The 115,343-nt window shown below is 40.0% G+C and carries 108 protein-coding genes and 1 pseudogene (2 of these 109 cut by a window edge); 98 read left to right on the top strand and 11 right to left on the bottom strand.

Going from position 1 to position 115,343, the window contains the following annotated elements:
* On the bottom strand, positions 1–1,514 hold the 5' portion of the coding sequence (locus DWV68_RS07745) for a GH36-type glycosyl hydrolase domain-containing protein (protein WP_118665399.1). 931 nt of this gene lie to the left of the window's left edge; the window shows 1,514 of its 2,445 coding nt (coding positions 1–1,514); the start codon lies at positions 1,512–1,514; its stop codon lies off the left edge, out of view.
* A gap of 384 nt (positions 1,515–1,898) precedes the next feature.
* On the opposite strand from DWV68_RS07745, the gene DWV68_RS07750 reads away from it, so the two are divergent.
* From DWV68_RS07750 to DWV68_RS07820, 14 genes are all read left to right on the top strand, one after another.
* On the top strand, positions 1,899–2,939 hold the full coding sequence (locus DWV68_RS07750; protein WP_022243704.1) for a LacI family DNA-binding transcriptional regulator: 1,041 nt from the start codon (positions 1,899–1,901) through the stop codon (positions 2,937–2,939).
* Between the two features lie 16 nt (positions 2,940–2,955).
* The gene (locus DWV68_RS07755) at positions 2,956–4,389 is read left to right on the top strand and encodes a hypothetical protein (protein WP_118665401.1); all 1,434 of its coding nucleotides are present in this window, start codon (positions 2,956–2,958) and stop codon (positions 4,387–4,389) included.
* Between the two features lie 126 nt (positions 4,390–4,515).
* Positions 4,516–5,475, top strand: coding sequence for a carbohydrate ABC transporter permease (locus DWV68_RS07760; protein WP_118665403.1), 960 nt, complete (start codon positions 4,516–4,518; stop codon positions 5,473–5,475).
* Complete coding sequence (locus tag DWV68_RS07765) at positions 5,475–6,377, top strand: carbohydrate ABC transporter permease (RefSeq protein WP_243089492.1); 903 nt, start codon at positions 5,475–5,477, stop codon at positions 6,375–6,377. Before DWV68_RS07760 ends, DWV68_RS07765 begins: the two co-directional genes overlap by 1 nt.
* 233 nt (positions 6,378–6,610) lie before the next feature.
* The gene (locus DWV68_RS07770) at positions 6,611–7,120 is read left to right on the top strand and encodes a QueT transporter family protein (RefSeq protein WP_118665405.1); all 510 of its coding nucleotides are present in this window, start codon (positions 6,611–6,613) and stop codon (positions 7,118–7,120) included.
* Between the two features lie 122 nt (positions 7,121–7,242).
* Positions 7,243–7,989 (top strand): helix-turn-helix domain-containing protein, encoded by a 747-nt coding sequence (locus tag DWV68_RS07775; RefSeq protein WP_118665407.1) that lies wholly within the window; start codon positions 7,243–7,245, stop codon positions 7,987–7,989.
* Positions 7,990–8,389: 400 nt separating this feature from the next.
* The gene (locus DWV68_RS07780; RefSeq protein ID WP_118665409.1) at positions 8,390–9,277 is read left to right on the top strand and encodes a DUF2156 domain-containing protein; all 888 of its coding nucleotides are present in this window, start codon (positions 8,390–8,392) and stop codon (positions 9,275–9,277) included.
* 1 nt (position 9,278) lies between these two features.
* Positions 9,279–10,151, top strand: a complete 873-nt coding sequence (locus tag DWV68_RS07785; RefSeq protein ID WP_118665411.1) for a GNAT family N-acetyltransferase — start codon at positions 9,279–9,281, stop codon at positions 10,149–10,151.
* Positions 10,152–10,245: 94 nt separating this feature from the next.
* The gene (locus DWV68_RS07790; RefSeq protein ID WP_022243695.1) at positions 10,246–11,019 is read left to right on the top strand and encodes a ZIP family metal transporter; all 774 of its coding nucleotides are present in this window, start codon (positions 10,246–10,248) and stop codon (positions 11,017–11,019) included.
* Positions 11,020–11,214: 195 nt separating this feature from the next.
* Complete coding sequence (locus DWV68_RS07795; RefSeq protein WP_022243694.1) at positions 11,215–11,808, top strand: type IV toxin-antitoxin system AbiEi family antitoxin domain-containing protein; 594 nt, start codon at positions 11,215–11,217, stop codon at positions 11,806–11,808.
* On the top strand, positions 11,805–12,632 hold the full coding sequence (locus DWV68_RS07800) for a nucleotidyl transferase AbiEii/AbiGii toxin family protein (protein ID WP_022243693.1): 828 nt from the start codon (positions 11,805–11,807) through the stop codon (positions 12,630–12,632). The genes DWV68_RS07795 and DWV68_RS07800 overlap by 4 nt, the downstream gene beginning before the upstream one ends.
* A 378-nt stretch (positions 12,633–13,010) precedes the next feature.
* Positions 13,011–13,733, top strand: a complete 723-nt coding sequence (locus DWV68_RS07810; RefSeq protein WP_118665413.1) for a hypothetical protein — start codon at positions 13,011–13,013, stop codon at positions 13,731–13,733.
* 104 nt (positions 13,734–13,837) lie between these two features.
* Positions 13,838–14,107, top strand: a complete 270-nt coding sequence (locus tag DWV68_RS07815; protein ID WP_022243691.1) for a hypothetical protein — start codon at positions 13,838–13,840, stop codon at positions 14,105–14,107.
* A 26-nt stretch (positions 14,108–14,133) separates the two neighbouring features.
* A complete protein-coding gene (locus DWV68_RS07820) occupies positions 14,134–14,613 on the top strand; it encodes a hypothetical protein (RefSeq protein WP_022243690.1) in 480 nt (159 codons plus the stop codon).
* 74 nt (positions 14,614–14,687) lie between these two features.
* On the opposite strand, the pseudogene DWV68_RS15170 reads toward DWV68_RS07820, so the two are convergent.
* A pseudogene (locus tag DWV68_RS15170) lies at positions 14,688–14,870 on the bottom strand (IS481 family transposase); the annotation flags it as partial.
* Between the two features lie 348 nt (positions 14,871–15,218).
* On the opposite strand from DWV68_RS15170, the gene DWV68_RS07830 reads away from it, so the two are divergent.
* The 8 genes from DWV68_RS07830 to DWV68_RS07870 all read left to right on the top strand — a co-directional run bounded on the left by DWV68_RS07830 (position 15,219) and on the right by DWV68_RS07870 (position 21,619).
* Complete coding sequence (locus DWV68_RS07830) at positions 15,219–15,956, top strand: DUF6577 family protein (protein ID WP_118665415.1); 738 nt, start codon at positions 15,219–15,221, stop codon at positions 15,954–15,956.
* Positions 15,957–16,000: 44 nt separating this feature from the next.
* Positions 16,001–16,909, top strand: a complete 909-nt coding sequence (locus DWV68_RS07835) for a nucleotidyl transferase AbiEii/AbiGii toxin family protein (protein WP_118665417.1) — start codon at positions 16,001–16,003, stop codon at positions 16,907–16,909.
* Positions 16,910–17,041: 132 nt separating this feature from the next.
* Complete coding sequence (locus DWV68_RS07840; protein WP_118540929.1) at positions 17,042–17,602, top strand: RNA polymerase sigma factor; 561 nt, start codon at positions 17,042–17,044, stop codon at positions 17,600–17,602.
* Positions 17,599–18,291, top strand: a complete 693-nt coding sequence (locus DWV68_RS07845; protein WP_118540930.1) for a hypothetical protein — start codon at positions 17,599–17,601, stop codon at positions 18,289–18,291. Before DWV68_RS07840 ends, DWV68_RS07845 begins: the two co-directional genes overlap by 4 nt.
* 423 nt (positions 18,292–18,714) lie before the next feature.
* Complete coding sequence (locus DWV68_RS07855) at positions 18,715–19,149, top strand: hypothetical protein (RefSeq protein ID WP_227700434.1); 435 nt, start codon at positions 18,715–18,717, stop codon at positions 19,147–19,149.
* Between the two features lie 161 nt (positions 19,150–19,310).
* Positions 19,311–19,520, top strand: coding sequence for a helix-turn-helix domain-containing protein (locus DWV68_RS07860; protein ID WP_118540932.1), 210 nt, complete (start codon positions 19,311–19,313; stop codon positions 19,518–19,520).
* Between the two features lie 19 nt (positions 19,521–19,539).
* Positions 19,540–21,111, top strand: coding sequence for a type I restriction-modification system subunit M (locus tag DWV68_RS07865; protein ID WP_118540933.1), 1,572 nt, complete (start codon positions 19,540–19,542; stop codon positions 21,109–21,111).
* Positions 21,095–21,619 (top strand): restriction endonuclease subunit S, encoded by a 525-nt coding sequence (locus DWV68_RS07870; RefSeq protein WP_118665419.1) that lies wholly within the window; start codon positions 21,095–21,097, stop codon positions 21,617–21,619. The genes DWV68_RS07865 and DWV68_RS07870 overlap by 17 nt, the downstream gene beginning before the upstream one ends.
* On the opposite strand, the gene DWV68_RS07875 is transcribed toward DWV68_RS07870, so the two are convergent.
* On the bottom strand, positions 21,608–22,252 hold the full coding sequence (locus tag DWV68_RS07875; protein ID WP_118592606.1) for a hypothetical protein: 645 nt from the start codon (positions 22,250–22,252) through the stop codon (positions 21,608–21,610). The two genes, DWV68_RS07870 and DWV68_RS07875, sit on opposite strands and share 12 nt — an antisense overlap.
* Before the next feature lie 55 nt (positions 22,253–22,307).
* Between DWV68_RS07875 and DWV68_RS07880 the strand changes: the two genes are divergently transcribed.
* The 18 genes from DWV68_RS07880 to ilvN all read left to right on the top strand — a co-directional run bounded on the left by DWV68_RS07880 (position 22,308) and on the right by ilvN (position 41,716).
* On the top strand, positions 22,308–22,601 hold the full coding sequence (locus DWV68_RS07880) for a hypothetical protein (protein WP_118540934.1): 294 nt from the start codon (positions 22,308–22,310) through the stop codon (positions 22,599–22,601).
* A gap of 86 nt (positions 22,602–22,687) precedes the next feature.
* Positions 22,688–23,671, top strand: coding sequence for a site-specific tyrosine recombinase/integron integrase (gene xerA, locus DWV68_RS07885; RefSeq protein WP_118665421.1), 984 nt, complete (start codon positions 22,688–22,690; stop codon positions 23,669–23,671).
* Between the two features lie 7 nt (positions 23,672–23,678).
* Positions 23,679–24,800, top strand: a complete 1,122-nt coding sequence (locus DWV68_RS14550; RefSeq protein ID WP_197420832.1) for a restriction endonuclease subunit S — start codon at positions 23,679–23,681, stop codon at positions 24,798–24,800.
* A gap of 34 nt (positions 24,801–24,834) precedes the next feature.
* Positions 24,835–25,719: a hypothetical protein gene (locus DWV68_RS07895; protein ID WP_118540942.1), complete on the top strand. Its 885-nt coding sequence runs from the start codon at positions 24,835–24,837 to the stop codon at positions 25,717–25,719.
* Between the two features lie 19 nt (positions 25,720–25,738).
* Positions 25,739–28,879: a type I restriction endonuclease subunit R gene (locus DWV68_RS07900; protein WP_118540944.1), complete on the top strand. Its 3,141-nt coding sequence runs from the start codon at positions 25,739–25,741 to the stop codon at positions 28,877–28,879.
* A gap of 63 nt (positions 28,880–28,942) precedes the next feature.
* Positions 28,943–30,679, top strand: coding sequence for a DUF262 domain-containing protein (locus DWV68_RS07905; RefSeq protein ID WP_118665423.1), 1,737 nt, complete (start codon positions 28,943–28,945; stop codon positions 30,677–30,679).
* Between the two features lie 52 nt (positions 30,680–30,731).
* The gene (locus DWV68_RS14405; RefSeq protein WP_156454678.1) at positions 30,732–30,902 is read left to right on the top strand and encodes a hypothetical protein; all 171 of its coding nucleotides are present in this window, start codon (positions 30,732–30,734) and stop codon (positions 30,900–30,902) included.
* Between the two features lie 19 nt (positions 30,903–30,921).
* Positions 30,922–31,398, top strand: a complete 477-nt coding sequence (locus DWV68_RS07910) for a YaiI/YqxD family protein (protein ID WP_118542204.1) — start codon at positions 30,922–30,924, stop codon at positions 31,396–31,398.
* A gap of 4 nt (positions 31,399–31,402) precedes the next feature.
* Positions 31,403–32,764, top strand: a complete 1,362-nt coding sequence (locus DWV68_RS07915) for an MATE family efflux transporter (protein WP_118665425.1) — start codon at positions 31,403–31,405, stop codon at positions 32,762–32,764.
* Between the two features lie 53 nt (positions 32,765–32,817).
* Positions 32,818–33,303, top strand: coding sequence for an NUDIX hydrolase (locus DWV68_RS07920; protein ID WP_118087731.1), 486 nt, complete (start codon positions 32,818–32,820; stop codon positions 33,301–33,303).
* A gap of 286 nt (positions 33,304–33,589) precedes the next feature.
* Positions 33,590–34,615 (top strand): phosphoribosylformylglycinamidine cyclo-ligase, encoded by a 1,026-nt coding sequence (gene purM, locus DWV68_RS07925; RefSeq protein ID WP_022243386.1) that lies wholly within the window; start codon positions 33,590–33,592, stop codon positions 34,613–34,615.
* Positions 34,609–35,247 (top strand): phosphoribosylglycinamide formyltransferase, encoded by a 639-nt coding sequence (gene purN / locus DWV68_RS07930; RefSeq protein WP_022243387.1) that lies wholly within the window; start codon positions 34,609–34,611, stop codon positions 35,245–35,247. The genes purM and purN overlap by 7 nt, the downstream gene beginning before the upstream one ends.
* Positions 35,248–35,325: 78 nt before the next feature.
* Entirely contained in the window at positions 35,326–36,600 is a 1,275-nt protein-coding gene (gene purD, locus DWV68_RS07935; RefSeq protein WP_118665427.1) for a phosphoribosylamine--glycine ligase, read from the top strand.
* A gap of 529 nt (positions 36,601–37,129) precedes the next feature.
* Positions 37,130–37,978: a thymidylate synthase gene (thyA, locus tag DWV68_RS07940; RefSeq protein WP_118087728.1), complete on the top strand. Its 849-nt coding sequence runs from the start codon at positions 37,130–37,132 to the stop codon at positions 37,976–37,978.
* A 19-nt stretch (positions 37,979–37,997) separates the two neighbouring features.
* A complete protein-coding gene (locus DWV68_RS07945; protein ID WP_118665429.1) occupies positions 37,998–38,489 on the top strand; it encodes a dihydrofolate reductase in 492 nt (163 codons plus the stop codon).
* 21 nt (positions 38,490–38,510) lie between these two features.
* On the top strand, positions 38,511–39,470 hold the full coding sequence (locus DWV68_RS07950) for an AEC family transporter (RefSeq protein WP_118665431.1): 960 nt from the start codon (positions 38,511–38,513) through the stop codon (positions 39,468–39,470).
* A 13-nt stretch (positions 39,471–39,483) separates the two neighbouring features.
* Positions 39,484–41,205, top strand: coding sequence for a biosynthetic-type acetolactate synthase large subunit (gene ilvB, locus DWV68_RS07955; RefSeq protein WP_117947761.1), 1,722 nt, complete (start codon positions 39,484–39,486; stop codon positions 41,203–41,205).
* Positions 41,206–41,218: 13 nt separating this feature from the next.
* Entirely contained in the window at positions 41,219–41,716 is a 498-nt protein-coding gene (ilvN, locus tag DWV68_RS07960; protein ID WP_117698016.1) for an acetolactate synthase small subunit, read from the top strand.
* A 51-nt stretch (positions 41,717–41,767) separates the two neighbouring features.
* On the opposite strand, the gene DWV68_RS07965 is transcribed toward ilvN, so the two are convergent.
* Positions 41,768–42,811 carry a DUF6709 family protein gene (locus DWV68_RS07965; protein WP_118665433.1) on the bottom strand — a complete coding sequence of 348 codons (1,044 nt, stop codon included), beginning with the start codon at positions 42,809–42,811 and terminating at the stop codon, positions 41,768–41,770.
* Between the two features lie 135 nt (positions 42,812–42,946).
* On the opposite strand from DWV68_RS07965, the gene DWV68_RS07970 reads away from it, so the two are divergent.
* Genes DWV68_RS07970 through DWV68_RS07980 form a run of 3 tightly spaced genes read left to right on the top strand, consistent with a single transcriptional unit; the run spans position 42,947 to position 46,504 of the window.
* A complete protein-coding gene (locus tag DWV68_RS07970) occupies positions 42,947–43,696 on the top strand; it encodes a class I SAM-dependent DNA methyltransferase (protein WP_118087725.1) in 750 nt (249 codons plus the stop codon).
* A gap of 19 nt (positions 43,697–43,715) precedes the next feature.
* A complete protein-coding gene (gene hslO / locus DWV68_RS07975; RefSeq protein ID WP_022243396.1) occupies positions 43,716–44,585 on the top strand; it encodes an Hsp33 family molecular chaperone HslO in 870 nt (289 codons plus the stop codon).
* Positions 44,582–46,504, top strand: a complete 1,923-nt coding sequence (locus DWV68_RS07980) for an NAD(+) synthase (RefSeq protein WP_118087724.1) — start codon at positions 44,582–44,584, stop codon at positions 46,502–46,504. The genes hslO and DWV68_RS07980 overlap by 4 nt, the downstream gene beginning before the upstream one ends.
* 67 nt (positions 46,505–46,571) lie before the next feature.
* On the opposite strand, the gene DWV68_RS07985 is transcribed toward DWV68_RS07980, so the two are convergent.
* Positions 46,572–47,270: a phosphatase PAP2 family protein gene (locus DWV68_RS07985; RefSeq protein ID WP_118665435.1), complete on the bottom strand. Its 699-nt coding sequence runs from the start codon at positions 47,268–47,270 to the stop codon at positions 46,572–46,574.
* A 267-nt stretch (positions 47,271–47,537) separates the two neighbouring features.
* Between DWV68_RS07985 and DWV68_RS07990 the strand changes: the two genes are divergently transcribed.
* From DWV68_RS07990 to DWV68_RS08020, 7 genes are all read left to right on the top strand, one after another.
* Positions 47,538–49,385: a peptidoglycan binding domain-containing protein gene (locus DWV68_RS07990; protein ID WP_243089496.1), complete on the top strand. Its 1,848-nt coding sequence runs from the start codon at positions 47,538–47,540 to the stop codon at positions 49,383–49,385.
* 590 nt (positions 49,386–49,975) lie between these two features.
* Entirely contained in the window at positions 49,976–51,142 is a 1,167-nt protein-coding gene (locus DWV68_RS07995) for a galactokinase (RefSeq protein ID WP_118665437.1), read from the top strand.
* Between the two features lie 17 nt (positions 51,143–51,159).
* Positions 51,160–52,692 (top strand): UDP-glucose--hexose-1-phosphate uridylyltransferase, encoded by a 1,533-nt coding sequence (gene galT, locus DWV68_RS08000; protein ID WP_118665439.1) that lies wholly within the window; start codon positions 51,160–51,162, stop codon positions 52,690–52,692.
* 208 nt (positions 52,693–52,900) lie between these two features.
* The gene (locus DWV68_RS08005) at positions 52,901–53,800 is read left to right on the top strand and encodes a DMT family transporter (RefSeq protein WP_118665441.1); all 900 of its coding nucleotides are present in this window, start codon (positions 52,901–52,903) and stop codon (positions 53,798–53,800) included.
* A 59-nt stretch (positions 53,801–53,859) separates the two neighbouring features.
* Positions 53,860–55,059 (top strand): pyridoxal phosphate-dependent aminotransferase, encoded by a 1,200-nt coding sequence (locus DWV68_RS08010; RefSeq protein WP_118665443.1) that lies wholly within the window; start codon positions 53,860–53,862, stop codon positions 55,057–55,059.
* Between the two features lie 55 nt (positions 55,060–55,114).
* The gene (gene hisC / locus DWV68_RS08015; RefSeq protein ID WP_118665445.1) at positions 55,115–56,176 is read left to right on the top strand and encodes a histidinol-phosphate transaminase; all 1,062 of its coding nucleotides are present in this window, start codon (positions 55,115–55,117) and stop codon (positions 56,174–56,176) included.
* A gap of 20 nt (positions 56,177–56,196) precedes the next feature.
* Positions 56,197–56,664 carry a COG2426 family protein gene (locus DWV68_RS08020; protein ID WP_022243405.1) on the top strand — a complete coding sequence of 156 codons (468 nt, stop codon included), beginning with the start codon at positions 56,197–56,199 and terminating at the stop codon, positions 56,662–56,664.
* A 115-nt stretch (positions 56,665–56,779) separates the two neighbouring features.
* On the opposite strand, the gene DWV68_RS08025 is transcribed toward DWV68_RS08020, so the two are convergent.
* The gene (locus DWV68_RS08025; protein WP_118665447.1) at positions 56,780–57,784 is read right to left on the bottom strand and encodes an ABC transporter substrate-binding protein; all 1,005 of its coding nucleotides are present in this window, start codon (positions 57,782–57,784) and stop codon (positions 56,780–56,782) included.
* Positions 57,785–57,914: 130 nt separating this feature from the next.
* On the opposite strand from DWV68_RS08025, the gene DWV68_RS08030 reads away from it, so the two are divergent.
* Positions 57,915–58,646 carry a phosphatase gene (locus tag DWV68_RS08030; RefSeq protein WP_118087718.1) on the top strand — a complete coding sequence of 244 codons (732 nt, stop codon included), beginning with the start codon at positions 57,915–57,917 and terminating at the stop codon, positions 58,644–58,646.
* Between the two features lie 683 nt (positions 58,647–59,329).
* On the opposite strand, the gene bsh is transcribed toward DWV68_RS08030, so the two are convergent.
* Positions 59,330–60,316 carry a choloylglycine hydrolase gene (gene bsh / locus DWV68_RS08035; protein WP_118665449.1) on the bottom strand — a complete coding sequence of 329 codons (987 nt, stop codon included), beginning with the start codon at positions 60,314–60,316 and terminating at the stop codon, positions 59,330–59,332.
* 222 nt (positions 60,317–60,538) lie between these two features.
* On the opposite strand from bsh, the gene DWV68_RS08040 reads away from it, so the two are divergent.
* From DWV68_RS08040 to DWV68_RS08060, 5 genes are all read left to right on the top strand, one after another.
* Positions 60,539–60,778 (top strand): hypothetical protein, encoded by a 240-nt coding sequence (locus DWV68_RS08040; protein ID WP_118087716.1) that lies wholly within the window; start codon positions 60,539–60,541, stop codon positions 60,776–60,778.
* 16 nt (positions 60,779–60,794) lie between these two features.
* Entirely contained in the window at positions 60,795–61,403 is a 609-nt protein-coding gene (locus DWV68_RS08045; RefSeq protein ID WP_118087715.1) for an HD-GYP domain-containing protein, read from the top strand.
* Positions 61,404–61,504: 101 nt separating this feature from the next.
* Complete coding sequence (locus tag DWV68_RS08050) at positions 61,505–61,807, top strand: DUF6110 family protein (RefSeq protein ID WP_022243411.1); 303 nt, start codon at positions 61,505–61,507, stop codon at positions 61,805–61,807.
* 97 nt (positions 61,808–61,904) lie between these two features.
* Entirely contained in the window at positions 61,905–63,980 is a 2,076-nt protein-coding gene (locus DWV68_RS08055) for a heavy metal translocating P-type ATPase (protein ID WP_118665451.1), read from the top strand.
* A gap of 142 nt (positions 63,981–64,122) precedes the next feature.
* The gene (locus tag DWV68_RS08060) at positions 64,123–64,455 is read left to right on the top strand and encodes a YerC/YecD family TrpR-related protein (RefSeq protein ID WP_117699169.1); all 333 of its coding nucleotides are present in this window, start codon (positions 64,123–64,125) and stop codon (positions 64,453–64,455) included.
* Positions 64,456–64,630: 175 nt separating this feature from the next.
* On the opposite strand, the gene DWV68_RS08065 is transcribed toward DWV68_RS08060, so the two are convergent.
* The gene (locus tag DWV68_RS08065; protein WP_118665453.1) at positions 64,631–65,320 is read right to left on the bottom strand and encodes a DUF1836 domain-containing protein; all 690 of its coding nucleotides are present in this window, start codon (positions 65,318–65,320) and stop codon (positions 64,631–64,633) included.
* 269 nt (positions 65,321–65,589) lie between these two features.
* On the opposite strand from DWV68_RS08065, the gene pcrA reads away from it, so the two are divergent.
* The 18 genes from pcrA (at position 65,590) to DWV68_RS08165 (ending at position 86,388) form a co-directional block, all read left to right on the top strand.
* Positions 65,590–67,818: a DNA helicase PcrA gene (gene pcrA, locus DWV68_RS08070; RefSeq protein ID WP_118665455.1), complete on the top strand. Its 2,229-nt coding sequence runs from the start codon at positions 65,590–65,592 to the stop codon at positions 67,816–67,818.
* A 127-nt stretch (positions 67,819–67,945) separates the two neighbouring features.
* Entirely contained in the window at positions 67,946–68,224 is a 279-nt protein-coding gene (locus DWV68_RS08075) for a hypothetical protein (protein WP_022242638.1), read from the top strand.
* A gap of 135 nt (positions 68,225–68,359) precedes the next feature.
* Complete coding sequence (gene rlmD / locus DWV68_RS08080; protein WP_118665457.1) at positions 68,360–69,775, top strand: 23S rRNA (uracil(1939)-C(5))-methyltransferase RlmD; 1,416 nt, start codon at positions 68,360–68,362, stop codon at positions 69,773–69,775.
* A gap of 235 nt (positions 69,776–70,010) precedes the next feature.
* Entirely contained in the window at positions 70,011–70,700 is a 690-nt protein-coding gene (locus DWV68_RS08090) for a response regulator transcription factor (RefSeq protein WP_008120506.1), read from the top strand.
* A complete protein-coding gene (locus DWV68_RS08095) occupies positions 70,676–71,941 on the top strand; it encodes a sensor histidine kinase (protein WP_118665459.1) in 1,266 nt (421 codons plus the stop codon). The genes DWV68_RS08090 and DWV68_RS08095 overlap by 25 nt, the downstream gene beginning before the upstream one ends.
* 177 nt (positions 71,942–72,118) lie before the next feature.
* Positions 72,119–72,793: an ABC transporter ATP-binding protein gene (locus DWV68_RS08100; RefSeq protein ID WP_118665461.1), complete on the top strand. Its 675-nt coding sequence runs from the start codon at positions 72,119–72,121 to the stop codon at positions 72,791–72,793.
* Positions 72,790–75,234 carry an ABC transporter permease gene (locus tag DWV68_RS08105; protein ID WP_118665463.1) on the top strand — a complete coding sequence of 815 codons (2,445 nt, stop codon included), beginning with the start codon at positions 72,790–72,792 and terminating at the stop codon, positions 75,232–75,234. The genes DWV68_RS08100 and DWV68_RS08105 overlap by 4 nt, the downstream gene beginning before the upstream one ends.
* A gap of 491 nt (positions 75,235–75,725) precedes the next feature.
* Entirely contained in the window at positions 75,726–76,226 is a 501-nt protein-coding gene (locus DWV68_RS08115) for a replication initiator protein A (protein WP_118057129.1), read from the top strand.
* Between the two features lie 123 nt (positions 76,227–76,349).
* Positions 76,350–77,645, top strand: a complete 1,296-nt coding sequence (locus DWV68_RS08120; protein ID WP_118665465.1) for a ComEC/Rec2 family competence protein — start codon at positions 76,350–76,352, stop codon at positions 77,643–77,645.
* 596 nt (positions 77,646–78,241) lie between these two features.
* Complete coding sequence (locus tag DWV68_RS08125; protein WP_118665467.1) at positions 78,242–79,312, top strand: carbamoyl phosphate synthase small subunit; 1,071 nt, start codon at positions 78,242–78,244, stop codon at positions 79,310–79,312.
* Positions 79,312–82,518 carry a carbamoyl-phosphate synthase large subunit gene (gene carB / locus DWV68_RS08130; protein WP_118665469.1) on the top strand — a complete coding sequence of 1,069 codons (3,207 nt, stop codon included), beginning with the start codon at positions 79,312–79,314 and terminating at the stop codon, positions 82,516–82,518. The genes DWV68_RS08125 and carB overlap by 1 nt, the downstream gene beginning before the upstream one ends.
* 349 nt (positions 82,519–82,867) lie before the next feature.
* Positions 82,868–83,344: a hypothetical protein gene (locus DWV68_RS08135; RefSeq protein WP_022243001.1), complete on the top strand. Its 477-nt coding sequence runs from the start codon at positions 82,868–82,870 to the stop codon at positions 83,342–83,344.
* 2 nt (positions 83,345–83,346) lie between these two features.
* Entirely contained in the window at positions 83,347–83,718 is a 372-nt protein-coding gene (locus tag DWV68_RS08140; RefSeq protein WP_197420833.1) for a hypothetical protein, read from the top strand.
* A gap of 33 nt (positions 83,719–83,751) precedes the next feature.
* A complete protein-coding gene (locus DWV68_RS08145; RefSeq protein WP_118665471.1) occupies positions 83,752–84,459 on the top strand; it encodes a PoNi-like cognate immunity protein in 708 nt (235 codons plus the stop codon).
* 31 nt (positions 84,460–84,490) lie between these two features.
* A complete protein-coding gene (locus DWV68_RS08150; protein WP_118544505.1) occupies positions 84,491–84,826 on the top strand; it encodes a hypothetical protein in 336 nt (111 codons plus the stop codon).
* Positions 84,827–84,856: 30 nt separating this feature from the next.
* Positions 84,857–85,333: a hypothetical protein gene (locus DWV68_RS08155; protein WP_118665473.1), complete on the top strand. Its 477-nt coding sequence runs from the start codon at positions 84,857–84,859 to the stop codon at positions 85,331–85,333.
* A 38-nt stretch (positions 85,334–85,371) separates the two neighbouring features.
* Positions 85,372–86,043 carry a PoNi-like cognate immunity protein gene (locus DWV68_RS08160; RefSeq protein ID WP_158575684.1) on the top strand — a complete coding sequence of 224 codons (672 nt, stop codon included), beginning with the start codon at positions 85,372–85,374 and terminating at the stop codon, positions 86,041–86,043.
* 21 nt (positions 86,044–86,064) lie between these two features.
* On the top strand, positions 86,065–86,388 hold the full coding sequence (locus DWV68_RS08165; protein WP_117841798.1) for a hypothetical protein: 324 nt from the start codon (positions 86,065–86,067) through the stop codon (positions 86,386–86,388).
* An 87-nt stretch (positions 86,389–86,475) separates the two neighbouring features.
* Here DWV68_RS08165 and DWV68_RS08170 read toward each other — a convergent pair whose 3' ends face one another.
* On the bottom strand, positions 86,476–87,693 hold the full coding sequence (locus DWV68_RS08170; RefSeq protein WP_117947692.1) for an HD-GYP domain-containing protein: 1,218 nt from the start codon (positions 87,691–87,693) through the stop codon (positions 86,476–86,478).
* A 192-nt stretch (positions 87,694–87,885) separates the two neighbouring features.
* On the opposite strand from DWV68_RS08170, the gene DWV68_RS08175 reads away from it, so the two are divergent.
* From DWV68_RS08175 to DWV68_RS08205, 7 genes are all read left to right on the top strand, one after another.
* Positions 87,886–89,136 carry a cell wall hydrolase gene (locus DWV68_RS08175; RefSeq protein ID WP_118665475.1) on the top strand — a complete coding sequence of 417 codons (1,251 nt, stop codon included), beginning with the start codon at positions 87,886–87,888 and terminating at the stop codon, positions 89,134–89,136.
* 176 nt (positions 89,137–89,312) lie between these two features.
* Positions 89,313–90,497, top strand: coding sequence for an acetyl-CoA C-acetyltransferase (locus DWV68_RS08180; protein WP_117841801.1), 1,185 nt, complete (start codon positions 89,313–89,315; stop codon positions 90,495–90,497).
* A gap of 132 nt (positions 90,498–90,629) precedes the next feature.
* Entirely contained in the window at positions 90,630–91,502 is an 873-nt protein-coding gene (locus tag DWV68_RS08185; protein WP_022244335.1) for a 3-hydroxyacyl-CoA dehydrogenase family protein, read from the top strand.
* A 27-nt stretch (positions 91,503–91,529) separates the two neighbouring features.
* Positions 91,530–92,684 (top strand): acyl-CoA dehydrogenase, encoded by a 1,155-nt coding sequence (locus tag DWV68_RS08190; protein WP_022244336.1) that lies wholly within the window; start codon positions 91,530–91,532, stop codon positions 92,682–92,684.
* 81 nt (positions 92,685–92,765) lie between these two features.
* Positions 92,766–93,548 (top strand): electron transfer flavoprotein subunit beta/FixA family protein, encoded by a 783-nt coding sequence (locus tag DWV68_RS08195; RefSeq protein ID WP_022244337.1) that lies wholly within the window; start codon positions 92,766–92,768, stop codon positions 93,546–93,548.
* A gap of 27 nt (positions 93,549–93,575) precedes the next feature.
* Positions 93,576–94,619 carry an electron transfer flavoprotein subunit alpha/FixB family protein gene (locus DWV68_RS08200; protein WP_117699200.1) on the top strand — a complete coding sequence of 348 codons (1,044 nt, stop codon included), beginning with the start codon at positions 93,576–93,578 and terminating at the stop codon, positions 94,617–94,619.
* Positions 94,620–94,910: 291 nt separating this feature from the next.
* Positions 94,911–95,507, top strand: coding sequence for an ECF transporter S component (locus DWV68_RS08205; protein WP_118057245.1), 597 nt, complete (start codon positions 94,911–94,913; stop codon positions 95,505–95,507).
* Between the two features lie 98 nt (positions 95,508–95,605).
* Here the strand turns inward: DWV68_RS08205 and DWV68_RS08210 are convergent, their stop codons facing one another.
* Positions 95,606–96,331: a GntR family transcriptional regulator gene (locus DWV68_RS08210; RefSeq protein ID WP_117699199.1), complete on the bottom strand. Its 726-nt coding sequence runs from the start codon at positions 96,329–96,331 to the stop codon at positions 95,606–95,608.
* A 245-nt stretch (positions 96,332–96,576) separates the two neighbouring features.
* Between DWV68_RS08210 and DWV68_RS08215 the strand changes: the two genes are divergently transcribed.
* The 15 genes from DWV68_RS08215 to DWV68_RS08280 all read left to right on the top strand — a co-directional run bounded on the left by DWV68_RS08215 (position 96,577) and on the right by DWV68_RS08280 (position 111,607).
* Positions 96,577–98,133, top strand: coding sequence for an amidohydrolase (locus DWV68_RS08215; protein ID WP_117698961.1), 1,557 nt, complete (start codon positions 96,577–96,579; stop codon positions 98,131–98,133).
* Between the two features lie 13 nt (positions 98,134–98,146).
* On the top strand, positions 98,147–99,391 hold the full coding sequence (locus DWV68_RS08220; protein ID WP_158561532.1) for an MFS transporter: 1,245 nt from the start codon (positions 98,147–98,149) through the stop codon (positions 99,389–99,391).
* An 18-nt stretch (positions 99,392–99,409) separates the two neighbouring features.
* Positions 99,410–100,393, top strand: a complete 984-nt coding sequence (locus tag DWV68_RS08225) for an SIS domain-containing protein (RefSeq protein WP_227700321.1) — start codon at positions 99,410–99,412, stop codon at positions 100,391–100,393.
* Between the two features lie 17 nt (positions 100,394–100,410).
* Positions 100,411–101,286: a PfkB family carbohydrate kinase gene (locus DWV68_RS08230; RefSeq protein WP_117698959.1), complete on the top strand. Its 876-nt coding sequence runs from the start codon at positions 100,411–100,413 to the stop codon at positions 101,284–101,286.
* Between the two features lie 64 nt (positions 101,287–101,350).
* Complete coding sequence (locus DWV68_RS14410; RefSeq protein WP_156454679.1) at positions 101,351–101,506, top strand: hypothetical protein; 156 nt, start codon at positions 101,351–101,353, stop codon at positions 101,504–101,506.
* Positions 101,503–102,147: a stage V sporulation protein AA gene (locus DWV68_RS08235; protein ID WP_117698958.1), complete on the top strand. Its 645-nt coding sequence runs from the start codon at positions 101,503–101,505 to the stop codon at positions 102,145–102,147. Before DWV68_RS14410 ends, DWV68_RS08235 begins: the two co-directional genes overlap by 4 nt.
* Positions 102,137–102,565 (top strand): stage V sporulation protein AB, encoded by a 429-nt coding sequence (locus tag DWV68_RS08240; RefSeq protein ID WP_118177149.1) that lies wholly within the window; start codon positions 102,137–102,139, stop codon positions 102,563–102,565. The genes DWV68_RS08235 and DWV68_RS08240 overlap by 11 nt, the downstream gene beginning before the upstream one ends.
* 138 nt (positions 102,566–102,703) lie before the next feature.
* The gene (locus DWV68_RS08245) at positions 102,704–103,021 is read left to right on the top strand and encodes a DUF3837 domain-containing protein (RefSeq protein WP_117698956.1); all 318 of its coding nucleotides are present in this window, start codon (positions 102,704–102,706) and stop codon (positions 103,019–103,021) included.
* An 11-nt stretch (positions 103,022–103,032) separates the two neighbouring features.
* Positions 103,033–104,991, top strand: a complete 1,959-nt coding sequence (locus tag DWV68_RS08250; RefSeq protein ID WP_117698955.1) for a GGDEF domain-containing protein — start codon at positions 103,033–103,035, stop codon at positions 104,989–104,991.
* A 132-nt stretch (positions 104,992–105,123) separates the two neighbouring features.
* Positions 105,124–107,343, top strand: coding sequence for a methyl-accepting chemotaxis protein (locus DWV68_RS08255; RefSeq protein ID WP_118541619.1), 2,220 nt, complete (start codon positions 105,124–105,126; stop codon positions 107,341–107,343).
* A gap of 315 nt (positions 107,344–107,658) precedes the next feature.
* Positions 107,659–108,720 carry an iron-containing alcohol dehydrogenase family protein gene (locus DWV68_RS08260; RefSeq protein ID WP_117841808.1) on the top strand — a complete coding sequence of 354 codons (1,062 nt, stop codon included), beginning with the start codon at positions 107,659–107,661 and terminating at the stop codon, positions 108,718–108,720.
* A gap of 111 nt (positions 108,721–108,831) precedes the next feature.
* Positions 108,832–109,356, top strand: a complete 525-nt coding sequence (locus DWV68_RS08265; RefSeq protein ID WP_022244352.1) for a SpoVA/SpoVAEb family sporulation membrane protein — start codon at positions 108,832–108,834, stop codon at positions 109,354–109,356.
* Between the two features lie 350 nt (positions 109,357–109,706).
* Positions 109,707–110,720: a stage V sporulation protein AD gene (spoVAD, locus tag DWV68_RS08270; RefSeq protein WP_118665477.1), complete on the top strand. Its 1,014-nt coding sequence runs from the start codon at positions 109,707–109,709 to the stop codon at positions 110,718–110,720.
* A gap of 70 nt (positions 110,721–110,790) precedes the next feature.
* Positions 110,791–111,147 carry a stage V sporulation protein AE gene (spoVAE, locus tag DWV68_RS08275; RefSeq protein WP_117947683.1) on the top strand — a complete coding sequence of 119 codons (357 nt, stop codon included), beginning with the start codon at positions 110,791–110,793 and terminating at the stop codon, positions 111,145–111,147.
* A gap of 79 nt (positions 111,148–111,226) precedes the next feature.
* Positions 111,227–111,607 carry a hypothetical protein gene (locus DWV68_RS08280; protein ID WP_197420834.1) on the top strand — a complete coding sequence of 127 codons (381 nt, stop codon included), beginning with the start codon at positions 111,227–111,229 and terminating at the stop codon, positions 111,605–111,607.
* A 125-nt stretch (positions 111,608–111,732) separates the two neighbouring features.
* On the opposite strand, the gene guaB is transcribed toward DWV68_RS08280, so the two are convergent.
* Complete coding sequence (gene guaB / locus DWV68_RS08285; RefSeq protein WP_118665479.1) at positions 111,733–113,190, bottom strand: IMP dehydrogenase; 1,458 nt, start codon at positions 113,188–113,190, stop codon at positions 111,733–111,735.
* A 202-nt stretch (positions 113,191–113,392) separates the two neighbouring features.
* Between guaB and hisA the strand changes: the two genes are divergently transcribed.
* Complete coding sequence (gene hisA, locus DWV68_RS08290; RefSeq protein ID WP_022244358.1) at positions 113,393–114,172, top strand: phosphoribosylformimino-5-aminoimidazole carboxamide ribotide isomerase; 780 nt, start codon at positions 113,393–113,395, stop codon at positions 114,170–114,172.
* 19 nt (positions 114,173–114,191) lie between these two features.
* Positions 114,192–115,343, top strand: the 5' portion of a protein-coding gene (gene glnA / locus DWV68_RS08295; protein ID WP_118665482.1) for a type I glutamate--ammonia ligase. The gene runs 177 nt beyond the window's last position; only the first 1,152 of its 1,329 coding nucleotides appear in the window; its start codon is at positions 114,192–114,194; its stop codon lies beyond the right edge, outside the window.

Below are 115,343 nucleotides of genomic sequence, written 5' to 3' on the forward strand. Positions count from 1 at the left end.
CCGAAGGTCTGGAAGGATTCACCCGGCTCTTCTGAGAAGCAGTTTAAGTTCAGACAGTCATTCCAGTCAGCACGTCCAATCAGAGGAAGTCCATGTGGTCCTAAGTGTGTTCTGGTATAGTTGAAGGAACGTCTTAAATGTTCCATAAAATCGGTTGCTTTGCTTTCGTCATTATCATAAGGAGTGATTTCATCTAAAATGGAGTAATCTCCGGTCTCCTTGATATAAGCAGCAGTACCGGCAATGAGCCATAACGGGTCATCATTGAATCCGCTTCCGATATCAGCATTTCCTTTTTTGGTAAGTGGCTGATACTGATGGTAAGCACTTCCATCCTCAAACTGGGTGGATGCAATATCTAAAATACGCTGTCTTGCACGGTCCGGAATCAGATGAACAAATCCTAAAAGATCCTGACAGGAATCACGGAAGCCCATGCCTCGTCCAATTCCGGATTCGAAATAGGAAGCGGAACGTGACATATTAAAGGTAACCATACACTGATATTGATGCCAGATGTTTACCATGCGGTCTAACTTCTCTTCGGAAGAAGATACGGTAAAGTGGTTTAAAAGGTTATTCCAGTATTCTTTTAATTCTGCTAAAGCAGCGTCAGCTTTTTCTGTGGTATCAAAACGTTTTAATAATTCTTCTGCCGGTTTTCTGTTGATGCATCCGTTTTCAGCAGGACCATCCCATTTCTCGGCAACCGGATTCTCTACATAACCCAGTACAAAAACAAAGGATTTTGATTCGCCCGGTGCAAGAGAAACCTTGATATGGTGGGAACCAATCGGAGACCAGCCGCTTGCTACAGAGTTCTTAGAGGTTCCGTTTATGACAACTTCCGGCGCGGAATTTTCGCCATAAGCACCAAGGAAAGATTCACGGTCGGTATCGAATCCGGCAAGCTGGGTATTTACAGCATATACCGCATAATGATTACGGCGTTCGCGGTATTCTGTCTTATGATAAAGGGCAGAGCCGTGAATTTCCACTTCACCGGTACTGAAGTTACGCTGGAAGTTTGTCATATCATCCATGGCATTCCACAGACAGAATTCTACATAAGAGAATACGGAAATTTCTTTGTGTTCACTGCCGTGGTTGGTCAGTGTCAGTTTGTTAATCTCACAGGTATTTCCCATAGGAACAAACATGGTCAGCTCTGCGGATAACTGATTTTTGCTTCCTTCAAAAACAGAGTAGCCTAATCCATGCCGGCACTGATAGGAATCTAATTCAGTCTTGGCTGGCATCCATCCCGGATTCCAGATGATGTCACCGTCTTTGATATAGTAATAATGTCCATTGCTGTCATAAGGAATATTGTTGTAACGATATCTTGTAAGACGAAGGAGCTTGGCATCTTTATAGAAACTGTATCCTCCGCAGGTGTTAGAAACCAGTGAAAAGAAATCTTCACATCCTAAATAGTTGATCCATGGAAGTGGAGTCTTTGGGGAAGTGATGACATATTCTTTCGCTGCATCATCGAAATGTCCAAATTTCATAATTAAATAACCTCCTTAAATACAATAAGTCCGAAAACGATTAAGAGAGGTATTTCTTTAGGTTGAGTATAATATAAGAATCAGGAAAAAGCAACAGAAATATTGAAGAAAGTATGCATTTTAGGAGAAAAGAGCGAAAATGACAGCTTTTTGTCATATGAATCGAAAACACAGAGTGATAACGATTAAGTAAAGAGAAAGAAAAAAATCGACTTAATATAGAAGAAAGAAAACAAGATTAGTAAAAAATGCACAAAACTGACGGCTTAAAACTGGATAACTATTACAAATATACAAAAAAAGGTTGCATTTCACACTGAATATGTTATGATAAAGCTACGAAAACGATTAAGAAAAGCAACTCGATACAGTGAGGTGCAAAAGATGGTATCTTTAAAAGACATTGCGAAAGAATGTGGTGTATCAACTGCAACAGTTAGCAAAGCACTGAATGGACAACATGATATTGGAGAAGAAACAAAAGCAAGAGTAAGAGAGACAGCAGAGCGGATGGGGTATTTTCCAAATGCAGCTGCCAGAGCATTAAAGACCAACCGTTCCTACAACGTAGGAGTCCTGTTTCAGGAAGAAGCAGGAAGTGGTCTGACACATGAATATTTTTCAGGTGTGCTAAATGGAATTAAGGTGCAGGTTGAGAAGATGGGATATGATGTAACATTTATCAACAACAGTTACGGAGTAAAGAAAACCTCATTTTTTGAACATTGCAGATACCGGAACTTTGAAGGAATCGTTATCGTGTGTGCTGATTTTGCCAGCCAGGGAGTGCTTGAATTAATGAACAGTGCATTCCCGGTAGTGACCATTGATTATACACATTACAATTGCACAGCAGTTTGTTCCAATAATGTAAAAGGAATGGAAGAGCTGCTGAAGTATATATATAAGAAGGGTCACCGAAAAATTGCTTACATACATGGACAGAAAAACTCGAATGTAACAAGAGAAAGACTTACAAGCTTTTACCGGACGATGGAAGAACTTCATATTAAGGTAAATGAAGATTACATTCGGGAAGCTGCTTATCTGGAAACAAAGGGAGCGGCGGAGCAGACAGAAATCTTACTTGATATGGATGACCCGCCAACCTGTATTCTTTATCCGGATGACACCTCTTTAATCGGAGGAAAAAACGTGATTATGGAACGTGGGATGCATATTCCGGAAGATGTTTCCATTGCAGGATATGACGGAACAAGAATTTCCCAGTTATCTCATCCGAGAATCACAACGATTCGTCAGGATACAGAAGAAATAGGAAGAGAAGCAGCCAGGCGTCTGATTGATGCCATCGAGAAACCGAGAACTACTCTCATAGAGAGAGTCGTTATAGAGGGCACATTGATTACCGGACAGTCGGTAGGAGAGCTGCCTGAAAACAACATCCAAAAGGATGACGAATAAGAAGGAGGAGAACTCAATGAAAAAGAAACTTATCAGTACTTTATTATGCGTATCCATGGTAGCAGCTATGGTAGCTGGATGTGGATCAGGGGATGACACAAAGGATGCGAACAATGATGCATCCAACACAGAAGGAACAGCAGATGCAGATACGGACACAGACAGTGGTTCTGATTCTACAGAAGTAGAGAACACCATCACCGGTGATCCAAGTGCAGATGATGCATTCGTAGTATGGGGCTGGAACGACGATATCAAGAATATCTTAGATGGACCGTTTGCAGAGCAGTACCCAGACCTTGCAAAACGTATCGTATTCGTAAATGCAGGTGGATCTGATTATTATCAGACAAAGATTGATGAAATCTTAGATGATCCTGATAATGAATTGTATCCAGACCTGATGGGACTTGAGGTTGACTACGTTTTGAAATATGTAAACAGCGACTGGCTGACCTCAGTTGGTGACTGCGGAATTACAGCAGATGATTATGCAAATCAGTATCAGTACAATCTGGATCTTGGTACCGTAAGTGGTGAGGATTCATCTGATGCAAACAATGTAAAAGCATTATTCTGGCAGGCTACTCCTGGATGCTTCCAGTTAAGAGCTGATCTTTGTGAGAAATACCTTGGAACAACTGATCCTGCTGAATTAAGCACAATGTTCTCTACATGGGATGGCGTTCTTGATGCAGCAAGAAAAGTAAATGATGCATCCAATGGAAAATGTAAACTGTTCTCCGGTTATGATGAGTGCTTCCGTGTACTTTCTAACTCAAGAGCAACTGGCTGGTATGGCGATGACGATGTGATTTCTGTTGATGATAACATGACACAGTACATGGACCTTGCTAAGACAATGGTAGACGAAGGCTTAACCTATGAAACAGACCAGTGGTCAACTGACTGGTATGCAAACATGGAAGGTGACGGCGAAACATCTAATGCAGCACTTGCTTACTGCGGATGCCCATGGTTCACATACTGGAGCTTAAAAGATACCTGGAAAGGCAACACAATCCTTGTAAACGCACCGGAGCAGTTCTATTGGGGTGGTACAGGACTTGCAGCAACAGCTAACTGTGCAGATAAAGAACTTGCTGGAACAATCATTAAAGCATTTACCTGTGACACAGACTTCATGGTATCTATCAATGCAAAGAACAGTGATTTCGTAAACAACAAAGAAGCTGTTAAGAAGATTTCTGAAGCAGGCGCAACATGTGACTACTTATATGCAGATGCTGGTCAGGACATCATGGCATTCTACTTACCAATGGCTGATTCTATCAGTGCTAAGAATGCAACAGCAGAAGATCAGAACATCAATGCTTCCTGGGCTACTCAGGTAAAAGAATATGCAGCAGGAAACAAGGATAAGGATACTGCAATCGCAGATTTCAAATCCGCAGTACATGACTCCTATTCATACTTAAAAGCTGAATAATCAGTAAAAGAACAATAACTATGCTGCCCTTTCCGGCATGGGAAGGGCAGCATTTATAAACAAAACTATTGGAGAGTTGTTTTTAATATAGGGAAATGGAAGATGGATTGAGAGGAGTTGGCAAAGATGGACAAAAAGAAAAAACGTAAACATATTGAATATGGCAGATATGGATACTTCTTTATCGCCCCATTCTTCATTGCATATTGTCTGTTTCAGTTATGGCCGTTATTTAATACATTTTACTATAGTACATTAAGCTACTATAAGAGAAACGGTAGAGAATTTATTGAATTTTGTGGATTAGACAATTTCAAAAATATTCTTGGACTGACAGCAGGTGAAAAAGGATATGCATTGATTTATTTGAAAAATACACTGGCAATGTGGGTATGCAACTTTATTCCACAGATTTTAGTTTCATTGTTACTGGCAGTATGGCTGACTGATAACATTGTAAAATTAAAAGCTCAGGGCGCATACAAAATTATTATTTACTTACCGAGTATTATCACAGCAGCGTCTGTATCTGTTTTATTCAATGCGATGTTCTCCCAGTACGGACCAATTACACAGTCCTTACGTAACATGGGAATCATTTCACAGAAATTTAACTTTATGACAAGCGTCGGCGGAACGCGAGGGTTAATATCATTTATCCTCTTCTGGATGTGGTATGGAAATACAACCCTGTTGCTGATATCAGGAGTTTTGGGAATTGACCCAAGTCTTTATGAAGCAGCTGATATCGATGGAGCAACCGGATGGAAGAAATTCCGTTACTTAACACTTCCATTATTAAAACCGATTATGTTATATGTATTGATTACTTCCGCAATCGGTGGTTTACAGATGTACGATATCCCGGCATTATTCAATGTCAGCAAGTCAGGACTTATCGGACAGCCGGATGATTCATCCACAACAATGGCAATGTACATCATGAGATTATATCAGAGTGATGTAGGTAAGGCGGCAGCAGTATCTGTATTCCTGTTTATTCTGACCTTGATTATCAGTCTTATCTTCTTCGGAACGATGACGGATCGGAGCGAGAAGAAACATAAGAAAGGAGGGAATCGATAATGGCAAGTTTTGATATGGCAATGAGCGGACAGACATCCCAGCCAAAACAGAAAAGTTATTCGAAAGTATTACATACAAAAAGAGCAATCCGAGGTTTGATTTGTATCCTCTTCTGTCTCCTTAGTTTACTGCCATTCCTTTTAATGGTTATGAATGCAACCAGAACCTCCGGAGATATACAGGCAGGTGTAACATTGATTCCTTCTTCCCACCTGATGGAGAACTGGAATATGCTTCTTCAGAAGCAGAATGGTATGAGATTAACATTAGGAAGAGCAATGTTGAACTCCTTATGTATCACAGTACCAGGTACCTTCCTTGCAGTATATTGTTCCTGTATGACAGCTTATGGAATTCATGTATATAACTTCAAAGCAAAGAAGTTTGCATGGGCGTTCATCATGGCAATCATGATGGTGCCGAACCAGATTACAATCATTGGTTTCTACCGCTTTATGTTAAAACTGAATCTGGTAGATACTTATATCCCATTGATTATTCCTTGTATCGCAGCACCGGCAGTTGTATTCTTCATGAAACAGTATATGGAAAGTACCTTATCCATTGAAATGATTGAAGCCGCACGAATTGACGGAGCAAGAGAATTCCGGATTTTCAATACCATTATCATGCCGATTATGAAACCGGCAGTAGCAACACAAGCAATCTTCCAGTTTATTGCACAGTGGAATAACCTCTTTACCCCAACCATCATGTTAACAACTGATGAGAAGAAAACACTTCCATTGTTCGTACAGATGCTGACAGCAGATCAGTTCCGTGTAGATTACGGTGTTGTATATGTAGGCCTTACCGTAACGGTACTTCCATTAATTATTGCTTACCTTATCCTTTCAAAATACATTGTAGCAGGTGTAGCACTTGGTGGTGTAAAGGGCTAAAACAAAAAGAATTCTTTTTTCCATTTCCTCATACAAAATATAATTAAGCGCGAAGAGAGGTTGCCGAAAGGCAGCCTCTCTTTGTGTGCATACAATCGCTTGCAATTAGGCAAGTTCTGTGATACACTTTCAAACGTTGCAAGTACCCCGTAAAACCAAGGTCTTTGGGGAAGAAGAAACCGAGTGTTCGAGACCTTCCACTCGTAAAACAAAACTAGAGGAGACAAAAGAATATGAGAAACAAAAAAGTATTATTTATTGTGCAGGCTGCGTTAATTGCAGCAATCTATGTGGCGCTGACTTATCTTAGCAGTATTGCAGGACTGGCATCCGGTACGATTCAGGTGCGTATTTCAGAAGCATTATGTATTCTGCCGGTATTTACGACTGCAGCAATTCCAGGATTATGGCTGGGATGTTTTCTGGCAAATATGCTGACAGGCGGTATTCCTGTGGATGTTGTGTGCGGAAGCATTGCAACTTTGATTGGAGCGTTTGGAACTTATGCATTAAGAAAGCATAAATTTGCATGCACATGGCCGCCGGTTATTGCAAATATGGTGATTGTACCTTTTGTATTACGCTATGGTTATGGCTTTATTACAGAATTTAAAGGCGTTGACTGGTCGATTCCATTTAATGCACTTACTGTTGGAATCGGAGAAGTTATCACCTGTGTGATTTTAGGCAGTGTATTACTCCGGGTACTGAATAAGTACCGCAATGTAATCTTTCATGAATAAAAATAAAATAATACTTGCAATTTAAAATGCCATAAAATATAATGGTTTTAGACCAAAGAGGGTATATTCGAAAGAATATGCCCTCTTTTTACATCTGAAAAATACTTAAAGAGGGTGATTGATTGAAAACACTAGAGACAAATGACTGGATGATTTTAAATAGTATTATTTATAAGATTTATACGACGGAAGATGCAGATATTATGCGGGAGCAGTTTTTAGAGCAGATGAAGATGGTGCTGGATTTTGACAGTGCAGATTTTTTTCTCGCAGACAGCCAGGAGAGCAGGCATCTGGTAAGACCGGTCACTTATAATTGTGATGATGAATCCCCGATGTATGATGAAATAAATTCGAACCGCGGAATTGTATATAGCGGAAAGAGCCTGGTGTACCGGGAAACTGATATGATATCGGATGAAAAAAGGGTACAGACAGAATATTATCAGAAGGTGTACCGGCCAAATAACTGGCATTATGCAATTCAGATGATATTGGGAAGAAATAAAGAATTTTTAGGCGTTGTCACTTTTTACCGGACAATCGGAAAAGATAATTTCCAGTATGATGACATTTTTATTCTGGACATGTTAAAAGACCATCTGGCATTCCGGTTATATAAGGACGGACAGCAAAAGGATGAAAGGGCAGAGAAACTTACGATAACAGAAGTAACAGAGAAATATGAACTGACAAAGCGGGAGCATACGATATTGCAGCTTCTGATGCAGGGAAAGGATAATCATACCATCTGTGAAGAATTGTCCATAAGCGTAAATACATTAAAGAAGCATATCTTAAATATTTATCGGAAGCTTGGTATCAGAAACCGTGTTCAGATGTTTAAAATGATTAAAGAAAAAGAGTGATTTTTCTATATCGAAAATCTGATGGATATTTTTGCATTGCCGGAAGAGGAAGCAGAAAATTTATTGCAGGGTGGTAAAGAACAGTAAAATATATATTGGAATAGCATGATTTAAGGAGAAGGTTCGCTATTGTCATAACTGATGGAAGGAGACAATAGGGAATCTTTTTTTACTTTACAGGGAATTGTTTTCCTGTAAAGTAAAAAACGCTCCGCGCGAATGCACACTGCGGCGTATAAGGTAAATGTCACAAGCGACCGCTGCTGTCGCGAGAATGTGCCAAGGCACATTCTATGTTCCGATAAACATGGGAAACATATTTCTAGCAGTTTATGGCAGGAGCAGAATTTGACAATCTGGGGTATAATATTGAGGAAGAAAAGAGAATGAGGAAGATGATATGATAGCATTTAGACCAATAACCATAGATGACAGAGACTGGATGAGCGAAAAACTCAGGGAAGATGACCGACAGGGCTGTGAATACAGCTTTGCAAATAACTTTATCTGGTCTGTGATATATAAAGTGGAAGTGGCAGAAGTCTGCGGCTGCTGCGTGATAAAATTCGATGCAGAAGGGGAAGACTGTTATGCATTCCCAATTGGAGCCGGAGACAAGAAAGCAGCAATTATGCAGCTCCTTACACATGCAAAAGAAGATAACAGCAAGCTCTATATTGAAAGTATTGAGGAGGCAGACCGGGAGTTTTTAGAAAAGTATTTTTCCGGTATTTTTCAGATTGAAGAAAACAGGGACAGCTTTGATTATATTTATACAGTGGATAAGCTGACCAGTCTGGCAGGAAAGAAGCTTCATGGCAAACGAAATCACATTGCGAGATTTAAAGACAACGAGGATTGGAGTTATGAGCCAATGACAGCGGAAAATAAGCAGGAATGCTATGATATGAATCTTAAGTGGTGCGACCGGAGAGCCTGCAAGTGGAATGAGGATATGAGTGATGAGCAGTGTGCCCTGAATCAGGCAATGAAATATTTTGATGCGCTGCATTTAGAGGGCGGCATATTGCGCAAGGCTGGAGAAATCGTAGCATTTACCATAGGAGAACGATTAAATTCCGATACTTATGTAGTGCATTTTGAAAAAGCATTTCCGGAAATACAGGGTGCTTATCCGATGATTAACCAGCAGTTCGTAATGCATAATTGTCAGGAGTATAGTTATGTAAACCGAGAAGATGATGCCGGGGATGAGGGACTGCGAAAGGCAAAATTATCCTATTATCCTGATATTTTGCTGAAAAATTATACTGCACGGGAGATTTAACATGGAAATAAGGTTTGCAACAAAAGAGATGATTCCTCAGATAAAAGAAATCTGGCATCAGTGCTTTGGGGATGAAGAGGATTATATGGAATTCTATTTTACCCACCGGTTTACGGAAGAAAATATGCTGGTGTGTATGGAAGATAAGAAACCTGTGGCAATGACAACATTTCTTAAGGCGTATCTTGTGACCGGGGAAGGTGAGATACCGGTACATTATGCTTATGCAGTAGCAACCCTGCCGGAATACCGGGGCAGAGGCTATGCAAAAATGCTGTTAGAAAAAGGAAAACAGCATTTTCAGACACCGATTGTCTTAGAACCAGCCAGCGAAAGCCTCATATACTATTACGAGAAGCTGGGCTTTTGTATGGCATTTTGCGTAGCAGAGCGAACTATTCTTCCGGACGAAATTGCAGAAGCAAAAGGGGAAGAAAAAGGGCAGCAGGAATACTGGCTGCTTACAGTGACACCGGATGAGTATGTGCAGCTTCGGGATGCTTATTTTATGGGAAATGGTTATATCCGCTGGGATAGGGATGCAATCGCCTATGTACTGCTGGAAAATGACTATGCAGATGGCTATGCCTATAAAGTGCAGCACCATGGCAGAGAGGAGCTTTTATTATTCAGGGAAGAGGAAAATGCAATCGAAGTATTGGAGACAACTTTATCAGAGCAGGATTTGCTGGCGGTATTAAAGCGTCTTCGGATAAAAGTTCTGGTCAGAGTCAGAAAATCTTTGGCGGCAGTTGAAAGAGAAGAACGAGTCGGAAATGATAAAAAAGAATCGGGCTATCAGAAAAAAGATTTTGGCATGATAACCGGCTGTGATGAGGCGGAGAATGGGTACTTGAATCTTACGCTGGAGTAGAAACTTTATGAGATAAATTCCATATGAGAGAAGAATTTTATAAGAAGATAATGAAATGCAGCTTTAGAATAGCAAGTGTGAAAGGAGGTTTTATATGATTGGAGTATATATCTGGATTCCGTTTGTAGGAACATTTTTAGGGGCGGCCTGTGTGCTGTTTATGACTGGGGAGTTGAAGCCGCTGGTGCAGAAATCCCTGCTGGGATTTGCATCCGGAGTCATGGTGGCAGCGTCGGTATGGTCGCTATTGATTCCGTCTTTGGAATTGTCAGAAGAAATGGGAAGGTTGTCATTTATTCCGGCAGCAGTTGGATTTGCCCTTGGAATTGCATTTTTGCTGATTTTGGATAGGATTATTCCGCATTTACATTTAAACAGTGATGAGCCGGAGGGAATTAAAGCACACCTAAAAAAAACAACCATGCTGGTACTGGCAGTTACCTTACATAATATTCCGGAAGGAATGGCAGTGGGAGTGGTATTCGCAGGATTTCTGATGGGCAGCGGAAATATTACTTTGACAGGAGCACTTGCCCTGGCAATCGGTATTGCCATTCAGAATTTCCCGGAGGGTGCAATTATATCATTGCCGCTTCGCAGTGAAGGAACCGGAAAAGGAAAAGCATTTCTTTACGGTGCACTGTCTGGCATTGTAGAGCCGATAGCTGCAATTATAACCATTGCAGCAGCATCTGTAGTGATTCCGATTCTGCCGTATCTGTTATCGTTTGCAGCAGGCGCCATGATTTATGTGGTAATAGAAGAACTGCTGCCAGAGGCATCCACAGGTAGCCATTCGAATATTGCAACCATATGGTTTTCAGTAGGATTTCTGCTGATGATGATACTGGATGTGGCACTGGGATAGAAAATCCCGGATAGCTGATAATTTGAGGAACATCTCATTTTTATCAGGTATCCGGGATTTTTTGTTAAAAATGTCCGGTTTCAACGATGATAGATCAAGTTGTAAGTTTATATGAATACTTTAAATTCATAGTTTACAAATGAATCGAAAAATCATATAATATCAATATGTATGTAAACAAAAGGAGGTGCGGCTATGAATATGAATCCGGAAATATATAGTGCAATTAGAGCGAACAACAATATGATTACAACATCGGATGTTTTGTCGATGGGATTTTCTAGAATGTTATTATCAAAGTACGTAAAAGAAGGATTACTAGAGCGTTGCAGACAAGGTGTTTATATGCTTCCAGAAGAAACACAGGATGATATGTACATATTAATGCTTAGTTCAAAAAAGATTATTTTTTCTCATGATACAGCATTATTTTTGAATGGGTTATCAGATCGAACTCCGTTTACTCATTCAGTTACGATTCCGAGTAATGCCTGTTTGCCAAAAGCAATTATAGGAGAATGTAATTGTTATTATGTGAAACCAGAGTTACATCAGCTTGGCGCTATTGATATGAAAACCACTTTTGGAAATGTAGTTCGATGTTATGATGCGGAAAGAACAGTATGTGATTTGTTAAGAAGTCGCACTCGTATAGATGAAGAAACTGTAATTGCTGCAATAAAAAATTATGCAGAATCGAGAAATAAAGATTTAAATAAATTATCAGAGTACGCAAAACAATTTAAGGTGGAAAAGACTTTGAAGAGGTATCTGGAGGTTTTATTATGAGTTCAAAAGCAATGAGTTTAAAGGGCAAAATAAAAAATTATGCAAAATCAAAAAGTATAGCAGCACAGGTTGTTTTGCAGAATTATATGTTCGAACGATTTCTTGCAAGACTGTCAATGTCAGACTATCGTGAGAAATTTGTTGTAAAGGGCGGAATGCTTATTGCAGCAATAGTCGGATTGGATACCAGATCCACTATGGACCTTGATACAACACTCAGAAATCTGCCACTAACGGAAGAAAAGGTTATGGAAGCAGTGGAAAATATATGCAAGATTACGTTAGGTGATGATGTAATATTTGAAGTGAAATCGATTGCACCTATTAGGAAAGATGACCGTTATGGTGGATTCTGTGTAAGGCTAGATGCAATATATGACACAATTGTTACCCCGTTATCAATAGATGTTTCTACAGGTGATGTGATAACACCGGAAGCTGTTGAATATGAGTTTAGTGGAATATTTGATGAAGAAATCAGAATTAAGATGTGGGGATATAACATCGAAAGCGTTATGGCTGAAAAGGTTGAAACAATTCTAAGTAGAGGAATATTTAATACAAGACCAAGAGATTTTTATGATGTTTATATTCTTGGAACAACACAGAGATATGATAAGAAAATATTCCTGAAGGCATTAGAGGCGACTGCAATTCATAGAGGAAGTAGGGAGCAAATAATAGATAAGACTGGAATTATTGAAAAATTGTCTGCAAGTGAGGAATTGATTCAAATGTGGGAGAAATATCGGAAGAAGTTTTCTTATGCAAGCGAAATTCAGTATGCAGATGTTATGGATGTGCTTATAAAAATGTTCCAATAGTTCTGTTCAGGAATGAAGGAACTTCTCTTATATGGTTATTTATGGTATCATATAAGAGAAGTTTTTAGTTTTATCGGGGAGTTTGGAGGTGCTATAAGCCTAAATCATCAAATCAGAAATTGAAACTGATATATCTTATGAAAATTCTTCTGGAGCGGACTGATGAAACGCACAGTATTACTATGCCGGAGATTATAGATGCACTCGCTGCGTATGATATAAGTGCGGAGTGCAAAACTGGCAAAAATCGGGAGCCGTCGATGCTCTCGACGGTTCCCGATGTATTGCCCACTAACTTTGAAATTTGTTCCCTTTTGGGATTGATATATTGCTTGCGACTAATGCGAGTGTAATGGCTTTTGGAAGGCAGAGATAAACATGAAAAAGATTATTATGAAAGTTGGGTTAATAATTATGGCACTTACAACAATGGTTACTATGAGTGCTTGCTCTAAAATTAATAATGATACGGCAAACGATGTGTGCTCGGCGTTGTCTGAGAAGTATGGAGAATCTTTTGTTGCTGTAAAAATTGGTGATCGCTTCAATACTGATAGTGCAAAACTTTATGTTCATCCTGCAGATAATGAAGACATTTTATTCACAGCTAGAATTAACAAGGACACCGGTGCAGTAGAGGACAATTACATCGAGGAAAAGGTAAACTACCAGGTTGAAGATACTTTGAAGAATGCATTTGAGCTGAATGGTATATCTGCTGCATCAAGATGTATGGTTGTTACCAGAGATACGTTGAGTGTTGAAACAGAGGAATATACACCTCAAACCTTTAGTGAAAAATATGGGTTTACCCATTACACTGTTTATCTTGTCCTTAAAGATGGCACCTACACTGCGCACGATGTTCTGAATGCAGTCAAGTTTGCTAATGACACAATCGGTGTAAAACTTGTTATTGCGGGATATGTTTTTGAAGACGATGGATATTCGAAATGTGTTTCTGAGATTCAGTCAACCCCGGATATCAGTATTACTATGATTGAAGCAATTTCTCCGATTTCCTCCTTTGATGTGAATGTTGAACAGGGTATGTGTTCAATTACTGAGGATGAGTTATCAGAGAAACTCGGGAGGTCTTGATTATGGCTTATTCAGATCTCCAATTATAGGACAACATAAGTAGTACTATATAATCAGAAAGAAACAAATAACCTTGATAATTCTTGATTACAGGAGGTATGGCAATGAGAAATTGGATGGATTTAAATGGCGATGGAGAAATAGATAGCTCAGAAATGATGTTTGCAGGAGAAATGCTTTGCACCAGCAGGGAAGAACATGAAGCATTATTTGGAGATGCCGGAGACTTCGAGGATGACGCAAAGGATGATTTTGAGATTGATGCAATGGCAGCAGGACTTGATGTTGATGAATTAGAACGTATGAATCCAGATGACAGGACAGAGGCATTGGAAGAAGCAGGGTTAGACCCGGATGATTATGATTTTGACTGAGTTTTTTGCAAGGGAGGCTGATTTGTATGAGAAAGAATTCATTTGGACAGGGACTGGCAATATTCCTTGTAATAATAGGTGTTCTGTTTGTAATAGGTTCCATAGGTGAAGCAAGTGAGCCTAAGTGCATTAAGGCAGGATGTGATAATAAGCAGGCAAGTGGAAGCAGCTATTGTTATTTGCATAAACCATATACGGGAAGCAGTACATCCCATAGAAGTTCATCATATAGCAATAAATCGTCTGGCAGTACTTCTAAGAGCAGTACAAGTAACTCTGGTTCAAGCAGTAGTTACAATAATAAATCAAATTCTACAAACAAGTCATCATATAGCAGTGGTACAAAGAAAAGTACAACGACAAAGAAGAGTACATATGACTCTTATGATGATGGCTATGATGATATCTATATGGATGACGATTATGACTATGACAGATATGACAGAGACAGCGATTATGCAGATGGTGTAGATGATGCAATGGATGAGTATGGAGAAGATTGGTAATGCTGACAAAGTTTTACGGAAAGGAGACCACTATGGAAGAACTTTATTTTACCATCAGGAGTTTTCAGTTAAGAACCAATACTTGAATCACCACACCATACTTCATTTATGTGAGGTCTTTCATAGCGGCGCATATCCTGATTGCTGGTTGTTTTGAGCTTAAGAGCCAGGAGATTAATATATCTGTTAACCGTGGGTTCAGATACATCCCCTTTTTTGATGCTTCCGTTTTCATGAAGCTGTCTGTAGATAGCAGAAAGTCTGATGATGTTATCGTTCCAAGCGTACCTAAAACCGAAAAGGCAAGGTAAGTGCTTATGACAGATAAAGAGAAAAGGTACTGGGCATATTTTCTGAATGGAAAGTAGTAGCCGAAGGGAGGGTGATTCATCTTATGGTGGATTGCTCTTTTTGCCGTTTGGCTTGAAAAAGTAAAAAAATTCCAGGTATATTTTTTTGAGAAAAGGGAAATATATTAATGGCACTAAAATAATAATAGTGCCGAAAAAATATTGACAAATATGAAAAGAAATATTACGCTATTCATATATTTCCGGCACTTGGCTGGGTGAAGTGCCGGAAAAATAATTGGAGGTGATATCACGATGACTGAAGAAATTTATTTCAGGGGTGTTCATAATGTGACGGAATTTACGCGCAATGAATTATTCGTCTCTTTTCGTCAGGGAGGATATCAATTAAGTGAAGCTTCGTTCTACAAAAAGGTTGAAGATATGGTCAATGATGGTGAGATAGTAAGGGTGGGACGTAATCATTATTGTTTGCCGAATGATAAGCGACAGGTGTACCGGCATGACTATTCGGAATTGGCGGAAGAAGTGGCATTGCAACTAGAGGAACAATATCCATATTTGAATTTTACAATATTTGAATTTGTTCAAATGAATGATTTCGTAAATCATTTAGTGGCTCATAATGTTATATTCCTATCAGTAGAATCAGATATTATGGAATTTGTTTTTGATACATTAAAGGAGAAATATCCTGGAAAAGTGCTTATCAATCCAACGGCAGATATCTACCATCTGTATTGGTCGGATAACATGATTGTAATTGTAAAGCTTATAACAGAAGCACCAAAAGGACAGGAAAAATCGTGGCATACAAGATTGGAGAAGCTATTAGTAGACATTATGTCAGAACCGTTACTTCTGGCATCTATAAGTGAGTCAGAATATCCGGGTGTATATATGGATGCTTTTACAAGATACTATATTGATGAAAACTGTTTGTTTCGATATGCAAATCGAAGAAAGAGCGCAAAGAAAATAAAGAAACTGCTACATGATAAAACGGATATTATATTAAAAACAAAGGAGTAGGTGCAAATGCTTTTGGACTTCTTGAAGCTTTGGCAAGGGTGAGGATGCCATTTATTTTTAAAGGTGGTACCTGCCTTATGATGCTAATGGATAAGCCACGTCGATTATCTACAGATATTGATATTATTGTGGAACCAGGGACTGATTTGGATGATTACTTAGAAAAAGCATCTGCTATATTTCCATTTCAGATGGTGGAAGAACAGAAGAGAGTCGGAAAAAACAATATAGAAAAGCGGCATTTTAAATTTACTTATGATTCACCAATTAACAATAAACAATTTTATATATTATTGGATGTGCTATTTGAAAATAATCATTATGCAGAAGTTGAGACAAAGGAAATAAGAAATGATTTACTACTGACAGAAGAAGAGTATCTAACAGTTAAAATTCCGAGTGCAGATTGTATTCTTGCAGATAAACTGACTGCATTTGCTCCTCATACGACAGGTGTCGAACTTAATAAAGGTAAGGATATGGAAGTAATGAAGCAGCTTTATGACGTGTGTTCTTTAATAGAGGTTTTTAAAGAATGCGATGTTGTAAAGCGTACATATGAACCGATTGCGTTGGCGGAGATTGCATACCGTGGAATAAATGCAACACCAACGGACTGCTTATGGGACAGCTTTGAGTCAGCTTTATGTATTGCGTCACGAGGCAAGGTCGGAGCAGAGGAGTATCCGATATATGTTAAAGGTATACGTGACTTACGTGGACATATTTATGCAGAAAACTATAGTCCGGAAATTGCAGCAGGGAGAGCAACCATGGTTATGTACATGGTAATGTGTTTGTTGACAGATACAGAGTTTGAAAAGGTGAAGGACTTCCGGGAATATGCCAATCATAAATTAGTGCATGAAAAGTTATTGACTCTTCGTTACTTGAAAAAGGCAAATCCAGAGGCCTATGCTTATGTGGTGAAGACTGATGAGATAATGAAATAAAATGATACTTGAAGAATTAATATCAAAAGCTAATCTTTGAATAAATATTTTTTGAATTTAAGTGACTCTTGACACATTTTTCCCGTCTATTAGGGTGAAAGGCCTTAATACAAGGGAAAGGAGGAGAAGCCTATGGATGATAAGCAGATATTAGATTTATATTGGGAGCGCTCCGAAGCTGCTATATCCGAAACTTCAAAAAAATACGGAAAGTATTGCAGATATATAGCCTTTAATATTCTTCACAATGACGAAGACAGCGAGGAATGTGTAAATGATACTTATTTAAGAGCTTGGAACAGCATACCGCCTAACCGTCCATCTGTCCTAAAAACTTTTTTAGGGAAGATTACTCGCAACTTATCTTTGGACAGGTACGAACTGCTCAATGCAAAGAAACGTAATGGCGGGCAAATGCCATTGGTTTTTGATGAAATAAAAGAGTGCATACCATCGTTGGATAGTACAGAAAACATTGTTGAAGAAATTGCTCTAACGGATATTCTCAACCGCTTTCTTTCTTCCCTGTCATTAGAACAGCGAAAAATCTTTATGAGAAGATATTGGTATTTATCGCCCATTAAAGAAATTGCAACGGAATATGGTATGAGCGAGAGCAAAATCAAGATGTCATTATTTCGTTCAAGGAACGAACTCAAAAAATTGTTAGAGAAAGAAGGTATCTCTGTATGAAAGAAAAGAAACTTTTAAGGGCATTGGGAAATGTCGATAATCAGTATATTAAGGAGGCTGAACCTATGAAAAAAACAAGTAAAATAACTAATCGGCAAAAATGGGTGTCTGTTGCTGCTTGCTTCGTACTCGTTGCTGTGATTGGAGTGGGAATTTTTCAAAGCAATCTGTTTGGTACAAAAAACGATATTGCTACGCTGGATGGTGGAGAAACAATTACTTTTGTTAAAAATGACTTATCACAATCTTCAATTAACTTAAATGTAATAACAAGACCTTTGAGCGATGCTGAGATTGAAATGCTTTTTGCAGACTTGCCTGTTACCGCAGATGCTTACTTTGATGCTGACAATCATAATATTCTGGGTTTTGAGGGAAAAATTGGTGATACAAGAATGGTAGTATCTAAACAGGGTGTAAATCTATTAGATACTATCATTGATGGAAATACAATCACTTCAAGTATAGACGGCGTTGATATCAATGCAGGATATTTCGTAACAAAGTCAAATAGTCAAGGTATCAAAACCGTAATATATTATGCAACCTTTGATATGGGAGAGAACACTATTTATGTAGAGTATTCTGGCGCTGAAAATGAAAGTGAAACTGTAAAGAACAACTTGGTAGACACAATTTTGAAGTTGATTGAGAACGGTGCATTTGATTTGAGCCAAATCCAAGAATAATCTGCAAATTTCATATACTAAGAACTTGATATAACGCCTATACCCTTAAAAATATTTGGCTTCGGTATGCTGTATTGCGTGGTGTATCTTCCTTCTAAAGATGGCACATTATTTCTTTGCTGTGGTTACAAATGCACCAATTACATATTATGGAACGGTGTGCATTGTGCTGTTTGGATTAATGTGGAGTATAGTCATGGAATTGAAGCAGGAATTAAAAGAATACCTTTTGGGGTTTCCACAGGAATATTGGCTTGTTCCGTGTTCTAATAGTTCAAGATATAACAAGGTGTTTCGTTTTATATGGTTAGTAGGCGTCGTTTTAGGAATGATATTTTTATTAATGATTAAATGAGGGATGAGTCTTTGATAAAAGTTATATTTTATTTTTTGCTTGTAAGTATAGGAGCAGGTTTGGTGCAGATGAAAATACCGCTGTTTGGTCGTCATGGCAAGCGGTGGGAAGAACAAAATTATGCACAGCGGTTTGGCGGTATCTTTTTTCCGGTATTCATTGCGCTTGTAGTTATCTTTTTATTTAATGAGTATAAGACGGCTCAATTACCCACTTTGAATGAAGAAATGCTGATGAATGGAGCGGAGTATTGTTTGGTAACTGATCTGAATGAGATAGGAGATGCGGATTATGCTTATGAGATAAAAAGCGGAAGCTCACAAGAGGAGATTTGCGGAATTATATCAAGTATATGTATAGACTTAAAAAGGGAAGATGATTTGGTAAATGCCAGATATGAAAACGGAGAATATATTATCATCAGCAATGGCATAACAATAGGACGGGCTGTCATAAATGACAAAGCAACAACAGATTTGTTGAAAATATACTTTTGCAACTAACAGTGGATGAGCGTTTCTGTGTAACTTTTAGGCGAGAATATCAAAAACTTTTCGTTCTGTTCACATTAACTGCTATCATTCAGAAGGGGTATGTGGTACTATTTAGTATAGTGGGGAAAGTGTGCACAGTTGCTGAATTATAAGATGAAGAGGTGTTACTGATGAAGATATGCTATAACAAACTTCAAAAACTTATGATTGATAATCAGATGAAAAGACAGTATTTAATGCGTGCAGCCGAAATCACATCATACGCTGCAACGAAGATAAATAAGCATGAGCCAGTATCTCTTGAAGTACTGATGAGGATATGTCAGGTGTTTCACTGCGACATCGGAGATATATGCGAAGTTATTTTAGATGAAGATTAAAACACGGAGGTAATTATAGATGGCAAGTGCGGTTAAACCAAAGAAAGAAATATCAATGGAAGAAGCACTTTGGAAAAGTGCTGATAAATTGAGAGGTTCTGTTGAGCCTGCGGAGTATAAGCACGTTGTTCTGAGTTTATTCTTTCTTAAATTTGCCAGTGACAAGTTTGAGGAATGCCGTAATAAGATTATTGCTACACACGGCGAAAAGTATGCGGATATGAAGCCGTTTTATACTCAGGAAAATGTATTCTATCTTCCTGAAGAAAGCCGTTGGAAATACATTATTGAAAACGCAAAGCAGGACGATATTGCCCTGAAGATAGATACAGCACTTTATACGATTGAGAAGAACAACCCGGCACTGAAAGGTGCTTTGCCGGATAACTATTACTCCCGCTTACATATTGATACGGCAAAGTTGGCTTCTTTGCTTGATGAAATCAATCGTATCAACACGGATGATAAAGAGAACGACATTATAGGTCGTGTATATGAGTATTTCCTCAGTAAGTTCGCTCTTGCAGAAGGAAAAGGTAAAGGAGAGTTCTATACACCAAAGTGCATTGTAAACCTGATTGCTGAAATGCTTGAGCCTTACGACGGAATACTGTATGACCCTTGTTGCGGTTCGGGCGGTATGTTTGTGCAGTCCATCAAGTTCGTAGAAGCACATAGCGGTAATAAAAAGAAAGTGTCTATTTACGGTCAGGAATACACAAATACCACTTTCAAACTGGCAAAAATGAACTTAGCTATCCGTGGTATTTCTGCAAATCTTGGAGAGATGGCAGCCAATACATTTACCAATGACCAGCACAAAGACCTTAAAGCAGATTTTATTATGGCAAACCCGCCTTTCAATCAAAAGCAGTGGAGAGCCGAAAATGAGCTTATAGACGACCCTCGTTGGAACGGATATGAAGTTCCGCCAACAAGCAACGCAAACTATGGTTGGATACTGAATATTGTTTCCAAACTCTCTCAAAACGGTGTGGCAGGTTTCCTGCTTGCCAATGGTGCATTATCTGATGATGGTACAGAGTTGAAAATCAGACAGCAGCTTATAGAAAATCACTTGGTAGAAGCGATTATTATTCTTCCGAGAAACCTTTTCTATACCACTGACATCAGCGTTACCCTTTGGGTACTCAATAAGAATAAAAAGGCTCGTGTTGTTGAACAGAATGGAAAGCTAAAACGCTATCGTAATCGAGAAGATGAAATACTCTTTATGGATTTGCGACAGATGGGAAGTCCTTATGAGAAGAAGTACATTGAATTGACAGAGGAAGATAGAGCCAAAGTTACAAGTGTATATCATAACTGGCAGCAGGAAGGCTATGAGGAAACTTATGAGAATGTGCCGGAATTTTGCTATTCTGCTTCTTTTGATGAAGTAAAGGAAAAAGGATTTACTCTTGTACCGAGCAGATATATTGAGTTTGTCAACCGTGATGAGAACATCGACTTTGATACCAAAATGAAATCATTGCAGGGAGAACTCAAAGAACTTCTTGCTCAAGAGGAAAAATCTAAATCAGATTTGCTTGCTGTATTTAAGGAGTTGGGATATGAAATCGAGTTATGATATTTTAGGAAACCATATCCGACTGATTGATACTCGGAACAGAGAAAGCATAACAGACAGAGTTTTGGGAATTAACATAGACAAGTTCTTTATGCCGTCGGTTGCAAATGTCATTGGTACGGATTTGAGTAAATATAAACTGATAACAAAAGGAAAGTTTGCGTGTAATCCAATGCACGTTGGTCGTGATGAACGACTTCCGGTTGCATTGTATGATGAAGAAGAACCTGCTATTGTTTCTCCGGCGTATTTTATGTTTGAGGTAGTAGATAACAGCATTTTGAATGAAGATTATCTGATGATGTGGTTTCGCAGACCGGAATTTGACCGTATTTGTTGGTTACATACTGACGGAAGTGTTCGTGGTGGGATTACTTGGGACGATATTTGCAGACTGGAATTGCCTATCCCACCTATTGAAAAACAGCTTGAAATAGTGAACAGTTATAAGGCAATTACGGAAAGAATTGCTTTAAAGCAGAAGATAAATGATAATTTAGCGGCTTGAGAGTTGGGCAATCAATGTGCTTTGAAGCTCCTTGAGTTTCAGTATCTCGGATTGATTGTAAGAACGAACCTTTTCGACTTCTTTCAAAACACCTGTAATAGCCAACATGGAAGATTCGCAAGGTAAATATATTGGCAACTCACATTGTTTAGTTATTCCAATGTAAGCTCTTGTACTTCCACCACCAGCAAATGATTCCAAAATTGACTGGAAATAGCTTGAGGTAAAATAGTATCTGAGATAAACATTGCTTAATCCTTTATGAACTCGATAGTAGGTAACCTGCGGAGTAAGGATGATGTAATCATTACCTTCTGGTACAATAGCAACTCTGCCCAAAGTTGCCTTATGTGTTAACAACACATCATTGGGTTTTGCAAATCCTTTTCTAAGAGAGCTCGCTTGTTTCTCCGAAATAAATGCGCACTGAGAAAGGTCAACAAATCCATCAGATAAATTGTTTGCCATAATAAACGGAACACCTGATGCAACATAATCGCTTACCTTGGGATGTATCTCTCCATGGTTTCCGTCCATAGGAGGATCAATAAACCCTCGGTCAATCAAATCCTGCACCGTGTACTTAATCCAAGGTTTGCCACATTCTAAATCAGCTGAATACTGATTGTACATAACGCAAGCACATTGTTCAGCTAAATTATCATTTACCGAAAAGGAGGGTTCATATATGGCATCACATAATTTCGCCTTTGAAGGTGGAGAAATATTGACCGGAATGGGTGCATCGTGGTTTGTGTCCTATGCCTACTATGAAACGGTTGACCCGTCTCACAGAAATTGGGCGAAGGTATCGACTACACAGCCCAGGATTTCCAAATACAACAAAGGTAAACAGTATCACAGGGCTTGGCTGAAAGAGGTTCTTGCTATGAACCCTGCCAACCTCAATAAAAACACCATCGGGCTTGATGCAGCTCAGACCAAAGCTATGGCGAAAGCTGTCCTGGAAAAGCTCGGCTAACCAGTTAACAACTCCTACCGACGGCGGGAGTCCTAAAAAGAACAGCCGTTGCTTGTCGTTCTCAAATTTGCAAAGGAGAAACGACGATGAAACAGAATTTAATCAATGATGTTGTTCAAGGGATGTTACCATACTTGAATAATGGACAGACTGAAAAGTTGCAAGAGGTATTGCATTTCGCACTTTTTAATTATCAGGTAACGCAGGATAAAGAACACGAGGAAATCTCAGAGCAGAATTTGGTGGAGCTATTCCTTTCGGCAAAGCGAATCGAAGGTTGCTCTGAGAAATCCCTCAAATACTACCAAACAACGATTGAAGCAATGCTCTATCAGCTTCAGAAAGATGTAAAGCAAATCGTGACCGATGACATAAGAACATACCTTACGGAATATCAGAACCGCAAGCATTCAAGCCGTGTTACGATTGATAATATAAGGAGAATACTCTCCAGCTTTTTCTCTTGGCTTGAGGATGAAGATTATATTCTGAAAAGTCCAGTCAGGAGAATACATAAAGTTAAGACTGGAACAAGCGTTAAGGAAACTTATTCCGATGAAGCACTTGAGCTTATGCGTGATAGTTGCACAGAGCTTAGAGATTTGGCAATGATAGATATGCTTGCTTCAACGGGAATGCGTGTCGGAGAGATGGTTCTGCTCAATCGTGAAGATATAAACTTCAATGAGCGAGAATGTATTGTGTTCGGTAAAGGTGATAAAGAGCGAATTGTGTACTTTGACGCAAGGACGAAGATACATCTGCAAAACTACTTACAGAGCCGAAAAGATGATAATCCGGCATTGTTTGTTTCCTTGCAGTCACCGTATAACAGAATGAAAATCGGTGGCATAGAAGTTAGACTTAGAAATTTGGGTAATCGCTTGGGTTTGGCAAAGGTACACCCGCATAAGTTCCGACGAACCCTTGCGACGATGGCAATAGATAAAGGAATGCCCATTGAGCAGCTTCAACAGCTCTTGGGACATAGAAGAATAGATACGACCTTGCAGTATGCAATGGTCAAACAGAGCAATGTAAAGATGGCTCACAGAAAATACATTGGATGAGGCGATTATGATGAAAGAAGGCTACAAAATGCTTGGCAATTTTATCAGACAAGTTGATGTGAGAAATACAGAAGGTAAAGAGGAAAATCTCTTGGGGGTTTCAGTTCAGAAAAAATTTATACCCTCGATTGCCAATACAGTTGGAACAGATTTCGCAAAATACAAAGTGGTAAAAAGACGACAGTTTACATACATTCCAGATACTTCTCGACGTGGAGATAAGATTGGAATAGCATTTTTGGAGGATTACGAGGAAGGACTTGTCAGCAATGTATATACCGTATTTGAAGTGATTGACGAAAAACAAATGTTACCGGAGTATTTGATGTTGTGGTTTAGCCGTCCGGAATTCGATAGATATGCCCGATTCAAATCCCACGGTAGTGTTCGTGAAGTAATGGATTGGGATGAAATGTGTAAGGTAGAATTACCAGTTCCGCCCATAAATGAGCAGAAAAAAATCGTAAAAGCGTATAAGACGATTACCGATAGAATAGCACTGAAGCAGAAGATAAATGATAATTTACTGGCTACATCACAAGCTATTTTCAAGTCTTGGTTTGTAGATTTTCAGCCTTTTGAGGGAAAATGCCCCTACTTTTGGCGAAATGGCTGTGTAGAGGATATTGCCGAGTTCTATGACTCTATGCGTAAACCCCTTTCTACGTTAGAAAGAACCGATATGGAAAAGGTATATCCATACTATGGTGCTGTATCTATTGTTGATTATGTTGATGATTACTTATTTGACGGTGAATATCTTCTCGTTAGTGAAGATGGTATTTATGTCGTAGACGAAAATGGACATCCGTTGCTACAACATATAACCGGGAAGTTTTGGGCAAATAATCACGCACATATCTTAAAAGGTAAAGCTGGTTTTACAGAAGATAGTTTGTATTTATTCTTGGCAAATACTAATATGGCTCCTATTGTTACTGGAGCAGCACAACCAAAAATCAATCAAGCAAACTTAAAAAGTTTTCCTTTAGTTATCCCTGATAGTGAAACTTTGTCCAAATTCAATGCGTTAATTGAACCATTTTTCGACCAACGCTTGAGCAATGTAGCGGAAATCAAGGAATTGGAAGCTTTAAAGGAATTGCTTCTTTCACAGCTCACACATTAAGCCGCTAAATTATCATTTAACGGAGGTGGTATGTATGACAACAGCAGAAATAATTCAAATAGTCATTGGAATATTGTCATTAGTGGCAACAATAGCTGTTTCGTTTTTGATATATTGGTTACAAACACGGCACGAAAAAGAAATTCAAAAACTACAAGCGGAAAAAGAGTTAGAAATGAAGGCACGGTTATTTTTAATTGATAATGAGCCTGAGAGAGATTATTTACCATGGTGTGTTATAGTTGCTAATTTACATCCACTTGAAAGACATTCCAGAAAGATTTACACGGCATATTGTCGTTGTACGGAAGAACTTCAGAATGAAATATTGCGTCAAGCAGGATATAAAAGTAATTCAATACAGGGAACTCGTTGGGTACAGAAATGTATAATGGATTTGGAAAAGGATATTGAGCGATATAATTTAGGTAGAGATTATCTGTATGATGGAGCAAAGTATTTTCATAGAAGCTATGAGAGATACCGTGATTTGCGGTGGAATGGTACACCAAGTGTGTTTGAACCCATAAATAAGGATAATAAATCCAGAAGAACTTTCAATATAAATCAACTGTCTGTTGGGGAGTATGTAGATGAGTATTTTTATTACTACATTGAAAAGAAAATGGAATTTGACGAAGGTACACCTATTCCACCAATGGATTATGTATGGAGTTCTCAAAATCTTGCATATTGTGAAGAAGAAACAGTGTGTATGTGGTTAATGGAGTTGATTGAAAGTATTGCTATTGTAATAAGAAATAGAAAGTCTGATGAAGAAATAAATCAAAATCCATTAGAATATACAGATGCACAAGCTGAAACATTTGAGGACAAGTATTATGAGGTAATACAACAGCTTTATAATACTTATTATAAGAGTATTGCGGAGAATAAAAACAAAAGGAAGAAAAGCTAACGCAAAAGGAGTGAACGCAATGGCAAATTTTAATGAACACGCATTGGAAATGTCAATAATGGAGTTGTTCAAAGACGAGGAGTACACCTATGTCAGTGGCGACCAGATACACAGAGAAAGGACAGAGGTTCTGCTTACGGGCGACCTGAAGCAATATCTCTATAATCGCTATGCGAAAGACGGTATCACACCGAGTGAGGTGGATAGTGTCATTTTAATGTTGCGTAATATTTCCGGTACGATTTATGAAGCAAACAAAGCTGTATTTAAGTTGCTTTGCGATGGCTTTATTCTTAACCGTGAGGACAGAACGCAGAAAGACCTCTATATTGAACTTATTGATTTTGACACTCCCGAAAACAATATTTTCAAAGCGGTTAATCAGTTTGAAATTGAGGGCGTAAATAACCAGTTGCGTATTCCAGATGGCATTGTGTTTGTAAATGGTATTCCTGTTGTTGTTCTTGAGTTTAAGAGTGCGGTACAAGAAAATACGACCATAATGGACGCATACAAGCAGCTTACAATCCGTTACCGTAGAGATATTCCGGAGATTTTTAAATACAATGCTTTTGTTGTTATCAGTGATGGAGCAAATAATAAATATGGTTCTTTCTTCAGCCCGTATGATTTCTTCTATGCGTGGAGAAAGATAAATTCAGACGATAAAGAACTGGACGGTATCAATTCTCTTGTAACAATGATAAAGGGACTTTTCCGAAAAGACCGTTTGCTTGAAGTTATCAAAGATTTTATTTATTTTCCGGATAACTCCGATAAGGATTTGAAGATAGTGTGCCGCTATCCACAGTTCTTTGCGGCAAATAAATTGTATGAGAATATCAAGGCTCATCTTCGCCCTGAAGGAGATGGTAAAGGTGGTACATATTTTGGAGCGACAGGGTGCGGTAAGAGTTATACAATGCTTTTTCTTACTCGTATGTTGATGAAAAGCAAATACTTTTCTTCTCCGACCATTCTCATTATTACGGACAGAACAGACCTTGACGACCAGCTTTCCAAGCAGTTTGTCGGTTCAAAGAAATATATCGGAGATGAAACTGTTGTAAGCATTGAGTCTCGTGAGAAACTTCGTGAGGAGCTTCAGGGACGAGAGAGTGGCGGTGTTTATCTGACTACCATTCAGAAATTTACAGAGGATTTGCAGCTTCTTACAGACAGAACGAACGTTATTTGTATTTCTGATGAAGCACACAGAAGCCAAATCAATCTCGACCAAAAGGTTAAGATTACAGAGTCCGGTGTTCAGAAAACCTATGGCTTTGCCAAGTATCTGCATGACTCTTTACCAAATGCGACTTATGTTGGATTTACCGGAACTCCGGTTGATGGAACAATCGAAGTCTTTGGTGGTGTTGTAGACGCATATACAATGACGGAAGCTGTTAAGGACGGTATTACAGTTAATCTTGTTTACGATGGTCGTGCAGCCAAGGTTATGCTCAATCAGGATAAGGTAAGACAGATTGAAGAATATTATGCTCAGTGTGAACTTGAGGGGGCAAATGAACATCAAGTAGAAGAAAGTCAGAAAGCAGTTGCCAAAATGGAAGTTATTATTGGCGACCCTGATAGACTTCGTGCTGTTGCGGAGGATTTTATCAAGCATTATGAAACCCGTGTGGCAGAAGGTGCAACCGTAGCAGGCAAAGCAATGTTTGTATGTTCCAATCGAAATATAGCATACGATTTCTATAAGATAGTAAAGGAACTCAGACCGGAATGGACAGAAAAGAAGATTTGTGATGACGGTGTTGTTCTGAGTGAGAAAGATAAAAAAGAGTTGAAGCCAATGGAAAAAATTAAGTTGGTTATGACTCGTAATAAAGATGATGAAAAAGAGCTATTTGATATGCTTGGCACAAAAGAGGATAGGAAAGAATTTGACCGTCAGTTCAAAAATCCGAAGTCGAACTTTAAGATTGCCATTGTTGTAGATATGTGGCTGACTGGTTTTGATGTGCCGGAGCTTGATACGATTTACATTGATAAGCCTATTCAGCAGCATACCCTTATTCAGACGATTTCCCGTGTAAATCGTGTATGCGAGGGCAAAGATAAAGGTTTGATTGTTGACTATATAGGTATTAAGAAAAATATGAATACCGCCCTCAAGAAATATACGAATTTTGAGAGCGAAGAATTTGAAGGTGTGGAGCAGTCCATCACGATTGTAAAAGACCAGTTAGAAGTCCTTGGTCAGATGTTCCACAACTTTAACAGCAGTGATTTCTTCAATGGTTCCCCTACCGAACAGCTTGCCTGCTTGAACCGTGCGGTTGAGTATGTGCAGTTGTCTGAAGAACTGGAAAGAAGATTTATGGCAGCAGTCAAGAGAATGAAACAGGCATTTAACCTCTGTAGTTCAAGTGAGAAATTCTCTGATGAAGATAAGGATTATATTCATTTTTATTGTGCTGTCCGTTCTATCCTTTTCAAGTTGACAAAAGGTGATGCACCGGATATCGAGCAGATGAACGCTCGTGTCCGCAAAATGCTTGAGGGGGCAATTCAGTCCGATGGTATTGAGGAATTATTTGAAACCGGAAAGCATATATCGGTTGATATTTTCAGCGATGAATATATGAATAAGATAAACGCTATTCAGTTGCCGAATACGAAAATTAAGATACTTCAAAGACTTCTTTCTCAGGCAATCGACGAGTTTAAGAAAGTCAATAAGATTATGGGGGTAGAATTTGCAGACAGACTCAAAAAGGTTGTTGATGAGTATAATAACCGACGTCGTGATGAAGCGTATGCCAACGAAGTCCTTGATGATGTTGCGGAGCAGCTTGCACAGTTGTTGTCTGAACTGAAAACAGAAAAAAACTCATTCAAGAATATGGGCATAGATTATGAGGAAAAGGCTTTCTATGATATTTTGAAAGCAGTTGCCAAGAAGTATGAGTTTGAATATCCGGACGATAAAATGATTGAATTATCCAAGAGGATAAAGCTGATTGTTGATGATAAGTCACGTTATACTGATTGGTCTGCCCGTGATGATATTAAGGCAAATCTGCAAGTGGATTTAATATTGCTGCTTGATGAGTTCGGCTATCCGCCAGTAACCATTGATGATGTTTACAAGGAAGTTCTTGAACAGGCAGAGAATTTTAAGAAATATGCGAATTAAAGAATTGATTGGAGTAGGAAAAAGTTTTCAGATGATAGAATTAGAAGAGGAAGGAATTGCGTTATGTCAAAATTAAATGTTGACCAGAAAACAATAAAAGATTTATTTCAGAGTAAAAAATCGGACTTTTTAATACCGGATTATCAAAGACCTTATGCGTGGGGCGAAGCTGAATGCAGGACGCTTTGGGACGATATATTTTCTTTTGCTATTCCTGATGAAGGGAAGACAGAATTTGATAGTAATAGCGAGTATTTCCTCGGTCCGATTGTAACTTTTAGAAATGAAGATAAATTAGAGGTTATTGATGGACAGCAGAGATTGACAACTCTTATGCTACTTTTAAGAGCGTTCTATTCTAAGTTCGGTCATATGCAGGACAAGGCTTCTATATCAACAAAGCAGAACATTGAAAAGTGTTTATGGAAAACTGATGAATTTGGCGAGCCTGATATGTCACAGCTCAAGATAGATTCTGAGGTTGCCACTGATAATGATAAAGAAGAATTTCTTGAGATATTAAGAACAGGAAGTGTCAATAAAGAAATGAAAAGCAAATATGCTTGCAACTTCAGATTCTTTCAGGATAATATTGATGAATTTTTGTCCAAATATCCTACTTACTTTGCTTATTTACCTACCCGTATTATGAATAACTGTATTCTCCTTCCGATTGAAGCTGAATCGCAGGATACAGCGTTGCGGATTTTCTCAACGCTTAATGATAGAGGAAAGCCGTTGTCTGATGCGGATATTTTTAAGGCACAGTTTTATAAGCATTTTTCTAAATTGGGTAAAAAAGAAGAATTTATTACTCAATGGAAAAAGCTCGAAGAACTTTGCGAGAGAATATTCCACCCGATTTCTGGTACACCGATGGACGAATTGTTTACAAGATATATGTATTTTGTTCGTGCAAAAATGGGAATTGTATCTTCTACAACAGAAGCTTTAAGAAAGTTTTATGAGAAAAACTCGTATGCCCTTTTGAAAGACACTAATACATTAACCGAATTGATTGTATTGGCTGAATTTTGGGAAGATGTTTCCAACCAAGATACCGATAGATTTTCAAATAGAGTTTTGAAGCAATTTTTTGTATTGAACTATGCTCCAAACGGAATGTGGACATATTTTGTATCCGTATATTTTATGCAAAATAAAGATGATGAAGGTTTGCTTGATGACGAGAAGTTCTATACATTCTTGCAAAAGATAACTGGATTTATATGGACGTATGCTATTACAAATCCGGGCGTAAATGCACTTAGAACTCCAGTGTATGCTGAGATGGTAAATATCGTAAATGATAAGCCTGTTGAATTTTCAAAATACAAGTTCGATGCGGATACTATAAGAAGTATGTTTGATAATTTCAGCTTCAATAATGCACGTCCAATTACAAAAGCAATGATAGCTTGGTGGGCATATCAGAATGATAAACAGCCACTACTTTCACTTGAAACTACTTTTGAGATTGAACATATTTATGCTCGGAATAGAAATGAGAAAGAAAATTCATTAACAGATGCTCGAAATGTAGAGTCATTGGGCAATAAAGCATTACTTGAGAAAAGAATCAACATTCGTGCTTCTGATTATCGTTTTACGGATAAGAAGAAGTATTATGAGGGATTTACAAACAGTAAAGGTCAGGTGAAAGAGGGAACAGGTGTTGTTGAACTTCTTGATCTGACGGCTACATCGGCTGATTTTACCGAGAAAGATATTATTGACCGATATAAAAAGATGATTGATTGCTTTATCAATTACTTACAGAAGAATGGCTTGTTAAAATAAGAGCATAGAATGCGAAAAATATATTTTATTTGGAAAGGTACAGGAAATTTACTTGGAAAATAATAAAGCTGTTTTATTTGAATTAAATATAGAAAATGACAGATGCATATTCCCAAACACAATATCAGATGCAATCATTGATGCCAATGAAGAACTGAAAGATTTGGAAGGTAAACTAACTGAAACACTTGAAACCATACGCACACTAGTTAATTACAACTGAAGAAAGTGAATTGAAGAAAATGCAGATATTTGTAGATGCAGATGCGTGTCCGGTAGTGGACATTGTAGAGACAATAGCAGAGAAATACAATATTTCCACCACATTGCTGTGTGATACAAATCACATTTTGTATTCTGATTACAGCGATGTGATTGTGGTAGGTGCAGGAGCAGATGCAGTAGATTATAAACTGATCAGCATTTGTCATAAAGGGGATGTAGTAGTATCGCAGGATTATGGTGTCGCTGCTATGGCTCTTGGAAAAGGTGCATATGCTATTCACCAATCTGGCAAGTGGTACACGAATGATAACATAGATCAGATGCTTATGGAACGACATCTTAACAAGAAGGCAAGACGCAGCTCTCATAAGAATCATATGAAAGGACCGAGAAAGCGTACAGAAGAAGATGATGTACGTTTTGCACAGTCCTTTGAAAAACTTATAGAAGATATATGGCAGGAAAGGAACAGCAAACCAACCAAAGTGAAATAAAATTATGAGCAGTAAAGCAGAAAGCAGAAGAAAAAGTATCGGGATGACATCCGGCTCTTTATGGAAGAACATCTTCCTCTTTAGCATACCGTTGATGTGTTCTCAGATATTAGAAGTATTATTTAATTTAAGTGACGTAGCAATTGTAGGAAAATATGCAGGATATATCCCCCTTGGGTCGGTTGGCTCGACCACGCTGTTGGTGTCCTTATTTACCGGCTTCCTGATTGGAATGGGTGGCGGTGTTAATGTAAGGGTAGCGCATAAACTGGGCGTAGGCGATGCGAAGGGAACGGAAGAAACCGTGCACACGGCGGCATTGATTTGTCTGGTGGCAGGACTTATACTGTGCCTGATATGTAATATATTTGCGGAGCCATTTTTAAACATTTTACATACAAAATCAGAGTTTATGGATGGCGCAGTACTATATTTTCGGATCTATGCACTGGGGCTTCCGGCACTTGCAATTTACAATTTTGGAAATGGTGTTTTAAGTGCATCCGGCGAGACGAAGCTTCCACTTATTTATCTGAGTATTGCCGGTGTGTTAAATGTTTTGTTAAATCTTTTCTTTGTTATCCAGTGTAATATGGCAGCAGGCGGAGTGGCAATTGCCAGCGTTATTGCTCAGTATGTGTCAGCTATTTTGGTGGTTTCTCATCTGTGCCGGAGAAAGGATAGCTGCAGGCTTTACTTTTCCAGACTGCGTTTTCATAAGGAAGCGGCGAAAAGTGTGCTGATGCTTGGCGTTCCGGGCGGAATGCAGAATGCAATCTTTGCAATTGCAAATCTTTTTGTGCAGACCGGAGTCAACTCCTTTGATGCGGTTATGGTGTCCGGCAATTCAGCGGCAATCAATGCAGATACGCTGATTTTTAATATTATGATAGCATTTTATACGGCATGCGCCAGTTTCATGGGACAGAATATGGGGGCAGGAAACAGGGAACGCATGATAAAAAGTTACCGCATCAGTTTATTGTATTCGTTTCTGGCAGGCGCAATTTTTGGTGGGCTGCTGGTGGTTTTCGGAAGACAGTTCCTGTCTCTTTTTGCCAGCAAACCGGAGGTAATTGAAGCCGGAATGGAGCGGATTAAGATTATGGGATTTTCCTATGCACTTTCCGCATTTATGGACTGCACGATTGCGGCATCCCGCGGAATTGGAAAGAGCATTGTGCCGACCATTATTGTTATCATGGGCTCCTGCGTATTCCGTGTAATCTGGGTATATACAATTTTTGTATATTTTGGAACCATTGCATCCTTATATCTTTTGTATGCATTTTCCTGGTCGATTACAGCAATTGCCGAGATTATTTATTTCAAAGTATGCTTCCGGAAGCTTCGGATAGCGGCATAGAACCATAGAGTCATGGAAGAAAGTAAAAAAGAAAGCGGAAGAGAGAAAGAAAAATGGAAGAAAGACGTTCGGAAAATACAACGCTTTGCTATATAGAAAAGGAAAATTGCTACCTGATGATGCACCGGGTGAAGAAAAGCCATGATGTAAATAAAGATAAATGGGTTGGTGTTGGCGGTCATTTTGAAGCCGGAGAATCTCCGGAAGAATGCCTGCTTCGGGAAGTAAAAGAAGAAACCGGGCTTACTTTGGATGCCTATCGGCTGCGGGGCGTGGTAACTTTTGATTCCGATGCGTGGCCGACGGAGTATATGTTTCTATATACGGCAGATGAATTCCACGGTACGATGAGCGAGTGTGACGAAGGAACACTGGAATGGGTGCCAAAGGAAGAAGTATATGACCTGCCAATCTGGGAAGGTGATAAGATATTTTTCCGGCTGTTAGAAGAGAGGGAGAGCTTCTTTTCACTGAAATTATCCTATCAGGGAGATACTTTGACCCATGCCATATTAGATGGGACAACCCGATTGAAATAAAAGTAAATTATAAGTAGAAATAAGCAACCAGATACCATTAATTAGAAAAACTAATTAGTGGTATTACTATATATAATTGGTCTTTATAAGCAAATGACGTTATAATGTAAGTAGCATTGAGCAGTGCCAGACCTTATAAGCAGTCCGTTGGGCTGCTGGCAGTCCAAACGGGCTGCTTATAAGGTCTGATAGGGCGAAAGCCCGTAGTATGGAAATGCGAAGCATTTCCATACTTGCACTGAAAAAATAAAGAGCAAGATAAAGAATAATTTCAGGAGGAAGAACAATGGATTACAAGAACGCAGGCGTGGATATTGAGGCAGGATATAAGTCCGTAGAACTGATGAAGGAGCATGTAAAGAAGACCATGCGTCCAGAGGTTCTTGGAGGACTGGGCGGATTTTCCGGAGCATTTTCATTAGAGAAGATTAAAGAAATGGAAGAACCGGTACTGTTATCCGGAACAGATGGCTGTGGCACGAAAGTAAAGCTCGCCATGATTATGGACAAGCATGATACCATCGGTATTGATGCAGTAGCAATGTGTGTAAATGATATTGCCTGTGCAGGTGGAGAACCATTATTCTTCTTAGATTATATTGCATGTGGTAAGAATTATCCGGAGAAAATTGCAGCCATCGTAAAAGGTGTAGCAGAAGGATGTCTTCAGTCTGATGCGGCATTAATTGGTGGAGAGACCGCAGAGCATCCTGGTCTGATGGCGGAGGATGAATATGACCTGGCTGGATTTGCAGTAGGTGTATGTGATAAGAAAGATATGATTACCGGCGAGACCCTGGCAGACGGTGATGTTCTGATTGGTATGGCATCAACCGGAGTACATTCCAATGGATTTTCACTGGTTCGTAAAATCTTTACTATGGATAAAGAAACCCTTGATACATACCATGAAGAACTGGGAACTACTTTGGGAGAAGCATTACTTGCACCAACCAGAATTTATGTAAAAGCACTGCGTGCCATCAAAGATGCCGGCATCCGTGTAAAAGCCTGCAGCCATATCACAGGCGGTGGTTTCTATGAAAATGTTCCACGTATGCTTCCGGAAGGAAAACATGCAGTGATTGAAAAGAACAGCTATCCGATTCCACCAATCTTTACCCTGATGGCAAAAGAAGGAAATGTAGAAGAGAAAATGATGTACAATACCTACAACATGGGACTAGGTATGGTACTTGCAGTTGCACCGGAAGATGTAGATAAAACCATGGAAGCAATCAAATCTGCCGGAGACAAGCCATATGTTGTTGGTAAGATTGAAAACGGAGAAAAGGGTGTTACATTATGCTAAAAGTTGCAGTATTAGTATCCGGTGGTGGAACCAATCTTCAGGCAATTATCGATGCCATGGATAATGGAACCATTACCAATGCAAAGATAGAAGTGGTAATCAGTAATAATCCGAATGCCTATGCCTTAGAGCGTGCAAAAAAACATAATATCAAGGCACTTTGCATTTCTCCGAAATCCTATGAGAACCGGGCGGCATTCAATGCTGATTTCTTAGAAAAATTGAATGAATATAAAGTAGATTTGGTGGTGCTGGCAGGATTTTTGGTGGTAATTCCACCGGAAATGATTGCACAGTACCGCAACCGGATAATCAATATTCATCCATCCCTGATTCCATCTTTCTGTGGAACAGGCTTCTATGGATTAAAAGTCCACGAAGGAGCACTTTCCCGTGGAGTGAAGGTAACAGGAGCTACGGTGCATTTTGTGGATGAAGGAACAGATACCGGTCCAATCATTTTACAGAAAGCAGTTGCAGTAGAAGAGGATGATACGCCGGAGATTCTGCAGCGTCGTGTGATGGAACAGGCAGAGTGGAAAATTATGCCACAGGCAATTGATTTAATTGCCAATGGAAGAGTAAAAGTCGAAGACGGGAAAGTGAAGATTCTTCCAAAAGCAGACCATTAGAATTGAGTAAAAGTAAATAAAGATTAAGTAGAAATGAATGAAAAATAGAAGAAAAATAACCGGATTAGGAGGAGCAGCATGAAAGTATTAGTAGTTGGAAGCGGCGGAAGAGAGCATGCAATTGTGACAAGCGTAGCAAAGAGCAGCCATGTAGATAAGATTTATTGTGCACCGGGCAATGCCGGAATCGGACAGCTGGCAGAATGTGTGAACATTGGAGCTATGGAATTTGACAAGCTGGTAGCTTTTGCAAAGGAAAAAGAGATTGATTTTACCATCGTAGGAATGGATGATCCATTGGTTGGTGGAATTGTAGATGTATTTGAAGCAGAAGGATTAAAAGTATTCGGACCGAGAAAGAATGCTGCAATCTTAGAGGGATCCAAAGCATTTTCCAAAGATTTGATGAAGAAATATAACATTCCGACCGCAGGATATGAGACCTTTGATGACCCGAAAAAGGCATTGGAGTATCTGGAAACTGCAAAAATGCCAATCGTATTAAAGGCAGACGGACTGGCACTTGGTAAAGGTGTTCTGATTTGTAACACCTTGGAGGAAGCGAAAGCCGGAGTAAAAGAAATCATGGAAGATAAGAAATTTGGTTCTGCCGGCAACCATATGGTAATAGAAGAGTTCATGACAGGCCGTGAAGTATCCGTGCTTTCTTTCGTAGATGGCAAGACCATTAAGATTATGTCTTCCGCACAGGACCACAAACGTGCCAAAGATGGAGACCAGGGCTTAAATACCGGTGGAATGGGTAACTTCTCTCCAAGTCCTTTCTATACCAAAGAAGTAGATGATTTCTGTAAGAAATATATCTATCAGGCAACCGTAGATGCCATGGCAGCAGAAGGAAGACCATTTGTAGGTGTTATTTTCTTCGGTCTGATGTTGACAGAGGATGGACCAAAGGTATTAGAGTACAATGCCCGTTTTGGTGACCCGGAGGCTCAGGTAGTTCTTCCGAGAATGAAAAATGACATCATTGATGTAATGGAAGCCTGCGTAGACGGTAAATTAGATACTATTGATTTACAGTTTGAAGACAATGCAGCCGTATGCGTTGTTCTTGCATCTGACGGATATCCGGTGGCATATGAAAAAGGATTTGAAATCAAAGGCCTTGAGAACTTTGATGGCAAAGAAGGTTACTACTGTTTCCATGCTGGAACCAAGTTAAATGAGGAAGGAAAAATTGTAACCAACGGAGGCCGTGTACTTGGCATCACAGCCAAGGGAGCTACCTTAAAAGAAGCAAGAGCCAATGCTTATAAGGCAACGGAGTGGGTAGACTTCGATAACAAGTATATGCGCCATGACATTGGAAAATCCATAGATGAAGCATAAAGTTAAAGAATGATTTAACGAATCGACAAAATAGAAAGATAAGAAAAGTATCCGTAAAAAACAGAAAAATTTACGGGTACTTTTTCTATACTTAAAAATGCAATGCAATAAAGAGACGAGAATCAATGACGAATTCTTGAAATTAAAACAAGACATAATAAATTTTGATAAAATAAAAACCAATCATACTACGATAATTCAATTCATATTAGAACAGACCGGTTCATATTGGGATAGACCAATTCTTCCGCCCATCCCCCAGTCCGGCACATTCCCTTCTTCTAAAAAATAATAAAATCAGAAAACAAATTAACATAAATCTTAAAAGAAAGATTTTAAGATTACATAATATATAAAATAACAAAAAATGATAAGACAACTTGCAGGAGAAAAAGAAAATGCACAAGCTGCAATCATAAATTTGTAATGTTAAATTTTCTACTCTTGCGCTTGGTGGGATTATCCGATACAATATTAATTTAGAATATACTCTAAACAGTGAAAAAACTAGCGCAGGAGGTGCCGTAGCATGAGTCTGGCAGATAAAATTTTTATCGATATGTGTCAGGATATATTGGACAACGGGGTAAGTACAGAAGGAGAAAAGGTCCGCCCACATTGGGAGGATGGAACCAGTGCTTATACAATTAAGAAATTCGGAGTGGTAAACAGATATGATTTATCCAAAGAATTTCCGGCAATAACATTACGGAAGACAGCAATTAAGAGCTGTACCGATGAGATGCTGTGGATCTGGCAGTTAAAATCCAACAATGTCAATGATTTACACAGCCATGTCTGGGATGAATGGGCAGATGAGACAGGCTCCATTGGAAAAGCCTATGGCTATCAGATGGGAGTGAAACATAAATATAAAGAAGGAATGTTTGATCAGGTAGACCGTGTCATTTATGACCTTAAAAATAATCCTTTCAGCAGAAGAATCATGACCAATATTTATGTGCATCAGGATTTAAGCGAGATGCATCTTTATCCATGTGCATACAGCATGACTTTTAATGTGACCCAGAAGAAAGGGGACGACAAGCTGACATTGAATGCAATTTTAAACCAGCGTTCCCAGGATATACTTGCAGCCAATAACTGGAATGTCTGTCAGTATGCAGTACTGATGCATATGCTGGCACAGGTTTGTGATATGCATGTGGGAGAACTGGTGCATGTAATTGCAGATGCGCATATTTATGACCGGCATATTCCTATTATAAAGGAACTGATCCAGAGACCGACTTATGATGCACCGACATTCTGGCTGAATCCGGATGTAAAGGATTTCTATGAATTTACCAGAAACGATGTACGTCTTGATAATTATGTAACAGGACCGCAGATTCAGGATATTCCAATCGCAATATAAAAAGGAGCAGGTGAAAGAGATGAATTTAATCGCAGCAGTAGATGCTAATTGGGCAATTGGCTATAAGAATAAATTACTGGTAAGCATTCCGGATGATATGAAATTCTTCCGTCAGACGACAACCGGCAAAGTGGTGGTCATGGGACGTAAGACACTGGAAAGTTTTCCAAATGGACAGCCGCTTAAGAACCGTGTCAATATTGTATTGACCAGTGATAAGAACTATAAAGTGAAGGATGCCATTGTGGTGCATGATTTAGACGAACTGCATAAAGAGTTAGAGCAGTATAACAGTGAGGATGTCTATGTTATTGGCGGTGAAAGCATTTACCGTCAGCTTTTAGATGAATGTGATGTGGCACATATTACAAAGATTGATTATGCATATGATGCAGATGCATATTTTCCGAATCTGGATGAGAAGGAAGAGTGGCAGATTACGGAAGACAGTGACGAACAGACCTATTTTGATCTGGAATATTACTCCTTGAAATATGAGAGAATAAGATAAGCAGAAAGAAACGTGTAGGAAATGAATAATCTGATTTTCAGTTTAAATACCACCATGCCGATTTTTTTAGTGATGGTAATTGGTTACGTTCTTAAACAGTTTGGTATGCTCAATGATAATTTCGTGACGGTGGCAAACAAGTTTAATTTTAAAGTGACATTGCCATTTATGCTTTTCCGGGATATTTCTACCGTGAATATCCGGGAAATATTTGACTTAAAATATGTGCTGTTCTGTGCACTGGCAAGTACCGCCTGTTTCTGGGTAATCTGGGGAGCCACAAAGCTTTTTGTAAAGGATAAATCCATCCGTGGTGCATTTGTGCAAAGCTCCTTCCGGAGCAGTGCCGCAGTCATGGGACTTGCCTTTATTGAAAATATTTATGGCAGTTCTGCCATGGGACCATTGATGATTATCGGGGCAGTACCGCTTTATAATATTTTTTCTGTTATTGTACTGACCTTTGAAGCCAATGAAGATGGTGAAGACAAGGACAGCGCACATGGTGGCAGAATCAAGAAAGCATTTCTTAACATATTAAAGAATCCGATTATCCTTGGAATTGCCTTTGGTATGGTGGCAGCATTATTGTCCCTTGATTTTCCTGCCATGGTAGATAAGACCATTGAGAATGTGGCAAAGATGGCAACACCACTGGCGTTGATTGCACTGGGTGCAGGCTTTGAGGGAAGAAAAGCCCTGGCAAAAATCAGACCGACCCTTGCAGCATCTGCAATCAAGCTTGTGATACAGCCGCTTTTACTACTTCCGGTGGCAGCAGCCTTGGGATTTACTGGAGAAAAAATGATTGCAATTCTGATTATGCTTGCATCACCGACGACACCGAGCTGCTATATTATGGCAAAGAACATGAAAAATGATGGTGTGCTGACGGCAAGTATTATTGTGACGACGACACTTTTAGGAGCATTTACCTTAACTGGCTGGATTTTTATCCTTAAGACCATGGGATTGATATAGAGGAGGACGTTAGATGGATATTACAGGAAGAAAATTATTTGTAAAGGCGATGATGGAAGAAGGCGTGGATACCATATTTGGCTATCCGGGCGGAATGGTCACCGACCTTTTTGATGAATTATATAAACAGGATGATATTCACCTGGTGCTTCCCAGACATGAGCAGGGACTGATTCATGAGGCAGAAGGATATGCGAGAGCTACCGGAAAGCCAGGCGTATGCCTGGTAACCAGCGGACCGGGTGCCACCAATATTATTACAGGACTCGCAGATGCGCATTTTGACAGCATTCCGCTTGTCTGTATTACCGGTCAGGTGCCACTTCCGTTGATTGGAAATGATGCCTTTCAGGAGGTTGATATTGTAGGAATGACCCGTTCCATAACAAAATACGGCGTAACCGTTCGGGACAGAAAAGATTTGGGAAAAATAATCCGCATGGCATTTCACATTGCAACCACCGGAAAACCGGGACCGGTTCTTGTGGATATCCCAAAGGATATCCAGTTAGAGAGTGGACCATCCGATTATCCAAAGAGTGTGCAGATTCGTGGTTACAAGCCAAATGAAGGCGTACATATCGGACAGTTGAAAAAGGCATATAAGCTTTTAAAGAGTGCCAAGAAACCATTGATTCTTGCCGGAGGCGGAATCAACATTGCCCGTGCCAATGATATTTTTGATGAATTTGTTACTAAAATGCAGGTGCCGGTTGTTACTACCATTATGGGAAAAGGAGCCATTGGCACATCCAATCCTTATTATATGGGAAACTGCGGTATGCATGGAAGATATGCAGCCAATATGGCAGTTTCTGAGTGTGATGTATTATTCTCCATCGGAACAAGATTCAATGACCGCATTACCGGCGATTTGAATGAGTTTGCGCCAAAGGCAAAAATTGTTCATGTGGATGTGGATACAGCATCCATTTCCAGAAATGTTGTGGTGGATGTACCGGTAGTAGCAGATGCAAGAACCGCACTGGAAAAATTATCAGAGTGGGCAGAACCGAAGAAAACAACAGCCTGGATAGCCCGCATTGAGGAATGGAACAAAGAAAATCCTCTGGAAATGCGAAGAGATAAGGGACTTTCCCCACAGATGATTATGGAAGGAATCAATGAGCATTTCAAAGGAGCCATTATTGCAACAGATGTTGGGCAGCATCAGATGTGGGCAACCCAGTATCTTGAGATGGAACGTGGCGGAACCTTTATTACATCAGGGGGCCTTGGAACAATGGGCTTTGGATTCCCGGCAGCAGTCGGAGCAAAAATCGGCTGTCCGGAAAAAGAGGTTATCTGTATCACCGGAGATGGTGGATTTCAGATGAATATGCAGGAAATGGCAACTGCAGTATGCCAGGATGCACCGGTAATTGTCTGCATTTTAAATAATTTTTATCTTGGCATGGTTCGCCAGCAGCAGCAGCTTTTCTACGGAAAACGTTATTCTGCAACCTGCCTGCGTCAGCATAAGGAATGTCCGAACAACTGTAAGGGACCGGGAAAAGACTGTCCGGTATATGAACCGGATTTTGTGAAATGGGCAGAAAGCTATGGCGCAAAGGGTATTCGTGTAACGAACACCGAAGAAATGAATGCAGCCTTCGAAGAGGCAAAGAAGAATAAAAAGACTTCTACCGTAATAGAATTTATGATTGCAACAGAGGACATTGTACTTCCGATGGTTAAGAGTGGAACTGCAATGAGCCAGATGATTTTGAAATAGGAGGAACGTTGGTATGAAAAACAGATGGATTGCATTATATGTAGAAAACCAGGTTGGTGTACTGGCGAAGGTTTCCGGACTTTTTTCCGGCAAATCCTATAACCTCCAGAGTCTTACCGTAGGAACCACGGAAGATGAGAGTGTGTCCCGTATGACAATCTGTGTAACCAGTGATGATATTACATTTGAACAGATTAAGAAGCAGTTAAACAGTATGGTAGAGGTCATTAAGGTAATTGATTTAACCAATGTACCAATCCATATGAAAGAGATTCTTTTTGCAAAAGTGCTGCATTGCAGCGTGGAAGATAAAGCGGAGGTATTTCAGATTGCAACAACCTTTAAAGTAGATGTGGCAGATATTGGGGAAGACAGCGTATTGTTAGAGTGCAAGCTGACAGAACGCCGCAACAATGAACTGATAGCTCTTTTAAAACGCCGCTTCAGGACCATCGAAGTAGTGCGTGGCGGGGCAGTAGCCATTGAATCAATCAGCACATCCTGCCGGTAATATTAAATACCGGGAATATGGGAAGTCCGTAATGCGGAATTCCCATATTTTTTATAATCTTTTTTTCAACAGTGCAATAAACTTCTCAAACTGCAATGGTGTTCCCTGAATTTCCTGTACCTTCAGGCGGTTCTTTTCGTTGAAGCCTACAAGAATATTATGATTTGCTTCTGCTAAGTAGTCGATGATACCGTCGATATCGGATTTTAAGTTCTTCGGACACTGGATGTATAAGTGCTTTTTCGCAGAGATACACAGCGTATAGGAGATACTGAAATGGTACCAGAAGAACTTGTGCAGGGTGGAATGTTTATAAAGCCAGATGATTTCCTGAATCGGAACAAAGGCAATTCCATCCGTAGAGATTTCAATAAAGAAATGCTCGGTAATAAACATATCTTCCGTAGCCAGCTGTGGCAGTGTCGCCAGTTCTTCTTCTGCCTGCATAAGAAGAGTCTTCGGAGAACCGAACCGGGCAAGCTGCTGGCAGGGCGGTGACAGCCATGGAAAATGAATGTATACAAAATAACATATGATACTGAAAATGGCATAAAGTCCACTGCATGCAAAAAGCAGGATCAGAAAGATACTGAAGCCGTAACGGAAACCGGGCTCACTGATATAATAGGAGGAGCTTTCTCCGTAAATACCGCTGTCTGTCCAGTTCAAATCTGCTGCAATTTTAGAAAGCAGGGTATGGTAGGATTTTGTTGCGGTCTGGATTTTGGCATGAACGGTTACTTTGTTAATATTCGGAAGTCCTTCTTCGCTGGTCTTCGGAGAGAGCAGTACGATATTACAGCACCCATCCTGAATCGTATAGTAGTAATATCCATGGGTCTGCCCTAAGACTTCCTGTGTGTATCCGGTAAATTTTAAATCCGTCAGCGTAATACTGACATACCGGTCATTCTCTTTATATAATTTATCAAGAGAAGTTTTTTCGTTGATAACCTTCGGACTTAAGATGGTGCCGATGGGAAAGATAATCCAAAGAACAATCAACAGTATCATATATAGAATCGGCGAAAAAAGCTTATGCCGGTAAAGACTTTTGATGTGGTTGGATATATAGTGGTCTAATTGGTTTGTCATAATTCCTCCCAGTAGTGTTATGATTTTAAGTATAAAGTTTTAGGGAAAAATAATCAAGCCTTAGGGAGCGACTACTTGCTTTTATCAGGGAAAATTGTTAGTATTACAGAAGAATAGGACAGAAAGAGTGGTTGTGTGGAAGCATATACAGAATTTGCAACAGTTTATGATACTTTTATGGACAATGTCCCTTACGAAGCATGGAAAAAATATCTGGTGGACATATTAAAAGCAGAGGGGATAAACGATGGTCTGCTTTTGGAACTTGGCTGTGGAACCGGAAGGATGACGAGGCTTTTAGCAGCAGAAGGTTATGATATGATTGGTGTGGACAATTCTGAGGAAATGCTCTCGGTAGCCAGAGAATATACCATGGAAAATACAGAGATACTGTATCTTCTTCAGGATATGCGGGAGTTTGAATTGTATGGAACCATCCGTGCGGTAGTAAGCGTCTGCGATTCCATGAATTATATCATGTCAGAAGAGGATTTAAGACAGGTATTTTCCCTGGTCAATAATTATCTCGACCCGGGCGGAATCTTTATTTTCGATATGAATACCAGATATAAATATGAGGAACTCTTAGGAGACAACAGCTTCTGCGAGACCAGAGAGGACAGCAGCTTTATCTGGGAAAATTATTATGACCCGGAGGAACAGGTCAATCAGTATGATTTAACACTTTTTATCAAAGAAGAGGATGATTTGTTCCAGAGATATGAAGAAACACATTTTCAGCGGGCGTATGAGATAGAAACCGTACGAAAATTAATCGAAGAAGCCGGTATGAAATGGGAAGGTGTCTTTGACGTAGAGACGGGAAAAGAACCGACAGCCTGCAGTGAACGGATTTATATCATCGCAAGAGAACAGGGGAAATAAGAAGAAAGAGGAAGAAAAAATGTCAGATTATATGGTGAGAGCAACAGCCGCAGATGGACAGATTCGTGCATTTGCGATTACATCAAAAGAGATGACGGAGGAAGCAAGAGTCCGTCATAACAGCAGCCCGATTGTAACAGCAGCATTAGGACGTGCCATGAGCGCAGCAGCAATGATGGGCAGCATGATGAAGGGAGAAAAAGACCTTCTGACCCTGCAGATTCAGGGCGATGGTCCGATGCATGGCCTTACGGTAACTGCCAATGCTAACGGGGGTGTAAAAGGCTATCCGGGCGTGGCAGACGTGATATTGCCACCCAATGCAGCCGGTAAATTAAATGTAGGCGGAGCCATTGGAAATGGTGTTTTAAGTGTCATAAAAGACATGGGATTAAAAGATCCGTATGTGGGACAGACAGAGCTTCAGACCGGTGAAATCGCAGAGGATTTAACCTATTATTTTGCAGTATCCGAGCAGGTACCATCTTCCGTGGGTTTAGGAGTTCTCATGAATAAGGACAATACAGTGCGTCAGGCAGGCGGGTTTATCATTCAGCTGATGCCGTTTACAGAGGATGCAGTCATTGATGCATTAGAGCAGAAAATCGCACAGATAGCATCCGTAACAGAAATGTTGGAAAAGGGTATGACACCGGAAATGATTTTAGAGGAAATCTTAGGAGAGATGAAGCTTGAAATCAATGATACGATGCCGGTTGCTTTCCACTGTGACTGTTCCAAAGAACGTGTGGCAAAAGCACTGGCAAGCTTAAGCAAGAAAGATTTGGATGATTTAATCAAGGATGAAGAACCGATTGAAGTAAAATGTCATTTCTGTAATGAGAATTATGTATTCAGTCCGGATGATTTAAGGGAGATAAGAAAATGAGAGATGGATTTATCAAAGTAGCAGCAGTAACACCAAAAGTAGTAGTTGCTGACCCGGTAGAAAATACCATTCGAATAAAAGCAGCAGTAATGGAAGCAGCAGCAAACGGAGCCAAAGTCATTGTGTGCCCGGAGCTTTGCATTACCGGATATACCTGTGGAGATTTATTTTTACAGGAGACTTTATTAAGAAGTGCAAGGGAGCGGCTTGTATGGCTGGCAAAGGAACTCGGTGCTTTGGATGCCGTTGTATTTGTTGGTCTGCCCCTGATGCATGAAGGCAAGCTTTATAATGTGGCAGCAGCTTTAAACAAAGGCGAGATTATCGGCATCGTGCCAAAGACCCATATTCCAAATTACAATGAATTCTATGAAGCAAGATACTTTACTCCGGGAAAAGAAGAAGCAGAGGGTGTAGATATTGCACCGGCTTATCATGTACCGATGGGAAGCCACATTTTGTTCCAGTGTGATGATGTATTGCCGGAGCTGGTAATCGGTGTGGAAATCTGCGAGGATGTCTGGACACCGAACCCACCGAGTATTTCCCATGCTCTGGCAGGAGCAACTTTAATCGTAAATCTTTCAGCCAGTGATGAGACAACCGGAAAGGATATTTACCGGAGAGAGCTTGTTGCAGGACAGTCTGCCCGCCTGCTCTGTGGCTATGTCTATGTCAGTGCCGGAGATGGAGAATCCACACAGGATGTAGTATATTCCGGGCATAATATCATTGCAGAAAACGGAGCGGTTTTAGCAGAATCCGAACGTTTTACCAATGAGACGGTATATTCTGAAATTGATATGGAACGTCTGGTATCCGAAAGACGGAGAATGAGCACTTTTGCAGCAGGCAGCAGAAGCGAGGATTATCTTAGATTTTCTTTCTTTATTGATAAATCAGATACCACACTGAGCCGTTTTGTGGATCCGGCGCCATTCGTTCCGGGCAATAAGGGCAAGCGTGATAAACGTTGTGAAGAGATTTTAGCTATTCAGTCCATGGGACTTAAGAAACGGTTAGAGCATACCAGATGTAAATGCGCAGTGGTAGGCATTTCCGGTGGACTGGATTCCACACTGGCACTTCTGGTTACGGTACAGGCGTTTGACCGGCTGAAGCTTCCGAGAGAGCAGATATATGCAGTTACCATGCCGGGCTTTGGAACCACTGACCGTACCTATGAGAATGCATTAAGTCTCATTCGCTGTCTTGGCGCAAAGCTGATAGAAGTAGATATCAAAGAAGCAGTACGCATTCATTTCCGGGATATTGGTCAGGATGAGAGCGTACATGATGTCACTTATGAAAATGGACAGGCAAGGGAACGTACCCAGATTCTGATGGACATTGCCAATAAGAATAATGGTATGGTAATCGGAACCGGAGATATGTCAGAGCTGGCATTGGGCTGGGCTACCTATAACGGTGACCATATGTCCATGTATGGAGTGAATGCATCCGTACCAAAGACTCTGGTGCGTCATCTGGTACACTACTATGCGGACACCTGTGGAAATAAGGAACTTTCAACTGTGCTGTATGATGTCTTAGATACACCGGTCAGCCCGGAACTGCTTCCGCCGGAAAATGGAAAAATCGCCCAGAAGACAGAGGATATTGTAGGACCGTATGAACTGCATGATTTCTATTTATATTATGTGATGCGATTTGGCTTTGCTCCGGCAAAAATATATCGTCTGGCACAGGTGGCATTTGCGGGGCAGTACGACAATGCGGTGATTTTGAAATGGTTAAAGACCTTCTACCGCCGTTTCTTCTCACAGCAGTTTAAACGTTCCTGTCTGCCGGATGGACCAAAGGTCGGTACGGTAGCAGTATCACCAAGAGGTGATTTGCGAATGCCAAGTGATGCATCGGCACGTATCTGGATGGATGAAATCGAACATCTGGAATAAAATGTGAAAAATGAACTACGAGAAAAGAACTGCTGCTCAAAATGGAGCGGCAGTTCTTTTATAAAAACTATATGTGCTTAAGTTGTTTTTCAAAAGATTCTTTTGCCTTGCTGCGGCCGAAAGCAAAGTTCCTGCCGTAGACGAAAGAGTACATGACAGCAGCCATTACAAATGCAGTAACCACATCAAATACAGAATGCTGTTTTAAGAACATGGTTGCAAGAATAATGCTGGCCATAAGAATGAAAGAAGCCAGCTTTAACTTCGGACGGTTCTTAAATTCTTTACTGCTACAGATTGCAATGTGAACACCGAGCGAATTATAAACATGAATACTTGGAAACAGGTTTGTCGGTGTATCGGTTGCATAAAGCCAGGCTACCATATGGGTGAAGACATTGTCATGCTCAAAGGAATGCGGGCGGAGATAATGTCCGTTTGGATAGAGGCTGGATACTACCAGAAATACGGTCATTCCCACAAACAGGAATGTACAGAGCCGGTAATAATCTTCTTTATTTTTGAAGAAAAAGTAAAGAACCGCATATGCGACATATCCAAACCATAACATATATGGTACGATGAAAAATTCTATAAATGGGATTTTATCATCCAGTGCAGTATGTATTACGTTGAAATTTGAAGTCACATGTTTTTCCAGATAGGCAAACCATGGAAAATATATGAATACATACAGCAGAACCCATGCGTGCTTATATTTTTGAAAAAATGCTTTGAGATTTTGCTTAAAGTTATCTTTTTTCAATATCGGATTCCCCTTCTTTAATGTAAGAATACTACTTCTATTTTGGAATTCTAGCACAGCATTTTTTAAAAAACAATGCTATAAAATTGAATTTAATAATTTTTATGGAATTCTTAAGATTTTAATGGAAAAGGAACATTTTCATTGTGCAAGAATACAAGAAAATGTATTTCATTTTTTAAATAAATATTACAAATGCGGGATTTCATTGACAAAGAAAAACGGTCAACTATAATGGAAACTAGCAAAATAGAAAGGTTAAGGGATATGAAGAAGAATGACGAGAAACAGCAGGAAACTGCGAAGGAAAAAATGAGCAGAAAAAAACTCCTTTGTGTAATCGGAATTCCTGTAGGAATATTAGTTGTGATTTATCTGGTACTGGCACTGTTTTTTCAGAGCCATTTTGCATTTCGTACCACGATAAATAATGTGGGGGTATCCGCTTCCTCAACCAGTGGTGTGGAAAAGAAGATTACGAAGCAGGCATCCAGGTATGAGATGAAGCTGGTGGAGCGTGAGGATAAGACAGAGAGCATCAATGGAACAGACATTGATATGGAGCCGGTATTTGATAAGCAGGTAAAAGAGCTTTTAAAGAAGCAGAATGGATTTGCATGGCCGTACTATCTTATTTCTCCACGGAAATACGAAGTGGAGACCATGATATCTTTTGATGAAGAAAAATTGAAGGATGTTCTGGATAATTTGTCCTGTATGGATGAAAGCAAATGGACGGATTCCGAAAATGCACAGATTAAGGATTATACAAAGGATGGCTATGAAGTGCAGCCGGAGGTATATGGAACAAAAATCGATAAGGATGCATTTACGGAGAAAATCAAAGAAGCCTTGGATAAAATGCAGCCGGAATTTGACCTTTCCGGGGAAGGCTGTTATGAAGACCCTAAGGTGAAAGAAGAGGATGATGTATTTCAGGATGCCTTGGATACCTTGAATAAATATACCCAGATGAAGATTACCTATCAGGCAGAAGGCAAGGATGATGTGGTTTTGGATGGAGAAACCATCAGTACCTGGCTTTCTGTGGATGATGATTTCAATGTGTCTGTAGATGATGAGGCATTGAGCGCTTATGTAAAAGCTATGGCAAAAAATTATAATACCGCCTATGGAAACCGGACACTGGATACCTCTTATGGACAGACAGTGACAATTTATGGTGGAAATTACGGATGGTGGGTAGATAATGCAGCTGAAAAGGAAATGATACTGGAGGATTTGAAAGCCGGTAAGGATGTAAAAAGAGAGCCGGTTTATTCCCAGACGGCTAACAGCCATGGTGAGAATGACTATGGTAATACATATGTGGAAATCAATCTGACCGCACAGCATTTGTTTTTCTATAAGAACGGATCACTGGTGGTAGAATCTGATTTTGTCTCCGGTAACCTTGCAAAGAATCATGGAACGCCGTCCGGCTCTTTTGGTGTTACTTATAAGGCAAAGGATGCGGTGCTTCGCGGCGAAGATTATGAGTCTCCGGTATCTTTCTGGATGCCGTTTAACGGTGGTGTTGGAATGCATGATGCCAGCTGGAGAAGTACTTTTGGTGGAACAATTTATAAAAGAAGCGGTTCACATGGATGTATCAATCTTCCATACAGTGCAGCAAAAACAATTTATGAAAATATAGAAGCTGGTTATCCGGTACTTGTTTATGAACTGCCGGGAACTGAGAGCCAGAAGGGCAAGGATATGGATGCAGCATCTGCAGTAGATGAGGCAATTACATCTATTGGAACAGTAACTCTGGACTCCGCAGGAACCATTGCGTCTGTCCGTTCCCAATACGATGCTTTATCTGACAGCGCCAAAGCATATGTAAAGAATCTGAATGTGCTGACAGCAGCTGAGTCAGCTCTGTCACAGTTGCAGTATGAACAGGCACTGCAGGAATTGCAGAATCAGGAAAGTATCGATGCACAGAATGTAACGAATACAATCATGGCATTGCCGGATACGATAACTGCCACAGATGCAGCAGCAGTAGCCAATGCAAGAAATGCCTATAATGCCTTAAGCGAGGGCGCAAAAGCGAAGGTACCGCAGAGTGCACTGGACAAGCTGGCAGCCGCTGAAGCAGCCTTGTAAAATAAAAGCAGGGAAAGAGAATATCGCTCCTGCTCCTGTGATTTGCTTCCGATAAGATGTATGCCTACATGGGACGTCGGAAATAAAATTGAAAATAGAAATGTAATAGAAATAACACCAGCCTCTGCCTGGATGATTGCAGATACATGAGGGAGGGCTGTTAGGGACTTATGAAATTCGTTCGGAAACAGGCAACGCCGGTACAGGGATGTACCGGCGAGGCGCAGATGAACATGGATGTGAATTTGCGCCGGTTGCCAGAAGCAGATACGCTTTTATCGAATTTCTAATGTCCCTTACAGCTCTCTCTCGTATCTTATTCATTCAGTCAGAGACTGGTGCTTTTATATTTTCACAGTTATTTATAAATCCTTATCTTGCATATGGAAAAATGTTGCCAAATAGCAATTGAGATGTTGCAGACTAGAACAGCAATATTGCAAAGAAACAAGGCACATAGTATAATATTATCAAGAAGTAAAAAATATAAATTATGTTGCTGACGAGCACAAAGACAGATGAATAATATCCTGTGAAAATGTGCCGGATAACAGGAACGGATGAAAATAAATCGAAAGGAGAATGTATTGATGAAGGAGCAGGTTTTGACAAGGTTTAAGGAATTATTTGGGGATGAAGGAGACATCCGTGTGTATTTTGCACCGGGACGTGTGAATCTGATTGGAGAGCATACGGATTACAACGGAGGTCATGTATTTCCATGTGCACTGACCATTGGAACTTATGGCGTGGCAAGAAAACGTGCCGATAAGAAACTGAGATTTTATTCCATGAATTTTGAACAGCTTGGTGTGCTGGAATCTTCCATTGAAGGCTTGAAGCCGGAGAAAGAAGCAGAATGGACAAATTATCCGAAGGGTGTTATCTGGGCATTTGGAGAAAAGGGCATGCAGGTAGATACCGGACTGGATTTGTTATTATTTGGAAATATCCCGAATGGTTCTGGACTTTCTTCTTCTGCATCTGTTGAGGTGCTGACCGGATATATCTTAAAGGACTTATTCGGATTTGGTGTAACGAATCAGGATCTGGCTTTAATCGGACAGTTTTCAGAGAATAAATTCAATGGTGTGAACTGTGGCATCATGGATCAGTTTGCCATTGCCATGGGAAAAGCAGAGCATGCGATTTTCTTAGACACGGCTACTTTAAAATATGAATATGCGCCGGTTCGTTTAAAAGATGCTAAAATTGTAATTTCCTGCAGCAATAAGAAGCGTGGTCTGGGTGATTCGAAATATAATGAACGTCGTGCAGAGTGTGAGGAAGCACTGGCAGAATTACAGAAGGTGGTGGACATCAAGAGTCTTGGTGAATTGTCTGAGGAACAGTTTGAAGAATATAAGGGAGCCATCGGAAGTGAGGTCCGTATGCGTCGGGCAAAGCATGCGGTATATGAGAACCAGAGAACCTTAAAAGCGGTGGAAGCCTTGAAAGAAAATGATGTGGAAACCTTTGGAAAGCTGATGAATGCATCCCATGTATCCTTAAGGGATGATTATGAAGTAACCGGAATTGAACTGGATACCTTAGTAGAAGAAGCCTGGAAGGTGGATGGAGTCATTGGATCCCGTATGACAGGTGCAGGCTTTGGCGGATGCACCGTCAGTATTGTAAAGGATGAAGCGGTAGAGCATTTTATTGAAGCAGTAGGCAGTGCCTATGAAAAGAAAATTGGATACAGCGCAGATTTCTATGTAGTAGAAATTGGAGACGGTCCATCCAGACTGGCATAAGAAACAGGAGGTAAGTCATGATTTGTGAAGATATCTTAAAATTAACAGAATATGGCATGGTAACCGGACTGGTTCCGAAGGAAGATGAAAGATTTACCATCAACCGCCTACTGGAATTGTTTGAATTAGAAGAATTAGATGAGGACGCTGTGGCAGCTTATCAGTCACGGACTCCGATGAGCAGAGAAGAAGCAGAAGAGAGTCTGGAAGAATTATTAAACCGTCTGCTGGATTATGCTTATGAAAATGGTATTTTAAAGGAAAACAGCGTAGTATACCGAGATTTATTTGATACGAAAATCATGGGAATGCTGATGCCAAGACCAGGTGAAGTAATTCATAAATTTCAGAGCCTTTATGAGAAGGATGCAAAGGCGGCAACAGATTATTATTATACTCTCAGCCAGGACAGCAATTATATCCGCAGATACCGTATCAGACGTGATATGAAATGGACCGCAGAGACGGAGTTTGGTGAACTGGATATTACAATTAACTTATCCAAGCCGGAAAAGGACCCGAAAGCCATTGCAGCTGCAAAGCTGGCAAAACAGAGCGGCTATCCGAAATGCCTTTTATGTAAGGAAAATGAAGGTTATGCAGGAAGAGTCAACCATCCGGCAAGACAGAATCACCGTATTATTCCGGTAACCATCAATCATAGTGACTGGTTCTTACAGTATTCTCCTTATGTGTACTATAATGAGCACTGCATCGTGTTTAATGGAAAGCATACACCGATGAAAATCGAGAAGGCAACCTTTGGAAAACTGCTGGATTTTGTAAAACAGTTTCCGCATTATTTCGTTGGCTCCAATGCAGACCTGCCGATTGTAGGAGGTTCGATTTTAAGCCATGACCATTTTCAGGGTGGACATTATGAATTTGCCATGGCAAAGGCACCGCTGGAAAAAGAGATTACCTTTGCGGGCTTTGAAGATGTGAAAGCCGGAATTGTAAAATGGCCGATGTCAGTTATCCGCCTGTCCGCACCGGATACAGAACGGCTGATTGAGCTGGCGGATAAAATACTTCTGACTTGGCGTGGCTATACGGATGAGGCAGCATTTATTTTTGCAGAAACAGACGGGGAGCCACATAATACCATTACGCCAATTGCAAGAAAACGAGGCAATAATTACGAACTGGATTTAGTGCTTCGTAATAATATTACAACAAAGGAGCATCCGCTGGGCGTATATCATCCGCATGCGAAGCTTCATCATATTAAGAAGGAAAATATCGGCTTAATCGAGGTAATGGGTCTGGCAGTGCTGCCGGCACGTCTGAAGGACGAGATGGCACAGCTTAAGACGGCAATTCTTTCCGGGGCTGATTTACGGAGCAATGAAGTTTTAAGTAAGCATGCAGACTGGGTAGAGGAATTTTTGCCAAAATATGAGAGCATTACGGAAGAAAATATCGACGGGATTATCCGAAAGGAAATCGGACTGGTATTCCGTGAAGTTCTTCTGGATGCCGGTGTATACAAATGCACTGAAGAAGGAAGAGAAGCATTCTTACGCTTTATTGACACGGTAAATAAATAGAAAAAGATGTTTATCCGGGAGTGGGATTCTGGTTGACATAAGAAAAGAGCATCATTGGCATAAGGTGTCATCCAATGGGAAGGATGAAAAGCACCGCCTTTGATGCTCTTTGTTGTATGTTATGACTCTTGCAAGAAGGAAAGAAATGCATTAATATAAGAGCAATATGATAAATTATGCAAAAGAATAAGGACAGAATGGAGATTTTATGAAACAGCAGATAAAGAGTTCTTTGATATTATTATTGACCGCAACCATCTGGGGCGTTGCTTTTGTAGCCCAGAGCGTGGGCATGGAATATATTGGTCCCTTTACCTTTAACGCAATCCGATGCGTTCTGGGGGGACTAGTGCTAATCCCGGTTATTCTGGTTTTAAAGAAAAAGAAAGAGACAGGAGCAGAAAATCAGGAAAAAGAGGATAAAAAGACTTTGTGGACAGGCGGAATTGCCTGTGGTGTAATTCTTTGCATTGCATCCAATCTGCAGCAGTTTGGCATTATGGAAGCAAGCGTTGGTAAATCTGGCTTTTTTACGGCGTTGTATATTGTGATGATTCCGGTTATCGGCATCTTTATTGGAAAGCGTCCGGGAATCAAGCTGTGGTTTTGTGTAGCACTGGCAGTTGTGGGAATGTATCTGCTTTGTATGAAGGACGGCAGTTTTACCATTGAGCGGGCAGACATCATGCTTCTTTTATGTGCACTGGCATTTTCCTTTCATATACTGGTGGTTGATTATTTTTCACCGAAGGTAGGCGGTGTAAAAATGTCCTGTATACAGTTTTTTGTATGCGGAGTACTTTCAGCAGTAGGAATGCTGTTTACAGAGACACCGGACATTTCCAATATTCAGGCGGCATGGCTGCCTTTGTTGTATGCGGGACTTCTTTCTTGCGGCGTTGGCTACACCTTGCAGATTGTAGGACAGAAAGGCATCAACCCGGTTATCGCATCCCTTATTATGAGCCTGGAATCCGTGATTTCCGCACTGGCTGGCTGGGTGATCTTGGGACAGGTATTATCACCAAAAGAAATTTTAGGCTGCGTATTGATGTTTGTGGCAATTATTATCACGCAGATTCCCATCGGAAACAAGAAAACAGATTGATTTTACGGATAGTCTCAGCTATACTGTAACAGAATAGAAAGAGAAAGAAGGCATAAGATATGTTGTCAAAAAAGATAAAACAGGCAATGGCAGGAAGCTCTGCAATTCGTGCCATGTTTATGGAAGGAAAAGAAATGGCTGCCAGATATGGGGCAGAAAATGTGTATGATTTCAGCCTTGGCAATCCGGCTACACCGGCACCGGAAAAAATTAAGACAGCAATTTATGATATTTTGGATAAAGAAGACCCGCTTGTGGTGCATGGATATATGGCAAATGCAGGCTATGAGGAAGTAAGGGAGGCAATTGCAGAGAACTTAAATGAACGCTTCGGAACCAATTTCCATGGGAAGAACCTGATTATGACAGTTGGTGCAGCAGGCGGTCTGAATATTATTTTTAAGACGATTTTAGATCCGGGCAATGAAGTTATGGTATTTGCTCCGTATTTTGGTGAATATAAAAGCTATGCCGCAAACTTCGATGCAAAGATTGTGGAAGTCATGCCAAATGAAGCAGATTTTATGCCGGATTTAGCAGACTTTGAACGAAAAATTACAAAAGATACAAGAGCGGTTATCATCAACAATCCGAACAACCCGACCGGAGTGGTATATTCAGATGCAACCTTAAAAGAGATTGCCAGAATTTTAACTGTGAAGGAAGAGGAATTTGGAACCGATATTTATCTTATTTCCGATGAACCATACCGTGAACTGGTTTACGACGGCGTACAGGAGAATTTCCTGACGAAATATTATAAAGATACGCTGGTAGGATATTCCTTCAGTAAATCTTTATCACTTCCGGGCGAGCGGATCGGTTATGTGGTAGTGCCGGATGAAGCGGCAGATTCCGCAGAATTAATCGAGGGAATTACCGTATCAAACCGTACTCTTGGCTTTGTAAATGCACCATCCCTCATTCAGAAAGCAGTGGCAGAGTGCTTAAAGGAAAAGACCAATCTTGAATTTTATGACCGCAACCGTATTGCTTTATATGAAGGACTGACGAAGCTTGGATTCACCTGCATCAAACCACAGGGAGCATTTTATCTGTGGCTGAAATCTCCGGTCGCAAAGGAAGAAGAATTTGTAGAAGCTGCGAAGAAATACCATTTGATTCTGGTAAAAGGAAGTGCCTTCGGCTATGGCGGTTATGTACGTCTTGCATACTGCACTTCTTATGAGACAGTAGTAAATTCCATGCAGGCATTTGCAAAGCTGGCAGCAGAGTATGGACTGAAGGCAGCAGAATAAAAAATCGGAAAACGAAAGAATGATAAAATCAAGCAGCAGATAGAAGGAGTAAGACATGAAAGCATGGGAAAATAATATACGCAAAGTTATCCCGTATGTTCCGGGAGAACAGCCGAAGAAAGAGAAAATGATAAAACTGAATACCAATGAGAATCCGTATCCACCGGCACCGGGAGTAAAGGATGTTTTAACCTCTTTTGATACCGACCGGCTGCGTCTTTATCCGGATCCAAAGATTGAGAAACTGACGGACGCAATTGCAGAACGATATGGTTTAAATTCCAATCAGGTATTTGTGGGCGTTGGCTCAGATGATGTACTTGCCATGTGCTTTATGACATTTTTTAATTCTAATCGTCCGATTCTGTTTCCGGATATTACTTATTCTTTCTATGATGTCTGGGCAGAGGAATTCCGTATTCCATATAAGCAGATTCCACTGGATAGGAATTTTACGATTCGCCCGGAGGATTATGCTGGGGAAAACGGAGGAATTGTATTCCCAAATCCAAACGCACCGACAGGAAAGATGCTTCCGTTAGAAGATGTGGAACGCATCATTGCACAGAATCCGGATGTCATTGTTATTGTGGATGAAGCATATATTGATTTTGGTGGAACGTCTGCATTGCCGCTTATTGATAAATATGACAATGTGCTGGTAGTCCAGACCTTTAGCAAATCCCGTTCCATGGCAGGCATGCGGATTGGATATGCGATGGCACAGCCTGAATTAATCAAATATTTGAACGATGTTAAATATTCATTTAATTCTTACACCTTAAATTCCCTTACGATTGAAATGGGAACGGCTGCTATTTTGGATGAAGCTTATTTTAAAGAGACAACACAGAAGATTATTGCAACGAGAGAGCGTACCAAGGAAGAACTTCGGGCACTGGGATACCGGATGGATGATTCAAAGAGCAACTTCCTCTTTGTAACCCACGATACGATTTCCATGGAGAGGCTGTTTGAAGATTTGAAGAAGAAAGACATTTATGTCCGTCATTTCTCCAAACCGGAGCGGATTGCAAATTACCTGCGTATTACCATTGGTACAGATGAAGAAATGGATACGCTGATTACGTTTTTGAAAAACTATAAACAGTCATAATTCGTTAGGAAAGGAGTATTATGTTATTACATTATCTGATTGTATTTTTTGTTTCCATGGTACCACTGGTTGAACTGAGAGGAGCGATTCCATTTTCACAGGGCTTTGGACTTCCATTGATACCATCTTATATTATTTCCATCATTGGAAATATGCTGCCGGTACCATTTATTTATTTTTTTGCAAGAAAAGTACTGATTTGGGGTGCAGATAAGCCTGTTATTGGAAAATTCTTCGGCTGGTGTCTGGAAAAAGGTGAAAAGGGTGGTAAGAAGCTGCAGGCAAAGGCAGGAAGAGGATTATTCCTGGCATTACTGCTCTTTGTTGGAATCCCGGTGCCGGGAACCGGAGCCTGGACAGGAACTCTGGCAGCCAGCATCTTAGATATGGATTTTAAATCATCTGTTATCGCAGTGATGCTTGGCGTATTGCTGGCTGGTGTAATTATGATGTTAATCAGTGTTGGTGCATTTTCTATGATTCGCTAACAGAGTGGAATGTAAAAAGGATATCTAAGTGATAAAAAGCACAGCATGTATAGTAATGTTATTTACTATATATTCTGTGCTTTTTAAATAATGATTTAATTTCTGATATTTTAAACTACGGTGTGGATGCTTTTTCTGCAAAATCTGTATTTACAAGATCTTCATAAGGAGCGGCACCGGAGAGAACACCGGACTCTTCTAAAATAGTAAGCATTAAGTCATAGCCTTCTTCCCGGAGTATTAAATCTGTGTTCCAGGTTTCCTGGTCGTAGTAGCGGCTTACAATAAGTGTAAGGGTTTTAAGATCTGTTTCACTAAACTGTGGTGCAATGACAGTTGCGATTTCTTCCGGACTGTGACCTGCTACATAATCCATGCCTTTCTGTAAAGCATTGGTGAAATGCTGGATAAGGTCGGCATTTTCCTTAAGATAGCTTTCTTTGGCACAAAAAGCAGTATATGGAAGATAGCCGGAATCCACGCCAATGGACGCTACCACATAGCCGTCACCGGACTGCTCCAAAGCAGTAGCGGATGGTTCAAATTCAATGGTATAATCCCCCTGCCCGCCGGAAAAAGCCGCTGCGGTAGAACCAAAGTCAATACTCTGGTCGATTTTGACTTCGGAAGGAGAAACACCATTTTCCCGGAGTACATATTCATATACCATTTCCGGTGTGCCACCGGCTCTTCCGCCCAGCACATCTTTTCCAATCATATCTTTATAGGAAAAGGAATCGGTGTTTTCCCTTGCAACCACAAAGTTACCGGCACGCTGGGTAAGCTGTGCAAAATTAATGACATGGTCTTTTGCACCTTCCGTGTAGGCATAAATGCTTGCCTCCGTTCCCATGAATCCTACATCTGCATCCCCGGAAACAACGGCAGCCATGGTTTTATCCGCTCCAAAGCCGGTGGTCAAAGAGAGCTCGATTCCCTCATCTTCAAAGTAGCCTTTTTCGATGGCCACATACATCGGTGCGTAAAAGATGGAATGTGCCACTTCGTTTAATTTTACGGTTGTTAATGCTTTAGAATCATCTGATTTGCAGGCACAAAGCGGGAAGGACATAAGAAGAATTAAGAAAAGAGAAATACCTTTTTTATAAAATCGTTTCATAGAGCATCCTTAAAAGACATTTGTATTATAGTATGAAAGACAGATGAAAATGTGCTATGATGGATTGGATAGGATTGTCTGAAATTTAGAAAACAGTATTAAGACAAGAGATATAAAAGGAGAACAGAACATGAACGACTACGTAGACCTTCATACTCATACAATTGCAAGCGGACATGCTTACAGTACTATTGAAGCAATGATAAAGGCGGCAGAGCAGAAAGGAATCCGTCTCTTTGGTATTACAGAGCATGCTCCGAAAATGCCAGGAACCTGCAGCGAGTTATATTTTAATAATCTTCGCGTGCTGGAAAGAAAGCATGGAGAAATGTATACGCTGTTTGGCGCAGAACTTAATATCATGGATATGGAAGGGCATGTGGATCTGCCGGAGCGTACCTTAAAGCAGATGGATTTGTGCGTTGCAAGTATGCATGGTCCGTGTTTTCATCCGGGAACCATAGAAGAAAATACGAAAACTTATCTGAATGTGATGAAAAATCCCTATGTAAACATTATCGGACATCCGGATGATTCTTATTATCCGGTGGATTATCGTGCATTGGTGGAAGGTGCAAAGGAACATCATGTATTGTTAGAGGTCAACAATGGCTCCCTGATACCGGGTGGCTTCCGGCAGAATACGAAGGAAAACAGCTGCAAAATGTTAGAACTTTGCAAGGAATATAAAGTTCCGGTTATCATGGATTCTGATGCACATGTGGATACTGCAGTTGGGAATCATCAATATTCATTGGAAGTTATTCAGATGGTAGATTTTCCGGAAGAACTGGTGGTCAATACCAATGTGGAACTGGCGAAGAGTTTTTTGAATTATTTTAAATCACCGGAACATCTATAAGGAGTTATCACAGGTGAGAAAAGAATATCAACAGCGGTATTGACAGAAAACAAGAGTTAGTATAAACTAACTCTTGTAAGGAACATTACAATACACACAAAATACTTTGGACGTAAAGGGAGCAGACTTTTGATGCGGGTCTGCTCCTTTTATATGTCATCAATTAGGGGATTGCGATGTGGGAGAGAAATTTGTAAAAAAATTTTGCAGCAGCCGAAGCACATTGATTTTCATATGATGAAACGTCACCGTTCTAAGAGGTCTGTTTTTCTTTTTACGATAAAAACCGTCTTTTCCATGTTTGACAAAATATTGGTACTGATCGTCGAAGTGCAGATGCCTGATAAGGGCTGTTAGGGGCACTTGGAATTTCGTCTGGCAACAGGCAACGCTGGTACAGGGATGTACCAGCGAGGCACAATTGAACATGGATGTGAATTTGTGCCGGTTGCCAGATGAAATGAAAAGTATATCGAAATTCCCAGTGACCCTTGCAGACATTAGGTGGCATCTGTCCTCGGCGGACAGTGCAAATATTCTGTCAAAGCAACCGAAAAGACAGTTTATCATCAAGAAAAACAGACCCCTAAGAACGGTTGACATTTCACATAAAAGAAAATCAGATGTGCTTTGACTGCTGCAAAATTCTTTGATTCTAAATGTTATCCCCACATCGCAATCCGCTAATTCTGCCAGTGAATCCCACCCGCATCAAGAACCGCAAACCGGATCAACTCTGCACTGTCCAGGTTCTCATGATGCATATCAATTCCGTTAATTGAATGATTATCATAGGTCGTATAGTAATAAATCCCCTTATCCGCATTGCAGCAGGAAGTGTAGATTGTAATTTCATATTTCCCATCAGCAACTTCACAGCAGCCCCGCTGCTGGTCGACGGAACCTAAGATATGAAAGAACTGGCTGACACTTTCGATTTCTGAACTGCCGGAAATGGAATGTAGTCTGGTGAAAGCAACCCGGATAAAACGGGACTGGGAAGATAAATCGCCCGGCAGACCCAAAGCCCCCATACCGCGGCTGTAAGCCTGTAAGTTGAGTTTGTCGGAAAAATTATTTTCCGGCTGCCTGGATGAGAGCGCTGCATAATTATTTAAAGCAAACATCTGCATTGGAAAAGGTGGATTGTTGGTCAGCACACCGGCAGGATTGTCATAGATATGAAGCCCGTCTGCCATGGATTCCACAACGATGTTTTCGCTTTTATCGGCAATCATCCAGTGAAGCTGTGCTGCCGGAAAATGGCTGGCAAAAACAGTTCCAACGAGATTCATCTGTATTAATTTTTCTTTGGCTTCTGAAACAGAAGCACACTGGCTTAGAATCCATGGAATAAATTCAAATTGTGCAACATTTTCTTTTGTATCAATAATATCAGCATAAGCGGCATTTCCCACAAAGTTAAGCCCTGCCATGCAGACACCTTTTTCATTGCAGGCATCATAATAAAGAGGATAGTCAACACCATTGTCTGGTGCTACATGAGCCATGCCAATCATGGCATAGTGGGAGCTTAAAGTCCCGGCATGACGGAAATGAAAAGGATAGTTGCGAGGGGTGATGGTGACTTCATCACCATAAGAAAATTCATAATCAAGGGTTCTGCCCATGTAGAAGTCTTTTGTTTGATAAGTAGCTGCGGTGCACATAAAATAGCCTCCTTTTTGTCTTTCTTTTGTATTAGTATTCTGCTGAAAATCAGATTTATGTAATAGGACTATTATAACGTGGATACAGAGGCAAATCAAATTAAGAAATAATGAGAAAAAATATCAATACGAAAGGTTCTATTTTCAATAGCAGGTGTTATAATACAACTGGATTAGAAAGAACTAACATAAAGTAGTAAAAACTAAGGAAGGAAACGCATTATGGGAAGATATTATCGGATGTCTAAAAAAGTAACAGAGGATCAGGTAAAAGAAATTCTTCGTGAAACATTAGAATTAGAAGATGTAGAGGAAGCAGAATATGAGGCAGAGACACAGCTTCTTAAAATTGTAACCAAAGATAACCAGTTTGCAGGTGTTATGACCAGAGTGGTAAATATCTGCAGCAGAATCGGCAAAGGAGCAGAATTATCATTTGCAAAATTTGCCATTGAAGGATAGAAAGTGAAGGGATTATTTGAAAACTTGTGAATATTGCGATGAGATAGATTATCATGAAATTATAGAATGCATTACCTGTGCACTGGATGCCAAGGACCCTTATACGGCGGGGCATTCCCAGCGTGTCAGTGATATGGCTATGAAAGTATGCCAATTAATTGGCTTAAAAACGGAGAATATACAGCAAATCCATATTGCAGCACATCTCCATGACATTGGAAAAATCGGTGTTCCGGATGCTGTTTTAAATAAAGAAGGAAAGCTTGATGACGACGAATGGGAGGCAATAAAAAGGCATCCTTCTACCGGAGCTGAGATTCTGAGCAAATCAAGACATTTAAAAGAAATGAAATATATCGTGCTCTGTCATCATGAACGATTCGATGGAAAGGGCTATCCGCTTGGACTCAAAGGAGAAGAAATTCCGGTGGGGGCAAGAATCATTGCAATCTGCGATTCCATTGATGCCATGACTTCAAACCGGAGTTATCGCAAAGCGCATGATTTTGACTACTGTTATCAGGAAATCAAAAATAATCTTGGAAAGATGTATGACCCGATTATCGGACAGTATGTCTTAGACCACTGGGAAGAAATTATTTCCGTAATCAAAATTTCAAGATAAGATTCTGTTGTTGATAAGAATTCTCAATAACGAAAAAGAGTATGGACAATGGGTTTTAATGGCGGTAAGCTAAAAAACAAACAGAAATAGGAGGAATACATATGTTTGATTTTGTGAAAAAATTTAACTGGAAGAAGACCGGAATCTTTGCTGCCGGTGTATTGTTTGGAACAGCCGGAATTAAAATATTAGGTAGCAAGGATGCAAAGAAAGTCTACACAAACTGTACAGCAGCAGCATTACGTGCAAAGGAATGTGTCATGAAGACTGCTTCTAATATCCAGGAAAATGCAGAGGATATTTATGCAGAGGCACAGCAGATTAATGAAGACAGAGCTGCTAAAGCAGCAGAATATACAGATGAATCTGTAGAAGATGCAACAGAAGAAACTGTAGCAGAATAAACATTGGGCATGCGATTTTGCTCGCTGTTCACGCAAACTATGAGAATCACCTGCAGAATATGCTGTAGGTGATTCTTTATCTAAGGAAGTATGTAATATGAGATTTGTTATAAAACATGAGATAAAAGGAAGACTTCGTATTCATATCATTCAGGGCGGGATGAGTTTCCGCCAGGCAGATATGATGGAATATTACCTGAGTAACTGCAAATGTGTCACTTCAGTGAAAGTAAATGAACGTTTACAGGATGCAGTAGTCTGTTATGTGGGAAATCGTGAGGAGATGATAGAGACACTGCGTCATTTCTCTTATCAGAAAGTGGATGTGCCAGAGACTTTTTTACAGAATTCCGGCAGGGAGCTGAACCGGACTTACTGGGACAAGCTGGTAAATAAAGTGGTACTCCGTATGGGCAGTAAGATGTTCCTGCCATATCCAATCCGCGCAGGAATTACCATGGTCCGTTCCGTGAAATATTTGTGGGCTGGAGTGTCTGCATTGGCGAAGGGCAGGATAGAGGTTCCGGTGCTGGATGGAACAGCTATTGGAGTCTCTCTGCTTCGCAATGATATCAATACAGCAGGTTCCATTATGTTCTTACTGGGCATTGGAGAAATCTTAGAGGAGTGGACACACAAGAAATCCGTCGATGATCTGGCAAGAAGTATGTCCTTAAATGTCAGTAAAGTATGGCTGTGTCAGGATGGACAGGAAATACTGGTATCGGCATCTGAGATTAAAGAAGGCGATGAAGTCTGTATTCATATGGGAAATGTCATTCCGTTTGATGGCGTGGTAACGGAAGGGGATGCGATGGTAAATCAGGCATCCTTAACCGGCGAATCCCTTCCGGTGCATAAGAGTGCAGAAGGTTATGTCTATGCCGGAACCGTATTGGAAGAAGGAGAACTGACCATTCGTGTCAAAGAAGTAAATGGCTCCAGCAAATTTGAAAAAATTGTCACGATGATTGAAGAGTCAGAGAAGTTAAAATCTTCCCTGGAAAGTAAAGCCGAGCATCTGGCAGACCGCCTGGTTCCATATACATTACTAGGAACAGGCATTACCTGGCTCTTTACCAGAAATGCCACAAAAGCATTAGCAGTTCTTATGGTGGACTTTTCCTGTGCATTAAAACTTGCAATGCCGGTATCTGTATTGTCTGCAATCCGTGAAGCAAGTGTGCACAATATTACCGTAAAAGGTGGCAAATTCTTAGAGGCAATGGCAGAAGCAGATACCATCGTCTTTGACAAAACAGGTACTCTGACCAAAGCACAGCCTACCGTAGTGGATGTGGTTTCTTTTACGGATAAGTCCACGGAAGAGCTTTTACGCATTGCTGCCTGCTTAGAGGAACATTTCCCTCATTCTATGGCAAAAGCAGTTGTAGATGCAGCTCAGGAAAAGAATCTTGTGCATGAAGAACTACATTCTAAGGTGGAATATATTGTAGCCCACGGAATTTCTTCCACCATAGAAGGAAAGAGTGTGGTAATCGGAAGCTATCACTTTGTATTTGAAGATGAAAAATGTGTGGTTCCGGAAGGCTATGAAGAACAGTTTAACAGCCTTCCATCAGAATATTCACACCTTTATATGGCAATTGAGAACCGCCTTGCAGCCGTTATCTGTATTGAAGATCCGCTTCGTGATGAAGCAGCAGCCGTTGTAAATTCCTTAAAGACAGCCGGAATTAAGAAAGTTGTTATGATGACAGGGGATAGTGAACGTACAGCATCCGCCATTGCAGCAAGAGTGGGCGTAGACGAGTATTACTCCGAGGTACTTCCGGAAGATAAGGCAAGTTTTGTAGAGAAAGCCAAAGCAGAAGGACACAAGGTCATTATGATTGGAGATGGTATCAACGATTCACCGGCATTATCTGCGGCAGATATTGGAATAGCCATCAGTGATGGAGCAGAGATTGCAAGAGAAATTGCAGATGTAACTATCGGTGCGGATAATCTTTATGAGATAGTAACCTTAAAGGTGCTGAGCAATGCATTGATGAAACGGATTCATAAGAATTACCGGACAATTGTTGGATTCAATACAGGACTGATTGTGCTTGGCGTGGCAGGAGTCCTGCAGCCAACCGTATCTGCATTACTTCATAATACATCTACATTGGTAATTACCTTAAAGAGTATGCAGAATCTTCTGGATTAAAAATTTCCAGAAACAGAAATTTTGAGGTTCAGAAAAAGAAAAAAATTGAAAAGAAAATTTTTCGAAAAACGGTTTACTTTCACACTTTAATATGCTAACATTTTTGTATTGAAAAAAGTATAATACGAAAAGGAGAGGCAGAATGAGTAAGAATGTAAGAACGGAAGCAGTGGATCATTTGTTTGATGCAATCTTAAGCCTTGAAAATAAAGAGGAATGTTATAAATTCTTTGAAGATGTCTGTACGGTAAATGAATTACTGGCATTCTCACAGAGATATGAAGTGGCAAAGATGCTGCGTGAGCAGAGAACTTATCTTGATATTGCAGAGAAGACTGGCGCATCAACGGCAACCATCAGTCGTGTGAATCGTTCCTTGAATTATGGATGTGATGGATATGATATGGTATTTGCAAGAACGAATGTAAAACCTTTGGAAGAAGAGAAAAAAGCGGAAAAGAAAAACGAAGAGTAGAGATAAAATTAAACCAATATTTAATTTTTTGCACAAAATCATGTAAATGATAAAGAAAAGCACCGGTTCGAAAACTGGTGCTTTTTCGATTTACAGGAAATTGCTTTTCTGTAAAGTAAAAAACGCTCTGCGAGGATGTGCCAAGGCACATTCTTTTTTCCAGGCATATGGCTTTTTATTCGTTCGACTTTTTTCCGGAAGTCTTTTTCTCAGAAGCTTTTTTCTCTTCAGAAGCTTTCTTTTCTGCTGCACGCTGCGCATCGTCTGCTTCTTTTTCCATTTCCTTTGTCTCGTCAATCAGCTTTTCAATCAACATACGCTTTACAAATACATCAAAGCTTAACATGCAGATAAAAGAAAATGTATGAAGAAAATCCTGGTCTTCTTCCGGCGCATCTGCAAAGGTGGTAGAACTGGTGTTAAATTTCTTGGTAATATCTTTCATCAGATTTTTTACTTCATCCCGTTCCAGACTGAACACCTCTTCATAGACAGTTGTCAGATTGAATTCTCCTTCTGCATTGAAGAAACGTTTTGCCAGAGGATTTAAGATACTTTCGATATCATTGATACTTAATATGCTTTTGAAATAATAAATGAAAATCAGCATCAGAATATGTTCTTTGCTGTATTTCTTCTTGACCGGCGGTGGAAGCAGATTGTTTTTCGCATAATTGTTAATCATGGTTTTGGTCAGAATCTTGTCATCGGGATGACGCTTGGAAGCTGCAAGCTGGGTATCCATGAAGGTAGTAATCTGATCCATGTAAAGGTCAATATTTGGAATACTTTCCGGACGGATATAGTCAATCCGCGACAGACTGGATAAAATACTGTTTAATAAATCTTTTGCATCAATTGTCATTTGAATTCACCTCATACCTATTATATAGTATTGAAAACTAGACGACAAGAAGTAAAATGACAGAAAGCATATACAATGACGCTGTGATGTGTAAATGACATTGCGTGATGCAACTACAATAGAATGAACATAAGGGAAAAGAACTCATGAATGCGTTCGACGGACAGTACAAAAAGAAATCTGAAAAGAAATACAGAAAATATGTTCCCATCCCTTAAGGAAGTATGGTATACTGAGCGGAGTGGTATTGAGGAGAGTAAAGGAGCATTATGAGTATATACGATTCATTAAATGAAGAACAGAAAAAAGGTGTATTTACAACAGAAGGACCTGTGCTGCTGCTGGCGGGCGCAGGCAGCGGAAAGACCCGTGTGCTGACTCACCGGGCGGTATATCTGATAGAGGAACTGGGAGTCAATCCCTATCATATCCTTGCGATTACATTTACCAATAAGGCTGCAGGCGAAATGCGGGAGCGTATTGATGACATGGTGGGCTATGGCTCGGAAAATATCTGGGTATCTACCTTTCATTCTACCTGTGTGAGAATTCTGCGCCGTTTTATTGACCATATCGGATTTGGAACCAACTTTACCATATATGATACAGAAGACCAGAAGACCATTATGAAGGATATCTGCAAGCGTCTGGAAATTGATACGAAGATGTATAAGGAAAAAAGTTTGCTTGCGGCCATTTCTTCTGCAAAGGACGAGCTGATTAGTCCGGAAGCATATGCCCTTCGGGCGCAGGGAGATTTCCGGAAAATGAAGGAAGCAGCCGTTTACCGGGAATATCAGCAGGTGTTACGGAAAAATAATGCACTGGATTTTGATGATTTGATTGTAAAGACCGTAGAGCTTTTCCAGTCGGATATGGAAGTGCTGGATTATTATCAGGAGCGGTTCCGTTATATTATGGTGGACGAGTATCAGGATACCAATACGGCACAGTTTCAGCTGATTAAACTGCTGGCAGGCAAATATAAGAATCTCTGCGTGGTAGGTGATGATGACCAGTCCATTTACAAATTCCGTGGAGCAAACATTTATAATATATTGAATTTTGAAAAAGAATTTCCAAATGCAGTCACCATCAAGCTGGAGCAGAATTACCGTTCCACCCAGAATATTTTAAATGCAGCCAATGGGGTCATTGCAAATAATGTGGGACGAAAGGCAAAACGTCTCTGGACGGAGAATGAGGAAGGCGAAAAAATTGCATTTCATCAGTTTGAAACCGGATTTGATGAAGCAGACTATGTAGCAAAAGATATCCGGAGCAAAGTGCGGGAAGGCATGTATCATTACGGAGACTGTGCCGTATTATACCGTACCAACGCCCAGTCCCGACTTTTCGAGGAACGTTTTATCACAGCCAGCATACCATATAAGATTGTGGGAGGCGTAAACTTCTATTCCAGAAGAGAAATCAAGGATTTACTGGCTTATCTTAAGACCATTGACAATGCCATGGATGATTTGGCGGTACGCCGTATTATCAATGTGCCAAAACGTGGAATTGGAGCAACGACATTAAGCAGGGTGCAGGATTATGCCGATGAAAACGGTCTTACCTTTTATAATGCCTTAAAAATGGCAGAAGAGATTGGCACAATCGGACGGGCATCTGCAAAAATCAGACCGTTTGTAATGCTGATTCAGAGTATGCGGAGCAAGTTGCCGTATATCAGTGTATCAGAGCTTTTGCAGGAAATCATTGAAGAAACCGGTTATGTCCGTGAACTGGAAGCAGAAAATACAGAGGAAGCACAGCAGCGAATGGAAAATATCGATGAGTTGATTTCCAAAGCAGTTACTTATGAGGAAAGCGAGGAAGAGCCGACCTTAAGCGGATTCTTAGAGGAAGTAGCACTGGTTGCAGATATTGACAGTGTGGATGAGACACAGGACTATGTTGTGCTGATGACGCTGCACAGTGCGAAGGGTCTTGAATTTCCACAGGTTTATCTGGCAGGAATGGAAGACGGACTGTTTCCGGGATTCGGTGCAATCTGTGCGGAAAATCCAACAGCGGAAATCGAAGAAGAACGTCGTCTTGCCTATGTGGGAATCACAAGAGCCAAGGAGCGGTTGTCCATATCCTGCGCAAGAATGCGTATGATACGAGGAGAAACACAGTATAATAAGGTGTCCCGTTTCGTAAAAGAGATTCCGCGGGAACTTTTAGCGGGAACCATCCAGAAGGAAAAAATGCCGGATATTCCGAAACCAAGTATGATGGCGAAAAATGCATTTTCGGCAAAGCCGATGGCACTGCGCAGAACTGGCGTACCGGAGGCAAGGAACTTTGGTAATTCCGCAATGAAAAAGCCATTGGATTATGCTGTGGGCGATACCGTTTCCCATATGAAATTCGGCACCGGAGTCGTAAAGCAGATTATTGACGGCGGCAGGGATTACGAGGTTACCGTTGATTTTTCCAGTGTAGGTGTGAAGAAGATGTTTGCATCCTTTGCCAAATTGAAAAAGTTATAAAAATTTTATGAATTTGTAATTTTTTCTAGTAGATTGGGGAAACATATGCTATAATGAATTAATAAAAAGAGTTCTAGGTGGCAGGAAAATGAAAAACTGTTGTTGGCATAAAAAGGAGTGGTCAGAAATGGAAAAAATGGAAGAATTAAAGAATTTATTAACCGCAAATGTGAACAAAGTAACAGAATTATTGCATAAAAAGGAGAAAGAGGAAATAATGGAAGAGAAGAAAAAATCAAAAGCTGGTTTAATTTTTGCAATCATTGGTATTGTTGTAGTAGTTGCTGCAGCTGCTTATGGATTATATCGTTTCTTTGCACCAGATTATCTGGAGGATTTTGAAGACGATTTCGATGATGATTTTGAAGATGATTTCTTTGACGAGGATGACGAGGAAGAGAAATAATCATTATCATTTGCATAATTTAACAGGTGAAGATGTAAAGGGCTGTGTGATATCATGCAGCCCTTTTACTGAGTGTGCCGGAAACGCTGCGGATGACATGTGTTTTTGGAAAAGAATTGTTTGTGTGAGGTAAGTATGAAAAAAGGTCAGGTATTACAGGGAATTGTTGCATATGTGGATTTCCCGAATAAGGGAGTCGTAAAAGTAGAAGAAGGAAAGCAGGTAATCGTAAAAAACGTATTACCGGGACAGGAGATTTCCTTTTCTGTAAATAAGGTAAGAAAGGGAAAAGGCGAAGGCCGCTTACTGGAAGTTTTGAAGAAAGCACCAAATGAGCTGCCGGAAGCACCATGCCCGCATTTTGGAATCTGTGGAGGCTGTACTTATCAGAATTTATCCTATGAAGATCAGCTTGCATTAAAAGGACAGCAGGTGAAGAAACTGATGGATGCGGTAGTAGCCCCGGAAACCTACAGCTTTGAGGGCGTAAAAGCAAGTCCGAATGAATTCGGATTCCGTAATAAGATGGAATTTACTTTTGGGGACGAATTTAAGGATGGCCCCCTTGCTCTTGGCATGCATAAGCGTGGCAGCTTTTATGATATTGTTTCGGTAACGGACTGTAAAATTGTAGATGAAGATTATCGGAAGATATTAAGCTGTGTGCAGCAGTATTTTGCAGAAAAAAAGATTTCCTATTATCACAGAATGCGGCATACCGGATATCTGCGTCATTTACTGGTGCGTAAAGCGGTAAAGACCAAAGAGATCCTGATTGACCTTGTATCGGCAGGTGCAGAGCATATACTGGATGGTCTGACAGAAGCAGTATCTTCAGAAAAAGATTTGCTGACCGGAATGAAAGACGCGTTATGTAAACTTGATTTAGATGGCAGCATTGCAGGAATTCTTCATACGAAAAATGACAGTGTAGCAGATGTAGTAAAGGATGAAGGAACAGAGATTTTATATGGAAAAGATTATTTCTACGAAGAACTCTTAGGACTTCGTTTTAGAATCACACCATTTTCCTTCTTCCAGACCAACTCTCTTGGAGCAGAGGTGCTTTACCAGACTGCAAGGGACTATATCGGAGATACGCTGACCGAGAAGGCAGACAAGGTGGTATTCGATTTATACAGCGGAACCGGAACCATTGCACAGATGCTGGCACCTGCCGCAAAAAAGGTAGTGGGTGTGGAAATAGTAGAAGAGGCAGTGGAAGCCGCAAAGGAAAATGCGGCATTAAATGGTCTTGAAAACTGCGAATTTTTAGCCGGCGATGTCTTAAAAGTATTGGACGATATTACTGAAAAACCGGATTTTATCGTATTGGACCCTCCGCGCGATGGCATCCATCCAAAGGCATTGGAGAAGATTATCCGCTATGGCGTAGACCGTATGATTTATATTTCCTGTAAGCCAACCAGTCTTGCAAGAGACTTAGAGGTTTTAACCGCCAGAGGATATCAGGTGGAGCGGATGTACTGCGTGGACATGTTCCCATGGTCCGGAAATATTGAGACTGTGGTTCTTTTGTCCCAATTGTAACAAAAGCCGGATGATTACATTAATGTCACGATTGAACTTGATGATATGGATATAACATCTGCAGAGACTAAGGCTACATATGATGAGATAAAGAAGTATGTGGCTGAACATAATGCCGGCATGAAGGTTTCCAATCTGTATATTTCGCAGGTAAAGAGAAAATGCAGAATTGAAGTTGGAAAGAATTTGTGCGTTGCAACGAGGAGAATAGTTAATAAAGAGAGGCGCATATGCTATGCCAGGTATACTTGTGGTTGAAGATGATGAAAATTTAAATCGTGGAATTACATTTTCGCTGAAAAAATCCGGATATGAGGTTTTTTCAGCAGAATCAGTGAAAAAAGCGAAAAGAATTGCAAGTGATAATAATGTGGATGTTACCATTTGTGATGTGAATCTTCCGGATGGGAATGGACTGGAATTTGTAAGGTGGATGAGATGCAATTATAATACATACATTATTTGTCTTACAGCACTAGATCAGGAGATGGATCAGGTCATGGGATATGAAGCTGGGGCAGATGATTATATTACAAAGCCGTTTAGTCTTTCGGTACTTCTTTTGAAAATAGAAGCACATTTCCGTCGCAGACAGGAGAAAACGGAAGCCGGAAAGATGATTTCGGGAGATATCGTATTTATCGCAGGAGAAATGAAAGTCCTGATAAAGAGTCGTGAAATCAGTCTGACAAAAACGGAGTTGAAAATGCTGACTTTTTTTCTTCAGAATCCGAAACAGATTCTTTCAAAAACACAAATATTGGAAAATGTGTTTGATCTGGAAGGGGATTTTGTGGATGAAAATACAATCGCTGTCAATATCAGAAGACTCCGTGAGAAAATCGAAGACAATCCGGCTGCACCGGTCTATATAAAGAATATCAGAGGTCTTGGGTATATATGGAATCAGGAGGTAAGGCAGTGACAAAGAGATATCGCAAGAAGATTACAGTAGTGCTCTCCCTGGTATTACCTGTCATATTATTGTTTGCAATATTAAATTGCTTTACCACGTATGTGTTTTATGAAGATTATAAATATAAAATGAATCTTATGACAGAGATTGCTGCAAAGGAAGAATTTTCCGGGCTGGATGCTGTTTCGGAATTGCTTAAGGATAAGGATATTGAAACGAACGAACAGGGAAGGCGATTATTGGAGCAATATGGATACTGGGGGAATAAAGGGAATGCATTTTATTCGCAATTCCGGCATCAGGTTATGGTGACCGGTGCTGTAAGCACTGTGATATGCGTGCTCCTTTTGACTTTTTTACTTTATTGGAAGAAAAAAGAAGATGCGTGTCATCAGAAAATTTTAGAGCAGTTGGAAGAAATTCTGATCAGATTCCGTGAAAATAAATTTGATGATTTACTGAAAACGGAAAATCATGCAGAACTGGAAAAATTGAATGACCAGCTTGAAGCAATCGGACATCATATTCAGTTGCTAAAGGAAGAAGCACGGGAAGAAAAAGAGAGCACGAAAGAAATGGTTTCTGATATTTCTCACCAGTTAAAGACACCGGTTGCAGCTTTGGATATATGTTTTAGTGTGCTGATGCAGAATGACTTAAGTGTTACAGAACAGGAGGAGTTTCGTGTCCGTTGTCGGAGTGCTCTGGATGGACTGGAGACATTATTACAGTCGCTTCTTGAAATATCCAAGATGGAAACTGGACTGATTCAGATGAATAAGAAAAAACTTCCGCTTATGGATACTGTCATATCTGCTGTGAACCGTACTTATCCCAAAGCGGATGAGAAAGAGATTGAATTTGTTTTTGACTATGAAAAAGAGCTGGAAACATGCACGATTATGCAGGATAAAAGGTGGCTTGGTGAAGCTGTGATCAACGTTCTGGATAATGCAATCAAGTACAGTCCGTGTGGTTCAAAAATATTTATCCGTTTACAAAAAAGAAACGATCTTGTAAGAATGGAAATTGAGGATCAGGGAATTGGTATTCCGCAGAATGAGTATCACAAAATTTTTCAACGATTTTACAGAGGAAGTTCCAGGGAGGTCATGGAAAAGAGTGGTACAGGAATCGGACTTTTTCTATCGAGAGAAATTATCGAAAAACACGCAGGTACGATTACGGTAACCTCCGGCAAAAAGAAAAAAGGAAGCACGTTTGTGATTCAATTACCATATGTTGGTTAAATTTTAAGTGGGCAGAAATCTTACAATTCTGTAAGACTTCTGCTCGTTTTTTGAAAGTGAAATGAAAGATTATCCTGATACAATTTGGATGTAGGTTGAAAAATGACCAAATATATAAACAGGCAAAGAAAGTGTGCTGAAAAGGTACGTTTTACAGAATTGAAAAGGAGGCAACACATGAGTGTGATGTTAGAAACCAAGCAGCTTTGTAAATTTTATGGCGCGGGTGAGAATCAGGTCAAAGCGGTCAATCAGGTGGACATTCAGATTGAGCAGGGAGAATTTGTCGCAATTGTCGGAAAGTCAGGTTCCGGTAAAAGTACATTACTTCATATGCTTGGAGGGCTTGACATCCCGACAAAAGGCAGTGTTACTTTAGCCGGGAAAGATTTATACAGGATGAAGGAAGATGCCCTTGCTGTTTTCCGCAGAAGAAAAATCGGATTTGTTTTTCAGGCATTTAATCTGGTTTCATCTGTTAATGTCTGGGAAAATATTGTACTGCCACTGGGGCTGGATGGAAGAAAAGTGGATGAAGCGTATGTAAATGATATCATTGCAACTCTGGGGATTGAAAAGAGGATTTACAATCTGCCAAATCAGTTATCCGGAGGACAGCAGCAAAGAGTAGCAATTGCAAGAGCACTGGTGAATCGTCCGGAAATTATATTTGCAGATGAGCCGACAGGAAATCTTGATTCCAAGACCAGTGATGAGGTAATCGCCCTGCTTAAGATGACAGCCAAAAAATATGGACAGACAATTGTAATGATTACCCATGATGACGAAATTGCACAGGTCGCTGATCGTATTCTGGTGATTGAGGATGGACAGGTGGTGGATTTCAGATGAAGACAATAAGCAGGATTGCATATAGCAATGACAAAAAGAACAAGACAAGAAGTATACTGATTATGATGTCCATATGTCTGACTACGATGCTGCTTGTGATTATCAGTACTGTGGGAAATGGAATGATCCGTTTACAGAAAAGTCAGGCGGCAGGCTCATATGGAAGCAATTATGGTTTGTTTGTCGCAGCAGACGGATCGCAGTTAAAGGAAGTAAACCGCCGTGCGGAAATAGATGCTACAGGCACTATGTGCACCGAAGGTATCATAAAAGGCAACGAAAACGGTGGTTTTGTCTGCATGGATGAGACTGCAAGAAAAATGCTTCCCTATAATAAGGAATATGAGTTAAAGGAAGGAAAGTATCCGGGGGGAACGCAGGAAATTGCCGCAGGAAGAGCATTTTTTCGTGAAATGGGATATGATGATGTAAAGGTCGGAGATACGGTTACACTGGATTACCGCGCAGGGATGCAGTCAGAATATAAGCCGGAAGAATTTGTTGTCAGCGGAATCCTATATGATCGGGATGAGTATACCATCGAGGCATCTTATGTTGCTTTCGGGTCACAGGAGTTTTATGATGAGCACGTCGCAGAGAATGACAGACAGTATAATATTTATTTTACTTTAAATGATTCTGCAAATGTATCTATGAATAATATTGATTCGGTTATAAAGCAGATTGCAGCAGCTTGTGGGATCGAAGAAAAAAACGTTATAGTCAATGATCTCTATTTGCAATGGGTCTTGCAGCCGAGTTATGAAACGATTGCGGTATGCGGGGTTTTGATTCTTGCAATTGTACTTTTCTCTGTTGTGGTCATTTATAATATTTTTCAGGTCGGTATTGCCAACAAGATACAGGAGTATGGAAAAATCAAGGCTCTGGGAGCGACAAAAAAGCAGATGAAACAATTGATCTTCAGAGAGGGCATTTTTTTGACATTTTTTTCAATACCAGTTGGATTGCTTTTTGGCTTTCTGATTGCAAAATGCGGTTTTAACTGGCTGGTAGAACAGGGGAACCTTGTATCAACCGGAACTGGCTCTATGGGAGTTCAAAATCAGCAGGTGCCTCTGTTTTCCCTGCCTGTTATGCTTCTCTGTATTTTCGTATCATTTCTTACTGTTGCGTTGGCACTGCGTAAACCAATGAAAATTGTTTCACGGATTTCACCTATCGAAGCAACACGGTATTTAGAAAATGCAGAAACACAAAAAAAAGGAAAACGAAATGGCAGAAAAAATGTCACCGTGTTTTCTATGGCAATGGCAAATGTAACGGGTAATCCCAAAAGAACTATTGGTACTATCCTCACAATGGGTTTTTCTTGCGTATTGTTTGTGATTATCTCTAATTATGTGGGAAATATTGACACGGAGCATGAAGCACGTCTTTCCGTTAATCATGGACAATTTGAACTGCAGCTTGACTATTCTGCTGAGTATGATGAAAGATATCCGGAGAATAATCTGGATACGATTCTGACGGATGATCCATTGAATGATTCGCTGATTGAAGAAATCAAAAGCATTCCGGGAGTAACAGATGTCATGACGAGAGAGATTGTCTCTGTAAATCTGAACGGAACAAGATTTCCGGCTGATATTGTGAGTAAAAAGGATTTTGATTTTATGCGCCAGGAAGGGGATATTGGCTCTATGGACTATGATCAGGCGGTAAAGAATGGTGATATTTTCTTTGGCTGGTCAACGTGGATGGAACAAGATGGATATGCTCCGGGTGAATCCATTGCATTTGACTTTGAGAATGGAAGTGGAACCTATACCTATCAGGGAAAGATTGCAGGATCTTTTGTAAGTGCGGACACTTATCTTGTCATTCCGAAAGGTGTATATCGTTCCATGAATCCGAGAGGAACAGCCTATGGCTATCTGTGGGTGGACTGTGATAAAAAAGATGTGGCATCTGTAGAACAAAGTCTGAATACTTTGATTTCTAATACTTCACATATGAAAATGGATACTTATCATGCGCAGTTACAATCTGCCGAATTTGCAAGCAGCATGATGAAGCTTGGCTGTTATCTGTTTATGGCGGTTGTGGGACTCATCGGGTTTATGAATATGGCGAATACCATGATCATGAATATTACGACAAAAAAGCAGGAATATGGTATATTACAGGCTGTGGGTATGACAAATAAACAATTAAATTTATGCCTGCAGTTACAGGGACTGATTTTTACGGTTGGCACCATATGCGTAGCTTTGATCATTGGTCTGCCGCTCGGCTATGCACTTTTTTCCTATGCAAAACATAATGGAATATTTGGAATGAATATCTATCATGTTCCAATCGTACCAATTTTTATTATGATTTTTTTGGTCGGTCTGTTGCAGATTGTACTTTCCTGCGTTTTAAGCAGTAATCTGAAAAAGGAAACGCTGGTAGAAAGAATAAGGTATCAGGGATAGCAAGTAATATGTAGTGAACTAGGTCTTAACGAAGAGGAGAAATAGATAACTTCCAATTTGTATGTATGGTAAATCTAAACTGTATTTTAGCAATATTTCCTGAGTGGGGGCAGAAAGCGCCCCCACACCCACGTGAAAATATAATTGCAGGCGATTACATTTTAGCAGATACGCAAGCGTTTCTGAGTAAGCGTCACAGACAACAAAATAAGAAAATTTTGATAAGGCATATCACTGGAATAAGTGAGTGTTTTTTTTGTTTTCAAATATTCAATTAACTGAAAAAGTAAAAAAGTTTTCCTCAGGGGCTGTAAAAATACCTTTCAGCGTTTCGTATTAATGAAAGGGTATTTTTTGCAGGAAAAATAAAAAATTTTTATCAAGAGCCTGTGTTTATGCCCTTCATCTTTTATATATGTGTAAGAACATTTTTTAGCCGGCATAAAAATGATTTTTACAACAGTTAGAAATAGAAATGAGGCGAGAAAAGAATGAAATATGAATACATGAAGGAGTCAGAGCAGATGATTCAGTACTTCCGGTTTCCGAAGTTTTTGCTAAAACTGCGAATTTCTCAAACTGCAAAATTCCTTTATATGATTTTGTATGACCGGGCGCGGATATCGAGAAAGAATAGCTGGATAGACAAGTATGGAAACGTTTATCTGATATTTCCAATAGATGAATTGTCTGTTCAAATCGGCAAATGCAAATCTTCTGTAAAAACAACATTGAAAGAATTAGATGATGAGGGATTATTGGTTCGCAGATTCGGTGGATTTTCAAAACATAATCATTTATATGTAAAAATTCCATCTGATGAGATAGGTTTACAGCCAGTTGACAATAAGGCGGTTGAAAAGATGGCTATAACAGAGTCAGAAAAGCAACCATCATCTAGCCGAAAAAATGGCTGTGCAGGAGTCGGAAATGTGGCACCTAGTAAAGTAACTGAGAAATATAAAAGAAATAAATATTATGAAGTAAATTAAGGTAGTTTAATATGGAAGTGGGATGACACTCTGGCTTAGGCTGGAGTGTTTTTCTGTGGAAAAAACATAAAAAAAATATTATAATAGAAAAGAAATTTTAAGAAAAACGGAGGAGTTAGGAAAATGAAATCGAAATCCGGAAACAAGAAATTATGGATTGCTGTTATTATTTTCGTATTGATGATAGCCGGAGCAATCGGCAATCATTCGGATAATAAGAAAGAAAATCCTGGCAGGGAAAGTTCCGCTGCCACGGAATCGCAGGCTGCAACAGAAACTGAGACCAGTACCAATACAGAGTCAGACGGTGATACCGAAGATTTTGTTACTGAAGGAGTCATTAGTAATACCTATAAGACAGATAGCAGTTCCGCCGGACAGATGCAGGTGCATTTCATAGATGTAGGGCAGGGCGATGCTGCCTTGATATCCTGTGATGGTCATTACATGCTGATAGATGCCGGCAATAATGACAAAGGAACAACGGTACAGTCCTATCTTATGAGCCAGGGCGTAGAAAAACTGGATTATGTCATAGGAACGCACCCGGATGCAGACCATATTGGCGGACTGGATGTAGTAATTTATAAATTTGACTGCGATACAATTATCATGCCAGATGTGGCAAATGACACCAGAACCTATGATGATGTGGTGCAGGCAATGAAGTCCAAGGGCTATCAGACTACTTATCCGGTAGTTGGAGAGACTTATACTTTGGGCGGAGCAACTTTTACCATCGTGGCACCGAATGCAGACTATGGAAATGACATGAATGACTGGTCGGTGGGTGTGCTGGTGCAGAATGGCAACAACCGTTTCCTCTTTACCGGAGATGCAGAAGAAAAAGCGGAAGAGGACATTTTAAATAATGGAATTGATATTTCCGCAGATGTCTATGCAGCGGCGCATCATGGAAGCAAAACAGCCACAAGTCAGGCTTTTTTGGATAAGGTATCACCGACTTATGTGGTAATCAGTGCCGGTGAAGGCAATAAATACGGACATCCTCATGCAGAGGTGCTGAACCGTCTGCGGGCAGCCGGCATATCCGTGTTTCGTACCGATGAACAGGGTACGATTGTAGCCACGTCAGATGGAAATGATATCACTTGGAACTGCTCCCCATCAGAAAGCTGGAAAGCAGGAGAACCGACCGGAAGCAGTGATAGTACAGCAAATAATTCCACAGCAGACAGCACTACATCATCAGGCAGCAGTGATGCAGGTATAGCTGCAGATGCATCCGGCAGTTCAAATAGTGACAGCAGTTCCGTTATGGTACATATTACAGACACCGGTTCAAAATATCATTCGGCAGGCTGCTCGTATTTGAAAAAGAGTGACCATGAGGTGACTTTGTCAGAGGCGAAGAACATGGGTTTGACACCATGCTCAAGATGTAACCCGCCACAGTAAAAATTTAATGAGAAAAACGAATCGCCAAGCACCTTGCACTTTTTATTTGATTAGTATACAATAAACGAAGTTAGTAGCAACTAACTCCTCGTGAATCATAGTGACTCCTTTGGAATATGGAGACGGCAATATCCATATTCACCGGAAGAAATATTCTTCCGGGAGGCAGAGTCCTGTATCTGACAAAATATGAAGAGGAACTGCACCGAGCTTCAAAGTTATAAACTTCCAAAAGCTGGTACGGAATATACCGCAGAGCAGTTAATCGTACTCCTATAGATAAATGATATTCTTTAACAAACACCAAAGAAGCTGCAGTACGGCAGCTTCTTTTGGCGTGCCGGGAAAATGGAAGGGTGGTTATTATAGAGGGAAAAAGAAGAAATGCATAAAAAATGGATAAATATGCATCAAACTTAGTGACTATTTGTTTTGCAAAAAAGGTTGAAAAAACCTTTCCGATATGGTAGAATTTTTACAATTTAGGTAGACTGTGCAGGTTTGGTGCATTTTTTATGCAAAAGGAAGGAAAAAGAGATGACTGACTCTTTTTTTTTGCGCAGGTATCGGAAGAATAGAAAGGACAGGGTGAACAAATGAAAGCTTTTCTTATATTGGAAGATGGCAATGTATTTACCGGAACCAGCATCGGTTCAACACGGGAAGTCATCAGTGAAATCGTATTTAATACGTCGATGACAGGGTATTTAGAGGTACTGACAGATCCATCTTATGCAGGACAGGCGGTAGTAATGACATATCCTTTGATTGGAAATTATGGAATTACACCGGATATGGAGTCAGGACGTCCATGGGTAGATGGATATATCGTAAGAGAATTATCCAGAATGCCAAGTAATTTCCGTTGTGAAGGAACCATTCAGGATTTTCTGAAAAAATACGATATACCGGGAATTGCAGGAATTGATACCAGAGCATTAACCAAGCTCTTACGTGAAAAGGGAACAATGAATGGAATGATTACAACAGATGAGAATTACAATCTGGATGAGATTATTCCAAAATTAAAGGCTTACACCACAGGAAATGTGGTAGATAAAGTAACCTGTGAAGAGAAAAGCGTATTGCCTGGAAAGGGCAAAAAAGTAGCACTGTTAGACCTTGGTGCTAAGAGAAACATCGCCCAGTCATTAAATAAAAGAGGCTGTGAAGTTACCATTTATCCGGCACACACCACAGCAGAAGAAATTTTAAGCACGAATCCGGACGGAATCATGTTAAGTAATGGACCTGGAGACCCGAAGGAGTGCAAGGAGATTATTGCAGAGATTCGTAAATTATATGAATCTGACACACCGATTTTTGCAATCTGCTTGGGACATCAGCTGATGGCACTTGCAACCGGTGCAGACACATATCATTTGAAATATGGTCATCGTGGAGGAAATCATCCGGTTAAGGATTTAAAGACCAACCGTGTATACATTTCCAGCCAGAACCATGGTTATGCAGTAGATACCAATACCCTGGATGAGAAAATTGCAAAACCGGCATTTGTAAATGTAAACGATGGAACCAACGAAGGATTAGAGTATGTCGGAAAGAACATTTTCACCGTACAGTTCCATCCGGAAGCATGTCCGGGACCACAGGATTCTGCTTACCTTTTTGACCGTTTTATTGAGATGATGGGAGGAACGAAATAATGCCTAAGAATAAAGATATTAAAAAAGTATTAGTAATTGGTTCAGGTCCGATTGTCATTGGACAGGCTGCAGAGTTTGACTATGCAGGAACACAGGCATGTCGTTCTTTAAAAGAAGAAGGAATCGAAGTTGTTCTGGTAAACTCCAATCCTGCTACCATTATGACAGATAAGGATATTGCAGATGAAGTTTATATCGAGCCATTAACTGCAAAAGTATTAGAGCAGATTATCATAAAAGAAAAACCGGACAGCGTCCTTCCTACCTTAGGTGGACAGGCAGGTCTTAACCTTGGTATGGAGTTAGCAGAATCCGGATTCTTAGAGAAACATGGTGTCAAACTGATTGGTACAACTGCTGAGACAATTTTTAAGGCTGAGGATCGCCAGGCATTTAAAGATACCATGGAAAAAATCGGTGAGCCATGTGCACCATCCCAGGTAGTACACAATGTAGAAGATGGTATCAAATTTACCAATACCATCGGATATCCGGTTGTACTTCGTCCTGCTTATACCTTAGGAGGAAGCGGCGGCGGAATCGCACATAATGAGACAGAGCTTATCGACATCTTATCCAACGGACTTCGTCTGAGCCGTGTCGGAGAAGTGCTGGTAGAACGTTGTATCGCAGGCTGGAAGGAAATCGAGTACGAAGTAATGCGTGATGCCAATGGAAACTGTATTACTGTATGTAATATGGAAAACATTGACCCGGTTGGTGTACATACCGGAGACTCTATCGTAGTAGCACCTTCCCAGACATTAGGTGATAAAGAGTACCAGATGCTGCGTACTTCTGCACTTAATATCATTTCCGAATTAAATATTACCGGTGGATGTAACGTACAGTACGCACTGCATCCGGAAACCTTTGAATATTGTGTTATCGAGGTTAATCCTCGTGTATCCCGTTCTTCTGCATTAGCATCCAAAGCAACCGGATATCCGATTGCAAAAGTTGCTGCAAAGATTGCACTGGGCTATACCTTAGATGAAATCAAGAATGCAATTACCGGAAAGACATATGCAAGTTTTGAGCCAATGTTAGACTACTGCGTAGTAAAAATCCCAAGACTTCCATTTGATAAATTCATCACTGCAAAACGTACGTTAACAACACAGATGAAAGCAACCGGAGAAGTTATGAGTATCTGCAATAACTTTGAAGGTGCCCTGATGAAAGCAATCCGTTCCTTAGAGCAGCATGTAGACAGTCTTTTATCCTATGACTTCAGCAAGCTTTCTGATGAGGAATTACAGGAGCAGTTACATGTGGTAGATGACCGCAGAATCTGGGTTATTGCAGAAGCACTGCGCCGTGGCGTATCTTATGATAAAATTCATGAGATTACAAAGATTGATAAATGGTTTATTGACAAACTGGCTATCTTAGTTGAGATGGAGCAGGATTTAAAGACAAAACCACTTACCGTAGAGCTTTTAAAAGAAGCAAAACGTATGGAATTCCCGGATAAAGTCATTGCAGAACTTACCGGAAAGAGTGAAAAAGAAATTCATGACATGCGTTACGAAAATGGTATCGTAGCAGCCTTTAAGATGGTTGATACCTGTGCCGCAGAGTTTGAAGCATCCACTCCATATTACTATTCCGTATTTGGCAGTGAAAACGAAGCAGAAGAGACAACACCGAAGAAGAAAGTTCTGGTATTAGGTTCCGGTCCAATCCGTATCGGACAGGGTATCGAGTTCGACTACTGTTCCGTACACAGCACCTGGGCATTTGCCAAGGAAGGCTGGGAGACAGTTATCGTAAATAACAACCCGGAGACCGTATCAACAGACTTTGATATTGCAGATAAACTGTATTTTGAGCCGCTGACCCTGGAAGATGTTGAGGCAATTGTAAAATTAGAAAAACCGGACGGAGCTGTAGTTCAGTTCGGTGGACAGACCGCAATCAAGCTGACCGAAAGCTTAATGAAGATGGGTGTCAAGATTCTTGGAACCAAGGCAGAAGATGTAGATGCTGCAGAGGACAGAGAGCTCTTTGATGAAATCTTAGAGAAGACCGGAATTCCAAGAGCAGCAGGCGGAACTGTATTTACTGCAGAGGAAGCCAAAGAAGTTGCACACCGTCTGGGTTACCCGGTACTGGTTCGTCCTTCCTATGTATTGGGCGGACAGGGTATGAAGATTGCATACAATGATGAAGAGATTGAAGAATTTATCGGAATCATCAACCGTATTGCTCAGGATCACCCGATTCTGGTTGATAAATACCTGATGGGTAAGGAAATCGAAGTAGATGCCGTATGCGATGGTACAGATATTTTAATTCCTGGTATCATGGAGCATATCGAGCGTACCGGAGTACATTCCGGAGACAGTATTTCCGTATATCCGGCACCGACCATCAGTGATGAAGTAAGAGAAATGCTGGTAGAATATACCAAGCGTTTGGCTCAGGCATTACATGTAGTAGGACTGATTAATATCCAGTTTATCGTAATGGACGAGCAGGTATATGTCATCGAAGTAAATCCACGTTCTTCAAGAACGGTACCATATATCAGTAAAGTTACCGGTATCCCAATCGTAGACTTGGCAACCAAGGTTATCATTGGAAATACCATCAAAGGAATGGGCTACACACCGGGACTTGCACCAACCGCAGATTATATCGCAATCAAGATGCCGGTATTCTCCTTCGAGAAACTGCGTGGAGCAGAAATCAGCCTTGGACCGGAAATGAAGTCCACCGGAGAATGCTTAGGAATTGCCAAGACCTTTGATGAAGCTTTATATAAAGCTTTCTTAGGAGCAGGTGTTCAGCTTCCGAAATATAAGCAGATGATTATGACGGTAAAAGATGCAGACAAGCCGGAAGCAGTCGGCGTAGCAAAACGTTTTGCAGCCTTAGGCTACAAGATTTATGCAACCAGAAGTACTGCAAAATATTTACAGGAGCATGGCGTAGATGCACTGCGTGTCAATAAGATTACCCAGGAGTCACCAAACGTTATGGACTTAATCTTAGGACATAAGATTGACCTTGTCATCGACACACCGACCCAGGGAAATGGTGATAAGAACCGTGACGGATTCCTGATTCGTCGTAATGCAATTGAGACCGGCGTATACTGTATCACGGCAATGGATACAGCCAACGCACTGGCAACCAGCTTGGAAAATGCCCAGTCAGAGCTTACTCTGGTAGATATTGCAACCGTGAAGAATATTTAAGAGCAAAGAAACAGCCTCATGTGTTTCAAGTGGAACACATGGGGCTGAAATTTTTGCTGTCAGGCATCTGTAAGAAGCTGCCGGTAGCAGGCACTACAGGCGCAGGCAGCGTTTATATAATATATACAAAAACGGAAACATAATTTGAATAAAAATGACAATTGACAAAGAAATGTAAAATGGTTAATCTGATAGGTAGTTGCTGAAGAATCAGCGGGAGTACTGAGCTATGGAAAATGATATGAAATAATCGGATAGGACAATTCATAGATACCGGAATTCTCCGGTGATAATCCCAAATGATATGAGGCAATAAAAATAGAATAGCAGGTCTCTAAGGAGATATATTATGAAACCAATATATGCAGAAAATATTATAGTAGCAATAAAATCGTGCGGCTGTATAGAGTGGTATATTTTAGACAAAGATTATTGCTTTTTAGATTATCCTAAGTTAGAAGAAGCATATCGTAAGAAAGGCTATAATGATACTTTTGATGATGATTCCAGATTTGGCATAAAAGTAGTAAATGAATTGTCGAAAACACAATTTTTGGATCATATAAAAGAATATAAAATTACAGCCGAAGAATTAAAGAAAATGTTAATGAAGGAATCTGATTATAATGATAAATTAGCATATAATCCATCTATTTTAATAGATTTTGAAAATCGGGTATTTATATCGTATTATGCTGAACCGGAATCTTTTGAAGCGTTTGTTCCAGATGGCTGGATAGGAAAGTATCAGGATTTTACAGAAGAAATACCAGAAAAACAGAGATATTGGATGGATGAAAACGGTAAAAATTTGATAGGAGAATAGGAATGGATAATAAAACGGAGGGTATTGGTATGGGATTTAATGAGACACAGACAATGGCAATTAATTTTACTAAAATGGCAAAAAAAAAAATGGGGGATAAGGTTAAAGATTTTTGCATTTTGGACGTATATGATGATGCGAATAACCGAGCATTCAGCGTGGAATTTACAGCATATGATTATTTTCCAATAAGGTTGAATTATGAAAGAGGAAGATTTGGATGTTGCATTTTATATGGAGAAAGAACAGTGGCATTAAGTAACTCACAACAATGGTGGGAAGAAGCTGATTTTGATGTCTTTTTTAAAGAATTAGAAAGAGAACTGAAGTTAAGAATTCCGGATAAATTCTTAAAAGCGCATCGTTGGCGATGATATGAAAGAAGCACTACTAAGGAGAAACAGACATTGCGTGATACAGTAATGAATGAACAATATTTTGCGGAATATATTCTGGAAGAGACAGAGCGAATAAGAAAATTTCAAAATAAATTAAAAAATAATGAGGTAAGAGAAGATAGAATTTATTCGGTAAAAAGAAAGATTGATGCTATACAATTTGAATTACTTATTGCAAGATATTCTAGTGGTGAAGATATAGAAAAATTAGAAAATGATTTTATGCAGTTATTAAATGATATGCCATTGTATTGGAATGGTAATTCCAGCTATATTGATATGCTGTGGATGATGGCACTTGCAATTTTATTCGATGTAAGTAGAGAAAAGTTTGGTATATTGTCGGATTTGGTAACTCAATATAATCGGAAAGATGCTTTATTGGAATTTTTTGTTAATTACAAAATGCATGGAAGCATAGAACAACTGGAAGGAGACTATTCCTTTGGCTTCCCATATGATAAGTTGATGGATATTGTTGCAAATAGAGAAAAAGCAGTTGAAAAATTAAAAGAATATTTGGAAAAATATTGGTATGTGGGACATAAAAATATGGGATGGTACGATATTCATAAAGCAAAAGAAAAATTGTATTACGGTTACTGGAGTTTTGAAGCAGGAGCTATTGCAAAAATATTAAATTTAGATGACAGCAATTTGAAAGATGTACCGTATTATCCATATGATTTGGTTCACTATAAAAGCAATAGTATCTAATCTGGATTAGAGGATATAAAAGGCGTTTTATATGTTGTGGGATAAATTAACGGAAGAGAATTATGTGGTATATGTAAACAGAGACATTGATTTAAAAATAAAAGTTTTTGAATTGATGGAGGATGATGAAGTATATATCAACTATAAGGGATTTAATTTGACAATACCTATGTTGATATGGGAGTTTGGAGAAGATTTAAAGATGGCATCAATAGAAGATGTTCGTATTGAAGGCAACGACCGATTTGATAAACATTTTGTTATAAAAAAAGAGGATAAAGAAAAGTTTTTAGATGAAATATATTTCTTTTTGGTTGATAATAATATGGATTCTGTTTTAAATGAAAAATATCGAGCAAATTGGTGATAAAGATAAAAAATATATTATAGGATGAATATGAAAATAAAAGTAAGAAGAGAAGCTGCTAAATGCACAAATTGTGGGAAAATTAATGAATTTTATTATTTGTCAGATTTTTCATATGGTGAGAGATTAGTGCTATTTCATAACGGTATGAGTTATGCATATATTAATTTGTTGGAAGATGATGTTTATAATGATTTTATTGATAAAGTGAGATCCATTTTAAATTTGCATCAAAAAGAATTTTCAGAAGAAAAATTACAAAATATAATTAAACATATATTTGGCATGACTTGTGACAGGATACAGGAAAGTGAGATTGAATTTGCAATGGACCATAAAAAATGCATCTATTGCGCCGCGGATGATTTTGAAGATTTAATGGCTGAGCCGGAAAAAATTATTTGTGTGGAGATGCCCAATGTGACACATCATGCGTGGAAAACTCTGGATGATGCGAAAAAGGTGCAGCGAATAGAAAAAGCATTGATGGAAAATAAAGTTATCTAATGATACAGTGGTGTATACCAAATGGAGAAAATCAGGGAATGAGAGATTATATTAAAAGTGAAAAATATTTCGACGAATTCATAGCAGAAGATACAGCTAGAATTTTAAAATTAACAAAAAAAGTAAATGGCGGAGAAGTTAGACCAGAAAGATTAGTGCCAGTAAAACAGGGAATTTTTCGTATTAAACTTGGAATTATAATAGCAAGGTATTCTAAGGGAGATAACATAGCTTGTTTAAGAAGTGATTTTATGGAAATATATGAAGAGTGGATAATGTCCTTCTTTTCACAGGTTGCATATAATGAGAATTTAAAGATGCTATCACTTGCAGTCCTATTTGAAATAGAGCAAAAACTGATTACATTAACAAAAAGAAAACTGAAAGAAAAAGAGGTAAAGGACTGGTTGTTGCTTTTTCTGATGGGGGAAAAACAACCAAATTTACCACTTTTATTTCCAGACAGATTTCAAATAATGAAAGAGTTAGTTAAAGAAAGAGATAAATCAGATTTATTGGAGAAATATTTGAAAGAGGACTGGTATAATAAAGAATACGAGTGTTATGAGGCTCATAAAAGTGACCAGAATATATATTATGGTTACTGGAGTTTTGAAGCAGGAGCTATTGCAAAAATATTAAATTTAGATGACAGTAATTTAAAGAATGTGCCATATTATCCATATGATTTGGTTCACTATAAAAGATAAAATTCCCGTGGAGAAAATGAAATGTGGAGAATCCAAAAGAAAGAAAAATTTGATATTTGGGAAAACGACTTATGTTCATTGAAAGTTCAATATGAAGAAAGTAAATGTAGAGTTTATGTTAATTATAAAGGGTATAATGTTGTTGTTCCGATGGGAATATGTGGATTTGAAGATGAAATTCAGGAAAGAAAGATAAAGTATGAGGTTGAGGGAGAAAAGGGAATTTTAAACTCTTTAAGTTATGTAGTCGAGAAAGATAATTTGAGACTGTTTTGCGATATGATATTCTTTTTTTTGACTGAACATAGCTTAGACAGAATGTTATATGAAGAATTTAAATATTAAATAATAGCTGTCCCATTTAAAAGAAACCCACATATGTTCAAGGTTTTCTTGGATTGAACATATGTGGGCTATTCTGTATTGATAATCCTACACCAGCTTCTTTCTTGCAGTCTTTTTCTTTGGTGCCGGCTGGGCAGCGGCTGCTGCGGCAGCCTGATTCTGGCGCTTGCGGAACCGGTCGGCTACATCTTTGATATATTTGTCTGAGGTAAAATGCTTTAAAGTATTTTCATCAATGGCAATCCGGTTATCCATGGTCTTCATAATATCCTGAATCTGGATAATGTCATAGATGTGCGGGTCACGCAAATCAAAGATTTCATTATTAGTAAACTGTAAGATAAGAGGTTTGGAATAATCCTCCGGGTTATCTTCAAGAATCATCGCCTTTTCGCCATTGGATAAATCTACACAGGCACCTCTTGGAAGAATGTGGATGCAAAGAGAAAGTGCACGGACAATCTTTGTATCATATTTTTCCGGAAACTCCTGCAAATATTTCATGGCAACGATTTCGGAAATCGGCTCATTGGTTAGGCTCATGGCGGTCATCCGGTCAAAGGCATCTGCAACCTGTAAAAGCTTTGTGCCGCTGCTGCGGAAAATCTTGGATGGGTCAGCAGCCTCTTCCGGAGCGGAGAGTGTAATAAACTGGGTAATGATTCTTAAAGCATCCGGTGATAACTTTATACTGTGAGTCTGCGGATTCAGATAATCTAAGCTCTTGATACGGCAGGCAAGGATTTTCTTTTCGTCTTCTTCTGTTAAAGGATCCGTTTTTTCAGCAAGCTCGGTCGGAACTAAAAGCCAGCCAAAATCATAGAGCAGAGCAGCCGTTACACAGGTCTGCTGAAAATCATCCGGCATATTTAACTGGTGAGTCAGCATGGCGACCAGAATAGCAACGCTGATGGAATGCTTGTATACATAATCCGCAGAGCTTCTTAAATTCTGCGCAAAGTTCAGCTTGTGGTCAAGACGGCCATACTGGGACAGAATCGAAGAGACCAGCGTTGGAAGCTTGTCCGGCTGTCTGCCTTTACGAATCATATCCATGCAGTCGCGAAGCTGGAACATGGAAATGGTCTGGAACTGTTCGAAAGCAATATCCTCGTCGGATAATGGCGGAACCGGTTCGGCAGGCTCCAGAATATAAATACCAATCAGCTCGAAATTCCGGATACTTTCGATACCCTGCCGGGTCAGTCTGGTGTCGCGGTCATAAAGCATGACGCCCAATTTATTATAGATAGGTTTAGCAAGACGCATGCCGGGTTTTAAGTCATCTGTCCGTATAAATAGCATAGCGGTTACCTCCTTACAAAATATGTTTTTTTCCGTTAAAATTCCTAGTTCAAATATAGCACAAGCAGAGAGGAAAAACAATCTTGGGATTGAAAAAGAAGTGTAGTTTTTCGTTGCATTTTCATAAGAAAGCCGTCTATAATAAAGGAAGAAAACAAGAGGCGTGATAAATCCATAAAAGAGGATAAAGATATGAAGAAAAACAGTAAACGACGTATGTTTTCCGCATTGCTGATACTGTTTCTGATGATACAGATGACGGTGCAGGCAGACACCGGTACCAAGGAAAGAGTGGATCTGGCATCTAAGGACACCGGAAGCAGCGTGGAAGAGCTGGAACGTCAGAGAGAGGAACAGCAGTCGCAGCTTGATTCCTTGAAAGAATATCAGATAAATCTTTCCGATGAACTGACGGAATTAAATAATGGATTGCAGGAAATCAGCAACGAACTGGCGGATACCCAGGATGAAATTGCGGCGAAAAATGTGGAGATTGAAGCAGCAGAAAGCCGGATTGCAGAGCTGACAACACGTTCTGAGAGCCAGTACGAAGCCATGAAGAAAAGAGTACAATATATGTACGAAAATGGCAATCAGTCTTACCTGGAGCTGCTGCTTGGAGCAAGCTCCTTTTCGGATTTTTTAAACCGGATGGAATATGCCAAATCCATTTATGATTATGACAGGCAGGAGCTTTCTGATTATCAGGATACACTGGCTGAATTAAAACAGCAGAAGGAAGATTTAGAGACGGCAAAAGAAGAACTGCTTGCGGCAGAACAGACGAAGCAGGAGCAGAAGAGCAAGGCAGACAGTCTGGTGGCAGCCCAGCAGGAAAAAATAAGCGCAGCAAAGTCGGATGTTGCAGATGCAGAGACGGAAATAGCAGACACAGATGCGGAAATCGCAAGACAGAAAGCCTATGAGGAAGAATTAGAGGCACAGAAGGCGAAAGAAGATGCTGCCCGTCAGGAGGAGATTAAGCGTCAGGAAGAGGAACTTATTAACAGTCAGCAGCCAGATGCTTCAGATAATAATGTAAATCCGGATGGGACATCCACCGGGGATAATACCACAGGAAGCGATGCTTCCGGTGGGGGGACAGTGAATGCCAGTGATGTTGCCATGCTGGCAGCACTGATCCAGTGCGAAGCAGGCGGCGAAAGCTATGAAGGGAAGCTTGCCGTTGGAAGCGTGGTCATGAACCGTGTGGACAGCAGTTATTTCCCGGATACCGTGGTAGGTGTCATCTATCAGAGCGGGCAGTTCTCACCGGTAGCCAGCGGTCGTTTCGCAGTAGTGCTTTCATCCGGGGCAGATGCGTCCTGTGTGCAGGCTGCCACAGAAGTGTTAGCAGGCACAAGAACCTTAAACTGCTTATATTTCCGCAGAAACAACGGACTGATTAATGGAACTGTAATCGGAAACCATGTATTTTATTAAGGAAAGCTGAAAATCCGGCTCAATAAAGCAAGTTTCACTTGCAAAAATCCCCTTTCTATGATAACATCAGATTGTCGGGAAAGAGCCGGAAAGGCTTTCTTTTATTTTTTTTACAAAAGATTGTTAAAAAAATAACAATAGTAAAAGGCAAATTTAATTCAGAAGGAGACGAGAAAATGGCACAGAAAGTAGTTTTAGCAGGCGCATGTCGTACCGCAATCGGTAAAATGGGAGGAGCTTTAAGCAATACTCCAGCCGCAGATTTAGGCGCAATCGTAATCAAAGAAGCATTAAACAGAGCTGGTGTTAAACCAGAACAGGTTGATGAAGTAATGATGGGATGTGTAATCCAGGCAGCACAGGGACAGAACGTTGCACGTCAGGCTTCTATCAAAGCAGGTTTACCAATCGAGGTTCCTGCATTTACATTAAACGTAGTTTGTGGTTCTGGTTTGAAATGTGTAAACGAAGCTGCAAACATGATTATGGCTGGTCAGGCAGACATCGTTGTTGCAGGTGGTATGGAGAACATGTCTATGGCACCTTACGCTATGACAAAAGCTCGTTTTGGATATCGTATGAACAATGCAACAATTATCGATACCATGGTAAATGATGCATTAACAGACGCATTTAATCATTATCATATGATGATTACAGCAGAGAACGTATGTGACAAATACGGAATTACCCGTGAAGAGTTAGACGAGTTCTCAGCAAACAGCCAGCAGAAATGTGAAAAAGCAATTGCTGAAGGCAGATTCAAAGACGAAATCGTTCCTGTACCTGTTAAGGTTAAGAAAGAAACTGTTATGTTTGACACAGATGAGGGACCACGTCCAGGCACAACTGCTGAGTCATTAAGCAAATTAAGATGCTGCTCTGGTAAAGAGGGTGGACTTGTTACTGCAGGTAACGCTTCCGGTATCAACGATGGTGCAGCAGCAATCGTTGTTATGAGCGAAGAAAAAGCAAAAGAGCTTGGTGTTAAACCAATGGCTACATGGGTTGCAGGAGCACTTGGCGGAGTTGAGCCGGAAATCATGGGTGTTGGACCTGTTGCTTCTACAAAGAAAGTTCTTGCAAGAACCGGAATGTCTATCGATGACTTCGACTTAATCGAGGCAAACGAAGCATTCGCTGCTCAGTCAATCGCAGTTGCAAGAGATCTTGGATTCGATATGTCTAAGGTTAACGTAAATGGTGGTGCAATCGCACTTGGACATCCTGTTGGAGCATCTGGATGCCGTATCTTAGTTACATTGCTTCATGAGATGCAGAAGAGAGACGCTAAGAAGGGTCTTGCTACTCTGTGTATCGGTGGTGGAATGGGCTGCTCAACAATTGTTGAGAGAGACTAATTCACTCTTTCTGAATAAGTAAATATACCCGGGAAGTGTAAAACGCTTCTCGGGTCTTGCGTTGCAAGTTATAACCCAGAAGACTTTCGTTTTCGGGTAAATATAATACATATATTTTTAAGGAGGACTAACATGAAAGTTGGCGTTATTGGTGCAGGTACCATGGGACAGGGCATTGCAAAAGCATTTGCTCAGGTAGAAGGATATGAAGTAGCTCTTTGTGACATCAAGCAGGAATGGGCTGATGGCGGAAAAGAGAAAATCGCAAAAGGATATGCAAGACTGGTAGAAAAAGGAAAAATGACACAGGAAACTGTTGACGGAATCCTTGCTAAAATCACACCAGGTTTAAAAGAGAATCTTTGCGCAGACTGCGATTTAATCGTAGAAGCAGCATTTGAAGATATGGGCGTTAAGAAGACAACATTCCAGGAGCTTGATAAGATTGCTAAACCAGAATGTATCTTTGCTTCTAATACATCCAGTCTTTCTATTACAGAAATCGGAAATGGTCTTACCCGTCCAATGGTAGGTATGCATTTCTTCAACCCGGCAGACAGAATGAAATTAATCGAAGTTATCGCTGGTGTAAATACTCCTGCTGAAACAGTAGAAGCTATTAAGAAAATCTCTGTAGAAATCGGAAAAACTCCGGTACAGGTAAATGAAGCTGCAGGTTTCGTAGTAAACCGTATCTTAATCCCAATGATTAACGAAGCTGCATTTATCAAAATGGAAGGTGTATCTGATATCGCAGGTATCGACGCAGCTATGAAGCTTGGCGCAAATCATCCAATGGGACCTCTTGAGTTAGGTGACTTCATTGGTCTTGACATCTGCCTTGCAATCATGGATGTACTTTACAACGAGACAGGCGACAGCAAATATCGTGCATGTCCATTAATCCGTAAAATGGTTCGTGGTGGTAACCTCGGCGCTAAGAGCGGAAAAGGATTCTATGTATACAACGCTGACCGTACAAAGACCCCGGTTGACGCTCAGTAAAATAAAATTTATGGAGGATTTCAGAACATGGATTTCAGTTTAGATAAGAAACATGAAATGGCGAGAACTCTGTTCAGAGATTTCGCAGAAAACGAAGTAAAACCTCTGGCTCAGGAAGTTGATGAGACAGAAGTATTCCCACAGGGAACAGTTGATAAAATGGCAAAATTTGGTTTCATGGGAATTCCGGTACCAAAGGAGTACGGCGGACAGGGATGTGACCCATTAACCTATGTTATGTGTGTAGAAGAGTTATCTAAAGTTTGTGGTACAACAGGTGTTATCGTATCTGCACATACTTCTCTTTGTATCGACCCAATTATGACTTACGGTACAGAAGAGCAGAAACAGAAATATGTAAAACCACTTGCAACAGGTGAGAAGCTTGGCGCATTCGCATTAACAGAGCCTGGTGCTGGTACAGATGCCCAGGGAGCACAGACCAAGGCTGTATTAGATGGTGATGAGTGGGTATTAAACGGATCTAAATGCTTTATTACAAACGGTAAAGTTGCAGACGTTTATATCGTAATCGCAATCACAAGTGTTACCGAAGATAAGAGAGGAAGAAAGAAGAAGAACTTCTCTGCATTCATCGTGGACAAGGGAGCTCCTGGATTCTCCTTCGGAACAAAAGAAAAGAAAATGGGTATCCGTGGATCATCTACATACGAGTTAATCTTCGAAGACTGCAGAATTCCAAAGGAAAATCTGTTAGGACCAGAAGGAAAAGGATTCCCAATCGCTATGCATACTCTGGATGGCGGACGTATCGGTATCGCAGCTCAGGCACTTGGTATTGCAGAAGGTGCATTAGACAGAGCAGTTGCATACACCAAAGAAAGAAAACAGTTTGGTCGTTCTATCGCTCAGCAGCAGAATACCCAGTTCAAGCTTGCTGATATGGCAACCAGAATTGAAGCAGCTCAGATGCTGGTTTACAAAGCTGCTATGGCTAAAGCAACACAGAAGGTATATTCTGTAGAAGCAGCAAAAGCAAAATTATTCGCAGCAGAAACCGCAATGGCAGTTACTACAGAAGTAGTTCAGTTATTCGGTGGATACGGATACATCAGAGAATACGATGTAGAGCGTATGATGCGTGATGCTAAGATTACAGAGATCTACGAAGGAACAAGCGAAGTTCAGAGAATGGTTATTTCTGGCGCATTATTAAAATAGTTTCTGACAGATCGGCGCAAAAGGATTTTAAACGAAAAATCATGGCGCACACAAATTAAAAATATAAGGAGTGAATATACCGTGAAAATAGTTGTATGTGTAAAACAGGTACCAGATACAAAAGGCGGAGTAAAATTTAATCCGGATGGTACTTTGGATAGAGCTGCAATGCTCACTATCATGAACCCAGATGACAAAGCAGGTCTGGAAGCAGCATTAAGATTAAAAGATCAGTACGGTGCAGAAGTTACTGTACTTACCATGGGACTTCCAAAGGCTGATGAAGTTCTTCGTGAAGCAATGGCAATGGGCGCTGACAAGGGAATCCTTGTAACAGACCGTGTATTAGGTGGTGCAGATACCTGGGCTACTTCTACTACAATCGCTGGTGCATTAAGAAACCTTGACTATGATTTAATTATCACAGGTCGTCAGGCTATCGATGGAGATACCGCACAGGTTGGTCCTCAGATCGCAGAGCATCTTGGACTTCCGGTTATTTCCTATGCACAGGATATCAAAGTAGAAGGTGACAGCGTAATCGTTGAGCGTCAGTTTGAAGATGGATATCATGTATTAAAAGCAAAAATGCCTTGCTTAGTGACAGCATTATCTGAATTAAACGAGCCGCGTTACATGACTCCAGGCGGAATCTTCGATGCATTTGACAAAGAAGTAACTGTATGGGGCAGAGCTGACCTTAAAGACGTAGATGATTCTAACCTTGGTCTGAAAGGTTCACCGACCAAAATCGCAAAAGCATCTGACAAAGTTCGTAAAGGTGCAGGCGAGAAGGTTGCTCTCGATACCGACGAAGCAGTATCTTACTTAATTGGCAAATTCAAAGAGAAACATATCATCTAATAAAAATAAGGAAAAGTGGTGAATAAAATGGGTTTAGAAGAGTATAAAGGAGTATTTGTCTTTGCACAGCAGGTAGACAACACATTAAATGGTGTTGCTTTTGAGTTACTTGGAAAGGGCAAAGAACTTGCAAAAGATTTAAATACAGAAGTAACTGCAGTATTAATTGGTTCTGATGTGAAAGGTCTTGCAGATCAGCTTGCTGAGTACGGCGCTGATAAAGTTATCGTAGTAGATGATCCGGAACTGAAGAACTACAGAACAGAGCCATATGCACATGCATTAGCATCTGTAATCAACGAATTCAAACCAGAAGTTATGTTAGTTGGTGCAACAGCAATCGGTCGTGACCTTGGTCCTACTGTATCTGCAAGAGTTGCAACAGGTCTGACAGCTGACTGTACTGTTCTTGAGATTGGTGATTTTCCAATCAATCCGGTTGGAAACCAGGAGCAGAAACACAATCAGTTACTGATGACCCGTCCTGCATTCGGTGGAAATACCATCGCAACAATTGCTTGTCCGGATAACCGTCCTCAGATGGCTACTGTACGTCCGGGCGTTATGCAGAAAATTGCTCCAATCAAAGGTGCAAAAGCAGAAGTTATCGAGTTCAATCCAGGATTTACACCAAACAACAGATATGTTGAAATCATGGATATCGTAAAAGAAGTTAAGAATACAGCAAACATCATGGACGCTAAGATCTTAGTATCCGGAGGTCGTGGAGTTGGTTCTAAAGAAAACTTCAAACTGTTAGAGGACTTAGCAGAAGTTCTTGGTGGAACAGTAAGCTGCTCCCGTGCAGTTGTAGAGAATGGATGGCTTCCAGTTGACTTACAGGTAGGTCAGACAGGAAAGACAGTTCGTCCTCAGATTTACTTTGCAATCGGTATTTCCGGAGCAATCCAGCACGTAGCTGGTATGGAAGATTCTGATCTCATCATCGCAATCAACAAAGACGAAGATGCTCCAATCTTCGACGTTGCAGATTACGGTTTAGTAGGAGACTTAAACAAGATCGTTCCAGCTCTTACAAAAGCTTTAAAAGAGGAAATGGCTGCAAAATAATCCGTTTACGGATGTAATATTTCATCTTGGATGAGTCTCATTTGAGATGTGTGATAAAAGGGTGTCATGCAAACCGGAAGATTTGTGTGATGCCCTTTTTATGTGCTTAGAGGGAAATTTGCAAAGTATGTTGCCTGTAGTTAAACCGCAGGTATTTTTTTGGGTACATACATTGTATACAGTGGAAAAAAGTGGTATTCTAAACAAGGTTTGCAGGAAACTGTTTTGGCAGTGTGGCAGACAAATAATATTGTGGCATCGGCAGACAGATGCAGAAAAGAGGAAGAGACTATGAATAGAAGTAGCAGAACAGTGAAACTCGTTGAGATGGCTCTGTTGGTTGCAATCATTCTGATTCTGGCTTTTACCCCACTTGGTTATATTAAGACACTTGGTCTGGAAATTACATTGATTGTAGTTCCAGTTACAATTGGTGCCATTATTTTAGGACCATTGGGTGGAGCAGTATTAGGAGCAGTATTTGGAATCACAAGCTTTATCCAGTGCTTTGGAATGAGTCCTTTTGGAGCAGTACTTCTTGGCATCAATCCATTCGGAACCTTCGTGGTATGTGTAGTATCAAGAATTCTGATGGGCTGGTTGACCGGACTTATCTATAAGGGATTATCCAAATTTCCGAAAATGAAGAACTGGAAGATTTTAATTGCCAACCTGGCAGGTCCAATCTTAAATACCTTTTTCTTCATGTCAACACTGGTAATCTTTTTCTTCAGCTCCGATTACATACAGTCACTGGCAGGCGGCTTAAATCCATTCCGTTTTGTCATTGCCTTTGTAGGTGTAAACGGACTGATTGAAGCAGCAGCCTGTTTCGTGGTAGGAAGTGCAATTACCAAGGCATTACAGGTTGCAATGAAAAATAAATAAAGAATATCTGCTTCAGATAAAAAGAGGAATGCTCTGTTTTCGTAATTAGAAAACAGAGCATTTTGTATGCTGGAAATTTGCTGAATATAAGAATGAAGTTATGAATTGTCATAACAAAAACGGTATTTACTGCCACAGATATATTCATATCCAACATGGATGAGCTCATTGTGAATATCATACATTTCTGTATGAAAAAGAAACAATGGGTCACCGGGTGAAATATGAAGAAGATTGGCTTGTTCCGTTGAGGCTTTTACTGCATCAATATAAGAATTCTGTGAACAACCAATGCAGATATCATATTTTTCACGAAATAGCTGATACAGAGAACTATCTAAAGGTTCTGTCAGCAAAAATGAAAATTTGTGACATGGATAATAATTGTTCTCAATCATAATAGGTGTTGCATCTGCATATCGAATACGTTGGATATAAACAATAGAATCGCCCTCAAAGAGTTCAGCATTATCAAGATGATACTGTTCATATGGTATGACTTCACGTTTGGTTACAATAGTAGATGCCTCCATTTGATTGGCTTTGCATGCATCGGAAAAACTGAGAGTATGTTCCAGTTTACGAAAAATTTTCCGCTCTTTTACAAAGGTTCCTTTTCCCTGTTTCTTAATTAAGACCCCTTCATTACATAATTCAGTAATTGCACGCCTTATGGTAATACGGCTCACATGATATAGTTCAGACAATTCAGTTTCTGTCGGGATTTGCTGACCGGAAATATAAATTCCTTTTTTTATTTGTTCGAGTAAATCATTTTTTAACTGTTCAAACAGTGGTATATCACTGGTTGTGTTCAATTTCATAATAATATCACCTCACAAACATTATAATAACATATAATGTTTTGCATAACAATATGAATTTAAAAAACATCATATTGAAAAGATTATGTGAAAAATTGTATAAAAAGTAATAAAAAGTAAAGGGAAAGTATAAAAAATAGATAATAAAATGTTGAGAATGCTGAAAGTGATTTGAGAAAAAGAAACAATATTGCAATATAACGTTATATGATGATATAATCAATTTAACAAAAGGAGGTGGAAAAATGCAAAAAGAAGCAGACAAGATATTTCAATCAACCTGTATTTTTGATTCTGTTTCAGAAGAGGCATATCCAGGATATGTGGCAATAAAAGGAAAACAGATTCTTGAAGTCGGATGTGGAGATATCCCAAATGAACTGGTGGGTGAATCTACTGAAGTTGTGGACTATGGAGAGGGAACCATTTGCCCGGGATTTGGTGATACCCATACATTTTTCACAGGATATGTAGTGGATTATCTTGGTGTGGATTTATCAGAAGCAGTTAATCTGAAACAAATAGTTGAACGGTTATCAGAAAATCTGGAAATGAATCCGGAGACGGTCGTTTTATTTGGAAATCATTTACAACCGGAGCTGGCAGAAAAAATAAATAAGGGAGGTGAATTGGAACAGGTTAAAAGACCGGTTATTTTATTTACTGCTGGACATGGGTATTGTGCTATGAACAAAGTTGCAGAAGAAGTGTTTGGGTTTACACCAGATACATGCGGAAGTTCAGAGGCAATTTATAAAATTATGAAAATTTATCTGAATGATAGAGATTTTATTATTCCACAGTTTAAGGCATATATGTCTATGTTAAACAGCCATGGGATAACATCTGTAAAAGAAATGGGATTTGATAATTTTTATGGATTTACAGATATATTGGCTGAATTGGAACAGAAAGCAGAATTGAGCCTTCGGATTTCCTTTATGTCACAACCAGTAGGAAAGAAAATGGATTTAGCATATGGAAAAGAAATGAAGAAGAAATATCATTCTGATTTTTTAAGGTTTTCCGGTTATAATCAGATGACAGATGGATTGATTGTCTCAGAAGAGGCAGATCTGATGGAGCCATATGAGGGAAAAGATTATTGTTGCCAAAAGAATATTGATTATGCATTATTAGAAGAAGATGTACTTACAGCAGACCGTGAAGGATTCAGATTTACATTGCATTCTGAAGGGGATGGTTCCTTCCATAAAATTCTTCAGATTTATGATAAATGTGAAAAGGAAAATGGAAGATTAAAGAATCGACATGGAATTACTGATTTGGAATTGACGGGTGCAGTGGACGAAGAAAAAATGGCACAGCTTGGAGTATTTGGTGAGATTTATACACAGGTTTATAAGTTGGATTCCTGTGAAAATTGGAAACAAGACTATGATGAAAAACTTGGTAGCAGGCGGAGCCGTTATATGAATTATCGTTCAATGGCAGATCATGGTGTGATTTTAAGTGGTGCAACGGATCTTCCGATGTTAATACCGGATATACCTGAGGCAATTTATTATGGATGCGGAACCTATGCCGCAGATGGAAAAGAACCGGTTCAGCCGGAAAATGGTCTGACAATACCGGAAATGTTAAAAACCTGGACAATTGGAAGCCAGTATGCCATGGAACAGGAACATATATTAGGAACGCTGGAAAGCGGTAAGCAGGCTGATATAGTAGTTTTTGACAGGAATCTTTTCAAAACAGATATTGAAGAAATTCGAAAGGCACATGTTTTAAGAACCATATGTGCTGGACAGGATGTTTATAAAGAAATGGAGAATAGGTAAAGGAGGTTTTGCGATGAGTGACAAAACAAAAGCACATTTGAGTGCAAAAACGTTATGGGTACTTTTTATTCTGGGACTTGTAAATGCAGTTATGTATTGTTTCCCTTATATCAGATATGTGTTTTATGATCAGCAGATTGCAGCTATGGGAATTACAAATACCCAGTCAGGAATTTTAATGACAATTTATGCGGCAGCAAATACGATTACATTGATTCCCGGTGGAATATTAGCTGATAAGTGGTCTGTGAAAAAATGTCTAGTAGGCTCTATTCTGGGTTCTGTAGTTATCGGAATTATTTATGCACTTACCATGAATTTTGCAGTAGCCTGCGTATTATGGGCTGGACTTGGTGTGTCTACAATTTTTGTATTCTGGGCAGCAATAACCAAAGCAGTAGGTCAGGTTGGCACAGCAGAAGAGCAGGGAATGTGTTATGGAATTTATTATGCTGCATCAGGTATTATTTCTGCAATTTTAAATGCAGTATGTTTACAGGTAAGCCGTTTATCAGATGACCCATCTACTTCCTTTAGTATTGCAGTATGGGCAATGGTAGCATTTACAGCAGTTGCTTTAATTCTGACAATGATATTTTTTAAAGAAAAAAGTATTACACAGACAAAATCTTCTGATGAAGAATTTAAAATTAAATATGTCGGTGAAGCGTTAAAGAATCCGATGACCTGGCTCTTTTCACTGATGGTATTATGTGCATATGGTCTGTATACAAGTGTATCCTATTTTTCACCATATCTGACGGATGTACTTGGTATACCGTTGGTACATTCATCTTTTATCAGTATTGTGAGAAGTAATCTTATGAACCTTTTATGTCCGATTGGTGGAATTATCGTAGATAAGATTTTTAAATCTTCTACAAAATGGTATATTACTGCATTTGGAATTACAATTGTGATTTATGGTGGAGTATTGATAATGCCATCCAACATCAGTCCGGTACTGGCAACAATTGTTTCTTTGTTACCAAGTGCAATTGGTATGATGCTTTACGGAGTAATCTGGTCGGGATTACAGGAATGTAAATTTAAACCGATATATGCAGGAACTGTAATTGGAATTGCATCTATTATCGGATATTTGCCAGATTCTTTTTACTATATAATTTTTGGAAAGTGGATGGATAAATTTGGAAATAATGCTTATCCAATGATTTTTGGCTTCCTGATGGGAACTGCTGTACTTGGTATGGCTATAACAATTTTAATGAGAAAACTGATTAAGAAAAATAACTAAGAAAGAAGGTATTTAAAAATGCATGCATCAGAATTTAACGTAGAAAAATTTGTTGATATAATTGAAAAGGAAAATGGAACAATCAGTGAAGTATATTTTGTGGCCTGTGGAGGCTCTCTGGTTGACCTTTATTCTTCATGTTACTTTATTAACCGAGAATCATCCACCATGACAGCAGAGTGGATTACCAGTAAAGAATTTGTTTTAACCCCTCCAAAGAAACTTGGAAAACACTCTGTTGTCATTATCTGTTCACATGGTGGAAATACAAAAGAAACGGTAGAAGCAGCAGAACTTGGTGTAAAGGAAGGTGCATTTGTAATTACATATACACATACACCGGGCAGTGCCTGCGACAGTGAAAAATTCCATGCAATTGTCTATGATTGGGAGCCGGAAACATTACAGAAGGATAGACCATTAGGATTAAATTACAGTATTATAAATGAGTTGATTCACAGACAGGAGCCGGAGTATAAACTTTATGAAGGAATGAAGGATGGAATCACTAAATGCGATGCAATTATCCGTAATGCAACAAAGAAGTTTCAGAATAAGGCATGGAATTTTGCAGAACATTATTATAATGCACCATTTTTATATATTATGGCATCCGGTTCTGCATATGCACAGGCATACGGATTTGCAATCTGTTCTCTTCAGGAGATGCAGTGGATGGACTGCTGTTATCTTGATTCCGCAGAATATTTCCATGGACCATTTGAGGTAACAGATAAAGACCATATTTATATCCTCTTAAAATCGGTAGGAAAAACAAGAATGATTGATGAAAGAGCAGAAGTATTTTTAAATAAATATGCGGAAAAATATGAGATTATTGATGCAGCAGATTGTGGAATGGATGCAATAGATGATTCCTGCGTAGATTATTTTAATGCTCCATTGTTCTATGAAATGAGCGTGTTATACCGTACTGCAATTCAGAATAAGAGCGGACACCCATTGGATATGCGCCGGTATATGGGAGTTGTAGAGTACTAGACGAAAGGAGAAACAGTATGAAATATGACGTAAGTGTGGTAGGCTTTGGGGATAACGTGGTAGATATTTATACTCACGAGAATGTACAGTATCCAGGTGGAAATTGTGTAAATCTTGCTGTGTATGCCAAAATGTTTGGTGCAAAAAGGTGTGCCTATATGGGCTATTTTGGTACTGATAAAAATGCAGATCATGTTATTTCTGCGTTGAGGGAAGAACAGATTGAACTGGTAAAGTGTAAGAAAATTGAGGGAGAAAATGGTTATTCCAGATGTACCTTAGAAGATGGTGACCGTGTATTCTTAGATTATAATGAAGGTGGAGTCCGGAGCAGACATATTTATGATCTGGATGAATTTGACTTGGAATATCTTGCAGAATTTGATCTGGTACACAGTGGAAATTACTGTTATATGGAGTCACAGCTTCCAAAGATTAAAGCAGCCGAACTTCCATTATCTTTTGATTTCTCGGATGATTCTGAACCGGAATATTATGAAAAAATAGCACCATTAGTAACATATGCATTTTGCTCCTTTGATGGAACGGATGATGAAGTAAAAAAACACCTTAAGAAAGTAGCCTCTTATGGACCGAAAATTGTGTGTGCATCCAGAGGCGCAAAAGGTTGTATGCTTTATGCAAATAATGAGTTTTTTGAGCAACCGGCATATCCGATTGAAAAAGCAATAGATACTATGGGTGCAGGAGACTCACTTATTACAACTTTTATGGTAGGTTATCTTGACCGTAAGAAAAAAGGTATAGATGATAATGTTTCAATCAAAGAGAGTATAAAAGAGGCTGCAAAGTTTGCAGCAAAAGTATGCCAAATGGAGGGTGCTTTTGGACATGGAAAGGAAGTTCAGATAGATGCTTTAAAAACAAAATAAAAGAATAAAAAACGAATCGTAACACATACTATTCCGGAAAATGCAGTAAGCAAGGAGGAATGGCATGAAATATAAAACGTATCGTATCTGCCTCCTTTCACTGGTGATTCTTGCAGTGATAGGAGGCATTCTTTATTATGCGAATGAGAATGGTGATAAAAGTGCAAAAGGAGAAGGAACATTTGTAACCAGATTTATAGAAAGGATGCCATTTTCATGAGCAGTCAGCAGACAAGTCTTTATATTAAAATCGAAAAGAATTCCGTGGTCAGAGACCGCAATGTCAGATTGTCGGATGTTGCAAAGATGACCGGAACAGATACCGCAATGATACGCCAGCTAAAGCAGATGAAGATTTATTCCTTTCCACAGAAGGCGAAAAAGACAGAATATGTTCAGGTGATGACTTCATTAAAAATAATTGAAATGATACAGGCACAGTATCCGAATGTAAATATTACCAATGAAGGAGAAGCGGATTTCGTCATAGAATATGAGCCCAAACTACAGCCGGGCAAAGCATCAGAGGTTATCAAAACCAGCATTTTATGTATCCTGATTTTCTTCGGGGCAGCATTTACGATTATGGCATTTAATAATGATATTTCAGTGACAGAGCTTTTCCAGAAACTCTATTATCAGGTGATGGGGAAGGAGTCATCGGGGATTACAGAACTGGAAATCTGCTACAGTATTGGTCTGCCGATTGGTGTTATCATTTTCTTTAATCACTTTGGCAACAGTAAAATAACCAATGATCCGACACCAATCCAGGTGGAGATGCGTAAGTACGAAAAAGATGTAGATGATACTTACATTGCCAACTGCGGACGGGGAGGCAAGACGATTGATGTGGATTAGACATGTTTTCCTAGGACTGGCAGGACTGACCGCCGGCGCTGCGGTGGCTGGAGGAACCTTTGCATTCCTGATCATGCTTAATATCATCCCGCGGATGATTGGTAAATCCAAGACGGCAGGAAGGATTTATCTATATGAAAATATGATCGTGCTGGGTGGAATCGGAGGCAATCTTTTGTCGGTCTTTCTTACAATGAGAATTCCATTGGGACATATTTTCTTAGGAGTATACGGTATCTGTGCCGGTTTCTTTGTGGGCTGTGTAGCAGTTGCACTGGCTGAAATATTAAAGACTTTTCCGGTTATATTCCGGCGGCTTAAGGTAAAGACCGGATTGTGGGTGATTCTTTTATTTATGGCATTTGGAAAAATGGCTGGGGCACTTTTCTATTTCATAAGACAGCTGTCGGATTCCTGAATCACAGGGCAGGCAATTCCTTAAACGATAGGGGAATCTACAGGAGAAGTCTGTAGGACAATATGCGGCTAGGGTTGATGTTTTTCGTGGAATGTTATAAAATGAAAATATAAAAATCCGTAAGGAAGAAGTGAAAAAATGATACAGTCAATTGCACGTCAGAGTGTTGTAATCAAATGTAATCTGCAGGCATCTATCATGATGGGAAACTATGAATTCTATTATGCGGCAGGTCTTGCATACAAACTGACCGGAAATATGGCAACAGAGATTTTACAACCACAGCAGTTAATTGAAGAGGTCAACCGGATGCTGGCAGACTATTTGACAGATGATGTGCGGGAGCAGCATCTGATTCGGATGTTAAAAGATTACGAACCGGATGATAAACTAGATGAACAAATGCGTGAATTATTTCAGGAGGGACAGACAGAACAGCGTTTGTGGCAGGAATAGGAAGCGATGTTATGGGGAAGAAATTTACAATTGGGGTATTGATTGGAAATGTGCATACAGCACATCCGAAGGACCTGATGAGGGGGATTCGGGCAGCAGCAAGCGGGATGGATGTTAATGTGATTTATTTTCTGGGAACGCAGAGTGTGCGTTTCAACCAGAAATTTGCACTGGAGGATTTTGACTATCAGTACAATACAGTCTACGATTATGCAAAATTAGCGAAAGTAGATGTATTGATTATTGCATATGGCTCTCTTTGCATTTTTCAGGAAAATGAAGATAAACAGGCATTTTTGGATAAATTTGCGGGAATACCATATGTACTGTTAGAAGATGCGACGGATGATCCACGGGGTATCTATGTCATGGTGGATAACTATGGTGGTATGCAAAAATGTGTGGAGCATCTTATTATAGAACATCATTTAAAGCATCTGGTTTATCTTGGGGGACCGGAAGACAATCAGGATGCCATAGAGCGGAAAGCAGCATTTTTAAATGTTATGGCAGAACATCATCTGCCAGTGACGCCGGAAATGATGGCGGTGGGAGATTATTCGGAATTCGTGGATAATCTTGTAGAACAGCTGCTAAGGGACAATCCGGATGCCGAAGCAATTATATCAGCTAATGATGAAATGACAGTGGCGTGTTATCGTGTATGCAAAGCCCATGGACTCCGGATAGGAAAAGACATTTTGATTACCGGTTTTGATGATGTGGAGAGGGCGCGTTATAGTAATCCACCATTGACGACTGTCTCCCAGGATGCTTATAAAATGGGGCAGATAGCGGTAGAAAAGGCAGTAGATATCTGTGCAGGCAGACCGGTGGAATCTGTCCGGTTGGATGCAGAACTTATAATCCGGGAATCCTGTGGCTGCAAAGTAACACGAAGAGCGAAAGAAAAGGCAGATGAGAAAACAGAGCTGCTTCATATTATTGATGAATTAAGGCTTTTTCAGCATAAATCGTGGCTTGGCCCATTTCTGATCCGGGACCTGATGCAGGAAGCAGAGAATGAGAAATCTTTCTACCGGAAAAGTGGAGAAGTATTTTATCATCTGGGTATACGCAGTTCCCTGCTTTATCTGTTGGAGCAGCCGGTTACCTACGAAAAGGGACAGAAATGGAAGATGCCCCAAAGGATGTATTTAACTATGCACCAATACAGGGAAAATATTCAGGTATTTGAGAAAAAGGAACGTCCATATATAGATGGAAGCTTTGGTGTACCGGATTGTTGCAGCTCCGGTGAAGATTATTTTTCTTATATCAGCTTTCTATTAATTGATGGAAAGCGGCAGTACGGACTATTGATGCTTGAGATTGAACCGGAAGAGATTTCTTTTTATTATATACTGGCATTGCAGCTTGGAACATCTCTCCGTTTTCTGGAAGCAAATATTAAACAGAAAAAATATCGTGACCGGCTGCGGGAAAAGAATGAAGTATTAAATTTTATTGCAATTTATGATGAACTGACAGGAATCTATAACCGCAGGGGACTGATGGAGAGTCTGGTCCGGTTTAATCAGGACAATTTAGGGAAAAAAGCCTGTCTTATGATAGCTGACCTTGACCATTTAAAGGAAATCAATGATAATTTTGGCCATGCAGAAGGAGACTGCGCAATTCGGACAGCAGCAGGAATTGTAAAAGAAGTCTTTGGACAGTATGGAGATGTGGGAAGATTCGGAGGGGACGAATTTGCAGGCATTGTAAGATATAGCGAGATGGAAGAGAAGGAACAGCTCATTTACAATATTCACCAGAAATGTGAACAGTACAATGAACATTCCATGAAACCGTATTATGTTGGAATTTCAGTTGGAGTAGTAGAATTTGTCTGTGAAAAGAAGATTGATTTTATTGAGATGTTTAAGCATGCTGATGAATATCTGTATGAGGAAAAAAGGAAACGGCGCAAGACAGTCTGCCGTAATGTAAATTTCGAGAATTCGTAATAAGCCGGTGTTGAAAAACAAACGAAAATATGCTAGAATAAAGCAAATCATATGGTAACGTTTCCATGCAAATGAAGACGTAAAGAGCGGGGAGAAAGATATGCTTACAATTGGAAAAACGGGGTAATACGGATGAAGACAAGAAAGCAGTTGGAAGTAAAGAAAGAGAAGCTTAAGAAAGTAAAGCCAAAAAAGGAAAAGTTAAAGAAAGAAAAGGTAAGAAAACCGAAGAAAGAACGGATTAAGAAGGAAAGACCGGCAAAACAGATGGAAAGAAAGCCACAGCCGAAGAAAACAGGCAACAGTAGAAAGGCTGCGAAGGATAAGGGAATGGGGCTTCGTGGCATTCAGGTGAAATTAATCGGGGCATTTATGATTCCGGTTATCCTGTTTGTTATCATTGGTTTTATGATTTATTCAAAGTGCAGTACTACCTTGAATAGTACATACGAGGCTTCTGCAAATACCAGTGTTGGTACATTGGAAGAGTATCTCGGACTTGGTTTTGAGAATATTGAACTGATGGCAACACGTCTTTCTATTAATTCTACAATTACAAGTTATTATACAGGTTCAGAGGTAAAGTCAGAGTCTATGCTGATGGATGCAAAAGTTGCATTGAGCAATGAATCTACTGCAGACAAATTCATCGATCACATTATAGTTTGTGCGAAGAGTGGAACAGCATGCAGTGAAAAGGGTGCAATCCGTGGAGATGTATATAATGCGTTTGTTGAGTCGGAAGAAGGAAAGAATGTAGAGTCTGAGATTGGCATGGGAAGTATGTGGATCAGCAGCCACCCAGCCATTGATGAAGTCACCGGATATGACAGTGATGAGTATGCATTATCTCTTGTTACCGTTCTTAAGAATAATAGCAATAAATCTGTTGGATATATCATCATTGATGTTAAGACAAGCTTTATCCAGGATATATTAGACAATGCACAGATTAGTGATAACAGCATCAAGGGCTTTGTATTAGAGGATGGAAGCCAGGTGTTAAGTGGAGATAGTGATATAAAATTTACAGATACGGACTTTTATCAGGAAGCATTAGCAGGAGAAAATCTGCAGGGTTCTAAAGAAGTGTCTTATGAGGGCGCAGATTATCTGTTTACATACAGCAGGATTGAAGGTACGAATATGCTGGTATGTGCCATGGTTCCGCAGAAAGAGATTATGGCAGGTGCACAGGCGATTCTCAGATATACGTTAATTGCCGTAGCAATATGTGCAGTTATTGCAATCGTGGTAGGTTCCGTTCTTGCAAGCGGAATTTCCAAAGCAATCCGTAAGGTTAACCGTGTCTTAAAGAAGACCTCCGATGGAGATTTGACCGGACAGATCAGCATGAAGCGTAAGGATGAGTTTAATGTGTTGTCATCCAGCATTACCAATATGATTGGCAGTATGAAGGATCTGATTCTCAAGATGACCAATGTCAGTGGTCATGTTTCTGATTCGGCAGTCCAGGTAGGAACCAACTCCGAAGTTTTATTGGAAGTAACAAAGGATATCACGGAAGCAGTGGATTATATCAACAGTGGTATTTCCCAGCAGGCACAGGATACGGAAAGCTGTCTGGAGCAGATGAATGGTCTGGCAGAAAGAATCAATGTTGTACATGAGAATACTGATGAAATCAGCGAAATTGCCCAGGAAGCCCAGGGAGCAATTGAAAATGGTATGGTTATCGTAGCAAACCTTGGTGAAAAAGTTCAGGGTACAACGGAAGTAACAGAGACCATCATCCGGGAAATCAGAGAACTGAACAAAGAATCTATTGCAATTAACAGCATCATCGGAACAATCAATGAGATTGCAGAACAGACTAATCTTTTGTCTTTAAATGCATCAATTGAGGCGGCGAGAGCCGGTGAAGCAGGAAGAGGATTTGCAGTAGTTTCTGAAGAAATCCGTAAACTGGCAGAACAGTCCGGAAATGCGGGTAATCAGATTGGTGAGATTATCAATCATATTCAGGAACGTCTGGCAGCTACCATCGAGACAGCTGGACTTGCAGGCGAGAGCGTTGCATTCCAGACAGAAGCATTGAATAATACCGTTGATGTATTTAAGAATATCAGTCAGCAGGTAAGCAAGCTGGCAGAGGATGTTGAGAAGATTACCCAGAGTGTGGGTGGCATCGAACAGGCAAAAGAAGATACCATGAATGCCATCGAAAGTATTTCAACGACCTCTAACCAGACAGAATCTGCATCTGAAGAACTTGCCCGTAGTACAGAGAAACAGTTACAGGCAGTAGAAGTATTAAATGATGCGGTAAAACGGCTTCAGATGGATGCAGAGGATCTGGATACATCAGTAAGTATCTTCAAGGTACAGTAAGGAATATAATTCGGCAGTCAGGTTTCTGGCTGCCGTTTTTTACTTTACAGGAAATTGCTTTCCTGTAAAGTAAAAAAACGCTCCGCGAGGATGCGCACTGCGGCGTATAAGGTAGATGTCGCAAGCGACCGCCGCAGGCGCGGGAATGTGCCAAGGCACATTCTTTGTTTCACAAAGAATCCGTAAGAAGCTGTTAGTGACAGGTTCTGCAGGGCGAGCTTGATATTATGGCATAGAATACATATAATAAGAGTCAGAGTATTTCAAAAGTTTGAGAAATCTAAGAAGTTGAGATAGAAAAGAGGAGAAATAAATATGCAGACAGGAAAAGCAATTTCAGTTCCGGCAATTCTGAAAGTCGGAAATGGCACGTTAAATCAACTGGGAAGTTATTTAAAGGGAGAAGGCTTAAAGCAGGTAGTCATTTTTCTTGGAAATGGTTTGATTGATATGTTTGGTGAGACTGTAATGGAATCACTGAAAAAAGAAGAAATTACAGTGTTGGAGTATAGCGAACTGGATACCGTTGATATCGATGATATTATAACGCTTGCATTTTCCATGCCGAATAAAACGCAGGCAGTTATTTCAATTGGTGGCGGAAAAGTAATCGATGCTGGAAAATATGCCGCATTTTTAAGAAACATTCCGTTTATCAGCGTTCCGACCTCCAGTTCCAGTGATGGATTTTCCAGTGCCAGTGCATCCCTTTTGGTGCACGGTAAGAGAACTTCGGTTCCGGCAAAACTGGCTTATGGCATTGTGGTGGATACGCAGATTATCCGCACGGCACCAGAGAAATTTATTTATTCCGGTATCGGAGATATGATTTCAAAAATCACAGCATTATATGATTGGATTTATGAGGAAAAATGTGGTTACTCTACGGTAAATGATTTTGCGGTTATGATAGCGAAGAAAGCGGTGAACAGTTTTGTCCGGACTCCATATCAGAGCATCAAAGATGAATTGTTTTTAAAAGAACTGGTGGATTCTCTAGCCATGAGCGGAATTGCCAATGAAATAGCCGGAAGCAGCGCACCGACCAGTGGAAGCGAGCATTTGATTTCCCACGCACTGGACAAATTATTGGAAGTGCCACAGTTACACGGTATTCAGGTCGGTATTGCAACCTATATCATGAGCAAGGTGCACAATCACAGATATGTGCGGGTACAGACCGTATTGGAAGAGACCGGATTTTTTGATTTTGCAGCAACACTTCAGATGAAAAAGAGCGATTTCCTTGCGGCAATTGATTTGGCACCGTCTATTAAGCCATTCCGTCACACTTACCTTCACGAAGAAAAATACCGGGAAGAAGCAAAACGCCTGGTGAGAGAAGATGAAATCTTAAATCGTATATTGGTTGACTGACATTCATAAGGAACTGCCGGGCATCCGTAAGAAGCTGCCGGTGTATGTATAAAAGAAACAATTTTTGCCATACTAAGAGAAAAATATTATATTATTTAGGAAGGTTTTAGCATGGCAAAAAGTGAATCAGAAAAAGATATGCGGCAAAAAAATGAAAATCTGAATAAAACAGTACAGGAGCAGGATGTTGCGGAAAGAAACCAGGCATATAACGAATATGTAAAGCAGGTAACACCAACGCATAATCTTGCCCTGAAAATGTTAAAAGCATTTGTGACCGGCGGAATTATTTGTTGTATTGGCCAGGTGATTTTAAATATTGCACAGAACGCAGGACTGGATAAAGATACTTCCGGCGGCTGGTGCAGTATGATCCTTGTCCTCATGAGCGTAATTCTTACCGGTCTTAATATTTATCCATCAATTGCAAAATTTGGCGGGGCAGGAGCCCTCGTTCCTATTACTGGATTTGCCAATTCAGTGGCAGCTCCTGCTATCGAATTTAAAAAGGAAGGACAGGTCTTTGGGATTGGTTGCAAAATTTTTACCATTGCAGGGCCGGTAATCCTTTATGGAATCTTTACAAGCTGGCTACTTGGGGTCATATACTGGATATATCAGCTGATAGCGAAGTAGATGGGAAGGGTGTGAGCCACAGTTGAAAATCAGATACAGCAGTGAAACAAAGTTGTGTCAGCGACCCCAGCCGTGCCCGGAGGCAGATTGGGCAAAATCATTGTGAAACAAGAGAATTTTGCCCAAAAGGAGAAGATTCTTATAATGAGATAATAGTTTATTATAGATGTCAGTTTCTCCTTTCTCAAAAAGTTCAATGGAAATATTGAAAAATGTTGAAATTAATTGCTGCCATGGATTTATTACAGCATAACCGTAGATAGAAGTAAAGAAAAGAAACATGAAAAATTTCTGAAAAATACATAAAATGCCAGAACCTGGACATGCTAATCACAAAAAGGAGTGATGACATGTCTGAGGTAAAGGGAAAACAGAGTCTTCGCTTTGCGAAGACTCCTTTTATTTTAAATTCGGCATCGGTGGTCGGAAAGAAAGAAGGAGAAGGACCACTGGGAGAGTATTTTGATGTGATTGGAAATGATGACAAATTTGGATGTGAGTCATGGGAGGAAGCAGAAAGTACCTTGCAGAAGGAAGCAGCAACCCTGGCATTGGGAAAAGCAGGGCTTACGCCGGAAGAAATCCGTTATATTTTTGCAGGAGACCTGTTGGGTCAGACTATAGCAACATCCTTTGGACTTCTCGACTTTGAAATTCCGCTGTTTGGTGTGTATGGAGCCTGCTCTACGGCAGGGGAATCCATGTCACTTGGAGCAATGTGCGTGGCGGCAGGATTTGCAGAAAATGTCCTGACGATTACATCCAGTCATTTTGCCAGCGCGGAGAAACAGTTCCGATTTCCGCTGGAATATGGGAATCAGCGTCCCATGTCGGCTACCTGGACGGTTACCGGAAGTGGTGCCTATGTATTGTCCACCCAACGGACTCATGTAAAAATCAGTGGAATCACCACCGGAAAAATTGTGGACTATGGAATTCATGATTCCTTAAATATGGGAGCAGCGATGGCTCCGGCAGCAGCAGATACCATAGCAGCACATTTTACGGATTTTGGAAGCAGGCCGGAAGAATATGACCGTATTATAACAGGGGATTTAGGAACTGTCGGACAGGAAATCCTATTTGATTTGCTAAAGAAAAAGGGCTATGACATCGAGAACAATCATTCAGATTGCGGAATCGAAATTTTTGATGCAAAAGAACAGGATACGGATGCTGGCGGAAGCGGCTGTGGCTGCAGTGCTTCTGTTTTATCTGCCTATTATCTGCCGAAGATTATTTCAGGGGAATGGAAAAAGGTGTTATTTGTGCCAACCGGAGCATTGCTTTCCACAGTAAGTTATAACGAAGGGAAAAATGTACCGGGAATTGCCCATGGAGTAATGCTTGAGTATGTGCCGTAACAAAAGCCTGGTAGATAATAAAAAGTAATAATAGTTTTGATAAGAATGATGGAAGAAAGGAAAAGAACACATGGATTATGTGAATGCATTCTGGGTAGGAGGCCTGATATGTGCCCTCTGCCAGATTTTAATGGAAAAGACGAAAATGCAGCCGGGACGGATTATGGTGCTATTGGTATGTTCCGGAGCTGTTTTGGGAGCAATCGGTGTATATCCGCCTTTCGTGGAATTTGCAGGGGCGGGAGCATCGGTGCCATTGTTAGGCTTTGGTAATACGCTGTTTAAGGGAATTAAGGAAGCAGTTGATACCAATGGATTTATCGGAATCTTCATGGGTGGATTTACGGCAACGGCGGTAGGAATCTCTGCTGCATTGGTATTTGCCTATCTGGCATCCCTGATATTTGAACCAAAGATGAGAAAGTAGAAAATCCACACAGAAGATGCATAGAAAAGGATAGGTTGGAAACAATAAACTTGAAATCAATAAAAAGGAGATATTGAACATGAAGAAATTAAGAAAACTGGTGTTGACCATGATGGTAGTGTGCCTCTTTGGCAGTATGGCAGCCTGTGGTAATAGGAATGGAAATGAGGAAAATACCACGGAAAACGGAGCAGGAAGTAACAATACCACCAATAAGAATGACACAGACAATAAGAATAACACAAATGACAAGAATAATCGTGACAATACCACAAACAATGGAGATAATGGCGACGGTGTGGTAAATGATGTGACAGACGGAGTAGTAGATGGTGCAGAAGATATTGTAGATGGTGTGGATGATGCAGTAGATGATGCCGGAACCGGAATTAAAGATGCTGTGGATGATGCAACAACCGGAACCAATGGAAATGGTAATAATGCAAAAACAGCAAGATAGTTTTGAATAAAGATTTTTAAATGCCAAAAAAAGGATTGAAAACTCAATGAAAAGTTTTCAATCCTGTTTGGTATAATATGAGTACCACGATGGCTCATATAAAATTGTTTCTCTTGGTGAAAAACTTATTTGTCATCAATACTGTAGTTTGGTGCTTCTTTTGTGATATGAATGTCATGTGGATGACTTTCCTTTAAGGAAGCAGCAGTAATCTTAACGAAACGGCCTCTTTCCTGTAATTCTGGAATAGTAGGACATCCGCAGTAACCCATACCGGAACGGATACCACCGATTAACTGGAATACGGTATCTTCAAGGCTTCCCTTGTAAGCCACACGACCTTCAACACCTTCCGGAACAAGCTTCTTAGCACCTTCCTGGAAGTAACGGTCTTTGCTTCCGTTTTCCATAGCTGCAAGAGAACCCATACCACGGTAAACTTTGTATTTTCTTCCCTGATATAATTCGAAAGTTCCAGGAGCTTCGTCACATCCTGCGAACATACTTCCCATCATACATACATTACCGCCGGCAGCTAAAGCCTTGGTCATGTCTCCGGAGTACTTGATACCACCATCGGCGATGATTGGAATACCATATTCTTTTGCAACTGCAAAGGCATCCATGACAGCAGTAATCTGAGGAACACCAATACCTGCAACCACACGGGTAGTACAGATAGAACCAGGTCCGATACCAACCTTAACAGCATCAGCACCAGCTTCAATTAAAGACTTGGTTGCTTCACCGGTTGCTACGTTACCTGCGATAACCTGAAGATCAGGATAAGCAACTTTGATTTTCCTAACTGCATTTAAGATATTTAAGGAATGTCCATGTGCGGAATCTACAACGATTACATCGACATGGGATTTTACCAGTGCATCGATACGGTCCATCATGTTAGCAGTAATACCAACAGCAGCACCACAAAGCAGTCTGCCCTGGTCATCCTTTGCGGATAATGGATATTTAATCTGTTTTTCAATATCTTTGATTGTGATAAGACCTTTTAAGTGAAAATCTTTATCAACAATTGGAAGCTTTTCTTTTCTTGCCTTAGCGAGAATTTTTTTCGCTTCGTCTAATGTGATTCCTTCCGGAGCAGTAATAAGACCTTCGGAAGTCATGCTTTCTTTAATTTTCTTTGTATAATCTGTTTCAAATTTCAAATCACGATTGGTGATGATGCCGACTAATTTTCCGTTTTCTGTAATAGGAACTCCGGAAATGCGGAAGTTGTGCATTAGATCTTCTGCGTCAGCTAATGTATGATCTGGGGATAAGAAAAATGGGTCTGTGATAACTCCATTTTCGGAACGTTTTACCTTGTCCACTTCCTCCGCCTGAGCCTCGATAGACATGTTTTTGTGGATGATTCCGATACCACCCTGTCTTGCCATAGCTATTGCCATGCGATGTTCAGTTACTGTGTCCATTCCAGCACTCATCATTGGAATGTTCAATTTGATTTTCTTAGTCAGGTAAGTGGTAAGATCAATCATATTAGGAGTAACTTCCGAATATGCAGGAACCAGCAAAACATCATCAAATGTAATTCCTTCACCGATAATTTTACCCATTTTCTCGTTTCCTCTCTTTCTTATTAAAAAGTGTGTAATATAATAAAGCCTTTAATTTCTCAATTCTAGCAAAAAAATAATATACTGTCAATTGTTAAAACAACTATTCCATTTTATACAAAAATATGTTATTCTTTTAGACGGACAACGGGGTCAACCAAGGGTGAACGTTGTCCTTTTTTCAAACAGAGGGGGAAAAAGGATGGAATTTCGACCGTGCATAGACATCCATAATGGCAAGGTCAAGCAGATTGTGGGCGGAAGTCTTAAGGATGAAGGAAATCAGGCAAAAGAGAATTTTGTGGCGGAACAGGATGCCGCTTATTTTGCAGAATTTTATAAAAAAGATAAGATTCGTGGCGGACATATCATTCTGCTGAATCCGTCAGACAGTTCTTATTATAAAGAAACGAAACGTCAGGCACTGCTTGCACTTCACACATATCCGGGCGGTATGCAGGTTGGCGGCGGCATTCATGCAGAGAATGCCAAAGAATTTATCGAGGCAGGAGCCAGTCATGTAATTGTGACATCCTATGTATTTAAGGATGGAAAAGTAAATTATAATAATCTGGAAAAAATTCTTGCAGCAGTAGGAAAAGAGCACCTGGTTCTGGATTTGAGCTGCCGGAAAAAAGATGGCGACTACTATATAGTGACAGACCGCTGGCAGAAATTTACCGAAGAGAAAATCACGCCGGAGTTATTAGATAAATTAAAGGAATATGCGGATGAATTTTTAGTACATGCAGTAGATGTAGAGGGAAAAGCATCCGGCATTGAAGTCCCACTGGCAGAAATGTTAGGAGACTGGGGCAGAATTCCAATTACATATGCCGGAGGAGTCGGCAGTTTTGAAGATTTAAAGCAGTTAAAAGAACATGGAAAAGGCAGGCTTAATGTGACGATAGGCAGTGCATTAGACTTGTTTGGCGGCAGAATGGCATATAAAGAGGTTCTGCAGTATATAAATCAAGTATAAGGAAAAGGAGAGCGGCAGTATGAAGTATACAAAACAGGATATTATCCGTATGGCAGATGAAGAAGATGTGGAATTTATCCGGCTTCAGTTTACGGATATGTTTGGAACCTTAAAAAATGTGGCAATTACACGAAGTCAGTTAGAGAAGGCACTGAATAATCAGTGTATGTTTGACGGCTCATCCATAGAAGGCTTTGTCCGGATTGAGGAGTCCGATATGTATCTCTACCCGGATTTAGACACATTTACTATTTTCCCATGGAGACCACAGCAGGGAAAAGTTGCAAGAATTATCTGTGACGTTTATTGTGCAGACGGAACACCTTTCGAAGGAGACCCAAGATACGTATTGCGGAAAGAGATTGCGCGTGCAGCAAAGATGGGCTATACCTTTGAGGTAGGACCAGAGTGTGAATTTTTCTTATTCCATACCGATGACAATGGTCAGCCCACAACCATTTCCCATGAGAAAGCAGGATACTTTGACTTAGGACCGGTAGACTTAGGTGAAAATGCAAGACGTGATATGGTGCTGACCTTAGAGGATATGGGATTTGAAATCGAGGCATCCCATCATGAAGTAGCACCGGCACAGCATGAAATTGATTTCCGTTATGATGAAGCATTGGCAACAGCCGATAAGATTATGACTTTTAAACTGGCAGTTAAGACCATTGCAAAGCGTCATGGCTTATTTGCAAGCTTTATGCCAAAGCCAAAATATGGAATCAACGGTTCCGGCATGCATATTAATATGTCACTTTCCCGGAATGGAAAAAATATATTTGATGACCCATCCGGTGAACTTGGTTTGAGCAAAGAAGCATATTATTTCATTGGCGGAATAATGAAACATATGAAAGGTATGTCCGCTATCACCAACCCACTGATAAATTCTTATAAGAGACTGGTTCCGGGCTATGAAGCACCGATTTACATTGCATGGTCTGCAACGAACCGCAGTCCGCTGATTCGTATTCCGGCATCCAGAGGAGCAGGAACCAGGGTGGAATTAAGATGTCCGGATCCGGCAGCCAATCCATATCTGGCATTGGCAGTATGCCTTGCAGCAGGCTTAGATGGAATTGAAAATAAGATTATGCCGCCGGAAGAGGTAAGAGAAAATGTATTTGAAATGAGACTTTCCAGGAAAGTGGAAAAGGGTATTGAA

This window comes from Roseburia sp. AF12-17LB (genome assembly GCF_003479605.1).
Lineage (GTDB): Bacteria > Bacillota > Clostridia > Lachnospirales > Lachnospiraceae > Roseburia_C > Roseburia_C amylophila.

Excerpts from the sequence above, each read along its gene's own strand:
- DWV68_RS08095 (WP_118665459.1), top strand. The coding sequence starts at position 70,676 with ATGGAATCAGGAGGTAAGGCAGTGACAAAGAGATATCGCAAGAAGATT.
- DWV68_RS07875 (WP_118592606.1), bottom strand. The coding sequence starts at position 22,252 with ATGTACAATCAGTATTCAGCTGATTTAGAATGTGGCAAACCTTGGATT.
- DWV68_RS07860 (WP_118540932.1), top strand. The coding sequence starts at position 19,311 with ATGAAGATATGCTATAACAAACTTCAAAAACTTATGATTGATAATCAG.
- DWV68_RS07815 (WP_022243691.1), top strand. The coding sequence starts at position 13,838 with ATGAGAAATTGGATGGATTTAAATGGCGATGGAGAAATAGATAGCTCA.
- DWV68_RS08210 (WP_117699199.1), bottom strand. The coding sequence starts at position 96,331 with ATGAAATTGAACACAACCAGTGATATACCACTGTTTGAACAGTTAAAA.
- DWV68_RS08040 (WP_118087716.1), top strand. The coding sequence starts at position 60,539 with ATGGGAAGATATTATCGGATGTCTAAAAAAGTAACAGAGGATCAGGTA.
- DWV68_RS07915 (WP_118665425.1), top strand. The coding sequence starts at position 31,403 with ATGAGCAGTAAAGCAGAAAGCAGAAGAAAAAGTATCGGGATGACATCC.
- DWV68_RS08060 (WP_117699169.1), top strand. The coding sequence starts at position 64,123 with ATGAGTAAGAATGTAAGAACGGAAGCAGTGGATCATTTGTTTGATGCA.
- DWV68_RS07870 (WP_118665419.1), top strand. The coding sequence starts at position 21,095 with ATGAAATCGAGTTATGATATTTTAGGAAACCATATCCGACTGATTGAT.
- DWV68_RS08220 (WP_158561532.1), top strand. The coding sequence starts at position 98,147 with ATGAGTGACAAAACAAAAGCACATTTGAGTGCAAAAACGTTATGGGTA.
- DWV68_RS08260 (WP_117841808.1), top strand. The coding sequence starts at position 107,659 with ATGCAGACAGGAAAAGCAATTTCAGTTCCGGCAATTCTGAAAGTCGGA.
- DWV68_RS08265 (WP_022244352.1), top strand. The coding sequence starts at position 108,832 with ATGGCAAAAAGTGAATCAGAAAAAGATATGCGGCAAAAAAATGAAAAT.
- DWV68_RS08125 (WP_118665467.1), top strand. The coding sequence starts at position 78,242 with ATGAAAGCTTTTCTTATATTGGAAGATGGCAATGTATTTACCGGAACC.
- DWV68_RS07865 (WP_118540933.1), top strand. The coding sequence starts at position 19,540 with ATGGCAAGTGCGGTTAAACCAAAGAAAGAAATATCAATGGAAGAAGCA.
- DWV68_RS08075 (WP_022242638.1), top strand. The coding sequence starts at position 67,946 with ATGGAAAAAATGGAAGAATTAAAGAATTTATTAACCGCAAATGTGAAC.
- DWV68_RS07770 (WP_118665405.1), top strand. The coding sequence starts at position 6,611 with ATGAGAAACAAAAAAGTATTATTTATTGTGCAGGCTGCGTTAATTGCA.
- DWV68_RS08215 (WP_117698961.1), top strand. The coding sequence starts at position 96,577 with ATGCAAAAAGAAGCAGACAAGATATTTCAATCAACCTGTATTTTTGAT.
- hisC (WP_118665445.1), top strand. The coding sequence starts at position 55,115 with ATGAAAGCATGGGAAAATAATATACGCAAAGTTATCCCGTATGTTCCG.
- DWV68_RS08120 (WP_118665465.1), top strand. The coding sequence starts at position 76,350 with ATGAAATCGAAATCCGGAAACAAGAAATTATGGATTGCTGTTATTATT.
- xerA (WP_118665421.1), top strand. The coding sequence starts at position 22,688 with ATGAAACAGAATTTAATCAATGATGTTGTTCAAGGGATGTTACCATAC.
- rlmD (WP_118665457.1), top strand. The coding sequence starts at position 68,360 with ATGAAAAAAGGTCAGGTATTACAGGGAATTGTTGCATATGTGGATTTC.
- DWV68_RS14550 (WP_197420832.1), top strand. The coding sequence starts at position 23,679 with ATGATGAAAGAAGGCTACAAAATGCTTGGCAATTTTATCAGACAAGTT.
- DWV68_RS07835 (WP_118665417.1), top strand. The coding sequence starts at position 16,001 with ATGCCATTTATTTTTAAAGGTGGTACCTGCCTTATGATGCTAATGGAT.
- DWV68_RS07780 (WP_118665409.1), top strand. The coding sequence starts at position 8,390 with ATGATAGCATTTAGACCAATAACCATAGATGACAGAGACTGGATGAGC.
- DWV68_RS08205 (WP_118057245.1), top strand. The coding sequence starts at position 94,911 with ATGAATAGAAGTAGCAGAACAGTGAAACTCGTTGAGATGGCTCTGTTG.
- DWV68_RS08055 (WP_118665451.1), top strand. The coding sequence starts at position 61,905 with ATGAGATTTGTTATAAAACATGAGATAAAAGGAAGACTTCGTATTCAT.
- DWV68_RS08230 (WP_117698959.1), top strand. The coding sequence starts at position 100,411 with ATGAAATATGACGTAAGTGTGGTAGGCTTTGGGGATAACGTGGTAGAT.
- bsh (WP_118665449.1), bottom strand. The coding sequence starts at position 60,316 with ATGTGCACCGCAGCTACTTATCAAACAAAAGACTTCTACATGGGCAGA.
- DWV68_RS08025 (WP_118665447.1), bottom strand. The coding sequence starts at position 57,784 with ATGAAACGATTTTATAAAAAAGGTATTTCTCTTTTCTTAATTCTTCTT.
- DWV68_RS08150 (WP_118544505.1), top strand. The coding sequence starts at position 84,491 with ATGTTGTGGGATAAATTAACGGAAGAGAATTATGTGGTATATGTAAAC.
- DWV68_RS08155 (WP_118665473.1), top strand. The coding sequence starts at position 84,857 with ATGAAAATAAAAGTAAGAAGAGAAGCTGCTAAATGCACAAATTGTGGG.
- DWV68_RS08235 (WP_117698958.1), top strand. The coding sequence starts at position 101,503 with ATGAGCAGTCAGCAGACAAGTCTTTATATTAAAATCGAAAAGAATTCC.
- DWV68_RS07965 (WP_118665433.1), bottom strand. The coding sequence starts at position 42,811 with ATGACAAACCAATTAGACCACTATATATCCAACCACATCAAAAGTCTT.
- DWV68_RS07810 (WP_118665413.1), top strand. The coding sequence starts at position 13,011 with ATGAAAAAGATTATTATGAAAGTTGGGTTAATAATTATGGCACTTACA.
- DWV68_RS08170 (WP_117947692.1), bottom strand. The coding sequence starts at position 87,693 with ATGCTATTTATACGGACAGATGACTTAAAACCCGGCATGCGTCTTGCT.
- DWV68_RS07895 (WP_118540942.1), top strand. The coding sequence starts at position 24,835 with ATGACAACAGCAGAAATAATTCAAATAGTCATTGGAATATTGTCATTA.
- DWV68_RS07905 (WP_118665423.1), top strand. The coding sequence starts at position 28,943 with ATGTCAAAATTAAATGTTGACCAGAAAACAATAAAAGATTTATTTCAG.
- hslO (WP_022243396.1), top strand. The coding sequence starts at position 43,716 with ATGTCAGATTATATGGTGAGAGCAACAGCCGCAGATGGACAGATTCGT.
- DWV68_RS07800 (WP_022243693.1), top strand. The coding sequence starts at position 11,805 with ATGAGTTCAAAAGCAATGAGTTTAAAGGGCAAAATAAAAAATTATGCA.
- DWV68_RS08010 (WP_118665443.1), top strand. The coding sequence starts at position 53,860 with ATGTTGTCAAAAAAGATAAAACAGGCAATGGCAGGAAGCTCTGCAATT.
- DWV68_RS08005 (WP_118665441.1), top strand. The coding sequence starts at position 52,901 with ATGAAACAGCAGATAAAGAGTTCTTTGATATTATTATTGACCGCAACC.
- DWV68_RS07765 (WP_243089492.1), top strand. The coding sequence starts at position 5,475 with ATGGCAAGTTTTGATATGGCAATGAGCGGACAGACATCCCAGCCAAAA.
- pcrA (WP_118665455.1), top strand. The coding sequence starts at position 65,590 with ATGAGTATATACGATTCATTAAATGAAGAACAGAAAAAAGGTGTATTT.
- hisA (WP_022244358.1), top strand. The coding sequence starts at position 113,393 with ATGGAATTTCGACCGTGCATAGACATCCATAATGGCAAGGTCAAGCAG.
- carB (WP_118665469.1), top strand. The coding sequence starts at position 79,312 with ATGCCTAAGAATAAAGATATTAAAAAAGTATTAGTAATTGGTTCAGGT.
- purD (WP_118665427.1), top strand. The coding sequence starts at position 35,326 with ATGAAAGTATTAGTAGTTGGAAGCGGCGGAAGAGAGCATGCAATTGTG.
- spoVAE (WP_117947683.1), top strand. The coding sequence starts at position 110,791 with ATGGATTATGTGAATGCATTCTGGGTAGGAGGCCTGATATGTGCCCTC.
- DWV68_RS08050 (WP_022243411.1), top strand. The coding sequence starts at position 61,505 with ATGTTTGATTTTGTGAAAAAATTTAACTGGAAGAAGACCGGAATCTTT.
- DWV68_RS08140 (WP_197420833.1), top strand. The coding sequence starts at position 83,347 with ATGGATAATAAAACGGAGGGTATTGGTATGGGATTTAATGAGACACAG.
- galT (WP_118665439.1), top strand. The coding sequence starts at position 51,160 with ATGATTTGTGAAGATATCTTAAAATTAACAGAATATGGCATGGTAACC.
- DWV68_RS07950 (WP_118665431.1), top strand. The coding sequence starts at position 38,511 with ATGAATAATCTGATTTTCAGTTTAAATACCACCATGCCGATTTTTTTA.
- DWV68_RS08245 (WP_117698956.1), top strand. The coding sequence starts at position 102,704 with ATGATACAGTCAATTGCACGTCAGAGTGTTGTAATCAAATGTAATCTG.
- DWV68_RS08250 (WP_117698955.1), top strand. The coding sequence starts at position 103,033 with ATGGGGAAGAAATTTACAATTGGGGTATTGATTGGAAATGTGCATACA.
- ilvB (WP_117947761.1), top strand. The coding sequence starts at position 39,484 with ATGGATATTACAGGAAGAAAATTATTTGTAAAGGCGATGATGGAAGAA.
- purM (WP_022243386.1), top strand. The coding sequence starts at position 33,590 with ATGGATTACAAGAACGCAGGCGTGGATATTGAGGCAGGATATAAGTCC.
- spoVAD (WP_118665477.1), top strand. The coding sequence starts at position 109,707 with ATGTCTGAGGTAAAGGGAAAACAGAGTCTTCGCTTTGCGAAGACTCCT.
- DWV68_RS07820 (WP_022243690.1), top strand. The coding sequence starts at position 14,134 with ATGAGAAAGAATTCATTTGGACAGGGACTGGCAATATTCCTTGTAATA.
- DWV68_RS08225 (WP_227700321.1), top strand. The coding sequence starts at position 99,410 with ATGCATGCATCAGAATTTAACGTAGAAAAATTTGTTGATATAATTGAA.
- purN (WP_022243387.1), top strand. The coding sequence starts at position 34,609 with ATGCTAAAAGTTGCAGTATTAGTATCCGGTGGTGGAACCAATCTTCAG.
- DWV68_RS07790 (WP_022243695.1), top strand. The coding sequence starts at position 10,246 with ATGATTGGAGTATATATCTGGATTCCGTTTGTAGGAACATTTTTAGGG.
- DWV68_RS08090 (WP_008120506.1), top strand. The coding sequence starts at position 70,011 with ATGCCAGGTATACTTGTGGTTGAAGATGATGAAAATTTAAATCGTGGA.
- DWV68_RS08280 (WP_197420834.1), top strand. The coding sequence starts at position 111,227 with ATGAAGAAATTAAGAAAACTGGTGTTGACCATGATGGTAGTGTGCCTC.
- DWV68_RS08200 (WP_117699200.1), top strand. The coding sequence starts at position 93,576 with ATGGGTTTAGAAGAGTATAAAGGAGTATTTGTCTTTGCACAGCAGGTA.
- DWV68_RS08180 (WP_117841801.1), top strand. The coding sequence starts at position 89,313 with ATGGCACAGAAAGTAGTTTTAGCAGGCGCATGTCGTACCGCAATCGGT.
- DWV68_RS08115 (WP_118057129.1), top strand. The coding sequence starts at position 75,726 with ATGAAATATGAATACATGAAGGAGTCAGAGCAGATGATTCAGTACTTC.
- DWV68_RS07980 (WP_118087724.1), top strand. The coding sequence starts at position 44,582 with ATGAGAGATGGATTTATCAAAGTAGCAGCAGTAACACCAAAAGTAGTA.
- DWV68_RS08240 (WP_118177149.1), top strand. The coding sequence starts at position 102,137 with ATGTGGATTAGACATGTTTTCCTAGGACTGGCAGGACTGACCGCCGGC.
- DWV68_RS08190 (WP_022244336.1), top strand. The coding sequence starts at position 91,530 with ATGGATTTCAGTTTAGATAAGAAACATGAAATGGCGAGAACTCTGTTC.
- DWV68_RS07910 (WP_118542204.1), top strand. The coding sequence starts at position 30,922 with ATGCAGATATTTGTAGATGCAGATGCGTGTCCGGTAGTGGACATTGTA.
- DWV68_RS08020 (WP_022243405.1), top strand. The coding sequence starts at position 56,197 with ATGTTATTACATTATCTGATTGTATTTTTTGTTTCCATGGTACCACTG.
- ilvN (WP_117698016.1), top strand. The coding sequence starts at position 41,219 with ATGAAAAACAGATGGATTGCATTATATGTAGAAAACCAGGTTGGTGTA.
- DWV68_RS08030 (WP_118087718.1), top strand. The coding sequence starts at position 57,915 with ATGAACGACTACGTAGACCTTCATACTCATACAATTGCAAGCGGACAT.
- DWV68_RS07785 (WP_118665411.1), top strand. The coding sequence starts at position 9,279 with ATGGAAATAAGGTTTGCAACAAAAGAGATGATTCCTCAGATAAAAGAA.
- DWV68_RS08100 (WP_118665461.1), top strand. The coding sequence starts at position 72,119 with ATGAGTGTGATGTTAGAAACCAAGCAGCTTTGTAAATTTTATGGCGCG.
- DWV68_RS07855 (WP_227700434.1), top strand. The coding sequence starts at position 18,715 with ATGAAAATACCGCTGTTTGGTCGTCATGGCAAGCGGTGGGAAGAACAA.
- DWV68_RS07750 (WP_022243704.1), top strand. The coding sequence starts at position 1,899 with ATGGTATCTTTAAAAGACATTGCGAAAGAATGTGGTGTATCAACTGCA.
- DWV68_RS14410 (WP_156454679.1), top strand. The coding sequence starts at position 101,351 with ATGAAATATAAAACGTATCGTATCTGCCTCCTTTCACTGGTGATTCTT.
- DWV68_RS07845 (WP_118540930.1), top strand. The coding sequence starts at position 17,599 with ATGAAAGAAAAGAAACTTTTAAGGGCATTGGGAAATGTCGATAATCAG.
- DWV68_RS07760 (WP_118665403.1), top strand. The coding sequence starts at position 4,516 with ATGGACAAAAAGAAAAAACGTAAACATATTGAATATGGCAGATATGGA.
- DWV68_RS07840 (WP_118540929.1), top strand. The coding sequence starts at position 17,042 with ATGGATGATAAGCAGATATTAGATTTATATTGGGAGCGCTCCGAAGCT.
- DWV68_RS08255 (WP_118541619.1), top strand. The coding sequence starts at position 105,124 with ATGAAGACAAGAAAGCAGTTGGAAGTAAAGAAAGAGAAGCTTAAGAAA.
- DWV68_RS07920 (WP_118087731.1), top strand. The coding sequence starts at position 32,818 with ATGGAAGAAAGACGTTCGGAAAATACAACGCTTTGCTATATAGAAAAG.
- DWV68_RS08105 (WP_118665463.1), top strand. The coding sequence starts at position 72,790 with ATGAAGACAATAAGCAGGATTGCATATAGCAATGACAAAAAGAACAAG.
- DWV68_RS07995 (WP_118665437.1), top strand. The coding sequence starts at position 49,976 with ATGAAGGAGCAGGTTTTGACAAGGTTTAAGGAATTATTTGGGGATGAA.
- DWV68_RS08065 (WP_118665453.1), bottom strand. The coding sequence starts at position 65,320 with ATGACAATTGATGCAAAAGATTTATTAAACAGTATTTTATCCAGTCTG.
- DWV68_RS07830 (WP_118665415.1), top strand. The coding sequence starts at position 15,219 with ATGACTGAAGAAATTTATTTCAGGGGTGTTCATAATGTGACGGAATTT.
- DWV68_RS07945 (WP_118665429.1), top strand. The coding sequence starts at position 37,998 with ATGAATTTAATCGCAGCAGTAGATGCTAATTGGGCAATTGGCTATAAG.
- DWV68_RS07880 (WP_118540934.1), top strand. The coding sequence starts at position 22,308 with ATGGCATCACATAATTTCGCCTTTGAAGGTGGAGAAATATTGACCGGA.
- thyA (WP_118087728.1), top strand. The coding sequence starts at position 37,130 with ATGAGTCTGGCAGATAAAATTTTTATCGATATGTGTCAGGATATATTG.
- DWV68_RS08135 (WP_022243001.1), top strand. The coding sequence starts at position 82,868 with ATGAAACCAATATATGCAGAAAATATTATAGTAGCAATAAAATCGTGC.
- guaB (WP_118665479.1), bottom strand. The coding sequence starts at position 113,190 with ATGGGTAAAATTATCGGTGAAGGAATTACATTTGATGATGTTTTGCTG.
- DWV68_RS08165 (WP_117841798.1), top strand. The coding sequence starts at position 86,065 with ATGTGGAGAATCCAAAAGAAAGAAAAATTTGATATTTGGGAAAACGAC.
- DWV68_RS08160 (WP_158575684.1), top strand. The coding sequence starts at position 85,372 with ATGAGAGATTATATTAAAAGTGAAAAATATTTCGACGAATTCATAGCA.
- DWV68_RS07795 (WP_022243694.1), top strand. The coding sequence starts at position 11,215 with ATGAATATGAATCCGGAAATATATAGTGCAATTAGAGCGAACAACAAT.
- DWV68_RS08185 (WP_022244335.1), top strand. The coding sequence starts at position 90,630 with ATGAAAGTTGGCGTTATTGGTGCAGGTACCATGGGACAGGGCATTGCA.
- DWV68_RS07900 (WP_118540944.1), top strand. The coding sequence starts at position 25,739 with ATGGCAAATTTTAATGAACACGCATTGGAAATGTCAATAATGGAGTTG.
- DWV68_RS08175 (WP_118665475.1), top strand. The coding sequence starts at position 87,886 with ATGAAGAAAAACAGTAAACGACGTATGTTTTCCGCATTGCTGATACTG.
- DWV68_RS07755 (WP_118665401.1), top strand. The coding sequence starts at position 2,956 with ATGAAAAAGAAACTTATCAGTACTTTATTATGCGTATCCATGGTAGCA.
- DWV68_RS07990 (WP_243089496.1), top strand. The coding sequence starts at position 47,538 with ATGAAGAAGAATGACGAGAAACAGCAGGAAACTGCGAAGGAAAAAATG.